The sequence below is a fragment of the Prochlorococcus marinus str. GP2 genome, from assembly GCF_000759885.1.
GTDB lineage: Bacteria > Cyanobacteriota > Cyanobacteriia > PCC-6307 > Cyanobiaceae > Prochlorococcus_A > Prochlorococcus_A marinus_J.
The window spans coordinates 1-115,343 of record NZ_JNAH01000002.1 but is presented as its reverse complement, the minus strand read 5'-3'; the positions used below and the strand labels follow the sequence as shown (position 1 = coordinate 115,343).

Below are 115,343 nucleotides of genomic sequence, written 5' to 3'. Positions count from 1 at the left end.
TTGCATATGTAGTGGAGGTACAACCTCTAGCTGTGCAAAAAATGGTTTTACAACTCTTGATCTAAGAAAAAATTACAGCAAAATTCACCTAGATAGAAAAACCAATTTAGTAACAATTGGTGGTGGAGTAATAATGGGGGATCTAGTAAATCATTTACAAAAACATAATCGAAGTTTTCCAATCGGACTTTCTAAACTTCCCGGAGCAGGCTATATACTTACTGGTGGAGTAAGCCCGCTCAGTAGAGCCTACGGATTAGCCATTGATAATATTGAATCAATAAAAGGTTTCTTGGGAAATGGCAAATTTATCTCTTTAAAAAAAAATCAAATAAATCCAGAAGAACAATTGATTTGGGAAGCAATTAAAGGCGCAGCACCCTTCTTCTCAATTATTACCGAAATAGAACTTAAGACTATCCAATCTAATCCAATAAAGGTTATTGAAGGATTTGTAAATCTAAATGAACTTTCAGAAATAATAAAACTATCAGAGGAATTTCCAGAAAATATTAGTCTTCAGTGGATTTATGCCCAAAAAATTTATATATATATTTTTGCTGAACTCAATAATTTAGAGGATAAAAGAACAGAAGAATACTTAATGCTTCTAGACAAATTTCCCGCTCTAGAAAAACAATTTTATGAGAACTTTAACAAAATTAATTTTTTTCCAAAGGAATTGAATTTATATGACCTGAATGCAAATAACCATTCTGAGGTAATTAGTCTTCTTGGAGAAGATTTAAAAAATGATATCCCAATTTTCATAAAATGTTTGAGTGAAATAATGGATAATAAACCCAATAATTCCTGTTATGTTGCTTCTCAACAATTAGGTGGCAAAACTAAAAAGTTAAATCATGGCTCAAGCTTTTTTGTTCATAGAAAAAGTACTTGGAAACCATGGATATACGCATCATGGAAAAAAAATGATCTTCAAGAAAAAGAAGTTGCTCTGGAATGGATTTATAAATCATGGAGCAAGCTAAAAAGGTTTTATCCAAATATTCACTTAGCACAATTGCATAATCATTTGAATTCTCATGAAGAAGAAATTGCATTAGCCTTTGGAAATAGAATGAATGAATTAAAAACTTTAAAGAATATTTTTGACCCACAAGGTATTTTGCCTCCTTTATGAGGTAACTTCTTAATTATAAAGAAACTTAAAATGTCAAATTTCTCAAGATATTTATCTAAAAATTGGTTAGATGATCCAAAGTCAAATATTCTCTCTGGCTTAGTTGTTGCATTTGCAATGATCCCTGAAGCAATTGCTTTTTCAGGTATAGCTGGTGTAGATCCTAAAGTTGGCCTTTTTGGTGCATTTTGCTTATCTATAACAATTGCGATTGTGGGAGGAAGAAGAGGGATGATCTCTTCAGCCACAGGTTCAACAGCTCTTTTAATGACTGGACTTGTTGCTTATGGAGAATCACAAGCTCCTGGATTAGGAGTCCCATATCTTATTGCAGCTGGAATATTAACTGGAATATTCCAAATTCTTTGGGGATATTTAAGACTTGCCTACCAAATGCGATTTGTGCCAACAGGAGTCTTAAGTGGATTTGTAAATGCACTGGCACTTCTAATATTTCAAGCACAACTACCTCAGTTAGGAATAGGTATTAAAGAATCAAAAGGATTAGTTGAACAATCTATAAGTCAATATCCAGTTAACACTCAGATTCCAGTAGTTTGGATACTTGTAATCCTAGGATTAGTAATTATTTATGGGCTTCCAAAAATCACAAAAATAGTCCCCTCTCAACTTATCGCAATAGTAGTAATTACTCTTATAAGCATATTCTTTAATCTAGATGTCCCAACAGTTAGCGATTTGGGTCAATTACCTGATGGATTGCCAAGTATTTCTCTCCCTTTTGGATCAATAGAAAATGGGAAAGTACCTTTTAGTCTTGAAACATTAGGGATAATTTTACCTACTTCACTTGCAATATCTCTCGTGGGTTTAATGGAAACTTTTTTAACTCAAGACATTTTAGATGATGTAACTGATACAAGTTCTAATAAAAATAAAGAAGCAAGAGGACAGGGAATCGCAAATATTGTGGCATCCTTATTTGGTGGTATGGCAGGATGTGCCTTAGTTGGGCAATCTGTTATGAATACTGAAAATGGTGGCAAATCTAGATTATCAACCCTCTCCTCAGGTATATCTTTACTTATTATGATTATCCTCTTGAAGTCTTGGATTGGAGCAATACCAATGGCTGCTTTAGTAGCAATCATGATAACGATCGCAATAAGTACAGCAGATATAAATGGATTAAAAAATATTAGAAAGATACCTAAAAGCGATACTGCAGTAATGCTTATGACATTTGCAGTTACAATGCTTACAAAACCTCATAATCTTGCACTTGGAGTTATTGCAGGAGTCGCATTAGCTGCAATTCTTTTCAGCAGAAAAGTGGCAAAAGTTATAACTATCTCAAGAGCTAAAGAAAATAATTTGATTACCTACAAAGTTAAAGGCCAATTATTCTTTGTAAGTAAAATTTATTTTTTACAAGGATTTGATCTTTATGAACATCCTGAAAAGATTGTAATTGATATGTCTTTAGCTCATATTTGGGATCAAAGTGGCGTTGTTGCTCTCGAGCAAATTATTAGAAAATTCCAGAATGGTGGTTCTAAAGTTGAAATTGTAGGATTAAATAAAGAAAGTCTTAACTTATTTGAAAGACTAGGTGGTGTAGAAAGCGCTCATTAAAAAAGTTAATTAAGACTAACTTGTTGATAACAAAACCAAAGCCATTGCTGAAAAAGCAAATTCCTATGAGATCTCCAAGCGGTTTTTGAACTATTTGGATCAAAATTTTCAGGAGGAGGAACATCTCCCTTTTCTTTGTCTCTTTCAATTTCACTAATAATTCTATGAACCGTATATTCAGGATGACCTAAATGCATAAGTTGTTTTTGATCATTAGATTCAAATATTGTATATCCGACGTTTTCTCCATAAGCCAACAAATTCAATTTCCCTTCTTTTTGGGCCTTCTCCATTTCTAAATCTGGTAACCCTGCAAATCTACTTTGAGGACAAATAAATTCATCATCTTGTGTACCCATCAAAGGGTGACCAGGAACAAGACTTTTTAAAGGGAATACCCCAAATAATTTCCTATCAAAAACTTTCTTATCGACCCCTGCTAAATAGGCCAGCGCAAAGCCAGCCCAACATAATCCAAGAGTACTCGCACAAGAATTTCTGGCTTCATCGACAATTTTCACAAATTCATCCCAATACTTAACCTCCTCAAAGGCTAGGTGCTCAATAGGTGCTCCAGTAATAATGATTCCATCTAACGGTTCTGGATTATTTGCTTCTTCCCAAGTTATGTATAGATTATTTAGATGATTAATATCCCATGTTTTATAAGAGTGAGTTTTAAGCTTTATCCAAACTGGCTCAATTTGAAGAGGAGATAAACCAAGTGGATGTAGTAAGTTAAATTCATACTGCTTGCCAAGAGGCATGATATTTAAAATACCAATCCTAAGAGGACGTATATCCTGTCTTTTTGCCAATTCTGGTTTTATCCAAGATATATGATTTTTCTCAACATCACTAATCTTGTGGTAGTTACTAGGTATTATTAAAGCCAATAAATCTCCTTTCCTATGTGATTTGTAAAAGTGCTTGTTCGAAATCTGCTTTTATATCATCAATATGTTCAATTCCTACAGAAACTCTTACCATCGTGGGAGTAACACCTGCAGATAATTGTTCTTCTTCAGATAATTGTTGATGAGTTGTTGAAGCAGGATGAATCACTAAAGTTTTTGAGTCTCCCACGTTAGCAAGGTGACTCGCTAATTTTAAGGAATCGATAAATTTTACTGCATTTTCATAACCTCCATTAAGAGAGAACATTAGCATGCAACCCATTCCCCTTCCAGTAGTATATTTTTTGGCACTTGAGTAATATGGATCAGATTCTAAGCCAGGATAATTAACACTACTTACATTAGAATTGGAATCTAACCATTTTGCTAATTCAAGAGCATTTGAAGTTTGTCTTTCTATCCTTAAACTTAGAGTTTCCAAGCCCTGCAATAACAAAAACGAATTAAAAGGACTTTGAGCTGATCCCCAGTCTCTGAGGCATTCAAGTCTTGCTCTTAAAGCAAAAGCTATATTTCTATTTTCAGGAACTCCCAAAGATTTACAGATATCACTACCAAAACCAAAAGCGTCCCAATGAACGAGTCCATGATAAGCAGCGCTTGGCTCACTCATTAGTGGGAATTTACCATTTCCCCAATTAAAGGTTCCTGCATCAACAATAACCCCACCAATACTTGTTCCATGTCCACCTATCCATTTCGTCGCACTTTCAACAACAACATCGGCTCCAAAATCAATTGGTCTTATTAAAGCACCTCCAGCACCAAGGGTATTATCCACTATTAAAGGAATTCCATTTTCCTTAGCCAATGCTGAGAGACCCTCAAAATCTGGGATGTTGAAACGAGGATTTCCCATCGATTCGACATATATTGCTTTGGTTTTATCATCAATTTTATTTCTAAAACTATCAATACTATCACCATCAGCAAATTTAACCTCTATTCCTAATCTTGGAAATTGTACTTTAAATTGATTGTAGGTCCCACCATAAAGAAAAGATGTAGAGACAAAATTATCCCCTGCAGTCATGCAATTCACTATTGCCAAGAATTGAGCAGCTTGACCTGATGATGTTGCAAGTGCTGCCATACCACCCTCCAAAGCTGCCATCCTTTTTTCGAAGACATCTGTAGTGGGGTTCATAAGTCGAGTATAAATATTCCCAAATTCTTTTAATCCAAAAAGATTCGCTCCATGCTCGGCATTATCAAAGACATAGGAACTAGTTTGATAAATGGGTACTGCTCTAGAATTTGTAGTTGGGTCAGGAACTTGTCCTGCATGCAATTGAAGAGTCTCGAACTTTTGTTTGCTCAAAATTTTTTAAATAATCCTATTATCTATTTAACTTAAAAAAGTCCCAAAAAAAAACAAAAAAAAGATAAATATTTATAAATCCTTTTTTAAAGAAGGGTAATTATCATTCATGTACAAACTCAAATCCTCTCTTATCTCGTACCTAAGTTTCTCAATATTTGCAGAATCAATTATTGGAAAAGTTTTATTAGCATCAGGATCTTTTTCAGTAATTGATTTCCAATTCTTACCAACATCTTTTTCAGAGTTGTTTAAAACCTCATCAAAGTTGAAAACCTTATCGTTGTTTTTTGCGTCAAATTCACTAAAAGCTTTATTAATAAGCTGTTTTCTATTTTCGAATAGATTCTTGGCTTTTAAAGTGTCTGGAAGACCCATAACTGGTTGTAATTCCTTAAGAAGTTTTATTTCCTCTTCAATTAAGAGTGTCCAAACACCATGTTTATTTTTGGGGAGATTTGAATTACTAAAAATATTAATTTCATCTAGGTAAAAATTTAACCATAAATAATATGATTTTTCTTCAATAGTTTTTTTAACGGATATCTTTTTATCTTGAATCTTTGGAAGTAACTTTTCTGCTTTCTTTAAAAACTGTCTGTCTTCTCTTTCTAAATTTATTAATCCCCATCTTTGACTGTAGTCCCATAAATCTTCATATCTTCTTAAATCTTCTTGATTCCAACCAAGAGCTTTCAGTTCATGTGAACGATGTGATAATTCCTTTTTCAAAAAAACCTTTTAAAACCATAATAATTCTAACCCTGCAATCAAGATTAGTAAATAAATGAAAAACTTAGTTTTTTCTAAATTCAAGAAATAATCAATTATTAAAATAATTATTAATAATATTCAATACATTAATATAACTTGGATTTTTTTTAGAAATTTGATTACTAAAATCATTTTTTTTAAGATACTTTTCCTCTTTGTCAATGAAAAATTTCTTGTAAAATATTTCAATATTATTAAAAAGATAATCTCCTTTTAATTTTTCATTTAGTTCTAAAGATAATTCAGATTTCACAGATTCTTGGCAAAAATTAGTGATTTCTTCTGAACTAATTAAAACCTTATAAATTTCTTTTTTCTCTACTGAATTAGCATTAAAGCATAAATAAATCAGATTAATCATTGAACAATTATTATTTTTAATTTTGAATTTTTTATAAATATCTGGCCAAAATTTTAAGGACTTAAGACCTTCTAAACCTCCTTGACTGAGAGAGTATTTATTACACCAATTTAAGAATTCTGAGACATCTTTTGGACATCTGTTGAGTTGCAAAAGCATATCAGATAAAACTTGTCCTGCCTGGAAATTCCTTGTTGGTTTTCCTTCAGTTGGCAGTGTCATGCTCCCTAAAACATCAGCCTTAACAGCATTTAATTGAGAAAACGTATAATCTCCTTTTTCGAAAAATTTATCATTAATTTTTTCCTTTGCACTAATTATTTCTTCACCATAACCAAGTTCCTTTAATGAGAGATATTTATTGTCTAATTTATTTTCTTTTCTAACTTTTAATGATACTGATGCGGCCTGATCCAAACATTGTGTTAACAAAATCGTATTAATGGTAGGTAGCATTCCTGGCTTATCGGAATGAAAGTTATTTACAAAACCTGCAAATATGGATGAGATATTTTTTATTGATTTTATGTATTGACATTCAATATTATGAACTCCAGGAGAAACTTGGATTTTCGGTGACAATTGATTCAAAATTCGAGCTCCTAATAAAGCAGTTAGGGCATCAGGATGACAGAAATTCGCAGTAAAACTATCATTAGGATTTCGTAAAGCTCCGTGACGATGAAATCCTGTAAAAAAAGCTAAATTAGGATATTTATTACAGAGAATAAAGGGGGTTTTATTTTTATTATCAATGCAAAAAGAACCAACGAGACAGCCGAGAACCACATTTTCTCTTTTTAAAGTTTTTCTAAGTTTTAAAGCATGTTTAACATCATCTTGTATGTGATTACTGTTTGAAGCAAGAATAACTATCTCACATTCCAAGAGAAGATCTTTTAGATCAAAAGGCTTTCTTATTCCCCCTGAAGAATAATGTCCCATTCTCTTAATCTTTTCAATAGTCTCATTATCCATATCAGAAAGAACATCATTTGAGAAAGCGCCTAACAAATCTCTATCTTCCCTAGGAGCTAAGAGAATATTATTTGATTTTCCATGCATCGCGCAGTTATATGCTAATGATGCAGGATATAAACCAACACTGTAGAATCCAACTTTGCTGTTCTCTAAATCTTCAATCAATGAATAAAAATATTTTTCATCATTTATATTTTCTATAAAATTATTCTTCATTTTTGGAAATTCTTGATAATTTTTTTAATTTCTAACCCATACCAACATTTTTCTACATTAAAGCAATTCTTGACCATAGCAAATTATTTATTGTAAATATTGAATTTTTTAATTTATAATTTCTTTGAGGTAAAGAAATTCAGTTAAAAGAGAAATAACTATAAATATGGAATATATGGCAAGTAAATTAATGGCACAAAAACAATTAATTTCTCCTAAAAATATCTTAATTATTCAAGACATTGACGGAGTTTGTATCCCTTTAGTTAAAGATCCAATGACAAGAGAATTAGAATCAAAATATATCTATGCAGTAAAAGAATTTGCAGAGGAATTCTTTGTATTAACTTGCGGGGAACATGAAGGTCCAAGAGGGGTTAACAGAATAATAGAAAGGAGTTTAAGAAGCACCACTGAGCCTAAAAACAAAGAACTATATTTAAGAGGTTTAGCAGCCTGTGGAGTAGAGTATCAAGACAATAATGGTGAAATATGTTTTGAAGGAGTCTCAAAAAAAGAACTAAATTTTTTATCTAAAGTACCTAGTCTAATTAGACCAAAGTTTAATTTTATAGTTGAGAATATTTTTCCTGAACTTAGCCAAGAAGATATCAATTTTCATGCAGCAAAATCGATATGCGAAACACGATTCTCGCCAACGATTAATTTCAATAGTCTATTTGACTTAGTTAACAATGATTCTGATAAAAGAAAGCTTATTCAAATTAGTTTTGAAAAAATGATGAATGAAATCATCTTAAAAGCTGAATCCGAAGGCCTTAAAAACTCATTTTTCCTGCATATTTCACCAAATTTAGGAAATAAAAATGGTAGAGAAACAATTAAACTTTCTTCTAAAGATGATATCGGATCTACGGACATACAATTACTTATTAAAGGAGCCGTTAAAGATTCTGGAGTTTTATTTCTTTTAAATAAATATATTGCGTATAAAACTGGTAAAGCTCCTTTTGGAAATAATTTTAATTTTAGGAACTCTCCAAATTCTATTAAGGAAAAAATTGATTTATGTAAAAGAACTATTCAAATAGAAGATATGCCTTTGATTGTAGGAGTTGGTGACACAATAACATCAAAAAAAAATAGTGAAAAGAGTTATTCAAGAGGAGGTAGTGACAGATCTTTTTTAGAATTCATACAAAAATTAGGTGATGAATTTGGTATCAATAATAAAATAATTTTTGTAGATAGTAGTTCTGGTGAAGTTGAAAGACCCTCTACAAAAAAAACTGGTTTAACAGGGATCAGTGATCCTTATGACAACTTAAAGTTTGACTTGATTTTTCAAAATGGTCCCAAAGAATATATAAGTTGGTTTATTAAACTTGCTAAAAAGAGATCAAACTTTAAAAAATTGTTGACTTTTGAATTTTCCAATGACACTTTATAAGTAATAGATTTATGAAAGAAAAATTCCCCTCAATATTTAAAAAACCTATAGAAACATTGCAAATCAATATAGGTTATAAATGCAATCAGGCTTGTAAGCATTGTCATGTTAATTCAAGTCCTCTAAGGACTGAAAAGATGTCAAATGAAATAATATCTCTTATTCCAAAAATAATTGATAAGTACAAAATCAAGACTTTAGATATAACAGGTGGCGCACCAGAACTTCACCCAGAATTTAAAAACCTTATAGCTAGCTTGAGCACAAAAAAAGTTGATATTATTGATAGGTGTAATTTAACAATTTTCTTTGAAGAAGGCTATGAAGATCTTCCTCAATTTCTTGCAAAGAATAAAGTAATAGTTACTGCTTCGCTACCATGTTACGAAAAAGATAATGTTGAGTTTCAAAGGGGTCTTGGAGTTTTTGAAAAAAGTATTAATGCTATAAAAATCCTTAATGATCTTGGATATGGGAAAAAAGAAAATGGATTGCAATTAAATCTTGTTTACAATCCTGTAAGCCCAATTCTTCCACCTTCTCAGAAAATATTGGAACAAGATTACAAAAAAATACTATTCGAAAAATATAATATTGTTTTTAATAGCTTATACACCATAACTAATATGCCAATTAATAGATATAAAGAATCTCTCATAAAAGAAGGGAAACTAAATACTTATTACAAATTACTAAAAGAAAATTTTAATGAAAAAAATTTAGAAAATCTTATGTGCAAAAAAACTATCAGTGTAAATTGGCTTGGGGAAATTTATGATTGTGACTTTAACCAACAGATAAATTTCCAAGCAAATAAAGGACCAAAGACACTCTTTGATCTATTAGATGAATCATTTACTTTTGATTACGGGGTAGCTGTAAAAGAACATTGTTTTGCTTGCACTGCTGGTACAGGATCAAGTTGTGGCGGGACTTTAAGTTAAAAGCTCCTAAATGCAATTAGGGCAAATGGCTCTTACATTTAATGAGGATTCAATTAGTTTAAAACCATTAACTTTTGCTGCAACTTTGCCTGCTTCTAAAACTTCGTCATTTTCGAATTCTTCTGTTCTTCCACACCTAATACAAATCAAATGATGATGGTCCGGCGTGTCATTACTAAGTAATTCATATCTATGTCCTCCTTCACTGAGTTCTAATTCATGAAGCAAACCCATTTGTACTAAAAGTCTTAAAGTTCTATAAATTGTTGCAAGTGAAACTTTGGAGCTTGTTTTAACTAACTTTTCATGAACCTCTTCAGCACTAAGATGTTTTCCAGAGCCAATATTTTCAAATAAATTAAGAACTTTTAGCCTCTGAGGAGTTAACCTCTTACCATCTTTATGTAAATCCTCACCAAGAGGAGATGTAATGACATTGTATTTAGAGGATAATGACAAAACTAACCAATGGCTATTCTCAATAATAACTCTAGATGAGAGTAAAACAACTTTTTGATTTAAAATGTTTACTAAAGTTCTTTAAAATATTATGTTAAATATATCTTTATATATTAATGATGAATGATCAAGAAATATCTTCTGATAAATTATCACCGAAAGTAAATGCCTTGCTAATTATTGATATTCAGGGAAAAATTATGAGAACAATTTTCAATAAGGATTCAATAATCAAAAACATCAAAAGGCTATTAAGTGCTTACCAAATTTTAGAAGAAAACATATTCATTTCTGAACAGAATCCACTCAAATTGGGGGTAACAATACCTGAATTATCACCCATAGCAGAATTTAGAAAATTTGAAAAAATGGAATTCAGCCTAGCTAAATTAGAAGAATTTTTAAAAGAACTTAAAAATAAGAAAATTACTAATTTGATAGTTTGTGGGATCGAAACGCATATTTGTATTCAACAAACAGTCCTAGATTTTTTACAAAAAGGATTTGAAGTTATTCTCATATCAGATGCCATGGGAAGTCGAAATAGGGTAGATCATGAAATAGCATTACAAAGAATGACTCAGAGCGGGGCAATTTTAACAACAACTGAATCAATGATTTTTGAATTATGCAAAACTGCGGATAGAAAAGAATTTAAAGAAATTAAAAATATAATAATGAGTTAAAGAAAAATAAAGACTGGTTTGTTGTTTAGAGATAATTTAAAATTTTATTAGAGATAAATTTTAAGGTTTATTTGAATATGAAATTAGTTAGTGAAAACTTCCTTCTGGCAATACTTATTTTTTTTATTGGAACTTTATTATCGATAATAATTTCTAAACTTTCAAAAATATTTTTTAAAAAGATTTCCAAAAGAACAAAAACAAATTTCGATGATTTTATTTTTGAGGTGATCTCTGGAATTATAAAACCTATAGGTTTCCTCCTCTCATTTTATTTTTCAATTGACTATTTTTTTGCTGATGAAATAAATTTTATCTCTGTCTTATTGAATATTTTGAAATTACTTATATTAATAATCATCATAAAAGCTCTCAATAAAGTTTTAATAAGATCTTTAACAGAATCGACCTCGAAAATTAATGATTCCTCAATTAGTTCAATGGTATCTTCACTAACTCCATTGATAAAAGCATTAACATGGTCTATTGGCTCGATATTTTTCTTACAAAATATAGGTGTTCAAATGACTGCTATTTGGGCTTTACTAAGTGCAGGAGGTATTGGTGCAGGATTAGCTTTGAAAGATCCAGTTCAGGAGTTTTTTGAATACATCACAATTTTGCTTGATAAACCTTTTCAAAAAGGTGAGTTTATAAAATCTGATGGAGTCCTCGGAATGGTTGAGAGAGTGGGAGTAAGATCCTCAAGGATAAGAAGTATTAATGGAGAAGTAGTAGTAATGAGCAACAGCGCCCTAACAAATGGAATTATTTCAAATTACGCTCAAATGAAAAAAAGGAGGTTGGTTCATAAACTGGGAGTTGTTTATGAAACCTCTCCAAAACTTATGAAATTGATTCCAATAATAATTAAAAAAATAGTTGAAGAGACAAAAGATGCATCTTTTGATAGATGTCATTTCACAGATTTCGGCGACTTCAGTCTTAATTTCGAACTTGTTTATTACATTCCAACAAATAATTATCTCGCTGCGATGGAAGCTCAACAATCTATAAATTTAAGAATTATTGAAGAATTTTCAGTTAATAATATAGAGTTTGCATTCCCAACACAAACCTTAAATATTGAAAGTAACAAAGCCAAATGATCTACAAATCTCTTCACTTAAAATCCAGAGTTTTGAAGCTAACTCAGAATTGTTTGCCTCATCACTAATCTTACTTTCAACTAATTTATGTTTTTTAAAAGATATAACTTTATTACTTAAATGAACGTAACCAATATTATTAAAATTTGAATCAAAAACAATTTCAGAAAGTATTCTACCAGCATTTTCTATACTTTCAGAAATTCCTAAAATATTTCTTGCAACTTTAGAAAAAATTAAATATCCAAAGAGATTAAAACGTTTACTATATCTAAAAAAACCTGAATCATCATTTGGTATTACGAGACCGGGAGCCCAAGTAATTACAGAAATTTTACTAGATGATAATTTTAATTTTTTTGAAAGTTCTTTAGCAAACAAAATATTACATAACTTACTATTTTTATAAGATTCATCAGCATTAAAATTTAAGAATTGACCAGTAACTTTTTTTCTAAAATCAACTAGATTATTAAGCCCTGCTTTCTTTCCTATATTTCCACCTGAGCTATTGGGATCGTGTACATCTGATGATGTAATAATGATTCTAGATTCTTCTTTATCTCTAACTAAATCTTTTAAGATGTTCACTAAGTAAAAATGTGCAAGATGATTAACTGCAAAAGTTAGTTCTACCCCCTGTTTTGATACTTTAGGGTAAAAAGAACCCGTATACTGCAATCCTGCATTTAAAACAACAACATCTAAGAAAATCTTTTTACTAATAAAGTAATCCTTAATTTTTTTAACATTCTCTAGATTTGAAAGATCACAATTTTCAATAATATTTAAATATTTACTTAAGTAATTTTTATCAAAATATTTCTCAATTGTTTTGAGAAATTCATTCTTTCTTAATTCAGATTTTATTACAACGTATAAACTATTTTTCGTCTTTAGTAAATTAATGCTTGCAAAAAGCCCTATTCCTGAATTACCTCCAGTAATTAAAATATTTTTATTTTTAATCATTTAACTCGCTATCTATTTTTTTATAATAAAAAAAATTTTAAAGTATTTTTTATTTTGTAATCTTATAAATTATTGTTAAAACACTGAAAGCTTAGTCACTAGTAATTGAGTAATTTGATTATTATTAATCTACTCATTACAAGTATTGGATGGAAAATATAATTCTAAGCGCAGAAGTATTAGTTTGTTCCATAAATTTCTTTAATCATAAGATTTATATTTAATGTCAAAAGAAAATTTGCCAGATGTTCTTGTTTTGGGTGCAGGGCCTGCAGGTATGGCAATTGCCTCAGCTTTAGGGAAGGAAAATTTAGATGTTGAAGTGCTTTCTCCAAATGGACCAGATGAACCTTGGCCAAACACATATGGCATTTGGGGGAAAGAAGTTGATCAACTTGGGCTTCAGGATTTACTTGAATATAGATGGAAGAATACTGTAAGTTTTTTTGGGCATGGCGCTTTAGAAGAACAGGACGACGAGAATAAAGCAACGGAACATTCACTAGATTATGGACTATTTGATAAGAAGAAACTCCACAATTATTGGTTTAATGAATGCAATAAGTCTCTTATTAAATGGCATCAAGGCTTTGCGAACAAAATACATTTTGAAAAAAACAAAAGTACAGTAACTACAAAAGATGGCAAGACTTACTCTGCAAGATTAGTAGTAGATGCAACAGGATATGATCCTGTTTTTCTTAAATTAAAATCATGTGGTCCCTTAGCAGTCCAAACTTGTTATGGGATAGTAGGTAATTTTAGTAAACCTCCACTTAAGAAAGGGCAGTTTGTATTAATGGACTATAGAAATGATCATCTTAACGATGAGCAAAAAAAAGAACCGCCCACTTTTCTTTATGCCATGGATATGGGTGATGGGAAATATTTTCTTGAAGAGACATCTCTTGGTTTAGTAAATCCTCTAACAATGGAAAATTTAAAAGAGAGACTAGAGAAGAGGCTTTCTTATCGAAATATATCTATCACAAGCATGCAACATGAAGAGCTTGGCTTATTTCTCCCTATGAATATGCCAATCCCAGATTTCAAACAACAAATACTTGGATATGGTGGTGCTGCTTCAATGGTACATCCTGCATCTGGATATTTAATTGGTAATGTTTTAAGAAGAGCTCCACTTGTCGCTAAGGCAGTCTCAGAAGCAATTAAAAACAAAAATCTAAGTACCTATCATATTGCTAGAAAAGGTTGGGAAACTTTGTGGTCAAAAGAATTAATTCGGAAGAAGTCACTTTACCAATTTGGATTAGAAAAACTCATGAGATTTGACGAGAAACTATTGAGAGAATTTTTTGGAAGTTTTTTCCAACTACCTAAAAATCAATGGTATGGTTTTTTAACTGATACACTTTCCTTAAAAGAGATTGTATATGCGATGTGCATAATGTTTATAAAGGCTCCATGGAGTGTAAAAAGAGGTCTTATGATTATGCATGGTAGAGAATTTAAAATGTTACTTAGGATAATATTTCCAAACATATAAATTAAAAATGAGAACCATACTAATAAGTGGAGCCAGTAGAGGTATTGGACTAAATATTGCACATAAAGAATTAAAAGAAGGCAATAGAATTAGTGTTGGCATAAGAGATTTAGAATCATTAAAAGGAAGCGTTATTGATCCAAATAAATGGCCAAAAGGGAAGATTATAATCAATTACTATGATGCATTAAAAAAAATTACAGCCCAAAATTGGATAAAGAATACCTTACATGAATTTGGAGGATTTGATACAGTAATAAATTGTTCTGGAGTATTATCGAAAGTTCCTTTCTTATACAAGGATGGTGATGAAGAAGATATTTTAAATACATTAAATATCAATTTTTTGGCAATTTGGAATTTATGTAGGCTTTCTTGGGATCATTTATGTAATTCAGGCAGAGGTAGAATTATTGTTTTAGTTTCAATGAGTGGGAAAAGATCTAAAGGCGATTTAGCCGCTTATTCTTCTTCAAAGTTTGCTTTGATGGGATTATGCCAAACTATGAAAAATAAAGGTTGGGATAAAAATATAAGGGTTTCAGCAATTTGCCCAAGCTGGGTTAATACAAAAATGGCCCAAAATATTTCTTCCTTAGACAAATCAAGCATGACACAACCCGAAGATATTGCTGAAATATGCTCAACTATTCTGAAGTTACCTACCCAATCAGTTCCATTTGAAATTGCCTTAAATTGTAATTATGAAATTTAACCTAAATTGAAAATTAAGTAAGCCATGGAAAGCATTGCAATTGCAATAAATAAACCTTTTATTCGATTAGTTAACAATGAAAAAAGAGATAAATCTTCAGAAAAGTATCCCCCAAAACTACCTGTAATAAATAACATTATCATTGGTAGTGAGGCCATTCCGAAAGAATAAGATATAGATTTTACAAATCCAAAATTTAAATAATTAAAAATAACGGAACTTAATGAAAACAATAAAAAAGATGCAAATAGAGTTATGGAAACTTCAGCATCTAAAGTGTGAGGCAAATTTCCCTTTAGTTCAAATTGCTTTTTACATTCTCTAATTTGTCTTTTAGAAAGCTTTAAGTAACCAGTTTCAGGAATTCGTTGAGATTTATACTTTCTAAGTAACCTTGCTTCAAGAGTTTCTGGCTCCTTTGTCATAATTGATGTTAATAATTCGTCTGGTTTTAATTTCTTAATTTTCTTTTCAAGATTCTCAGTTTTCCCAATTCTATAAAGGTCTCCTACTCTAATGAGGTAAACATATCCCGACATTTGCGTTGTAAAATTAATACTATACTTACTTTAATAATACTAAAAGAATCAAGATAATTAATAGTTTTTACAAAATGACAACCGATATTTTATATTCATTTCGAAGATGTCCATACGCAATTCGTGTTAGATGGGCCCTATTGATTTGTGAATTAAAAGTAGAGATAAGAGAAATTGATCTAAAAAATAAACCACTAGATTTTTTGAATAAATCAAAGACAAAAACAGTTCCAATACTCATAAAAAAAAATAGTGAGGTTATTGAAGAAAGTCTTGAAATCATCCTATGGGCACTCTCAGAGTCAAGTAAGCAAAACGTTGCCTTAACATATTTTCCTGATGATAAGAAGGAAGATATTTTTGAAATAATTAATGAAAACGATAACGAATTCAAATATCATTTAGATCGATTCAAATATGCCGCAAGATATCAGGATAGTAATGAAGAATTTCATTTCAGAAAGGCGATTATTTTTATTAATAGATGGAATGAACTTCTTGCAGAAAACAAATACTTTTATGGAGATAACCCGACAATCGCTGATTGGTCTATTTGGCCTTTTGTAAGACAATTTAAAATCGCTTGTGAAAGTCAAAAAAGAACAAATTATTTAAAACCGTCAATAAAAAACTGGTTAGATTCCTTTGAAAGTAATATAAAATTTAAATCTTTAATGTATAAATATGAATTATGGGCACCAAATTCTGGAAAAAATTATTTCCCCTTTAATTAACTTTCTAACAACTTCCTTTTCTCAATTATTCTTGCTAACTCCAAAAAATATCCTGCAGTCCTAAATTTACCTATATTTTTTTCCTTAAAATCAAGATCGCTTCTTATTTCTGCAGTCTCAGCCATAAGCAAATCTAAATCATTTGATCCAAGACTATACAATTCACCAAGTTCGATTTCCCTGCCGAGTAAATGACTCCTAAACCACTTCCCTTTATTTTCTTGAGGTGGAATATCGTAGGAAGAAAATGACATTAAAATAAAATTAAAATAAAATTAAACTTAAAAGTATTCTAGGGTTATTATTGAAACTTTTTCATCTCTACTTTATTAAAAATCAATGCAATAAAAAGTATTGTGAACGTAATTAGAGCACAAATTTCTGTCCAATAGTCCAACCCAATTTTAGAAATCATTAATGGTGCAAGAACTGTGAATAATCCCCCCGAAAGAATTAACTGAGCGAATAACTGTTTTGATGTAAAAATAGGTAAGGTCTTAGAAATATTTTTAGGATCCGCAAGCCTTAAAAGAAGCAACCCAGAAGCTACTACTCCTGTAGAATTCCCAAACTCAATCAAACTTTTTTCAAACCAATAATCGTCAAAAATAAAGTATGCGAAAAAAGCAATGCAGATTAAATTCCAAAATAAACCGAAAATAGTAAACACTAAAATAAGTACCCAATTATCAAAAACAACTTCAATATCTAAACTTGCCATAGCTGTAAAAATCAATAAGTCTGTGGATAAAATACCAATCTCCCTTTGCAGAATATTTGAAATAAATTCTGTATTTTTGGTTTTCTCTAAAACATATCTAATAAGGAGGGAACCTATAAGGATAAAAGGGAATACTGGTAATGAAAAAATAATTTCCTTCGAAAAATCACCAAAATAACTTGAAATATACTTTAAATATTTAATTAGTAAAACACCAAAAAAAATTGCAAGACCAGAAAATCCAAGATTTACTATCAAAATTCTTAAATCCGCAAGAATTCCTATCTTAGTTTTTTCTTCTAAATTTTTTTTTTCAGAAATTTCCTCTTTATCTGAAAGACCTAAAGTTCTTCCAAGAAAAATAAAAATGCTGCCTAATAATGAAGACGATAAAAGTCCCATGGTTGCCATAGCCAGACCAAGATCTAAACCATTTGGAAAACCTAGTCTATTAAAACTCTCACCGATGATAGATGCAGCTCCATGCCCTCCCTCAAAACCCACCTCGATCAAACATCCCATTAAAGGATTAGTTTCCATAGATGGAGGCAAAAAATATTTAACAACTAGACCGCCAATGAAAAATTGTCCGAAACCTAGAGAAAGAGCGAGCAAAAATTGATTGAAAATTGGTTTAACTAAACCATTGATATTTGGGATAGGTCTACCCATCATTAAAGTTGCGAAGACCAATGATAAAAGAGGAGTAGGAAATTTACTCCAAACATTTATTGTTTCTTTTGGCAAAAAGTGTATCGCTCCAAATGGGCCTACAGATATACCTAAAATTCCAGACAAAACTGCTATGGGGAGTCCAAACCTTTCGAGCTGAACAGCTAGTTTTAGTTTCCTCCCAAAAATCAAGCAAAAAAATATAATTAAGAATCCAAAGGAACTTATTAATAGAGAATTTGAAAAAATATCTTTATTTTGTAGAGAAAAAATATTCAATGATTTCAAAAATATATAATCTTAAATCTAAATTAATAAACAAAATTTTTCAAATAAAAAAGGCCCTATTAAAGGGCCTTTAATATTATTGAGGTAGAAAAAATTTAATCCTTAAGAGTAATTGTCGCACTATCAATATTACTAATAGCATTAGTAACTCTCTTAAAATCAAAGCCTAGCGCTCTTAAAGCATGCCATAGATGACCTTGAATAAAGAAGAAACCAAAGTAGTAGTGAACATTTGCTAACCATGCCCTTGATGTAAACTCACCATCAGGAAGATCAACAGTATCAATCCAATAAGGAGAAATACTAAACTTCAATTCAAGTGGTTCACCAAAATACTCAACAGGGTATACAGTTGTATTTGCTGCACTCCAGAAAGCTGCAATGATAGCCATCCAGCCTATACCTGCAAGAGACCATGAAAGAACTGCTTCCGCTGAAAGAAGGCCTTTACCTTTGAACTTAGTAAATTCACCTACCTGCTTAGTAGCAATATGCCATGCACCACCAGTAATCTCAACGAAAGCGAGGAAGGCATGTCCACCCATTACTTCTTCAAGACTATCAATGGTCAAAAAGTCTGTTTGATGATTCCAAATTTTTGCTAAGTTTAATTCGTACTCAACTTGTCTAACAGCACCAATTGCTGGATCATAGATGCCATGTACTCTTGCCCATTCTACGAAAGCAATAACTGCAAATCCTAAGAAAAGGAGATGATGACCAAGAATAAATGTCAATTTGTCAGGGTTATCCCATTCAATATTGAATTTTCTTGCTCTAGCAATATCTGAATCTTCTAAATTTCCTGGAAGAAGTAGAGAATGTAAAAGTCCTCCAGCAGCTAAAACCATAGAAGATACTAAGTGAACAATTGCTATCGCAAGTACAGGTTTAGTATCTCCCATCGCTACACCATTAGCATCAAACCCTATTCCAAGAGTTGCTAAGTGAGGAAGAACGATTAAAGGTTGGTGACCCATTGGGACACTAGGGTCAAATCGTGAAAGTTCAAAAAGGGTGAAAGCACCGGCCCAGAAAACAATTAATCCTGCATGAGCTACATGAGCAGCAATAAATTTTCCTGAGCGATTAGCTACCCCTGAATTTCCAGCCCACCACCCGTAAGTGGTATCTGGATTGCCATAGGTTTGCATTTAGGAAATGATTAGCTTAAACGTTTTGAGAATACTTTAAATTTCATCAAACAGTTGAATTCACAACAAAATTGTAAAAATTAGTAATCCTAATCAAAATATAAAAGAATTTATTAGAACAACCAAACGTCGAAAAAAGTTAGATTTAAACAGTAAAGTTATTATTAGAGATCAGATTTCAAATACTATTTATATAGTTTTAAGGTAAATATTCTTTTAATAAATTTCTTTTTGCTGACATTAAAAGAAGTTTTGTTGCATAAAACCATTATGTTTATTGCCTCTTTCTCAAACAATTATTAAAAAGGGAATAAGTTATTTAATACTTATGACTACTTCTCAAGATTCTTCTAGAAAAATTTCACTAGAAATGAAATCCGAAGTTCATTACAAAAAGGCTGCGAAATCCTACAGAAAATCCCAACAATATATAAAAATGATTAACCTGTATCCAACTTTGCAAAACACTTTAATTGAATGCAAGAATGAAAATTTAATTGAATAGAAATTTGATACGTCTTCCCTTGTTAGTCTTCAAAAAAATTTTTTAAGCTGCAACACTATCATTTTCCTCAAAATAAAATTTATTGATAATATTTCTACACGTATTTAAATTATAAAGTGCTTTTGGCTTCCAAGGTTTTTTCTGCCCATACGGAGAACTTTTCCAATGAATTCCAGGTTTTAGTATTCCATTTTCACGTAAATAAGAAAGTTTGATTTCAGTTATTCCTAATTTTTCAGCGGTCAACTCAGATGAGCTCCATATATCCCCTAACATTTGATTTTGTAAATATTATTATTCCTTGATAACGTTAATTTTATTTTTTTGAAAGGGGTAAAACTTTTAAATAATTATTAAATACCAAAAAACCTTTATTTATTTAGTAAAGTGATTGAAAAGATATAAATTAAATTAAGATATATTAAAAAAAGAATCGGCATTAACGAATACATCATATTTTCCACCTTCTTTATTTCTGGATTTATAATTACTATATTCTTCAGTAATAGATTTATTCTTAGGAAGATTGATCCATCCCTTACACCATTCCCCACTGTTTGTTAATTCTTCGAAAGTAATTTTTATATTAATTTCAGAATCAAGGACAGAGACCATCAAAAAAGTTATATTTCCTTTTTCTTTAGTCTCATTAACCAAAACAAAATGTCTCAATCCATTTATGGGTTTTTTAGAAGTCCAGAAATTATCCAAAATCAATGTCTAAATTTATTTTATCTAGATTTTCTTTTAGAAATTTTTTTATATTCTTCTCTAATTTCTTCAAGTAGAACTTTTCTTTTATTTAAATAGGCAATAGATTCTTGTTTTGATTGTTTATATCTTTCTGTTTTAGTTAAATTCATCCATTTATACAGGTTCTTCTTATTAAGTGTTATTAAGTTGTTCTCTTTTAAAAATTTTTTTTTCCTATTAACTTTTAAAGAATTTTTTAAATAGAAAAAAATTACTATGAAAATAAAAATTATCATTAACTTAAAGAGCATCACTTTAGAATTAAATTACTATTTAGCCATCGCTCTAATTTAATATCACTATCAAAAGGTATTACCTCTTCATTGTTTACTGAGTTTTTTTTATCAAATAGCCTAATAACAAATTCTTTATTAGCTGCTTCTTGATCTCCTATTACAACAATACTTTTAGAATTGAGTTTATTTGCCTTTTTAAGTTGCTTTGAGAAAGAAGCTCCACTCAAATCCAATTCAACAAGCAGATCAAAATTTCTAAGTTTTCGAGATAAGTTTATAGCGAATGGTTCAGCGAGTAATCCTTGATTAACAATATAAATATCCGTTCTTCTTTCAACATCTAGCTCTTTACCTGCTAAAAGTATTAGTCTTTCTAAACCAATAGCGAATCCAATTGCAGGTGTATCTTTCCCTCCCATTTGTTTTATTAAATTGTCATATCTGCCTCCCCCGCATACAGTAGCTTGCGAACCAAGGGCACCACTAGTTATCTCAAAAGCAGTATGCGTGTAATAATCCAAACCTCTAACTAAATTAAAGTTTTCTATGAAAGGTATTTTTAGACTTTCTAATTGATTTTTTAATTCCAAATATCTTTCAAGACTTTTCTTAGATAAAAAATCATGTAATTTTGGAGAACTTTCAAGGATTTTTTTTGTTTGACTATTCTTGGTGTCTAAAATCCTTAAAGGATTTTTATCGATTCTATTCTGAGAATCTAAATCTAAAAAATCTTTATTTATTTGTAGCCATTTTAAAAAAGATTTTTGAAAATTTAATCTATCATTCAAATCACCTAAAGAATTAATTTCAAGATTAAGTTTTTTTAATCCTAATTTTTCTAAAATATCCCAAGCCAACGCAATAATTTCAACATCACTTCTTACTGATTCGTATCCTATAAACTCAACACCTAACTGATGAAACTGTCTTTGCCTCCCTGCTTGAGGTCTTTCATATCTAAACATAGGGCCCATATACCATAGTTTTTGAAGAGGATTAGAGGACATTCCTTTTTGAATTATCGCTCGTGCTACAGATGCTGTCCCTTCAGGCCTTAGAGTGCAAGACCTCTCTCCTCTATCTAGAAATGTATACATTTCCTTACTGACAACATCTGTCCCTTCCCCAATTCCTCTTATAAATAATTCAGTCATTTCCAATATTGGAGTTCTTATTTCTTTGATAGATGCTCTTGAAAGCTGTTCAAGTATAATTTTCTCAACATTTTGCCACTTGATTAATTGATCAGGTAAAAGATCTACAGTTCCTCTAAGATTTTTTAAGTTATTCAAAGTTCTGGAAAATAATTCAAAATTTTTAATTTATACAAAAATTAAAATTTGATTGTTTGTTTTGTGGGACAATTTTAATTTAACATTTAGAAAAACTATTGGAAATTAATAAAAATAAAGAGAATCAGCATTGTGGTACAAAACCAAAAAAAATTGCTTTTGGGATAGCACCCCTTGGTATCGTTTCCATAGGAATAGTCCCAATGGGAGTAATAAGTATTGGAGTAGTACCAATGGGTGTATTTTCTTTTGGGGCAGTAGCAATGGGAATAGTTAATTTATCAGTAGTTGGGATGGGAATTATCTCTGCAGGGGTTACTACAATGGGGATATGGGAGTATTCACCAAATTCTCAAAACAATCATCATAATCATTCCAAACAAATTTCAAATTCAAGTAAGGAAAATATGATATCAAATCTATTCAACACCAAAGAGGAAGCTGAAAAGGCTGCTTCGAAGTTCGGATGTAAGGGAGCACATAAAATGGGTAATAAATGGATGCCCTGTAAAATGCATTAAATATTTTTTCAAAGATTCATTAATTATTAATTTAGAATCTCTACCCTAAAATCAAGATTTTTTGCTTCTTCAGTAGTTAATTTTCTTGACCAAGCTCCTTGGACTGGACTATTCCATCTGAAACCAGCATTTTTAGCTAAATACCTCTCTTCATAACTAACCAATGCCTTGTATAGAAACCTAGGTTCAGTGGCCTTAAGTAAAAGTTTTTCCAAATTATCGCATTTTTTGAAGACCTCAGAAATGTAAAAGCAATCAGACAAAGCTCTATGTAAGTTCCAAACTGGTATTGAAAAAGATAAAGCCAGATCAGTTACTGAAGGCCTGGTTTTTAATGATTTTTGAAAAGACCAGTTAATATCCTCTAAACTGCATATCCACTTTTTATTAAGTTCAGGCAATTTTCCTTTTCCAAACCATTTTTTATCAAACTCTACATTATGCGCAACAATGAAATCAGAACATTCAACAAGTTTTAAAAAGAAATTCAATCCATCTTCCCAAGGTTGAGAGATGTTCGTTACTTGTGCAGATATACCATTTACATGTTCGGCTTCATTATTATTAACTGGGAATAAAAATGAGACCTGCGAAAGAACACATTTAAAAGGAACGTCAAACAAGATACAACCTATCTCTATAACTTCATCTTTATTTTCATCTAAACCTGTTGTTTCAGTATCTAGAATTAAAATTTTTTCTATTTTTTTATCTAAATTAGTTGCACTTTTATCAGAGCCATTACTATTGATTTGGGGCTCAAGAAAATCCAATTGATTCAATTTTTTTTTGTTTGATTGTTCCAACTAGCTTTAAATCACTTTCATTTATCTTGACGCATTTAACAATAATTTCTTCTAAATTAATATTAATTAAACAAATTCAATTAGAAAAATAATTTTTAAACCCTTTTTAGATTTATTATAGATTTTTAATGACTTTTACAAAATATCAATTTAATAGTTTTTGTTATTGGCCGTCGAAGCCTAAGAAAATTGTTGAATTTATAGGTGGGAGTTATTTAGCTTCTAAACCAGACGTAACATATAAAAGATTCATAGAAAGCTTAATAAGTAGAAATTATGCCGTCCATGCATATAAGTATATTCCACAATTTGATCACCAACAACTTGCTATTAAAGCATGGAAGGATCTCAAAAATTGTCGAATATCTTTATCTAAAAGGATAGGAGTATCAATTCCTTCAATAAGAATTGGTCATAGCCTAGGCTGTAAACTTCATTTGATTTCTCCTGATGGAGGAAGAAATTGCGAAAAATTTATATCAATTAGTTTTAATAACTTCAGTGCCAACAAATCAGTTCCATTATTGAAACAAATTGCTCAAAAATTAGAATTCAATAGCGAATTCAGCCCAAGTCCAGAAAGAACTTTACGAATAATTGAAAAAACCTATAGTCAAAAAAATAACTTCCTAATTAAATTCAACTCAGACGAATTAGATCAAACAGATAAATTATTTTCTTGTCTAAAAGCTAGAAAAGAAGATAATTCAAAGGGAGTAATGTTAAAAGGAACTCATACCATTATCGCTAGTGCAGGGCTAAGAGAAAATTTTCTGGGAGACTGGGCAGATGATGCTTTCAAACGAAAAACTATAAAAAAAATTTCTAGTTTAATTGATGAATCCCATTAAAATCTTTCTTTCAACTTATCCAAAACAGAACTATCTTCAAGAGTACTTACATCACCACTTATTTTTTCGCCAGCAGCCAATGACCTCAAAATTCTCCTCATAATTTTTCCACTTCGTGTTTTCGGGAGCGCGTCAGAAATTATTATTTTTTCGGGCTTAGCGATAATTCCAATTTCATTAACGACATGTGTCTTTAAAGCCTCTATTAATTCTGTAGAACTGTTCACATCTTTCTCTAAGGATACGAAAGCAACTATAACTTCACCTTTAAGATCATCTCTTTTCCCTACAACAGCGGCTTCTGCAACTAATTTATGACTTACCAAAGCAGATTCTATTTCCATCGTTCCCAACCGATGACCGGAAACACTTATAACATCATCAACTCTACCCATAATCCATATGTAACCATCTTCATCAATGCGAGCTCCATCACCAGCGAAATATACATGTTTTTCACCTTTCAAGGAAATATAATCCCAATAACTCTCCAAATATCTCTGGGAATTCCCATGAATTGTTCTCATCATTCCTGGCCAAGGCTTCTTGATAATTAAATAACCACCTTCGTTCTCCATAACCTTATTTCCGTTCTTATCAACTACTGCAACTTCAATTCCAGGTAAGGGATAAGTAGCAGAGCCTGGTTTTGTTGCGACCACTCCAGGCAAGGGACTTATCATCACTCCACCAGTTTCAGTTTGCCACCAAGTATCAACTATGGGACATCTATTTTTACCTATAACATCTTTGTACCACATCCATGCTTCAGGATTAATTGGTTCTCCAACTGTCCCCAAAAGTCTTAGACTTTCAAGATTATATTTATCAGGAATTTCACGTCCAGACTTCATAAATGCTCGTATTGCAGTAGGAGCAGTATAAAAAATCGAAACCTTATATTTCTGAACAATTTCCCAAAAAGCCCCTAAATTTGAAGGCCTTGGAACTCCCTCAAACATTAAAGTTGTAGCACCATTAGATAAGGGCCCATAAACTATATAACTATGCCCTGTGATCCAGCCAACATCAGCAGTACACCAGTAGATATCATCATCTTTTAAATCAAAAATCCATTTAAATGTCAAATGTGACCAAAGATTATAACCACCTGTAGTGTGAACTACACCTTTTGGTTTCCCAGTAGAACCTGATGTATAAAGAATAAAAAGTCTATCTTCACTGTTCATTATTTCAGGCTCACACCAATTTTTTTGATCTCTCAATAATTCATGCCACCAGATATCTCTCCCATTAACCATAGAGATATTTTTTTTGGTTCTTTGAACAACTACTACTTTTTCAACGACTTCATTTGCCCCACTTTCAATCGCAGCATCAACTGCTTTTTTAAGCTCAATTACTTTATCTTTTCTAAAACCACCATCAGCAGTGATAACAAATTTAGCATTTCCATCAATTAATCTATCCTTTAGAGCTTCTGAAGAAAATCCTCCAAAAACTACCGAATGTGGTGCCCCAATTCTTGCACAAGCTAACATCGCGAACATTGCTTCAGGTATCATCGGCATATAAATACATACCAAATCTCCCTTTTTTAGCCCAACTGCTTTTAATGCATTTGCAGCTTTACAAACCTCTTTTAGAAGTTCTTCATAAGTAAATTTTTTGCTATCTCCTGGTTCTCCTTCCCATATAAGAGCAGTTTTTCTTCCAAGTCCTCTTTTGATGTGTCTATCTAAGCAGTTATATGAAATATTGAGTTTCCCTTCTTTAAACCACTTAAAAAATGGAGCATTATCGCTATCTAATACAGTTTGGAAAGGCTCAAACCAATCTAGTTCAGATTTTGCGAAAGACTCCCAAAATTGAATTGGATTTTCTAATGCTTGTTTTTTCAGACTAAGTAATTCTTGTTGAGATCTAATATTTGAGTTTTCTGCAAATTCTTTTGAGGGAGGAAAAATTCTCTTTTCTTCAAGGATGTTATTAATTGAATTTTTTTTATCTAGTGACATTAAATAAATCTATGCTTAATAAACTTAGACGAAAAATTTAATGATTTCAAAAATTTTAATAATAATTTAGCTGATAAATTTCATCCTGAAAGGTCTAATAAATGCGGCTAAGGACAAATTCTGGAAGAGCTAGCAAAGCTCTCTTATACTCTGAATCAGGCAGCCAAACTATAGCTTCTTTCGATAGCAGAGCAAAATCCTCAGCTAGTTTTCTAGAACTTTCGATAGCCTTAGAATTCATAATAATATTAAGAGCATCATCTAAATCATCTTTTTCAGCAAGTTCTCTGTTTATAAGCACAGATAATTTTTTATTTTCTTCTAAGGCATATAAAACTGGAGCAGTTAGATAACCACTAGCAAGATCACTTACAGCGGGTTTACCAAGTTGTTTATCATTTCCAGTGAAGTCAAGTATGTCATCTACAACTTGAAAAGCTAAACCAATATTCTTACCAAAATTATACAAAGAGGTTAATTTTTCATCAGTAAGATTACTCAATACTCCAGCGGCCTTGCAACTATTTGCTATTAATGAGGCAGTTTTACAGTAGCTTTTATTGATGTATTTGGAAAAAGATTGAGCAGAATCGAATCTATTTAAATTTTGTTTAATTTCACCTTCGGCTAAATCCATTATTACTCTACTAAGTAATTTAACTACATTTACATTATCAAGATTTGCCAAGTGCCAACTTGCTTGTGCAAATAAAAAGTCACCTGCCAATACGGCTACTCTAGTGTTAAATCTGCTATGCACTGTGTCAACTCCCCTTCTTGTAGAAGCCTCATCAACAACATCGTCGTGGACTAATGATGCTGTATGAATCATTTCAGTAATCTCAGCAAGTCTTTTATGTTTACTTGTTAGATTAAATCCAGGGGATATTGCTTTTGAAATTAGTAAAACAATACCTGGCCTTAGTCTTTTCCCCCCAGCACTAAAAAGATGTTCAGCTGCTGCTTGAAGAATTGGATGACCAGCTCCTATTAGATTTTTCAGTTCAAGAATAAGATCATCAAGATCATTTTCAACTGGTTGTAGTAGTTCTGTTACTGTATTCATGATTGACCTCTTACTTATATTAAAGAATCAAACATTGCTTCGGAGGTTAACCAACTTAATTTCTTTATTAATTTCAAGCCAAAATTTTATTTTTTTGGAAAATTCGTCCTTTTCTGAAGTAACAAAGAATTGTACATTTTCTAAAGAAAGACTTTCATAGCGGTCAGTTATTGGAATAGCAAAAGATTCATTAAATTTTTTTACTAATGCCTCCGATGGATCAATGATTTTTATATTGGAATCTATTTTTTTTCTTAAAAAGTTATAAATCAAAGGATAATGGCTGCACCCAAGTATTAATTCTTCAATATTTTCTTTTAACAGTGGTTTTAAGTACAAATCAGAAAGATAATTCAAATTATTTAAATTTAGCTTTTCCTTTTCAATTTCTAATACAAATTCTGGGCATTCTTGTTGAAAAATTTTTAAATTCTCTTTTTTAGAACTTATAGCATTTTTGTAATATGATGATCTAACAGTAGTTTGAGTCGCTAAAACACCAATTATTTGTTTATCAACTATTTCTGATACTGAGTTAATAAGGTCGAAGCATGGAATCCCTAAATTCTCTAAAATAATATCAAGTGCGCATGCATTTGTAGTGTTACAAGCTATTAAAAGTGCATCCAAGTTCTTATTTTTAAAAAATGTGCAGATCTCTTTTGCAATGTATCTTATCTCTTTAAAGCTTTTGTTCCCAAAGGGAATTCTCTTTGTATCTGCCAAATAAAAAACCTCAACATCTTTACGTGTTTTTAGTAAAGAATTAAGGATAGTAAAACCGCCTATACCACTATCAAATATACCTACTTTTAATTTCACCCTACTTTAAAAAGATATTCAAGGATGCCTTTTGCAATTGCATAAGCTATTCTTTTCCGATGAGTAGTTTTTTCTAATCTTCTTGCATCTAATCTTCCTGTTAAAAAACCAATTTCTACAAGAACTGCTGGCATTCTAGTATTTTTAATTACATAAAATCTACCTTGTTTAACCCCTCGGTCAGGACTTCCAGGGGAAACCCTTAGAATTTGTTTTTGAATTCTTTTAGCGAGTAATCTACCTCTCCATCCTCTAAAGTAAAAAGTTTCTAACCCATTAATATCCTTTCTTTTCCCTCTTGATGCATTTGCATGAATACTTACAAAAATATCAGCATCCTCGTAATTGGCAAAGGAAACTCTTTGAGGTAAATCTAAATCAACTTCATTTTTTCTAGTTAACCTTACTTTGACTCCTTTCTCAGAAAGAATTTTTTCAACTATTTTAGAAACCTCAAGTACAACATCTGTTTCCCTAATCCCTCCAATGCCTATTGCTCCTGGATCAGGTCCGCCATGCCCTGGATCAATAACAACCAAAAATTTATTTTGTTTTACGTTTGGTAATTGCAAGTAATCATTAACCCTTTTCCTCTTAAAACTTTGGTTTTGTTTTGCTTTATTATGTCTTGTTCTTTTTTCAACCACACCTTCACCAATCTTCTGAAATGAATATTTGGGCGTAAATAGTTTAATTCTCCACCTATTTTGATCTAAGCCAACCATTCTCCAAGTTAAAGGTTTCAAATAAGTTTCTTCTTTGAATTCAATTACTAATCTTGTCTTGCCATTATTTGGTTTGCCTAATCTAATTTCTTTTATCGGACCATTACCTTTTATTGTTCTAGGATTTTTTAATTCTCCAGGGAAATCTACCCAGAATCTATCTCCATACTTTTTGTTAGACCTTTGAAAGTATGCTTTTAAATTTGTATTTGATTTAGTTCTTAATTCTAAAACTCCATTAGTTTTAATCGCCCATGCTGCAAGAGCACTTGAAGATTTAACTGGAAAGATTGCAGAATTAAAAAATAAAAAAACAGCTACATAACGAAAAAGTTTGTAATTTAAAACCTTTATCATTAGTTTGCGAATAATTCATTTTTTCTATGTTTAAGACTTGGCATCTGCTCCCTAATTTTCTTTACTCTTTCTTTGTCAGCAGGTGCTATTGCAGCTCCCTGAGTTTTTCCAGCATCAGACAAAACTGTACCCCATGGGTCAATTACCATTGCATGGCCATGACTTTGCCTTCTCCCATAATGAATTCCAGTTTGAGCTGGAGCAACTACATATGCTGTATTCTCAATCGCTCTTGCTTGTAATAGAATTTGCCAATGATCTTTTCCTGTAAATGCTGTAAAAGCTGCTGGAATCATAATTAACTCTGCACCATTCGAAGACAAATATCTATAAAGTTCGGGAAATCTAACATCATAACAAATAGATAATCCTACTTTGCATAAACCTGGAATATCGATAACTGGCGGGTATTCCTCTCCAGACAAAATAGTAGATGATTCTTTATATAAATTTCCATCAGGCAAATCAACATCAAATAAGTGAATTTTGTCATATTTTGCCAAAACCTGACCATCTCTTCCAAAAAGTGCTGACCTATTTAACGTATGACTATCATCACCAGCAGGAACAGGGTATCCTCCACCCAAAAGAAAAACTTGATAACGTTGTGCCATAGTTTTGAGGAAATTTGTACATTTAATTGACAATTCAGAAGCTAATTCAAGTTTTTTGTCATCTTCTCCTAAAAAAGCAAAATTCTCAGGTAATCCAATTAATTCAGCACCTCTTCTAGCTGCAAGTTCAATCTGTTCTTCTGCTTCAACAAAATTTGCTTCAATATTTGAAGTACTCGTAATTTGCAATGCAGCTACCAAAAAATCAGTCAAGACTTTACTCCTAATGAACCAATTCGTAAATCATGAGGCACGAATCACACCTCTTTCAACTTGAGCAGGAACAATATCTAAGCAATCAAGTTCAGAACAACATCTAAAATCATCCTCATAATCTCCAAGACTTGTCAATCTTTTCCCATGAGTTGCTGTTTTTAAACATTTCAAAATATCATTTTTCCAAGAATCCCAAAGTGCCAAAGAAGCCTGTAATTCGTCATTAAGAATATTGACTTCAAAATCACAGTTATCTTGCAAGTATGAGGCCAAAGCACCAGCAGCTAGAGAATCCTCAAGTGAATATGAGCCTTCCCAACCACTACCAAGTATTAAAACATTTTCACATTTTAATGAAATGATTTTTTCGGCAACTGCTTTCCTATTTGGCAGTCCCATAGCAAATAGATGCCTTGCATTTTGAACTTTTTGTAATGATTTAGTCCCATTTGTGGTACTCATAAATAATCTTTTACCGCATACAACTTTTTTTGTTACTGACAAAGGAGAATTTCCTAAATCAAATCCCTCAATTTTATTCCCGCCTCTTTCTCCAAGTAATAGTCTCTTGTCAGCTTGCCAATTAATTGCTGATTCTTTCAATAATTCTAAATCTGCAAAAACTTGTATAGAGTCAGCTCCATTTTTTAAAGCCCAAGAAATTGTGGTCGTAGCTCTTAAAACATCAATAACCACTGCAATATCGAGACTTATTTCTGGAACATCATCTGCAACGTGATAATAAGTAAGATTAATGGCCGTATCCTTTTCTGTTTTTATTATAGAAAACAGTTACTTAGTTTGAATAATTTTTTTTTAAAAACAAACTTATTGATAATATATATCTAATTTGTATTTATGAAAAACTTTTAGAAAGTACTAATTTGAAAATGAATAATATCCGCACAATCAAAGGTGGAAGTAATTTACAAGGAAAAATAAAAGTACCTGGAGATAAATCTATCTCACATAGAGCTTTGATATTAGGAAGTATTGCTGAGGGTAAGACTACTATTGAGGGATTTTTACATTCTGAAGATCCACTTTCAACTGCTGATTGCCTTAGGAAATTAGGTGCAAATATACCAGAAATAAAAAAAGGTGAGTCTTTTACGATTTCAGGCCTGGGTCTTGATGGAATAAAAGAGCCTAAAGAAATTCTTAATTGCGGGAATTCGGGAACCACTATGAGGTTATTAATGGGGTTACTTGCCGGTCAAGAAGGTAAGAATTTTATTTTAACGGGGGATAATTCTCTTAATGAGAGGCCAATGGGAAGAGTGGGTAAACCATTATCTTCAATGGGGGGTAAGATTTTTGGTAGGGAAAGAGGAAATAAAGCCCCAATCTCAATTAATGGAAATAAACTTAAAGGATGTGTCATTGGAACGCCTGTAGCAAGTGCTCAAGTAAAATCTGCAATATTATTAGCAGGCCTTAAAGCTTCTGGGACCACTACTGTTATTGAACCAGCATCCTCAAGAGATCATACCGAAAGAATGTTAAAAGCATTTGGAGCACAGATAAGCATTAGAGGAGAGTTTGGGAGGAATGTAGTTATAAAGTCAGGAGGCAACTTAATTGGGCAGAGAATATTAATCCCTGGAGACATAAGCTCTGCTTCCTTTTGGATGATTGCAGCATCTATTGTTCCAGATTCAGAGATTTTAATTCAGAATGTCGGATTAAATCCCACTAGAACAGGGATTTTAAATGTAATGGATTCAATGGGGTGCGATTATCAGATTTTAGATAAATCGACTGTTGCAGGAGAACCTATTGGATCTATTAAAGTAAAAACTGCAAATAATTTAAGATCATTTACTATTGAAGGTGATATTCTCCCAAAACTGATAGATGAAATTCCTATCCTTACTGTGGCTGCATGTTTTTGTAATGGAGTTTCTAAAATTAAGGATGCTCAAGAATTAAGAGTTAAGGAAACTGATCGATTAAAAGTAATGGCAAGACAGTTACAAAAATTCGGTGCTGAAATAAAAGAAAAAGAGGATGGGCTTATTATTAATGGTCAATCAAAATTTAATTCTGCAGAGGTTGACAGCGAGACAGATCATCGAGTAGCAATGAGTCTTGCAATTGCTTCACTTCTTGCCAAAGGTACCTCAAAAATCATGAGGGCAGATGCTGCTAGCGTATCGTATCCTAATTTTTGGGAAGACCTTGCCAAACTTATTATCTAACTTAAAAAGTTTTTGTCTGAATTAATTGAAGTTTTAACAAAGGACGGGAGTTACTCATTAAGAAGTGTATTTTTTCAAGAGAATTTTCATAGCATATTAGGAGCATTTGAGGAGACAAAATCAAAGTTTATAGATACTTCTAATTTGGAAAGATTTAAGGGTAAATCTCTTAATGTTTTGGATATATGTTTTGGTTTAGGATACAATTCCGCTTCTTTAATAAATGAATTAATTAAACAAAAATCGTATTTAAATTTGTATGCTTTGGAGATTGATAAAAAACCTCTTGAATATTCGCTTAGAAATGAATCTTTTCTGAAATTATGGGCTCCAAAAGTCAAAACAATATTTAAATCATTGTATCGAAAAGATTACTTTGAGGATCAATTTTTTAAATGTAATCTTTTATGGGGAGATGCTAGAAAAAAAATCACCATTATTCCTTCATCAATTAAATTCGATCTAATTTATTTAGATGGGTTTTCTCCTCAAAAATGCCCACAAGTATGGACAATTGAATTTTTATCTAAAGTTTCAGAAAAACTCAATTCTCAGGGTTATTTAATAACTTATTCTTCTTCAGCGGCAGTAAGAAAAACTTTAAGAAATCTTGGATTAGAGATTTTCACTATTAAACCAAGTTTTAATAACAAAACTTTTTGGAGTCAGGGAACTGTCGCAATATCAAAATTTGACAAGAATAAATTGAAACCCAATTTCAATTTTGAAAAGCTATCTTTGATGGAAGAGGAACATCTCTTAACTAAAGCTAGTATTCCATATAGAGATCAAGATTTAAACTCAAGTAAGGACCATATAATCAAGAAAAGATTAGATGAGCAATTATTATCAAATTTATTATCTACAAATAAATGGAGAGAAAAGTGGGGAATGACGAAGTTATCCCTCAAGAGTTAGATTTAAATAAGTATTTTTAAAAAACATGTTAAGTGTTGCGATCTTAGCGGCAGGCAAGGGCACTAGGATGGAAAGCTCATTGCCAAAAGTTTTACATAAGATTTCTGGCAAAAGTCTTCTACAAAGGGTAATTGATTCATGTGTTGAATTAAAACCTGATCAAATCTTTGTAATTACAGGACACAAATCAAAAGAAGTACAAAAGTCGATTCCAAATGATAAAAAAATCCATATTATTATTCAAGAACCTCAATCAGGAACCGGTCATGCTATCCAAGTACTTTGTAGAGAAGTAAAAAAACACGAAGGAAAACTTTTGGTACTTAACGGTGATGTGCCACTCATTAGGCCTAGTACTCTAAAAAAGCTTTTATATTTACACAATTCAAAAAATGCTGATGTTTCTTTAATTACTACAAAGAAAACAAATCCTCATGGGTATGGCAGAGTTTTTTTAAAGGGGGATTTTATAGAGAGAATTGTTGAAGAAAAAGATTGCAATGATTTAGAACGAGAAAATCCTTTAATAAATGCAGGTATTTACTGTTTTAACTGGGGTAACTTGTCAGAAATAATTAATACTTTGCAAAGCAATAATAATCAAAAAGAAATTTACTTAACAGATACAGTATCTTTGCTAAAGAATTCCTTAAGCCTCGAGGTAGAGGATAATGGAGAGCTTCAGGGAATTAATAACAGAATTCAACTATCAAAATGCGAGGAAAATATTCAGAATTCAATTAAAGAAAAGCATATGCTTAATGGTGTAACTTTTGTAAATAAAGCAAGTTGCTCAATTAGTGAAGAAGCCGAAATTGGTAAGGATGTAACTATAGAGGCTAATACTCATATAAGAGGCAATGCCAAAATAAATAATCATTGCATTATTGGACCAAATACTTTTATTGAGAATTCTAATGTGGGATTACATTGTGAAATTTCAAACTCTACTGTTTATGACTCTCAGATAATGGATTATATTAAAATTGGTCCATATAGTCATATAAGACCAAACTCCAAAATATCTTCCTTTAGCAAAATAGGTAATTTTGTTGAAATCAAAAATAGTCAACTAGAGGAGGAATCTAAAGTAAACCATTTAAGTTATATTGGCGATTCTATTATTGGAAGATCTACTAATATAGGAGCGGGTACTATTACTGCAAATTTTGATGGTCAGAAAAAACATCAAACAAAAATTGGTAAAAATTCCAGTATTGGTGCAAATACAGTTTTTGTTGCGCCAATAAATCTTGGGGAATCAGTAACAACAGGTGCCGGTTCAGTTATCACCAAAGACTCCAAAGATAATTCATTAGCAATCTCAAGAACTAAACAAGTTAATATAGAAAATTGGGAAAGAAAAAAATCTTGATCTAATTAATTAATTCAATAATTTTCTCAAGCTGCCAACATCTGCTTCCTTTTATAAGAATAGAATCACCTTTTTTTGTAGATTTGTTTATCTCTTTAGGTACATCTTTAATATTATTTAAAACTAAAAATTTTTTATTATCTTTTAGATAATTGGTGTAAATTTTTTCATTTTTTTTATCGCAAATAAATAAACATTTTTCTATGTCTGAATTATTAACTAATTTGAATATCTCTTTATGATATTTTTCAGATTCATCTCCCAATTCTTGCATACTTCCAAATATGAAAAATTTATTTCTCGGTTTTTCAAGCAGGTTTTTAATACATGCTTTTACTGACTCTGGCGAAGCATTATATGATTCATCATATATTGTTGTTTTTACTGATTTAAGAATTTTATTCCTTCCACCTAAACTTACGAAATTAAATTTATTGAAACTCTCAAAATCAATCCCTAGCTCTTTAGCAACTGCATAAGCATATAAGAAATTTGAAGCATTATGAAATCCCTCTAATGAAATTTCAAAGGTATTTTCTTCAATTAAAATTGTTTTATTCAAAGGATTATAAAATCCACACAAATAATCAACTTTCTTAAAACTCTCCTTTCGATTTTCTATATTTAATAGTCTTACTTTTTTCACTCTACCTTTCCAAAATTCTTTTAAAGTTATCTCTAGAAATGGATCATTTGCTGGAATTATTACAACTCCTTTGGGATTTAAGAACTTACTAATTTCACACTTTGCATAAGTAATATTTTTTTTCGAGCCTAACAAACCAATATGAGCTGTGCCAATATTAGTAATAACTGCTATATCGGGTTCACTAAATTTAGATAAATTCTCGATCTGTCCAAGACCCCTCATCCCCATCTCAAGAACTAAAACTTTATCTTCAATATCTGTAGCAAAAATAGAAAGCCCAACTCCGATCTCATTATTAAAATTTGCATGAGATAATTTAATTCTTCCAAGTTTATTTAAAACTCCACCAATCATTTCTTTTGTTGTTGTTTTACCAACTGAACCAGTTATCGCAACAACAGGGATATTTAATTTTTTTCTTTTTAGCAATGCTAATTTCTGAAATGCTTCTAATGTATCTTTTACAACCCAATAAGGAAAATCACTAGGAAGTAATTTCTGCATCCCTTTTTTAATTACTACTGATTTAACTCCTTTATCTAAAACCTCTGGAAGAAAACTATGTCCGTCAAAATTTTTACCCTTTATAGCTATAAAAAGATCATTTTTTAGTAAAGTTCTACTATCAATACTTATATTTTTAAAATTATAAAAATCTCTTTTCCTCTCGCTTAGATTTTGAATATCCCCCAAAACATTGTTTAATTCTGATAAAGAGAATTCCATTAAATAATTAAGTCATACTTTTTTTAAAGATGGATCAGCTGATTGTCCGTAAGAGAACTTTTCAACTTCAGCAAAATCTGGAGATGGTTCTTTTATTCCACAAACATCTTTATACATAATTTCGTATTCGAGTGCAGATCTTTGCCAACTAAACTCTTGGCTCATTGCTCTTTTTTGTAATAATTCCCAACTATCTTTATGCCTAAAAGCCTCCCAAGACCTTACTAAAGATGTATAGAAATCTATAGGCTCAAAGCGATCAAAGCAAAAACCTGTACCACTATTATTTTCTGGATCATGAGGTAAAACTGTATCAACTAAACCTCCTACTCGCCTTACTATTGGAATAGAACCATACCTCATAGCAAGTAGTTGACTAATACCACAAGGTTCGAATCTACTTGGCATTAAAAATGCATCAGAGCCACCATATATAAGTCTTGACAAAGAATCATCATAGGTAAGAAATACAGAAAATCTTCCTGGGTAATCTAGTGCAAGTTGCCATAATCCTGACTCTAAATATCTATCACCAGTCCCTAAAACAACTATTTGCGAGTCTGTATATGCTAAAAGTCTTCTTGAAACTTGTAGAAGTAAGTCAACACCTTTCTGATCAACTAACCTACTTACCATACCTAAAAGATATTTTTTAGGATTTACCTCGAGACCCATTTCTCTCTGCAGAATTTTTTTATTTTCTAGTCTATTTTCTAAATTCTTAATACTAAATTTTGCAGGTAAAATTGGATCTTTGGCTGGATTCCATTCATCAAGATCTATGCCATTAAGAATTCCCCTTAATTTACCTGAAATGTAATTAAGTAATCCTTCAAGGCTTTCCCCGTATTCATGAGTTTTAATTTCATCTGCATAAGTCGGAGAAACTGCATTGACCCTATCTGCGTACAACATTGCCGCAGCCATTGTGTGGTCTCCATGCATATACCAAGGACACCAAGTCATTTTTTCAAGTTTCCATCTCCAAGGGCCTTGGTATTTTAAATTATGAATTGTGAAGACAGTACTAATTTCAGGGTCCTGATGCATCCACACAGGAATCATTCCAGTGTGCCAATCATGGCAATGAAGAACTTGAGGTTTCCAACAATTCCAGGCGAATTCTGCAGTAGCACTAGCAAAAAATGTAAAGCGCCAATCCTCATTTTCGCCTCCGTATATTTGGTCAGAGTCAAATGTTGGATGCCCCACTAGGTAAATCACATAATTATGAATGGGATGTTTTGCTTCATATACGGCGAAATCAGTACCCATTGTATTTGCTCTAAAGACTGGTTCATTCGACACCTCCAAAAGACTCCACAATTTTCCATATCCTGGAATTATCACCCTTACATCGTGACCAAGTTTTATCAAAGATGGAGGTAACGAACCAACCACATCTCCCATACCTCCAACTTTAATCATTGGAGCACATTCAGCAGCGGCAAGAAGAATTCTCATTGATAATTATTTAAAAAGTTCTTTTGAAAAATAAACTAGGGTGTCCACTTATAGTCAGAAAAGTCTGGTGGACGCTTTTCAAGAAAGGCATCTCTACCTTCTTGAGCTTCTTCTGTCGAATAGAATAATTGAGTTGTGTATCCAGATAATTCTTGAATACCCGCAATCCCATCATTTTCCGCATTGAATGAAGCTTTAAGAATACGAATAGCAGTAGGACTATTTCGTAAGATCTCTCTTGCCCAGATTACACCCTCAGCTTCTAATTCTTCAATCTTTGTAATTGCATTTATCAAGCCCATCTTAAGAGCTTCCTTAGAATCATATTTTCTACATAAAAACCAAATTTCTTTTGCTTTTCTTTGACCAACAAGTCTTGCTAAATAACTTGATCCAAAACCCGCGTCAAAACTACCGACTCTTGGACCTGTTTGACCGAATATTGCATTTTCAGAGGCGATACTGAGATCACAAATCAAATGAAGCACCTGGCCACCTCCAATTGCAAAACCAGGAACTAAGGCAATAACCACTTTAGGCAAACTTCTTATTAATCTTTGAAGTTCAAGTACATTTAATCTCTGCTTCCCTTCATCATTTTTATATCCATTTTCACCTCTTACACTCTGATCACCTCCAGAGCAAAAAGAATAAATACCTTTCTTATCAGGTCCCGCACCTGTAAAGAGTACTACGCCTATAGTTTCATCATTTCTTACAATACTAAATGCATTAATAAGTTCATCTACAGTTTGTGGCCTAAATGCATTTCTTTTTTCAGGCCGATTAATTGCAATTCTCGCAATTCCCTCATCTGATTTGTGAAACAATATATCCTCATAAGATTTACATTCTGACCAATTTAAAGTTGTTTTACCAGGTAATACTTTCATGAAAACTAATTTTTTAAAGATAGAAAATGATAAATTTAACTGCCAATTATTTTTTCTAGCAGGGCATTTTTTTCATTAATTTCATTTTCTGGATCAATATCAACTTTAATTATTACAGATTTCTGTATGGAAATGCTCCAATCGAATGCCTCTCGTAATTTTTTAAAATTTGTCACACTTTTAAAGTTTACTTGATAGCCATCTGCGAGTTTTGGCCAGTTTATTTCTTTTGGCATAAGAAAAAGTTTTTTTAATTCATCTTCTTTTAAATTTTCTCGATAAATACGATTAAATATATTTCCGCCATTATTATTTATCAGAAGAATTGTTAAATTTGTGTCGATTGAATTTTCAATCAGCCAACCGTTTATATCATGAATAAAAGCCAAATCTCCAGTCACAAGAAGTAGAGGACTTTTAATTCTAGAAATACCTAATGCAAGAGATAAAGTACCGTCTATGCCAGAAGCCCCTCTAAAGCTGAAACAATTTCTTGTTAAAGTACCATTCTCAGAAAATGTAAGCCAATCTCTAATCGGACTACTCGCGGAAAGCATTATAGGATTTTCAGCTGGCCAAATTTTTGGAACAAGATTTGCAAGCATATACTCAGTAATTTGATTATCTTGAGAAATTTTCTCTTTTAAAATTTCTTTAATTTGCTCTCCTTCCTCTATAAGATCTTGAGCCACTGGAGTAAGAGCCTTTTTGTTTTTTTTGTTAATTGATAATTCTTCTAACAATAGAGTAGTAAAATTTGATAGCCCAGAATCATATTCAAATGATTTTTTTATAGGGTCCAATTTTCTATAGTTTTTTTCTTTTATAAGAATTTGTATCCCGTCGAAGTTTATTAAAAACTTCTCCAAATCAATTGAGGATGACATAGGGCCAAGCCTCAAAAGTTGATGACAATTTATAGAACTATTATTTTTTCTTAAGACTAATTCCCAATTTACAACTAACCCTCTCAAATCAGAATAAACTCCTGAAATAGGATCAGCAAATACTGGCCAACCTGTAATTTCTTGTAATCTTTTTAAAGATTTATTGAAAGAAGGTAAATCATTTATGGAACCTTGATAGGGACCTACCAAAATAATGCCGGATTCATCTAAATTTAACTTTTTTGAAATTTCTATGAATTTGTTTTTATCAGACATTATCTCAACTTCATGAAAAATATATTTTTTCTTCAAATAAATTCTCTCAAAAACCTTTAAAACATTTTTTTTATTCAAAGATGAAATATTTAAAGGCTTTTCAATAGGAATATTTAAATGAATAGGACCAGGGAATGTTGATATTTGTTTCTCAGTAATTCGAACTAAATTCAATATTTCATTTTCTTGTGTTTCATGAAGTCCATTTAGATTTGTACTTAAAACCCTTCTGCAGACCGAACTCAAAAAATCTTCTTGATTTACCGTTTGATTAGCGCCACAATCTTTTAATTTTAAGGGTCTATCTGCGGTAAGAAATATAATACCTTTACAAGATCGGTCTGCCTCAACAGCTGCTGGCAATAAGTTACTCACGGCAGTCCCAGAAGTTGTAATAACTAAAGAAAGATTACCTGATGCAGATGAAATTCCAAGAGAGTGGAATCCCGCCGATCTCTCATCTATTGAATTAAAAATATTTACCAGTCCTAATTTATTTAATTCTCCAGCAGCTATTGCTAAAGGTGCTGATCTACTACCAGGACAAAGTATTAAATTTTGAACTCCTATTTTTATAAGAAGATTCAAAAGTTGTAAACTTCTAAGAAAATTTTTGCATTCAATAGATGATGTCATAATTAATATAAATGCTTTGAGATTTTCCTTATAACTGAATTAAATAAAACATGTCTACAACTCAAGAAAAACGAAATTCAATACTAAAGGATTTAAAAAATCTTTTAATCTGGATATCTATAGCTTTAATTATACGATGGCAGGTTATAGAGCCAAGATGGATCCCATCCGGTTCAATGCTCCCAACTCTTCAAATACAAGATAAAATTCTTGTTGAGAAGGTAACCCCCAAAATCACATCCAAATCAAATCTTTCAAAATTAAAAAATAAAATAGTTGTTTTTAACGTACCAGAAGAATTAATTAATGCTGGTTATGAAGCAGATACTGCACTAATAAAAAGAGTAATTGGAGTACCTGGAGACAAGGTAGAAGTAAGAGACGGTAACCTTTACCTAAATGATATCGCTCAAAAAAATTACGTTTTTGACAATAATATCAATTATTCTGTAGGACCTTTTATTGTCCCTGAAGAGTCATTATGGGTGATGGGAGATAATAGAAATAATAGTATGGACTCACATATTTGGGGATTTTTACCCTATGAAAAGGTTATAGGTAAAGCTATTTTTAGATATTGGCCGTTTAATAAAATTGGACCTATTCGGTTCCCTGCCCTTAATAATTTAGATTAATGGGTACGTGATGTTGTAGGGTTTTTATATCTTGAAGTTGTAGAAATGTTTAATCCAGAATTTCTCGCTACTGAAAATAATGATCCAAACGAGGAAAATGATTTAATCCAATATTTACAAAAACAATCTCCAGAAGTTTTGCAAAGAGTAGCAAAATCAGCTAGTGAAGATATTCAAGAAATTATTAGACATAATGTTCAAGGTCTTCTTGGAATGCTTCCTTCAGATCAATTTGATGTAAAAATTACATCTTCAAAAGACAACATTGCTAATTTATTATCCTCTGCAATGATGACAGGATATTTCTTAAGACAAATGGAGCAAAGAAAAGAGCTGGAACAAACTCTTAAAAATGATGAAAACATGTCTATTGAGGAATAATATTTTTTAAAGATTTACTTCTTCAGGAATTATTCCTAGTTCAAACAACTTTTTATATAAGCCCATTAAAAATTTATTATCCTCAGGAAGTTTATCCCACTTTTGGGAATTAATTTCATTAATTAATTTTTGACAATCTTCTATTGTAAATTTTATAGGTGCCGTAAAATGAGCTGGAATTAAATATTCCATATCTTCAAAAGACTTGATATTTTCTAACCATTTAAGTAAAACTTCTTTTGAACGCGGAAAAATTAATTTCTGTAAAACTGGTGCAATTTGAATCTTAGGAGTATCTTTACCCATTATTTCAACAAGAGAGGATTCCCAATCTTCGTCCCACAAAAAGGGATAAATTCCAAAATGAGATCTCCAATTTCTAAGATCTTTTTTGAATGAATACTTAAATATTTTTTTTAAAGGTGGAATATTTAATTTACCTGGTTTCAAAAAAGATGAAAATAAGACTAACCTTTTCCATCCTTTTTTTCTTTGTTCGATGGAGTCAATCAAAGGTTCATCTCCTCTTTCTCTAGAATGGAAAAGAAGTGGAGTTGGATCAAAATTAAATATCTCAGGTGGTGTGGAATCTATTCCAACTATTGCGTCTGTTACATGAAGAGTTTTCGTAGAATAATGGAAACAGCTTATCTCCTGATATCTTCCTAGTCCTAAATTCAGTGGGCCTAATGAAGACCATTTAAAGGAGTTTGTATGTGGAGTACCTTCCTCAAACAGTACTCTTGATCTTTTTGATGGAATTCCTAAAAAATCTAGTGGTAGATTTATGGGAAAACTCCATTGTCCAGGACAAAGCCAAATTTCTGCATCTTTAAAAACTCTTGAAAGAGCTGGCAGTCCGATTTTATGTTCTAGGCCAGAGGCACTCGGTAGAATTATTGTTTTAACTTTACCGTGAATCGCAATTAATTTTTCTAACTCATTTATTAATTCTTTTGTCGGAGGCAATGGATTTATTAGCATCAATCCATTATCAACCTTTATTACAGTCATTCTTATTGGAACCGCAACATAATAAAGTCCCTGTATTTGTTCCAAAGACCAAATTTGATTAGGAATTAATTCTCTTAAAATTGTTTTCTTTTTCCCATAAGGATATAAAGGGAATAATGGCCACCAATTCCACTTTTTATTTATAGTTTCTTCCTGCACTATCATTTATACCCAGAAAATAATTTCTTTAACTTAAATATTCCGTATCTTGGAGCGAATAAAAAAGCAAATAAAAATATAAAAGTTTGTGCTAAGACAATTGATCCACCTGTTTCAAGATCAAACCAAAAACTAACATAAATTCCTATTAGGCTTGAGATAATTGCACTTAATACTGAAATTACCGTCATATTATCAAACTTATCCGTAAGTAAATATGCTGTAGCACCTGGTGTAATCAACATTGCAACCACCAAAATAATTCCAACAGACTGCAAGCCCACAACAGCTGCCAAAGATAAGCATGTGAGAAGTAAATAATGAAGAAAAGATACATTAATCCCAACTGTTTTTGCATGCCTAGGATCAAAACAATAAAGCATTAAATCTTTTCTAAAAATTGATAAAAGGATTACTACCAATAAAGAAATGAATATAGTTTGTTTTACATCTGAAAGAGATATTCCTAATGGACTACCAAAAAGAATAGAGTGCAGATCAATATTACTTTTAATCTTAGAAACCAATACGATTCCAAGAGCGAAAAATCCAGTAAATACCAACCCTATAACAGTATCTTCCTTAACTCTAGATTTCTGCTTAATAAACCCTATCAATGCTACAGAACCAACTCCGAAAATAAATGCCCCTAATGAGAAAGGAAGACCTAATGCATAAGCAACCACAACACCAGGCATTACTGAATGTGACACTGCATCTCCCATTAAAGCCCATCCTTTAAGAGTCAAATAACTTGACAGAAAACCACAAACAGCTGCGACTAATGAACTCATGAGAAGTGCTTTTCTCATAAAGTCATGAGTTAAAGGATCTGTTATAAATGAATCTAAATTTAAAAAAGAATAGAGCTCCATATAATTTAAAATTTAGGATTCAGGTCCAAACAAGAAATCAGGTGAGATCCCCCCAAAAGTGGTTGTAATATTTTCAGGGGTAAACACTTCAGAGGTTTCGCCATAAGCTACAACAGTTTTATTTATTAAAAGAACCAAATCACAAAATTCACGGACATGCATCATATCGTGCGTAGATAATAATATAGTTTTACCCTCATTTTTAAATTGAATAAATAATTCTGAGATAAGTTTCTCAGTTCTTATATCAACACCTGAAAAAGGCTCATCAAGAAGTAATATTGACGCTCTTTGCGCAATTGCTCTAGCTAAAAAAGTTCGTTTTCTCTGTCCTCCAGATAAGTTTCCAATAGGTGTAGATAAATGATCAGTAAGATCAACCCTCTCAATAGCATCTTTAACCGCCTGAATATCAGACTCTCTAGGACACCTAAAAATATTCATCGAACCATATCTTCCCATCATCACTACATCCCAAACACTTATTGGAAATTGACTATCAATTCCCTCATTTTGAGGCACATAAGCAATTGTCTGATCTTTTTGAGCAGATCTTACAGACTCCCCATTTATTCTGATTTTTCCCTTTGAAATATTTACAAAGCCTGTTAAAGCATTAAAAAAAGTTGTTTTACCAGCCCCGTTCATCCCTACTAACCCACAAATCTGGCCAGGTTTCAATCTTAAATTGGCATCATACAAAGCCACCTTACCGTTGTAATCTACGCAAATATTCTCCGCATCAATCCTAAAGTTTTGATAATTGATTGTTTCCATAATTCAAAAAAGCCCTTTTTTAATCAAATCCAAATTATGCTCAAGCATTTTTATATAGGAACTAGCAGGCCCACTATCGTCAGATAATGAATCAACAAAAAGATTTCCTCCAAAATTAGCCCCAGTTTCGTTTGCAACAACCATTTGAGATTCGTTACTTACAGTACTTTCACAAAATACAGATGGGACATTTTTTTCTTTAACTAGTGAGATTGTTCTTGTCATTCTTTTTGGAGTAATTTGACTCTCAGCATTAACTGGCCACAAATAAACTTCCTCTAATCCATAATCATTTGTTAAATATGAAAAAGCACCTTCACAACTTACTAGATACCTCCTGTCATTATTTAAGTTATTAATAAAAAGTGAGAATTCTTTATCTATCTTAGAGAGTTTATCTTTATAAATTTTTCCATTTTCTTCAAAATATAGCTTTTTAGACGGCCTCAATTCTGATAAAGATTCCACAATAATATCTACGTATAGGATCCCTCTTTTTGGAGAAATCCAGGCATGAGGATTAGGTTTCCCTTTATAAAAATCTTCACTTATAAAAATAGGATCTAAATCTTCCGCTACAGTAATTCTTTTAACTTTTAAATTAGAAACAAATTTTTCAGCCCATAATTCAAATCCAAATCCATTATCAATAAAAACAAAAGCATTAGATGCATTTACCAAATCGCTTGGAGTTGGTTGGTAGCCATGAACTTCAACTCCAGGTTTCGTGATTGATCTAACAATAAAATCATCTTTAGCAACATTACTAATTATGTCCGCCAAAACAGTAAAACTTGCCAGTATTACTTCTTTAGTTTCATTTTTATTTGATATTTTCTTACATGAGCCTGAAGCAAGAGAAAGCAGAAGTAACAAACTTAAAAAAAGAATATTTTTTCTCATATTTAACATTCATCCTTAGATTATGAACTAAAAGATAGTTTCATAAGTGGTTTTCTTAGATCAGAAATAAATCCTTTCCAATTTATTTTTTCTTTTTGAAAAGCTTTTTCAACAATTTTCTCAGAATTTTTCTTTATAAAATCCAAATCAGGTTCTTCTACTCCTTTTGTTATTGCCATGAAATCAGCCAAAGAGCTTGATACTACTCTTGTTAAATAAGCAGCACTGACAGCCTGAAATGTTCCAGAGACAAGCCAATTTGGGCCATGTAATTTTGTTATGCCAATTAAAGTCTGTCCACTCCACTCAATAACTCCCTGAGCAATTGCAGTCTTTAATATCTCTTTAGATACTTTATCTAAAATTTCTGGAGACCAATTACATCCCCATATAGACTTAATTTCTTTAATCATTAATGAATTTAGTACTGTCATTCCCATAACATCAATTGATGGTATAGGAGATAAGAAAACAGTTGTAGCGACAATAATTTGATTTTTTCTTTGTATACCTTTTAATTGCATTCTTCTTATCCCTTCAATTTCTGATTGCCAGGCAACATGAAGTTCTTTCAATAGCCTTTTTTTTGTATTTTCAATATTTTTAGATGAACTTATAAAAAACTTCCTTAACGAAAAAGGAATGTTTATTATTTCATTCTTATTCACATCAAAAGTAATAATTTTATTTATAAAGTCACTCGAAATTTGAGACTTTAGGTCCTCTATCTGATTTTTGGCTTCTATTTCGTTGGAAGTTAAAGCCCCCAACCAGATTGGTATATCTTTAGGAAACTTTTCCAACCACAAAAAGTCATTTGCCGACAAAGGCAAGTTTATAAAATACAAGATTGCATCACTCTTCAAAACTTCTTCTGGAATAACTTGATAAGAATTATATTTAGGCAGTTTTTCGTATAAATCAAAGTCAAATTTATCTGCTTTAAAGTGACTTTTAAAAACAGAATGACATCTTTGATAATCATTTTGACCTATGCAACTTATTTTTTCTTTTTCACATCTATTAAGAATCGATTTAAGTATTTTTTGTCTTTTTGAATTCTGTTTTTCTAATTCATTTGTTGCTTCAAGTTCTTCAAAAAAATTTAAATCTTCATTACAGAGATTTATCCAACCATCTAAATTATTTGGCTCATTAAATTTAGGCTTATCATTCTTCAGGTAAAAATATCCCCCCAAACACAACGCAAAAAATCCTATTGAGCCTCCTGCAAAATGAATTAAGTCACTGACAAACCATTCCCCAAAACCTAACAATAATAAAATAATAAGAAGATTTTTTTTTGGAAACTTTATGTAATCCTTTAAAAGGTTGTCTTTACTAATATTGAACACAATACTTTTTTTTTCTAGTTTTATTTTAATGCAAGTTGTGAATGAGAAAAGCAAAATTTCATAAGTCGTTAATCAAAAGATAAAAATTTAAGGCTTTTAAAAAGACTTATTGCATAACAAGATGCTAAGTTAATAGACTATTTAAATAACTTAAGAAACATCAAGATGTCTAATTCAAATTTCAGCAATAATTCTGGAAAAGAAAATTACAGAGCTCGTTCTAACAATGAAAGATCTAATTTCAGAGATAGATCGGGCGGCAGAAGAGATGGAGGAGGATTCCGCATAAGATTGAGTGATAACGAAATGAAAGCTGTTAAATCAATACAAGAGACCTTTCAATTGAGATCTACCGTTGCAGTCCTGGGTTTCTCTGTTAGAACACTTAGCGAAATGATCAAAGACGAAAAATTGATTGAATCAATAAAAGAATATGCAAAAAATAATAAAAACTCTTCTCCGAGTAGACAATCACAAAATCCTTATGAAGAAAAGACAAAAACAGCACCTGACCCTTTTGCAAGACCTTTAAAAAGCACATCAACTGAAGAGATCCAATCTAGCGAAGTAGAAGAGGATGACAAATAAAAAAAGAATTCTTTCGGGAGTTCAACCAACTGGTGATTTACATATTGGTAATTGGCTTGGGGCTATAAATAATTGGGTTACGCTTCAAGAGCAATATGAAACATTCCTATGTGTAGTTGATTTGCACGCAATCACAGCTTCATATAATCCCAAAGAATTATCTCAGAACACTATCTCTACAGCGGCTTTGTACGTCGCTTGCGGGATAGATCCCAATATATGCTCAATTTTTATCCAAAGTCAGATTTCTGCACATTCAGAACTTTGTTGGATATTAAATTGCCTGACTCCTATAAATTGGATGGAAAGAATGATTCAATTTAAGGAAAAATCTCTTCAACAAGGTAATAATGTATCAATTGGATTATTTGACTATCCAATCCTTATGGCTGCAGATATCCTTCTATATGACGCTGACTTCGTTCCAGTCGGGGAAGATCAAAAACAACATCTTGAACTTGCTCGAGATATTGCACAACAAAGAATTAATGCGAAATTTGGTAAGGATAAAAATATTTTAAAAATTCCTCAGCCAATTATTATGAAGAATGGATCAAAAATAATGAGTTTGATTGATGGTTCAAAAAAGATGAGTAAAAGTGATCCTAATGAAGGCAGTAGAATCAATTTGTTAGATACTCCTGAAATAATCACGAAGAAAATAAAAAGGGCAAAAAGTGATAGTTATATTGGAATAGAATTCAATAACCCTGAGAGAGCAGAATCTAAAAATCTTCTGATGATTTATTCAATATTATCCGGTAAAGAAATTTCTCAATGTGAAAATGAATTATCCGAGACAGGATGGGGGACATTTAAAAAATTAATTACCGAACAACTAATAGAATCTTTAGAACCTATTCAGGAAAAATATAAACTCTTAATTAATGATCCATATCAATTAAATAATATTCTTAAAGAAGGGAAAGAGAAGGCTGAAGACTTAGCAAATAAAACTTTAAAAAGAGTTAAATCTAAACTTGGATTTTTTGAAATGGAGAAATAAATTATGCCAGTAATTACATTACCTGATGGTTCAAAAAAGGTTTTCGAAAATTCTGTTACTACTCTAGAAATTGCTCAGAGTATTGGTGAAGGATTAGCTAAGGCAACTATTGCAGGGAAAGTAAACGATGTTTTACTTGATGCAACTCTTCCAATAAAAAATGATGCCAAAGTTGTAATAATCACTTCTAAAGACAAAGAGGGTATTGAGATAATTAGACATTCTTTTGCACATCTTATTGGTCATGCAGTTAAACAAATTTACCCAAATATAAAAATGGCCATAGGTCCTGTAATTGAAGATGGATTTTACTACGATATTTTTTCGGAATATAGATTTACTCCGGATGACTTAAACAAAATTGAAGAACGCATTAATAAATTAATAAAAAAAAATTACGACGTTAAAATTTTACAGGTTCCTAAGGAAGAAGCAATTAAAACTTTTAAAGAAAGAGATGAGACTTTTAAATTAAGAATAATTGAAGGAATTCATGGAGAGGGTCTCATTAACTTATACAAGCACGAAGAATATATAGATATGTGTAGAGGGCCTCACGTACCCAACACAAGACATTTGAGGCACTTTAAGTTACTTAAATTATCAGGTTCATACTGGAGAGGTAATAGTGAAAATGAATCATTGCAGAGAATATATGGAACTGCATGGGCTAAAGAAAAAGAACTCAATGACTATTTAACAAGAATTGAAGAGGCGGAAAAAAGGGATCATAGAAAACTTGGAAAAAAACATTCCCTTTTTTATATATCAGAAGAATCTCCTGGAATGATTTTTTGGCAGCCTAATGGGTGGACCATATACCAAGTACTAATGAAGTATATAAGAGAAATACTTAAGAAAAATAACTATCAAGAGATAAGAACTCCTCAAGCTGTGGACAGAAATCTTTGGGAAAAATCAGGCCATTGGGAAAAGTTTAGAGATGATATGTTCACAACCTCATCAGAAAATAGAACTTATGCAATAAAACCTATGAACTGTCCTTGCCATGTTCAAGTGTTTAATCAAGGTTTAAAAAGTTACAAAGATTTGCCTATTCGTCTTGCTGAATTTGGTTCTTGTCACAGAAATGAACCCTCGGGAGCATTACACGGCCTAATGCGAGTTAGAAATTTCACTCAAGATGATGCACACATCTTCTGTACAGAAGAGCAAATTCAAGAAGAGGTATCTACCTTTATTGAGCTTGTTTTTGAGGTTTATAAAACTTTTGGTTTTGATGAAATTATTATCAAATTATCTACTCGTCCTGAAAAAAGAGTAGGCAACGATGACATTTGGGATAAATCTGAAGAGGCTCTTACCAAAGCATTAAACTATAAAAATTTAAAATGGGAACTTCAACCTGGAGAAGGGGCTTTTTATGGTCCCAAAATAGAATTCTCGTTAAAAGATTGTCTTAATAGAGTCTGGCAATGCGGAACTATTCAAGTTGACTTCTCGATGCCTATTAGATTGGATGCAACTTATGTAGATGTTGATAATGAAAAAAGAAATCCAGTTATGCTTCACAGAGCAATTTTAGGTTCATTTGAAAGATTTATCGGCATCCTAATTGAACAATATGAGGCAAAATTCCCAATTTGGCTTGCTCCTTATCAAATAATCTTATTAAGTATTACTGATAGAAATATAGAAAAATGTCATGAATTTAATCAATTTTTGAATATCAAAGGCTACCGATCAAAAGTTGACATTAGGAATGAAAAGATAGGATATAAGATAAGGGAAGCTACAATTGGAAGAATCCCGTTAATTGCAGTAATAGGGGATAAAGAAGAGGAAATTGATTCAGTCGCTTTAAGAGCTTTGGATGGAAAAAATTTAGGAATTTTCGACCTCCCTAATCTATACAAATTAATGGATGAATTAATAGAAAAAAAAGGGAGAACAGAATAATTTAAAAGAGATGAGTTTTCTGGCTTGTGATTTAGGAGGTACAAAGGTTCTATTGGGAATATTCGAAAGAGTAATAAATGATGATTCGCCTAAATTGTTATTCAAAAAGAAATATTTATCTTCTGAATGGGATTCTTTTGAACTTATCCTAGATGATTTCCTCAAAAAAGAATGCAAAAATATCCCTCATCCTTCTTCTGCATGTTTTGCCGTAGCAGGTCCTTTATCTAACAACAACGCAAAAATTATTAACTTGTCATGGAATATTTCGGGTAATGTATTAAAAAATAAATTCAATTTCAAAAGCTGCGAACTAATAAATGATTTTGCAGTGCAAATTTATGGAATACCATTCTTAAAAGAAAATCAATTTTCAACAATACAAAATGGGAACCTCTCTGAGGGTGCTAATAATGATTTGCATGCCATTGTTGGAGCTGGGACAGGTTTGGGTATTGCAAGAGGAATAATATCAGAAAATAAAGTAAAAGTTTTAGCTAGCGAAGGTGGTCATGTTGAATATTCCCCAAAGTCAGAATTAGAATGGGAATTAAAGATTTGGCTTAAAAAGTCCCTAAATATTGAAAGGATATCTTGTGAAAGAATTGTTAGCGGTACTGGTTTATCAAGAATAGCTGAATGGAGACTTAGCAAATCTGATGCTGCGGACCATACGCTACAAAAATTTTTTAAAGGAACGAAAATTTCTGATGCTCTGAGAAAAGAACTACCTGATAAAATTTGTAATCTTTCTAACGCAGGTGATCAGCTAATGAATGAAGTAGAGGGGATTTGGTTAGGTGCTTATGCCTCTCTATTAGGAGATGTTGCTCTTCAAGAACTGTGCTTTGGCGGGTTATGGATTTCTGGAGGACCCGCATCAAAACATTTCAAAAACTTTAAATCAGATTTATTTATGAAACAATTTTTCGACAAGGGGAGATTAAAAGATATTCTTAAAAGAATTCCTATGAAAGTAATTTTAGACGAAGAGTTTGGACTTTTTAGTGCAGCCTGCAGAGCAAAAATGCTTTTAAAAACTTAAAAACAAAAAAATGTCTATTCCTGAAGTAGGTAAAAAAATAAGGGTAACAGTGCCTTCCACAACCGCCAATTTAGGGCCTGGATTCGATTGCCTTGGAGCAGCATTAGATTTATATAATGAGTTTATTTTTACAAGAATTGAAGGTGGTGGAGATAGATTTGATTTAATAATGGAAAGTACAGATGGTAATCATTTAAGAGGAGGACCTGAAAACTTAGTTTTTAGAGCAGCGCAGAAAGTATGGGAGAGCGCAAATATGGATCCTTATGCACTTGAAGCACGAGTTAAGTTGGCAGTTCCGCCTGCACGCGGACTTGGAAGTAGTGCTACAGCAATAGTTGCCGGACTAATTGGGGCAAATGCAATCATGAACTCTCCATTGTCCAAAGAAAAACTTCTTGAACTTGCCATTGATATAGAAGGTCATCCAGATAATGTAGTTCCCTCTCTCTTGGGTGGGCTTTGCTTGACAGCCAAGTCTTCTTCTCAAAGATGGAGAATTATTAGATGTGATTGGCACGATTCAATCAAAGCTGTGGTGGCAATACCAGCAATCCGTCTAAGCACAAGTGAAGCAAGAAAGGTTATGCCCAAGAATGTACCTATATCTGATGCAGTGACAAATATGGGGGCACTTACTTTGTTACTAAATGGCTTAAAAGCAGGAAATGAGGACCTTATAAAAGAGGGAATGTTTGACAAGTTACATGAACCCTACAGATGGAAGCTTATTAAAGGTGGACTAGAAGTCAAAGATGCTGCACTAAATGCAGGTGCTCTAGGATGCGCAATTAGTGGGGCTGGACCAAGTATCTTAGCTTTGTGTAAAAAAGAGAATGGTAAAAATGTCAGTCAAGCTATGGTGAAAGCTTGGGAGAAGTCAGGTGTAGCTAGCAGAGCACCATTCTTAAACGTACAAACAACAGGTAGCCAATTTAGCAATATCTCCGGTAAGTAGTTTTACTTAGGCAACTTTAATGTTATAGTCTCAAGCTAGTACAACTTCAACTAGAATAAAAAAATTATTCATTACATAAATGAATCTAGAATCTTTTCCTTGGTTATCATCGATTGTTTTACTGCCTTTAATTGGGGCATTAATAATGCCTTTTTTGAGTTCAAAAGAAGGAGAAGATAATACACTCCCTAGAAATATCTCATTAAGTTTTTTATTTATAGATTTTTTACTAATAATCGGCGTCCTTTTTCAAAAATTCGATACTTCAGATAGCTCATTGCAACTGGTAGAAAGAGCTTCCTGGTTACCTTCAATAGGCTTAGAGTGGTCTCTTGGAGTAGATGGGTTATCTGCTCCTTTAGTAGCTTTGAGTGGGTTAATTACATTTTTATCAGCTGCTGCAAGTTGGAAAATTAAGAAAAAATCTAATCTATATTTTGCTCTTTTATTAGTTCAAGCATCAGCACAGGCACTAGTTTTCCTTTCTCAAGATTTCCTATTGTTTTTCTTAGCATGGGAACTTGAATTAGTTCCGGTATATCTTCTCATTGCAATTTGGGGAGGTAAAAAGAAATTATATGCGGCCACTAAATTCATTCTTTATACAGCTTTAGCTTCTCTATTAATACTCATAAGTGGGTTAGCACTTGCCTTGAGTGGTGATACCTTTACTCTAAATATTACCGATTTAACCAATAAACATGTAACTGGGAGCTTAGCTTTATTATCTTATTTAGGATTTTTAATTGGTTTTGGAGTAAAACTTCCTATCTTTCCATTACATACTTGGTTACCCGATGCACATGGAGAGGCCAATGCACCAGTTTCAATGTTACTAGCTGGAATACTCTTAAAAATGGGAGGATACGCCCTCTTAAGATTTAATGTTCAAATACTTCCTGAAGTACATCTTCAAATTGCACCTGCGTTAATTATTCTTGGAATCATTAATATAATTTACGGAGCCTTAAATGCATTCGCACAAGATAATGTTAAAAGGAGAATCGCATGTAGCTCAGTGAGTCATATGGGTTTTGTTCTATTAGGTATTGGAGCAGTTGATGCTCTAGGAATTAGCGGAGCAATGCTACAAATGATCAGTCACGGACTTATTGCTGCAGCTATGTTCTTTGTTACGGGCTCATTCTATGAAAGAACAAATACTCTTTCTATACCAAATATGGGCGGCTTAGCAAAGGTCTTGCCAATAACTTTTGCTTTTTTCTTAGCAAGCTCACTGGCCTCTCTAGCACTACCTGGGATGAGTGGTTTTATAAGTGAAATAACTGTATTTTTAGGTATCACTAGTCAAGAGGGATTTAGCTCTATCTTTAGATCAATCACGATTCTAATTGCAGCTATAGGATTAGTTCTAACACCAATATATCTATTATCAATGTGTAGAAGAGTATTTTTTGGCCCTAGAATTCCAGCACTAGCTACAGTTAAAGAGATGAATGGTAGAGAATTGACTATTGGTTTCAGTTTATTGTTGCCTACATTGGTAATAGGTTTTTGGCCCAAAATCGCCATTAATTTATACGAATCTTCAACCAATGCTCTCAGTCAGCAGCTTACTTTAGCTAAATTGATTGGATTAATACCAACCTTAGTTAATTAAATTTTCTTAATCAATGGATACCTCAATTTTTAAATATGGAGAGTTACCACAATTTAAAAAATTTACTCCTGAAAGCATTAGTAAACAATTTCCAGCAGTATTAGAAAAGATAGCTGAAGAATTTAAAAACATAGAAAAAAATTTATCTAATTATTTGATTCAAAATGATTTAAATTGGGATAAGGTAATAAATCCTTTAAATGAAGTAAATGAAATTCTTAGATGGAGTTGGGGGGTAATAAGTCACCTAAATGCTGTAAATAATTCTGAAAGTTTAAGAGATATTTATTCAAAATTTCTTCCAGAGGTTATTAGCTTGAGTAATAAATTCGGGCAAAGCAAAATAATTTACAATTCTTTAGTCAAGCTTAAAGAAACAAATAACTTTGATCAAATTAAAAACAGAATTTTAGATAAAGAAATTCTTGAGATGCAACATAGAGGTATTTCACTACAAAAGAATGATCAAGAAGAATTCAACAAGATTTCAGAAAAGCTTGGAGAACTATCAACTGAATTCAGTAACAATGTTCTTGATGCCACTAACGAATGGTTTTTAATTTTAAATAAAAAATCTGAAGTCGATGGTCTCCCTGACCGAGTACTTGAATTGATGGCAATTTCTGCACACAATCACTTAAAAAAAGATGAAGAAGTTGATATTAAAAATGGTCCTTGGAAATTAAGTCTAGATATTCCAACTTATACTTCGTTCATGACATATGCCACCGAGCGTAATCTTAGAGAAAAGCTATACAAGGCATTCGTTAGTAGGGCGTCTCAAGGAGAAAAAAATAATTCTCAAATCATTGAAGATATATTATCTCTCAGGACTAAACAAGCAAATCTTCTCGGTTATAAAAGTTGGGCAGAACTAAGTTTGTCAAAGAAAATGGCGAAAGAAATTAAAAATGTAGAAAACCTTTTAGAAGAATTGAGAGCACCAGCATTCAAAGCTGCAAAAATTGAATTAGAAACGCTCGATAAGTTTTCCAAAGCCAATGGATTTCCAAAATCGCAGAATATTGAACCATGGGATATTAGTTATTGGTCTGAACTTCTTAGAAAGGAAAAGTTTAATTTGGATCAAGAGTCTTTGAGACCTTGGTTCCCACTAAATGATGTATTGAAAGGTTTATTTAGATTAAGTGAGAAGCTTTTTGAAATAAAAGTAGTCGAGGCAACTGATGAGGCACCTCTCTGGAATGATGACGTTTTATTTTTTAATATCCTCAATAATGAAAATAAAAAAATTGCATCATTTTACCTAGACCCATATTCTAGACCTGAATCAAAAAGAGGAGGGGCTTGGATGGATGAATGTTTGAATAAAAATAATGTTGGCAAAAAGACTCTCCCTGTAGCTTATCTCGTTTGTAATCAGACTCCACCATCAAAAGATAAACCTAGTTTGATGAGTTTTGAAGAAGTTCAGACACTCTTCCATGAATTTGGCCATGGTCTTCAACATATGCTTACTACTGTAAATCTTCCTCAAGCAGCTGGGATCAATAATGTTGAATGGGATGCAGTCGAACTTCCAAGTCAATTCATGGAAAACTGGTGTTTCCATAAAAATACACTTTTGAATATTGCTAAGCACTATAAAACGGGTGAAAAATTATCCGATGAAAATTTTGAAAAGCTCTTAAAGAATAGAACTTTTAATTGTGGCATGGCTACTCTAAGACAACTACATTTTGCGATTACAGACCTCAGATTACACAGTAGTATCGATCAAAACGAAGGTAAAACAGCAGATGAAATAAGAAGAGAAATTGCAAAACAAACTACTGTTATTGCTCCAATTCAAGAGGATCAATTTCTTTGTTGTTTTAGTCATATATTTGCAGGCGGTTATTCTGCAGGATATTACTCCTATAAATGGGCTGAGGTACTAAGTGCTGACGCTTTTTCTATGTTCGAAGAAGCTGATTTAGAAAACTCTGAGGATTTAAAGTTAATAGGTAAGAAATTTAAAGATACAATACTTAGCTTAGGTGGAAGCTTACCTCCATTAGACATATTCAAATCATTCAGGGGAAGAGAGCCACAAACAGATTCCTTAATAAGACATTTGGGGCTATCTGGAGCTACATAATAATTTCACCGATTATTTTGTCAACCACAGATTTGTTTCTTACTAGATTTCGATGTTTATAAACTTTTACTGATATTTTTTTCCCAAATTTTAAATTTGTCCACCAGCCAGGAAAAACCATCATATCCCAATAAGTAAAGAAATTTATACACTCAATATCATCAAGTAAAAAATCATTATTTGCGAGCTCCCTTAAAAACTTACTATTTATTTTCATTTCTGATATTCCTCTAAAAGGGTATTTGGGTATTAATTGAGCCATCAAAGTTCCTTTGTGTGGAGAACCAATAGATATTAATCTTCTTGTTCTTTTACACCCATTAAATTTTTGAAGCCAGTGCCTACCAATTATTCCTCCCATAGAAAATCCCAAAATATCTATTTCTTTTTCTAAACCATATTTCTCTAAAATTAATTCGTTTAATTTATTAGTCAAATCAATAATTGAAGTCATTCCACATGAATGCTTAAGAGTTGGGGAAAAATATTCAATCCCAATTTCATCAAGTTTTGATGTAATAGAAGAAAAAATACTTGAAGTATTCCAAAGACCATGAATCAATATAATAGGATTTCTTTTTTCCAATACTTTAATTATTTTCAAGAATTCTTACTATTGACACCTTCCCATCGAAACCTGTGATTGGAGGATTGCATTTTGTCAAAATAATTTTAATTTTAGAAAGCTTAAATTCTTGATCAATGATTTCTAAAATTGAGTTTGAATATTTTTCGATCGTAAAACAATATGTTTTCTTTGATTGCTCTTTTAAAATTTGAACTAATTTTGAATAGTCAACCGTTTTTTTTATATCATCACTTACTGTACATTTTTCAAAATCAGTCCACAAAAATATATCCAAACTAAATAATTGTCCTAATTTCCTTTCTTTATCAAGGACCCCAACCCTAGCCCAAAGTTTAATATTCTCAATTTTTAAAAAAGTTTCCATCTTTAAAACTTTTAAAGATCTTTATGTGTATAGATAGCCTTTCCTGATGAAAAATCATCAACGATACTCCCATCCCCTTTTAGGAAATATTTATAAGTTACCAAACCTTCTAGACCTACAGGCCCCCTTGGTGGAAGAGTTTGAGTAGATATACCAACTTCAGCTCCGAATCCATATCTAAACCCATCTGCGAATCTTGTAGAGCAATTATGAAAAACACCCGCACTATCAACTACATTCATAAATTTATTAGCAGTATTTGAATTTTCAGTGATTATTCCATCTGTATGTTTTGAACTATATTCTTGAATATGTGTGATTGCCTCCTCAAGATCATCAACAATTTTTATAGATAAAATTAAATCCAAATATTCAGTTTTCCAATCTTCTAGACTAGCCTCATACTTTAAGCCTAATTCAACTGATCTCTTATCTCCAATTAATTTAACCTTATTAGAATTAAATAAAGGGATGGCCTTTTCTAAAAAAGCTGGTGCAATATCTTTATGAACTAATAAAGTTTCAATTGCATTACATGCTGCAGGATATTGAATTTTACTGTCTAGAGCTACTGATAAAGCCATTTCGAGATTAGCCTCATTATCTATAAACAAATGACAAATTCCATCAGCATGGCCCAGCACAGGAATTCTTGTATTCTCCTGAATAAATTTTACTAATTCATTACTTCCTCTAGGAATTATTAAATTAATATATTTCTCAAGATTTAACATCGACATACTATCTTTTCTGCTTGTGAGTAAGCATATTGCATTTTTATCAAGGCCTGATTCATATAACCCCATTTGTAAGGCATTGACTATTGCAGTGTTTGTTAAATTAGCTTCACTACCCCCCTTAAGTATTACTCCATTACCTGATCTTATCGCAAGAGAACTAATCTGCATAACAGCATCAGGTCTAGATTCAAAAATAACTCCTATAACTCCAATAGGTACAGTTTTTCTTTCTAGGATTAGTCCTTTGGAAAGCTCTCTTTTGATTTGAATTTGATTTACTGGATCCGCCAATTCTCCAACTTTCCTTACCCCATCAATTCCTGCATTTAATTTTTCTTTTGATAACTTTAATCTAGACAATAAAGCCTTTGAAATACCTTTTTTTTCTGCTCTTTGATAATCCTCACTATTAGCCTCTAATATCTCTTTAGTATTTTTTTCGAGATAATCTGCCATAAAATTTAAGGCTTTAATTCTATTTTGATTGTCAGTCTGACTTATTTTTATTGATGCCAAACGAACTTGATCAGCTTTTTTTAAAAGATCATTACCTGGTTGAGGGACTTCAAAGATATCGGACATAATCATAATTATTTAATTAAATAATAATTCAAATTTAAGATTCTTTAAACTAATATTTTTTTGGGCTTAATATCTAAAAAATAACTGAATTTGACTTTTCCAATCCCCATTAGAATCATAAGAACCTAGTAATTCTAAGTTTGGACTGGCTTGAAAAGTCAATATCCCTGTAGGTGGAAGGTCGTCTCTACCTGGAACAGTTTGAAATGCAAAATTTATTGAATCAGTAACATCAAGCCCTAGTTCAGCTACCCAAGCCTGAGAAGAAAATTCCTGATTAGAAGTAGATTGTCCATTATTTTCAATATCTAAATTTTCGTTAGAAAAAATGTTATTTAAAGAAGTATTATTTTCTATTAAAGCTGGATATAAAGACAACTGAAATCTTTCACTAAAAGCATCCGCATTATTAAGTTGTGAAATAAATGCTCTATTAATTAAATTTGCAGAATTACCCCCAATTAAACCAATTATTTGCGACCTACTATAACTTGGAGTGCTCCTTAATTGAATTCTTTTATTTTCATCTTCAAATGATAATTGATCTAAAAATCCTTCATAAGAAGCTTCAATTTTGATAAGCCTTGTATTACCAATTCCAAATGCCCCAAAACCACTCGAAGTAGTATCTGCATCTAGATCGTTTGAGATATTTGAATCCTTATTATTTTCACTTATAGGAATTATAGAATCTGGAACTTTACTAACTAGAGAAAAATTAATGTATGGAACGACACCACTTCTCGGTGCAAATACAATATAGTTATCTACACTTTTATCAAGTTTAAATGGTGTAGTGTATAAATTCGCTCTTCCTTTTTTTATATCAATAAGACCTCTAGCATTTAAATCTTTTCCTACTCCACCATTGATATTTAGGTCCACGATCGTATCTAAATAAGCTTGAACTATCTCTGAATATTGCAGTTTAAATCTTGGTCCAAGTTCCAATATAAGGTTATCAAAAAACAGACTATCCAAATAATTAGGCAAAGTTTCGCCTAAAAAAACTGAATTCAAGATTGTTTCATTTGAAATTATTTCAATGCTCTTATTATTATCCCAATAGAGTTCTGGCCAATCTTTTTTATCCTCTTTTCTTAAAAGATTATTTTCTTTTTTATTATTTTGATTAGTGCTATTAAAATTAATAAATCCATTATTAAAAGATAGAGAACCTCCCAAAACAGGGCTTTCAAATGATCCGCTTAAATCGACATCTGAATCCACTAAAAAATTAAAATTATCTGCTTTAATGGTAAATTTATTGGTTAATAAATTAATTTCTGCTTCTCCAGTATCATTTTGACTATAGAAAGGCAAAGACCCTTTTATAAAAATATTCCCTGAATCCTCTGACTTTGCTTCTAGATACTTTATTTCTAAAGAATCAAAATCAAAAATTATCAAGCTATTAATATCTTTAATTAAATTATTATAAAAATTAATTTCAGAATCATTTATTACAACAAATCCATTCAAAATTGGTTTATTTATAGTACCTTTTATTATCATTCTAAGATTTACTTTGCCTTCTTCAAAAGTAAAATACTCATCAGCAAAAATATCAATTAACTCAATAAATTTCGCATCACCAATAAATCTTAGATCCAAGTTTTCAGAATTATTTATGGGTATTAAGCCTTCAATATTTATTGGAATTTCAGAATCATTTAATATCAAAGAAAAATCAATATCAAAAATTGATTTATTAAATTCAATTATTCCTTTATCAAATAATATTTTGTTATTTTTAATTGATGAATCATTAGAAGAAATTTTACTGGAGAATGATTTTTTATCAAGATTATAAATTAAGTTCATATCCAACCCTCCAAGAAAATCTTTTGGTTGATTTAGAAAGATATTTGCAGCGCTTAATGGTAAATTTTTAATTTTTAAAAAACCTTCACCTCTTAATAATCCTCCTTCCAAATTAATAGAAAATTCCTCTATCTTATTTTTATATTCATCTTTAGAGATATCAAGATAGCCATTTAATTTCGCATTTAATTTGTAGTTGACTGTTCTATTGCCCTGAATAGTAATTTTCCCATTATATCTACTTTTAAATTTGCTTAAATATTTTTTTAAGTTAAATTTGTCTTCTAGATTATTATTTTTTTCAATAAAGTTATTTATAAAATCGATCTTCTCTTTAAACGATTTCCTATCTTTATTAATTTCTAAATTATCCAAGATATTAGATTTTCTTGTTGCTTCAACTTTTTTATTATCAAAATTAAAAATATCAACAGCAGTAAGGATAGTCCAACTAGTGCTTATATCCTTAAATTCTGAATTAATTAAATTATTTTTACTTGAATCATATTCGATTTCAATTATTCCTCCATCAATTGGATACAATGAAGAGTTTATATAAAAAGAATTATTTTTGACGCTAAAATCAAATAATGAATTAGCTAAATTGATATTCCCATATTTACCTAAACTCCAAGCAATTCGCCCGTCAAGGTATGACTGGTCTGACGAAATTGATCCCTGACCATTAATAATTCCATCAATTCTATCGAATTGATTTTTGTTTATAGATAATTCAAGTTCATCAATAGGGAAATTATCAGCTGTCCAAATATAACTATTATCATTCTTAAATACTTCTATACTTCCTTGTTTAGAATTAAAAACTCTACTAAAAGTTATATTATCTAATTTAAATTCAGAATCAAACTTAACCGAAAGATATGAAGGGATTCGAGAATATCTATTTTTCATGTTTAAGACAAATTGATCATTAATATTTTTAATTTCTCCCTCCCATATTTCTCTAATACGAATCCCTTTGAAGTGGGGATAATCAAGATTAAAATTTATGGATAAATCTGGATCACTAATTTCCCCTTTCAACTTACCTTCAGCGGTAACGAAACCTCTTATATTATTTTTTCGGAAAATATTTAAATTGGATAATTGAGTTCTATTAATCTTAAAACTAGAATCGATATCTCCAAAATTAATTCCTCTTCTATCAAACCAATAAGGTATATTTCCCGAAAAATCAATATCAGGATTCATACTATCAAGGTATCCAATACTTCCTTTTAGATCAATTTCATTTGAACTTTTATTTAATGAGACATTTAAATTAAAATTTGAAGTCAAAGTTCCGTAATCAAAGTTTTCTGAATTACCTATTAAATTATTTTTCTCACAAAAAAACCTAGTGAAATCCGAATTTATATTCTCCGATAAATATTCAGATTTTATTTTCAAATTAGTAAAAGAAAATCCTCCTTTACAAAATGTTTGATTTGATGATTTATAAAATTTAAAGTTAGACTTGAAATTTCCTTCTTTGAAGTTTATTTTGCTTTTCCCAATACTATATTCAGAATCCTTAAGATTTAAACCTCTAGAAAACAATTCAAGTCTTAAATAATTTTGATTTAACTTTGTATTTAATTTAACTTTGAAAAACCCTTTGCCATCAAAATTAGATTTTACATTCGAAGTAATTTGTCTATTAGCGGAATTGTAGATAACATTACCTTTTACTTTTGATTTAAATCCTAAATTTCTAAGCTCTAAAATTGAATATTTATTTAAGTTAAAGTTCAATTCATATTTTAATGTTGATTTTTTTGTACTTCTAACTTTTTCATAAGGTTTATCCCTTTTAAAAAAATCTCTATCAATATTAATTGCAGATTGTTTAGGACTTATTTTTACTATCCATTTTTGTTTTAAAAGAGATCTAAAAGGCATAATGCCCACATATACATTTTTAGCTTTGATTTCAGAACCTATATCTTTTTTATCATTAATTTTTGAATCCCCAAGAGAAAAACCTAGAAATCTAATCCCAACATAATCACCCAAATCAACATTTTTATCTAAAAATTTCTCAATACTTTCTTCTAATTCTAATTTCCTAGAACTATAAGTTTCTTTTAAAAAATTATTTAATAAAAAAGTGCCTAAAAAACCTAAGGGTAAAAGCATTCCTACTAATAGAATCTTAGTATTTAAATTTAGAGATCTAATTTTTTTCAAGTTAGAGCCCAAAAATAGAGTAGGCTTACAAAATATAAGAAATTAATCAGGTCAAAGCCACTAAATGTCTTTTTTTGAACTATTAGAGAACACACCCAAAATTTTTGGATTCTTTGGAATATTTCTTTTCATTTGTACAATAGCAGCTTTTATATTTAATTTTGGTTTTAAATTTCGAATAATTGGAGCAACTATCTTTTCATTCTTGCTTTCATTGAGTAGTTGGGCATTTATACAAAGTTACTCTGAAAAGGTTGTAATAGAAGGTGCAAAATATGTTCCAATTGTTTATGACAATGGGTTCGATTTGATTATTGCTAAAGCAGATGATGACTTCCCAGAAAAATCTATTGAACCAACTTTAGAACAATTATCTGAAAACTTAAGGAAAGGTAGCAGATCTGGTGCGAATGTAAAAATAAAAATTAGAAAACTTAAAAAAATTTCAGATGGTGTAAGTAAACCAGTTGTTATAGGAGAAGTTCAGAAAAATGTCAAAATGAATTAGTCTGTAAAAGATGGAAAGTAAAACCTTTTTAGATTTTTTGCCAACTAATTTTAGACATGAGAAATCTTTTTTTATTCAAAATAATCTAACTGACTTTGAAAAATTAAGTAATCTTTCGGACTTAGATATAAATGAGATTCAAAGAAAATCTTCACTATGTACATTGAATAATCTTAAGAAAATTAGAGCCATAGCTATATTTAAAAAAGAAATTGGAATTTCCCCGCCGCAAGCCTATGTACTTTTGCATTGCGGTATATCTTCTGTTAAATCATTATCACAATCTACCCCTTATGAATTAGAACGCAAAATTGGTAGATTAGAAAGAAATCTTAGAGTAAAAACTGATACAGATAGAACTTTTACTCTCTTAAAAGAATGGATTAAAAAAGCTAGTCAACTCGACAAATCTATTGGAAATCATGGATAAAAAATTTTTTTAATGTAGAATTTAGAAAAAGTAGTTAATAATGAAACATTTGTTATTTTTTTTATTTTTGTTTGCCAACTCTTTATACCCTGTTTTAAGTCAATCTAACTTATTAGAAACTGTAAAAAAGAATCCTAACGAAGCTAAGAGTTTATGTAATAAGTTTAGAGAGTTTAATTCAAAAGGTATTTCAGCTAGTTCAGATAAAGCTATAGAGTATGTATCAAACAAAAAAAAGTTAACTCCCGTTAACGCAGAGATCTTTTCTATTTACGTCATTGGGCTGCACTGCCCAGACATTATCTAAAGCCTAAATGTCTGGTTCAAGATGGTTTGACAAGTCTCTAGTACTTAGAGATGGAGTAAGACTTATATCCAGGATTTGGTTACCTAATAATAATGGGCCATGGCCTGCATTATTGATGAGACAACCATATGGCAGGGAAATAGCTTCAACTATCACCTATTCTCACCCAGAATGGTGGGCTTCCAAAGGGTATATGGTAATAATTCAAGATGTTAGAGGTATGGGTTCTTCTGAAGGAATTTTCAATGGTTTTTCTCAAGAAGCTAGCGATACTTCAGAAACACATGAATGGGTAAGGTCTCTAAAAGAATGTAATGGAAAACTTGGTTTATATGGTTTTTCATATCAAGGATTTACTCAACTAACTGGTGAATTAAATTCAAAGCCGCCCGATTGTTTATCTCCAGCAATGACTGGGATGAACATTAAGGATCATTGGTGCTCAGATGGGGGGGCATATTGGTGGCATAACAATATTGCATGGGGACTTCAAATCGCAGCACTTAAAATGAAAAGAGAAAATAAATTACTTGAGTGGGAAAAAATAAGATTAGCCTTAGAAAATAAAAGTTATTTAAGGGAGGGAATTGATACTTTAAAAAAATATGATCCTAATAGCTTTGTTTTGGAGTGGCTTAAAAATTTAAATAATGCTCTCCCATTTGAAGAATTTAAACCAATTTCAACATGGATTAAACAACCTATGTTAATTATTGGAGGACTTTGGGATCCACATTTAAAAGGTGCCTTTGATCTTTATAAAAAATCTAAAGAAGCTGGTGGAAGCCCAGAAATTATTATTGGGAATGCGACACATCTAAATTGGTGGGAGGGATCACAAGAATCTTTATTAAAATTTTTTGATAAACATTTAAAATCTGATGAAAAATTTAATTCTGAGAATCCAAAAAGCGAGAAAAAAATATGGAATATTTCATTAAATAAATGGGAAGAATTAAATAATAAATTTCACCCTGAATTTATTTTTGGACTCAAAAGCGATGGCACAGCAAATATAGAGGTTGAAGATGGAAGTCTGACCATAAATTCAAAAGGATCAGGATGGTTTACAATTGTTAATGACCCATGGAGACCTACTCCATCTGACGGTGGTCATTTAGGTCCAAATCCAGGAAAGTTTAATAGAAGTATTATTGATAAACGCCTGGATGTAGGTGTTTTTCAAACCAATTCTTTTGAAGAAGATCAATATTTAAGAGGAATTCCCACTTTAGAAATCCAAGTAAAAAGTGATCAGCCCAATTTTGATATCTGCCTTGCTTTATCTCTAGTTGAACAAGGTACTGATAAGGTGAATCAATTTTCAACCGGATTCTTAAGGGTTAAAAACTCCAAAATAAGTGAAGAATGCATTTATCAAATAACAATGCAGCCAACAAATATTTGTTTGATTAAAGATAGCAAGCTTCGCTTATCTATATCTGCAGCAGCTTATCCCGCTATTGGTGTTAATCCTGGATTTGAGGAGGGAAATATTGGAGCCCCATCAGCAAATCATAGAGTTATTACTCTCAGTTTTAGCCTTAAAAGAACATTTATGAAAATGACCCCTTTTTTTATTAAATAATTAATTTTTTGGTTAATCATTTGATATTATAAACCCTTAATATCTACCAGTCATGATCGAGACAATTCAAGCAGACTGGATTAAATCAGAAGCTATCAACCTAGAAAATTGTTGCAATGATAATCCATTAAAAATATTAGGTCCTCATTTTTATGAACAGCAATGGGTTGTAAGGGTGTGGATGCCTGAAGCAGACGAAGTTAAAATAAATTTTAAAAACAATACCTATAAGGCGGAAAGCATAAACCATAAATGGCTTTTTGAAGCTATCCTGCCCGAAAATCCAAACTATAATTACGAAATAAATATTTCACGAGGAGGGGTCAAACATAAACAACATGACCCTTGGTCATATAGAGAAGAGTGGATGGGAGAAGTTGATAGACATCTTTTTGCAGAAGGCAATCATCATCATATTTGGGAAAAAATGGGAGCTCATCTCATTGAAAAAAAGAATCAAAGAGGAGTCATGTTTTGCATTTGGGCTCCAAATGCAAAATCAATCTCGATAATTGGAGATATAAATTCTTGGGATGGAAGACATCATCCAATGCAAAAAAGATTAGGGGGGATTTGGGAACTATTCATGCCAACAATGCAAGAAGGCGATACATATAAATATGAAATAAGAACACAACAAGGTCATATTTATGAGAAAGCTGATCCATATGGTTTTCTTCATGAAATCAGACCTCAAAATGGTTCAATAGTTTCAAAATTGAAAAACTTTAATTGGAATGATAGTTCTTGGATAGCAAATAGGGATTCTTCTAGTCAAATCAACAAGCCAATTTCAGTTTATGAAATGCATTTAGGAAGTTGGCTCCATGAATCAACAGATAATAAATATCTGGAGAAAAATGGTGAACCAAGAGACCCAGTGCCTGCAGCGGATTTAAAACCTGGAACAAGATTATTAACTTATCCAGAATTAACCAAGAAACTCATCCCTTACGTAAAAGAGAGAGGATTCACTCATATTGAACTAATGCCAATATCTGAACATCCTTTCGATGGTTCATGGGGATATCAAGTTACAGGCTGGTATGCACCAACAAGTAGATTTGGCACCCCAAATGAATTCAGAGAATTTGTAAATAAATGTCATGAAGAGGGCATAGGCGTGATTCTTGATTGGGTACCTGGTCATTTTCCAAAAGATAAACATGGGTTAGCATTTTTTGATGGTTGTCATCTTTATGAACATGGAGATTCACGCATAGGTGAACACAAAGAATGGGGAACACTAATATTTAATTACAGCAGAAACGAAGTAAGAAATTTCTTAGTAGCCAACCTCGTTTATTGGTTTGAAGAGTTTCATATTGATGGCATAAGGGTAGATGCTGTAGCTTCAATGCTTTACAGAGATTATCTACGTCCAGATGGAGAATGGATACCCAATGAAAATGGTGGGAATGAAAATATAGAAGCCGTTAAATTTCTTCAACAGGCTAATCATGTACTCTTCCAACATTTCCCAGGTGCGCTTTCTATCGCTGAAGAATCAACAACTTGGCCAATGGTAACCAAACCAACTGACATGGGAGGATTAGGGTTTAACTTGAAATGGAATATGGGATGGATGCACGATATGCTTGATTATTTTGAAATAGATCCTTGGTTTAGGCAATTCCATCAAAATAGTGTAACTTTTTCAATTACATATAACTATACAGAGAACTTTATGCTTGCACTTAGTCATGATGAGGTTGTCCATGGGAAAAGTCATCTTTTGCATAAAATGCCTGGAGATGACTGGAAGAAATATGCAAATACTCGAGCATTACTAACTTATATGTGGACCCACCCTGGTAAAAAAACGATATTTATGGGAATGGAATTTGGGCAAAGGCAAGAATGGAATGTTTGGGATGATCTGCAATGGGAGTTACTAGAATTTGAGCCTCATAAAGGTATCAGAAACTTAATTGATGACCTAAATGTTCTTTATAAAAATGAACCTGCATTATGGAAAAATGACTTTGATCCTTATGGATTCCAATGGATTGATTGTAATGACAAATCTAATTCGGTTATAAGTTTCATGAGAAGAGAAAACGATACCAATGAGTGGCTGGTTATTGTTGCTAACTTTACACCTAATACTCATGGGTCATACAAAGTAGGTGTTCCTGTAGAAGGATTTTATAAAGAAATATTTAATTCAGATAGCTCTAGATACGGGGGCAGTAACAAAGGAAATATGGGGGGTAAAGAAACTATAAATTACAATATTCATGATTATCAAAATTCTCTAGAACTTGCTTTGCCCCCATTAAGCGTAAGTATCTTCAAACATCAATCAAAAAAATAAGAAGGCTCATTTAACTTAGTGCTTCATATAAATGTTCATATAACGCTTTTGCTCTGCTTTACATTGTAAGATTTTTAAGTTGGATTTTAATTTTTTTTAAAATATCGAATTTAAAAATGGGTCAAGATTTACCACTACTACTTTCTGCCGCATTAGGTAAAAAAGTAAATAGGCCTCCAGTATGGATGATGAGGCAAGCAGGAAGATATATGAAAATCTATAGAGATTTAAGGGAGCGTTACCCAAGCTTTAGAGAGAGGTCTGAAAATCCAGAACTATCATATGAGATTTCAATGCAGCCTTTTCATGCTTTCAAACCAGATGGAGTGATCCTTTTTTCAGATATTCTCACACCTCTTCCAGGGATGGGCATAAATTTTGAAATAATAGAAAGTAAAGGTCCAATTATTGAGGACCCAATAAGAGCTCTTAACCAGGTAGAAAATTTAAAAGAATTAAATCCAAGTGAGAGTTTAAGTTTTGTTGGTAAAGTTCTTACTTCACTAAAAAAAGATGTAAATAATAAGGCAACAGTTTTAGGTTTTGTTGGCGCACCTTGGACTCTTGCTGCATATGTAGTTGAAGGTAAAAGCAGTAAAAATTATTCTTTAATAAAATCAATGGCTTTTAATGAACCAGATTTACTTCATAAACTTCTTGATCATTTTGCAAAATCTATTGGTGAATATCTTAAATATCAAATAAAATCTGGAGCGCAAGTAGTACAAATTTTTGATTCATGGGCAGGCCAACTAAGCCCACAAGATTACGATATCTTTGCCGGGCCTTATCAAAAAAAAGTTGTTGAAATTGTAAAAGCGGAATACCCTGAAACACCAATAATTCTTTACATTTCAGGAAGTGCTGGGGTACTGGAAAGAATGGCAAAAACTGGAGTAGATATAATCTCATTAGATTGGACAGTAGATATTGAAGAGGCGTGTATAAGAATACCCAGGGGGATTGGAATTCAAGGTAATGTTGACCCAGGTATTTTATTTGGAAACAAAAAATCAATAAGAGAAAGGATAGATAATACCTTCAATAAAATTAAAGACAGGAAATATATTCTTAATTTGGGGCACGGGATTTTACCTGGAACTCCAGAAGAAAATGCTCAAACATTTTTTGAGCATGGAAAAAAACTCACTTACTAGTCAAAGCCTTGGCATATAAAAAATTATTAATCACAGGTGCTAATGGATGTGTAGGCCAATATTTAGTTGATTGGTTTTTAAAAAATACAAAATTCAGGCTTTATCTCATGGTAAGAGACAAAAGTAAGTTGCCAATTTCTGTTCAAGAAAATAAAAAAGTCAAGTTAATGGTTTGTGATATCAGGGAATCAAATAGCTATAAAAAAGAAATTAGTCAAATTAATTACCTAATACATACTGCTACAGCTTGGGGAGATCCAAAAAGAGCCTATGAAGTAAATATTAAAGCTTTTGAAGAATTACTTGAAATGCTTGATATTGAAAAGTTAGAAAAGATTATTTATTTTTCAACAGCTAGTATTCTTGATACCCAAACAGAATTAATGAGGGAATCATTGATCTATGGAACAGAATACATTCAAACAAAATATGAATGTTTCCAGAGACTTAAAGAAAGCTCATTTGCAGAAAAAACATACGCTGTTTTCCCTACCTTGGTTTTTGGAGGAAATCTTGGAAAAAAAAGTAAATATCCTGCGAGCTATTTAACTAGTGGATTGAAAGAAATTGGGAAATGGCTTTGGATAGCTAGATTTTTAAAACTAGATTCTAAATTTCATTTTATACATGCAAATGATATCGCCCAGATTTGCGGGTTTCTAATTAAAAATCATAAAGAAGAGCAGTACAAAGGCTTTAGAAAATTTGTGCTGGGTCAGAAATTCATTTCAATTGATGATGCCATAATTACACTTTTAAAGAAACATAATATGAGGAGATTTTTTGCGATACCGCTTACAAAAAAAATTCTAAAAATATTGTTAAGAATTCTCCCCATCCAAACTACTCCTTGGGATAGCTTCAGTATCAAAAAATATGACTTTAATCATGTCCCCATCACTAATCCTGAGACTTTTAAACTTAAAAGTTATGCCAAGTCACTGAATGATATTTTAAGGTTATCAAAGTTACCAAGCTGTAATAACAATTAAAATTCTCGCAGTTAGGTTACCTAAGCCCTGTAATATATATAGATAAGCAAATTTTTATTATGTTACGTTCAATCTTTGCAGGGTTATTTGCAATAGTTTTAACTCTAGGTCTAGGTATTTCATCAGTTTCAGCTAAGACTGTTGAAGTAAAACTTGGAACAGATGCAGGAATGCTTGCATTTGAACCAAGTACAGTAACCATTAGTGCTGGTGATACAGTTAAATTCGTCAATAATAAACTTGCCCCTCACAATGCTGTTTTTGATGGTCATGAGGAATTAAGTCATGCGGACCTAGCTTTTGCTCCAGGAGAGTCTTGGGAAGAAACATTTGATACTGCGGGAACTTATGATTACTATTGCGAGCCACACAGAGGTGCTGGAATGGTAGGTAAAGTTATTGTTGAATAATTCTTCTAAATAGTTAATCACCCTTTTTGACTTAATATTTACTACTGTCAAACCCTAATTTTAATTGATGAAAATAGTTCCAAGCGAATTCTCAAATTCTGCTTGGAACTGTTTTATTTTTGCCAAAGAAATTGCTTATAAAAATTATCAACAAAATGTAGACTCTGATAATTTATTATTAGCTCTTATAAAAGATGACAATATTACAAAAAAGATTTTAAAAAAAAATAATGTAAATTTCAAAGATCTTGAGAGAGAAATAATTTCTTCATTAAATACGAAGGCAAAAATGAAAAATCAACAAGATAATTTATATATTGGTGATTCTCTACATAAAGTATTTTTAAAAGCAAATGATATAAAAAATACTTTAGATGATTTAGTGATATCAACAGAACACTTAGTTTACGGTTTCACTTATGATAAGAAATATGGATTTAAAATCTTAAATCAAAAAGGTATTCCAGAATTTCTTGAAACTTTAAAGAAAATGAAATCAGATCCAGCAATAAAAAATGAATTTGATATTTCTAATGAGTCATTAGATAAATATGGTGTTGATCTAACCCAATCAGCAAGGGATGGGATCTTAGATCCTGTTATTGGAAGGGATGAAGAAATTAGAAGAACAATTCAAATACTGAGTAGAAGAACAAAAAATAATCCCGTTCTTATTGGAGAACCAGGGGTTGGTAAAACAGCCATCGTTGAAGGGTTGGCTCAAAGAATAATTAATGGCGATGTACCTTCTGCGCTACAAAATAGAAAACTAATTTCATTAGATATGGGTTCACTTATCGCTGGAGCAAAATATCGTGGAGAATTTGAAGAAAGGATTAAAAATGTCCTAAAGAAAGTAAAGGAATCAGACGGTAAGATCATTCTTTTTATTGATGAAATTCATACAGTGGTTGGTGCAGGCGCCAGTGGAGGTTCTTTAGATGCAAGCAACCTATTAAAACCAATGCTTGCAAGAGGAGAACTTAGATGTATTGGTGCTACAACCATTAATGAACATAAGCAAAATATAGAAAAAGATCCTGCTCTAGAACGAAGATTTCAGAAAATAAAAATTGATTCTCCTTCAATAGATGATACTGTATCAATATTAAGAGGACTGCGGGAAAGATACGAAGTTCATCATAGTGTGAGAATTTCTGATAATGCTTTGGTTGCAGCTGCCACCCTTAGCGAAAGATATATTAACGATAGATTTCTTCCTGACAAAGCAATAGATCTAATAGATGAAGCAGCCTCAAGATTAAATATGGTCATAACTTCCAAGCCGGAAGAAATTGATGAAATTGATCGAAAAGTTTTACAGTTTGAGATGGAAAAATTATCTCTAAAAAGAGAAACTGATGATTTTTCTATAGAAAGATTAAAAAAAATCAATACTGAACTTATATCACTTAAAAGTAGACAGGCAGAATTAGGCGCTCAATGGAAAAAAGAAAAAAATGAAATTGATGAAATTAGCACCATAAAAGAAGAAATTGAATCGATTCAACTACAAATAGAACAAGCCAAGAGGAGTTTTGACCTCAATAAAGCAGCAGAATTAGAATTTGGAACTTTAAATTCTTTACAAAAAAAATTGAAAGAAAAAAGTGATTTCTTAGTTAATTCTCACAAAAAAGGAGAGACGAGTCTTTTAAGGCAAGAGGTAACTTTCGATGATATTGCAGAAGTTGTCTCAAAATGGACCTCTATTCCAGTTCAGAACTTAAACCAGTCAGAAAAAGATAAGCTCTTAAGCCTCGAATCGATCCTTAAAGAAAAAATTATTGGTCAAGATAGTGCAATTAGGGCAGTTGCAGATTCCATTAAGAGATCAAGGACTGGGCTAAATGATCCAAACAAACCATTAGCCAGTTTCCTTTTTTTAGGTCCAACTGGTGTTGGGAAAACAGAGCTAAGTAAAGTAACAGCAAAATTTATATTCGATTCAAATTCTTCAATTACAAGACTTGATATGTCTGAATATATGGAAAAGCATTCAGTTAGCAAAATTATAGGTGCGCCTCCTGGATATTTAGGTTTCGAATCAGGAGGACAACTAACAGAAGCTGTTCGCAAAAATCCCTATTCATTAATACTTCTAGACGAAATAGAGAAAGCTCACAAAGATATCGTAGATATTCTTTTACAGGTTCTTGATGATGGAATCATTACTGATGGTCAAGGTCGTACAATCAATTTCAAAAATTCAATCATTGTTCTCACAAGTAATTTAGGAAGTCAATCAATAAATGATTTATCAGTTAGAAAAGAAGATACAAATGAAATCAAAAAAATTGTAGATAATGAACTCAAAAAATTTTTCAAGCCTGAGTTTTTGAATCGACTTGATGAAATAGTTATCTTTAATAATTTAGAATTAAATGACATAAAAGAAATTGCAAAAATCCAGCTTCACAATCTAGAAAAAAGACTTAACAAAAAAAACTTAAAATTTAAAATTACGGATGATGTTATTAACCAACTGGTTGAAAATAGTTTCGATTATGCCTATGGTGCCAGGCCGTTAAAAAGAATTATTCAAAAACAAATTGAGACAAAAATCTCAAACAATATATTGAATAATCATTACCTTAAAAAAGACGAGATTAATATTTATCTGGCTAATGGACAGATAATTGTTGATTAAAGATCTAAATTAAAGAATTCTATAAAACTTGAAATTTGACAACTCTAATCTAAGATTTGAACCAATCAGGAATTTCCTCAAAACTTGCTTTATTAGATTTATTTTCTTTTGATTCCGTTTTCCAACAACATGTTCTACCCTTATCCTTATCCTGCAAGTATTCATTAGCCCATCTCCAAATTAATTCAGAAGTGAACTCCATTCCCACATTATCCATAATTCTCAGATCTAAAGCATCTAAGTCATGTAATTTTTCCCAGTAATTCAACAAAGGGTCATCTTTATTTATTAAAAAAGTATGGTCAAACTGCTCCTTTAGTCTATTTTCTAGAGGCTTTAGACTTGAAAAATCGACAACAAAACCATTATGGTCTAATTTTTTTGCAGTGAACCAAAAGGTGAATGATCTGGAATATCCATGAACAAATCTGCAGTGGCCTTGATGGCGCCATTGCCTATGTGAACAGGGAAAATCCTCGTAACTTTTGCTGCATGAAAATTTTATAGAATGAATATTCATCAATTAACTGATAGGATAATTTTTAATAAAACACATTGAAAAGGATTTAACATAACGAGCATGATGATTTATTCAACTAATTTTTCGATAGAGGACCTACGCTTTGATAATAATGGATTAATCCCTGCAATAGCACAAGATTGGCTTGACGGATCAATTCTTATGCTTGCTTGGATGAACAAAGAATCTTTGGCAATGACACTTGAAACCAAAAACGTTCATTACTGGAGTAGATCAAGATCTGAAATTTGGAGAAAAGGCGCTACAAGTGGAAGTACTCAAATACTTAAGGAGATAAGATTCGACTGTGATAATGATGCACTAATCCTTTTGATTGAACAAAATGGTTCAGGAGCATGTCACACAGGGGAAAAAAGTTGTTTTTTCAATGAAATCCAAATTAATCAAAATGATAAAAAAGAGAAAAAAACAACTCCTTTCTCAAATATTTGCTCTGAATTATTTAATACAATTCATGAAAGATCAATAAATCCAACAGAAAAAAGTTACACAAATCATTTATTAACAAAAGGCAGTAATACTATTTTGAAAAAAATAGGAGAAGAATCCGCAGAATTTATAATGGCTTGCAAAGATAATGATAAAAATTCAATCTCAAATGAGGCTGCTGATTTAATATATCATCTGCAAGTAGCTCTAAAGCATAAGGGGGTTGAGTGGAGAGATGTACTTAATGTTCTTGAATCAAGAAGAAAAAATTAAATAATTAAAATTTAGAATTTATAAAAAATTTTTTTAACCAAAAAATTTGAAAAAAATGTTAATTAATTAATCAATAATTATTAATTAATTATTAATTAATTATTACATGTATGGCTTATTACTGAATTAACTATAAGTTGAATATATCAATGATGAGGTAAATCGTGAGTTCATTAAGCGATTTTCTTGGTGAAATAGGTCGTCATCAACTATTGACTCCTGAAAGAGAACTCACTATGGGCAGAAAAGTCCAAGAAATGGTTTTGCTTGTTAATAGATGTCAAGAGGCAGGTGGTAAAGGCCCTGCTTGTGAATATTCAGAAGCTGAAAGAAAAAAGATAAAAATAGGGGAAAAAGCTAAAAATGAAATGATAACGGCCAATCTAAGATTAGTAGTTAATCTTGCCAAGAGATACCAAGGAAAAGGACTTGAATTGCTTGACTTAATTCAAGAGGGAACATTAGGCCTTACAAGGGCGGTTGAGAAATATGATCCCTCAAGAGGACACAGATTTTCTACTTATGCTTATTGGTGGATCAGACAAGGCTTAAATAGAGCTTTATCCACTCAAAGTAGAACTATTAGGATACCTGTAAATATCAATGAAAAACTTACCAAATTAAGATCAGCAAAATCAAAGCTTATGCAACTTAAGGGCATTCCACCTAAAAGCGAGGATCTGGCTGAAGAAATGAAAATAACTAAAGAGGAAATTGATGAACTCTTATCTTGTGAATTAAGAAGTATTACTGTAAGTCTTCAAGGTACTGTTAAATCAAAGTCAGATCCCTCTGAATTGGTTGATATTCTTCCAAGCGATCAAACTCCTCCAATGGAGTTAGCGGAATTAGCCGAAAGGACCGCATCTGCTTGGAAGTTATTGGACAAAGCAAATTTAACTGAAAAAGAAAGAAAGATAGTTAGCCTAAGATTTGGTTTGGACGGTTCAAATGAGTGGAGAACCTTAGCTGAGGTGGCTAGACATATGAGTTGCAGTAGAGAATATTGCCGACAAGTCGTTCAGCGTGCCTTAAGAAAACTAAGAAAGGCCGGAATACAGAATGGATTAGTTGATAGTATAAGCTAAAAATTACTAGTAAAAATTCTTAAAATTTTATTATGTAAGGATGAAAGAAAATTACAAAGGCCAAGAAAAAATTTATGATGCTGAAGTATTAGAAAGTTCAACATTTGATGAGAATATCATCATCAAAATTCTTATTAAAGCAGGAAAAACAATTGCCAAGCCTGCCTTAGAAGTTTTAGAAATGGCAGTTGACCCTTTCACTCCAGCACAAGTAAGGGTTTCGTTGATGGCTGCGCTAGCTTATTTAATTATGCCATTTGACCTTTTCCCAGACTTTATGCCACTTGTTGGTTTTAGTGATGATTTTGTAGCGCTCACAGCAGTACTTAGCATATGGAGCAAATATATGACTCCTTCAATAAGAGCAAGAGCAGAAAAAAAGCTTAATAAGTTATTTCCTTTTTATTGAATGAGTAAATTATCTCAGCAAGAAGAAAAAGAATTAATCTCCTTCATCAAGGATTGGTTAAAATCTCATGGATTTAATCAAAAAGACTTGGCATATGAATTAAATATTAAATCTAGTAGAACCTCCGAGATTATTCTAAAAATAAAAGAATTATATAAAAAAGGTGGTATGTTCAATATCGCAAAAAATCTTATAAAGATTGAACAAAAGTGGGTAAACAATTTAAAAGATAACTCTCAAGAGATAAAGCAAACACCACCGTATAATCAATTAGATATAGACTCTTTGGTAAACCAAATAAATCAAGACATTAATGGATAAATATTATTTATGAAAAATATATTTGAACTAGGAATCATCTTCTTTCTAAACAAAGAAAGCTCAAACAAAATTTGTTAATTTTAAATTAAACATGTATCGCAAAAATTCCATAAAGTAAAAATTTATATTAAAAATTTAAAAACTTTTTTTAAATTTTATTTTAAACAAATTTATTTTAATTGATAAGTTAGAGCTATTTATATATATTTTTAAATCATCTTTAAAAAGCCTGAATCCAGGGATATATATCATAATTAGTCCATATACCTTTTTTCCAATATATATCTTCCTCAATAAGATCTCTTAATTGTTTTTCATTATTAACATTAAAAATTCCAAACAAATATTTAGTACATTTTGTTGGTCCTAAAGTAACTAAAATATTCTGATCTTTTAAGTTTTTAAGTCTATTTAGATGTTTTTCTCTAAATGGTTCCCTTTTAACTATTGCTTCATCGCAATACTTTCCAAAAACTACAAACTTTTCCATTTTAAAAGATAACTAATAGAGTAAATACATAATAAATAATTGCATATATTACATACAAATTGCTATCTTATTTAAAAAGAACTATCACATAATTATGCTCACTGGTAGCGAACTTCTTTCAAAAGTTAAAGAACTTGTGGACGTTAGTAAGTCTGACCTTGTTCGCGCTTGTGGATATGTTTCCACTAAGAAAAATGGGGCTGAACGCCTAAACTTCACCGCATTTTATGAAGCACTTCTAGAAGCAAAAGGAATCAATCTAGGTGATTCTGGAGTCGCAGGTATTGGCAAAGGCGGAAGAAAACTAAGTTACATAGCTAAAGTACAAGGAAATGGGAACCTTTTAATTGGGAAAGCATATACAGCACTTCTAGATCTGAAAGTAGGTGACGAATTCGAAATTAAGCTTGGAAGAAAACAAATAAGATTATTACCCACTGCAGAATCTCAAAAGTAAATAAATAAATTTGATTATTAATTTATAGTTACCTACTTAGTAAATTTTTTAATTTATCTTGTTTTTTAACTTTTTTGATCAGCAGCTAAACGCATATCTTTACAAAAGTTACCAACATGATTAACTACATCTTTTGCACTTGAATTAGAAATTCGTTTTACAAATGCACTGCCAATAATTACTCCATCAGCTCCCCATTCTCGGACTTTATTAACATGATCAGGTGTGGATATTCCAAAACCAACAGCAATAGGATTAGAATTTATTTTTTTTAATTTAGTAATAAGATTTTCTACTCTATTTTCCATTTTGTTTCTCTCGCCAGTAACACCAGTAACGCTAACTAAATAAATAAAACCTTTCGTATGATTAGAAATTTTTTTCATTCTTTCAAAAGGAGTTGTTGGAGCTACCAGTAGAATCAAGTCCATTGAATGGGTACTAACTATTTCAGAAAATTTATAAGCTTCCTCTAAAGGTAGATCAGGAATTATAAGTCCAGAAACTCCAGCATTGGAGGCTATCTCACAAAATTTCTCAAAGCCAAAACATAACAGAGGATTTAAGTAAGTAAAAAGTACGATGGGAATATTTAATTTACCTTTTAAAGACTCTAAAAGAGCAATTACTTTTATTGGTGTAGTCCCTGAATTTAGTGCCCGATATGCAGATAGTTGAATAGTAGGTCCGTCTGCGAGAGGATCACTATATGGGATTCCCAATTCAATAAGGTCAGCGCCATTTTCTTGCAACGCTAATAATATCTCGGATGTTTTTTCAATATTGGGGTCTCCAGCCATTATGAAAGGCATTAAAGCTAATTTTTTATTATTTTTTAACTCATTAAACTTCTCATCTACCTTTGATGAAGATTCATTTTTGAACATTTGCATTTTGTTTTCTTTCATTAATTTTTGATTTTATCCTGTGAAGATTTATGGATTTTTTTCTAAATCTTCCATTAGTTTTTCTTGCTCTTCTTTTGACAATTCATTGAACTGAGCTTCTAGTTTATCATTAACAACTTTTTCATATTTTTTTCTATAACGTTTCCTTTGTTCCATAAAAGTCATTTTTCCATTTAAAACTCTATAAACGTAGGATGAAACCCAAAAAATAACAATCAGAATTAAGATGCAATTGGAAATAGTACTAGCTGCAAAATTATCGATGCCAATTTTAGGTGCTAATTTGTAACTTACTAATCCTAATAATGATACAAAAATTCCTATTTGAACAACTTTACCTTTAGTCAACTATTTACCCTTTATTACTTCCTTTTAATCTAAGATTTAAAAATGGGGAAAATAAAATTAAACCTGGAAAAAAAAGAAATACTAGTCCGTAAATTCCTAATCTCTCAAATTTACCCATATCATTCCATCTATTATTCATCCAGTAAAATAGTAATAACGGAACAACTAATAAATATAAAGAAATAACCCCAACATAGGCAATTAAGGTAAAGAATGAATTATTTAAAATATTTTCCATTTTGATTTATAGATTCCTAGTTAAAACATAACAATAATTAAAAGTCATCGTAAGAACTAAAAATAAATACTTTAAAAGTGGGAGTGGGGGGACTTGAACCCCCACGAGCTAAAGCGCTCGACGGATTTTAAGTCCGGCGCGTCTACCAATTCCGCCACACTCCCAGAGGAATTTGCGCATATTTATCGTAGCTGAAAGCACCTCAATTAACCAAGAAAAATTGAAAAATTTACACTTATCTGATATGAATTGTTAAGCATGATGTCCACTATTTAATATGCTGGGTATATTTCATTTTATTTTAGATAATTTCAGATTATTCCTAAAATGCATAAAGATTCCAGTAGAAAGTAAAAACTCATAAATTTCTAAATCATTTCTTATATGCTCAATAGTTGAAGCCCAAGATATTTCATAATAAAAAATATACAAAGCAGTTATCAAGAAATATAAACTTAGTTTTTTGCTTGGTATTGAAGTAAGATATGAGAATTTTCTCCATCCAATCCATCCAAAAAAAATGCAAATGATTATCAATATAGGATCAAGAAATAAATTATGAAAAAAAGGAAGATTATGCAGATTAGTTTCGCCTTGAATACTTATTGCCGTTAGTGAATCTAATGAAAAGCCTGTAATTCTCTCACCCCAACTTATTTCTTCTGCAGCAATAAAAAAGCATAAAGCACTAAGAAACAACCAAATGAATGAATTCAAGGAGTTTTTATTTTTACTTTTACAAAAAATTAAAATGCCAAATATTGATGAAAAAAAGTATTCAAGGAACTGTAACCATTCCAAAGGACCATCTTCTAATTTCAATAGATCAAACCAAGTTTTACCAACAATCGTTCCTCCAAAAGGAAGAATGTAAATAAATCCATAAATAAAAATTAAGTAATAAATAGGAAATAAATCTACTTCCGGGGAAAAAGAACCCCATGGTGTTTTAATTAATTTCAAGATTTAAAATGACTATTAACGATAACAAAATTATTTTATATGCTTAATAAGCTGTTTTAGACATAATATGAATGTGTGAAATATCTATGATGTATATCGTGGGAAATTTATACCATTCGGACAGATTGTAAATATTAAAGAAATTAGCCCTATCCAAACTTATTTAGCAAATATCTCATTTAAAAAAGAAGAACTTAAAACTTTATACTCTTGTTTGATAGTAAGATTTAATCTTATTTGTTAATTTACTATCCCTTCGACTTGCCATTGTAAAGTTTCACCTGCGTGAAATGGTTTTATTTGTCCAACAATATTTTTTTCTTCAACAACATCAATAAATTCTAAAATTTTATTAGACCTAGACACCAGTTTTAATTTTTCCTTGTTAATGGGTACATTATAAAAGTTGGGGCCATTCAAACTTGCAAACTTCTCAAAATTTTCTAAAGCATTTTCCTCTTCAAATGCTTTCAAATAGCTTGCTATTGCAACTGGCGAATTAAAAATTCCAGCACAACCGCAAAAAGCCTTCCACTTTCTAAGATGTGGAGCAGAATCAGTTCCCAAGAAGAAACATTCTTTCCCACTAGTTGCAGCTTTCCTTAAAGCTATTCTATTTTTCTCCCTTTTAGCGACTGGTAAACAGTAAAAGTCGCTATTTAAGCCTCCAAAAAACATTGCATTTCTATTTATATGCAAATGATGGGGAGTGATAGTTGCTCCAATATTATTTTCTTGAACAAAATCCACAGCATAAGCAGTGGTGATATGTTCTAAAACGATTTTTAATTTTGGAAATCTTTTAACTATTGGGAAAAGCTCTCTATCTATAAAAACTTCCTCTCGATCAAATACATCCACATCAGAATCAGTCACTTCCCCATGAATTAAAAGAGGCATTCCAGAATCTTGCATTAATTCAAAAATCTTATATAGATTTTCTATTTTTTTTACTCCATGACTGGAATTGGTAGTACCATTTGCAGGATACAATTTTGCTGCAAAAAAGATATTATTATTGAAACCATTTATTAGTTCTTCTTTATCAGTATCATCTGTAAGATACATTGTCATTAGTGGTTCAAACTTAGAACTTTCTGGTAACGCTTCAACAATAGATTTTTTGTAAGAGATAGCTCTTTCAACAGATTTAATGGGAGTTTTAGTATTAGGCATAACGATTGCTCTTCCAAAAAATTCGGAAGTAAAGTGAATGATATTTTTTAATACAAGACCTTCTCTTAAATGTAAATGCCAATCATCAGGTTTTATTATGGTTAAAGTCTTCAAAATTTTTTCTATTTAGTCAATTTTAACAGCAAATCAAAATTGACAATAATTTATAGATATTCGAGGATAGTTATTAACCAATTTTGAAAATTTTTATAAATTAAATAAAATCCTAAATATGAGTGATTTTTTATTTCCAGTAATAGAAATAGTTTTAGGAGTACTTTTACTTTTTGCTGGAGGAGAGTTCTTTATTCAAGGAGCCATATTTTTATCTTTAATTTTAGGAATACCTCAAATAGTAATTGGATTAACGGTTGTTTCTCTTGGAACAAGCTCTCCTGAATTGTTGGTAAGTTTAAGTTCAATTTTAAAAGGAAGTGATTCGCTTGCGGCAAGCAATGTAATCGGAAGCAATATTTTTAATGTTCTTGTAGTTTTAGGCATAAGCTCATTAATAACCCCTCTTAAAGTAAAAAGCAGAATAGTCAGGAGAGATGTACCTCTATTAATGGCTATCTCTTGCGCAGTTTGGGCTATGTCATCAACAGGCTTATTAACATTGCAAGCAGGGGTCTTTCTAATATTTTGTTTAATCTTAAATACAATATGGGAAATTAATACCATCAATGAGAAAGGAGAAGAGACAAAAGATGCTGAACCAGAAATTGAAGGATTTAATGATAACAATAAAGGGAAGCTTAACATTTTACTAAAGTTAATATTGGGAATATTTCTTTTAAGCTTTGGTTCAAATATTCTTGTAAATGGCTCTCAAACGCTCGCTAATCTTTTAGGGGTAAATGAGATTGTTATTGGTTTAACTATCGTTGCCACCGGAACATCTTTACCTGAATTAGTGACTTCAATAATTGCTGCATTTAAAGGCAAAACAGATCTTGCGATTGGTAATGTAATAGGAAGTAATTTGCTCAATCAACTTCTAATCCTTGGAAGTTGTAGTATTTTTTCAGGATTTAAAGGTTTAGTAATTGAACAAAGTCTAATTAAAGTTGACTTACCTTTTATGGTTTTAACTACCTTTGCATGCTTACCAATTTTCTGGAGCAAAGGGAAAATCACTAGAATTGAGGGATTTATTTTGATTAATTTTTATATTTTTTACATTCTCGATAAGATACTCTTTTTGAATGGTTTTAATTATCTCTCTGAATTAAGGATAGGATTATTTATTTACTTTTCACTACTTATAGTAATTCTATTTGCTCAAGAAAAATTAAAATTTTCTAATTAATAATATTAGCCATACATAGTCACAAACTCTTCTGAGATAGTTGGGTGCAAGGCCATAGTAGTATCAAAGTCTTTTTTTGTTATCCCTGCATTTAATGAAATTGATACCATTTGAATAATCTCAGATGATGTTTCTCCAAACATATGACATCCCAAGACTTTATCCGTTGGCTTATGAACTACTATCTTCAACATACATTTTGATTTATTCTCTTTAAAAGTATTAGACATGGGGGTAAATTTGCATTTGAAAATTTTTATATTTTTTTCAGAGTGAATCTCTACAGCTTTTTTCTCACTTAAGCCAACTGTCGAAATTTCTGGAATGGTGAAAACGGCCTTTGGGATATATTCATAATTAACTTTTCTTTTTTGGTCATTAAAAAAGTTATCAGAAAAAACTCTCCCTTGTTCTATTGCTACTGGAGTTAAATTGGGTTTATTAATGATATCTCCAACTGCAAAAATATTTGCATTGCTTGTTTGATTAAATTCATCAACATCTAAATATTGGCCATCCATCTTTAGATTTAAAAAATCTAAATTTAAAGGCAAAAGATTTGGTTCTCTACCTGTAGCAATAAGGATATTATTAGTTTGAAGTTTATCACCTGAGTCTAAGGTAGATTCCATTTTTCCATTTACCATCTTGATAGCCTTTAATTGAGTATTGGAGATTATGTTTACGTCAGTAAACGTAGGTGATTCCTCTAGGCACAAAGAAAGATCTTCATCAAAACCATTAAGTAAATGTTGACCTCTAATTAATTGGGTTACTTCAGTTCCCAGATTACTGAAAATAGATGCAAATTCACAGGCAATATATCCCCCTCCCACTATTAATATTGAATTAGGGAATCTATCCAATTCAAAAATATCATCACTTGTCCATGCTAAATCTATTCCAGGAATATTTAATTTCTTTGGCATACCTCCTACTGAAATAAGAATTTTTTTTGAACTTATTTTATTTATAATTTTCTTTGTTTTTGGACAAATGATTTCTATTTCATTTTGAGTCGCAAATCTTCCTAAGCCCTTAAAAAAAGTTACATTCAACTTATTTAAAGAATTTCTATGTAAATTACTTAATCTGGATACCTCCTCTTTAACATTCTTCAATAAAATATTTGATTCAAAATTAACACCTCCACTTGTTAATCCATATCCTTCGGAAGAGTCTATATTTTTTTTACTTTTAGCAGCATAAACCATCAATTTTTTTGGAACACAGCCCCTTATTACACAAGTTCCTCCAATTTTATTTACTTCTATTATTGCAACTTTTGCTCCATAACTAGCTGCACGCTTAGCCGCCGCCAGTCCGCCAGATCCAGCGCCAACAACAATTAAATCAAATTCAAATTCCAAGACTTTTTTTAATCAATTATTATAACGTTAGTTATAACTTTAATTCAAATAATGAATGGTATTTTGACTTGGGATGATTTAAATAAGTTTGAAATTGAAGATCTTGATAGAGTCAATGGTATTAATAATTCATACGCAAATTTAAGATTATTTGGGCATACTGAAAATGATGTAACTGTAACCCTCTATAGGGATAGGCATTCTTGGTGTCCTTACTGTCAGAAAATATGGTTATGGCTTGAATATAAGAAAATCCCATATAGAGTCAAAAAAATAAATATGTTTTGCTACGGTCAAAAAGAAAGTTGGTTTATTGATAAAGTCAGATCGGGGAAATTACCTGCAATTGAATTTAAAGGGCATTTTATAACTGAAAGCGATGAAATCATAGCTTTTTTAGAAAATGAATTTGGAGCTCTTGGGTCTTTTATAACATCAAGTAGCCTTATTAAAATTCGAGAATTAGAAAGAGAAATTTTCAGGTCCTGGTGTAATTGGCTTTGCCGAGCAGGCTTTAATTTTATGGATAACTCTTTGAGAAAAAAAAGATTTAAAGAATCAATTTCTAAACTTGATGAAATCTTAAGTAGATCAAAATCAGGGTTTATTGATCCATCAGTATCTAATACTGGTGAGATAGAGCCTGGTGTTGGAGATATAATTTTTATTCCTTATATGGAGAGAATGAATGCTTCATTAACTTATTATAAAGGGTTTAATTTAAGATCTAATTACCTTTATTTAGATAACTGGCTTACCCTTTTTGAAGGGACAAGTGCTTATAGAGGCACTCAAGGAGACTTTCATACTCACTCACATGATTTACCCCCACAAATGGGTGGATGTTATAAAGAAAGTAATGAACAACAAATCACTTTTTCTGAGTTAATTGATACTGGAGAGGGTCTTGGTAATTATGAATTAAATAAAAGTTATGATTCTAAATATTTTGCCAAAATTGCTCTTAAAAGAGTAATAAAGCATAGAGACAATTTACTAAAAGTAAACCCATACGATAAAGAATCCTTTGAGCAATCATTGAGATCGGCTCTGACGTACATGATCAAAGGTGAAGTACGAATACCTGAGAAACTTTCAGGTATCTCTCTTAGATACTTAAAAAATAGAATATCAGTTCCAAGAGATATGCCAATTATTTCAGCAAGGTTATTAAGACAATCATTAAATAAAATTGAATCGTTAAGTGATAACAATGAAGTAGATAAGATACCCTTAAGTCATAGATACGATCAAGATCCAAGAAATTTCAATTATAATTAACTTAAAGCTATAAATTTTTTCTTGAATCTATTTGAAGTAAATCTCTTATTTTTTGAACTTGACTTGCAATATTTGGATCAATAGATAATTTTTTTTCAACTTGTTCAATGGCATACATAACTGTTGTATGATCTTTACCTCCAAATTCATCTCCTATTCTTGGTAGGCTTAGATCTGTTCCATGTCGCATAAGATACATGCCTATTTGCCTAGCTTGGCTTACTGGTTTTCTTCTACTTGAACTAATCAATTCATCTTCTGAAACTTTAAAGAAATCAGAGACTTTTTTAATAACTTGTGTTGGAGTTACAACTACTCCAACACTATTCGGATCGAGCATTGGAGCAATGGATTGGACTGTCATTGGCAAGCCTGTTATTGAAGCGAATGCAACAGCTCTAGTAAATGCTCCCTCTAATTCTCGAATATTCGAAGTGAATCTTCCAGCTATAAATTGAATTAAATCTCTCGGAAGACTTAGTCTCTCTTGTTCTGCCTTTTTTTGAAGAATAGCTGTTCTCGTCTCAAGGTCAGGAGGTTGAATATCTGCAGTCATACCCATTGAGAACCTGGAAATTAATCTCTCTTGTATTCCCGACAACTGATTTGGAGGTCTATCACTTGCGATAACTATTTGACTTCCTGATTCGTGAAGGGCGTTAAAAGTATGGAAAAATTCTTCCTGCGTATATTCTTTACCTTCTAAAAATTGTATATCATCTATTAAAATCAGATCTACACTTCTATATTTATCTCGTATAGCTGTCATTCCATCTCTTCTAATACCACTGATAACATCATTAGTAAAAGTCTCTGTAGATACATATTTTACTTTTGCTTCTGGATCAATTTCAACTCGATAATGGCCTATTGCTTGCATTAAATGAGTTTTACCAAGACCTACTCCACCACAAATAAATAGTGGGTTAAATTCTCTACCAGGAGATTCAGCTACTGCTAAAGCTGCTGCATGAGCCAACCTACTATTTGGACCTACAACAAATCTTTTAAAGACATAGCGTAAATTTAAACCGTTAGAATTTTTGGATCGATTTTTTGAAGAATTAATTTGGCTATTATTTATAGTTAAAGATTTTGCTTTATGATTTACGTTCTCCTCATAAAAGTTTTCTTTATTTATTGTTTGGTTGCTTATATTCGTTTCAGATTTAAAAACAACTTTTACATCATGGCCACAAATTTCTTTTGCAGCTTTTTCGATAGTTTCACAATAATTCTTTCTTAACCAATCACTGGAAAATGTATTAGGAGCGATTAAGGTCAATAAACCATTTTCAAAGCAATTAAATTTAGCAGGCCTTATCCATGTCTCAAATGAAGGCTTACTTAAAGTTTTTTGTAGTGATATTTGAACTTCCGCCCAAATTGGATTAGTTGCTTGCAAAATTTTATTCTCTAGATTATTAATCTAGTTGGAATTTAATAATTGGCCATTATCAAATCATAAGATCACGATAAATTTAAAATTACTTAACAATGCATCATCAAAATTCATAAAAACTAATTTTCTATTTTTATAGACATATAATTTTTATAAAACATTCTGAAGTATTGGATAAAACATTACTTATTATCATGGCAAAATGGCATGGTTTTGGAAGATGCAAAACAAGATTATCAAAAGATATAGGTAAAAGTAATTCTGCAAAAGTACAAAGCGTAATGACCAGACATACTATTTCAGTAGCCAAATCTCTTCAAAAAACTCAACTAATTCATATTTCTATAGCTATATCTGGTTTAGGAAAAAAAAATTGTAGTCGATGGTCAAATAAATTAGGCATTAAAACATTCAATTTACAGGGGAAAGGATGCTTAGGAGAAAAAATGAAAAGACAAATAATATTCAACAAAAAATTTTGTTACCAACAGAAGATCAAAAATATTATTTTTATTGGTACTGATCTTCCAGATTTATGTCATCAAGATTTATTGCACGCTATGAGAGGTCTACAACAAAATGATCTTATTTTAGGGCCATCTACTGATGGAGGTTATTGGCTTATTGGTTTATCAAAAAAAATAATATCGAAACATCTTCATTTACCTTTTATTAATATTAAGTGGGGTACGGAAAATGTTCTTCAAAATACACTTGATAATTTTGCTTCTACAAAATTAAAACTTAAGTTTTTAGAAAGCAAAATAGATATAGATAAAATATGTGATATTGAAAATAGAAGGTAATTAATTTGTCCAGGATATCAGTTATCATTCCAACTATCAATGAAGCAAATAATTTGCCATCATTGCTTTCAGACTTGGCATTTATTCAGAATGAGGGGGAAATTATTATTGTTGACTGTGGTAGTAAAGATAAAACAATTGATATAGCAAATATTTATGGTGCAAAAGTATATATGTCAAAAGAAAAAAATCGAGGTTTACAATTAAATATTGGTGCTAAGAAGTCTGTTGAAGAGTGGCTGGTATTTCTGCATGCAGACACAAGATTAAGTCACGATTGGATGATAAAAATAAATTCAGTTTTAAAGGGAGACAAGGATTACATTTACTATTTTAAATTTAAAATTAATAACAAAAAGTTTATTTATAGAATCCTCGAGATTTTTGTAAATTTTAGAAGCAAATTTTTCAAACAACCGTATGGTGATCAAGGTTTAATAATTCATAGAAATACTTATTTTAAGAATAGTGGTTTTAGAGAGATACCTTTAATGGAGGACGTAGATTTTTTTAGGAGATTAAATAATAAAAAAGATTTAAAACAATTAAATTTAACTATTTTGACAAGTTCAAGGAAATGGGAAGGAACTAATATTTTTCTCCAAGCACTCAAGAACTGGAACTTTAGAAGAAGATGGTTAAAAGGTGAATCGGCAAAATCTATATATCATGACTACTACAAAAATAATTAATTTGCATACCAAAAAGCGCATTTTGAGCCTCTTGGCTCTAATATCCAACCCTGTCTTTTGTAAAATGAAATAACATCTGCGTCAGCAAAGAGGGTAACTTTTGTGATTCCAATATTTTTTAATTCTTTTAGGATATATTTCATTAACTCTTTCCCTAATCCTTGTCCTTGATAGACAGGATTAATCGCGACATCCCAGACTGTTGCCTCTAGAATTCCATCTCCAGTGCATCTTGCGAAGCCTACTAGCCTAGGAAATTTATCATCATGACGCCATAAACTAACCACCAAAATACTAAAATCTAAAGCTCTTTTAACTCTTCTTATTGGTCTTCTGCTCCAACCAACAGATTGCAAAAGTTGATCTAGTTCTATTAGATCTAACTCTTTACTATTACTACATACAAAAATTTCATCCTTATTTTTTTGAGTGAATTCATGAGCATTCAAACCATAAATATCTAAAAGTTCATTTCTAGATATACTGTTCGATTTTTTTATTGATGACCCTTGGTTTTTAAAAATCATTAAAAATTTGCAAATCCTTTTTGTTGAAGCTCGGAGAGCTGAAAATATAAACCCTTTTTCATTCTCAATTCATTATGTGTTCCCTCTTCAACTAATGATCCTCCTTTTAAAACTAAAATCTTATCAGAACCTTCAATAGTTGCCAGTCTATGAGCTATTACTAATGCTGTTCTTTTTGTAAGAATTCTTTCAAGATCTCTCTGCAAAGTCGCCTCGGTAGATGGATCCATAAAAGCTGTAGCTTCGTCCATTATCAAAATAACAGGATTTCTTATCGCTACTCGAGCTACTGAAAGAAGTTGCCTCTCTCCAGAAGAGAGATTTCCCCCTCTTTCTCTGAGAGAAGTGTTCAAACCATCTGGTAATTTTTTTAACAAACTATTTAATCCTAAATCTTTACAAAGATTTTCTAATTCAATATTGTCTATATTTGCATTTAGTTTCAAATTATCTGCAACATTTCCGCTAAAGATAAAAGTATCTTGCAGAACTACTCCCAACATATTTCTAAGGGTTGCAATAGGAATATCTTTTATATTTACATCATCTATTAAAATTTGACCTGATTGAGGTTCATACAATCTACATAACAATCTAATTATGGTTGTTTTACCTGAGCCAGTTGGTCCCACGAAGGCTACATGCTCTCCTGGATTTATCAAGAAAGATAAATTCTTCAGGATAATTTCGTCCTCTTTGTAGAAGAAATGAACATTTTTGAATTCAATTTTACCCTTAAATTGCTTATTAGCACTTTGGGCATCTTCTGAAAAATGATTTGCAGGAATAGCATCTTTAATTTGAATTTCTTCATCCAATAATTCATTTATTCTCTCAACAGCTGTAAGACCTCCTTGAATCTGAGTAAATCTTTCTGCAAGTTGCCTTAAAGGTTCAAAGAGTCTTTGGGAATATAAAATAAAAGTTGTTAATGTCCCTAAACCAATATTTCCAGAGGTAACAAAATACCCCCCAACTGCTAAAACTAAGGCAACTGCGGCAAGAGAAATCCACTCTATAAAAGCTGAAATGCTACTGTCATAAAATATTGTTCCATTAACTGCTTTCTTGTAAGCAACTCCAGTATTAGAAAATTTCTTACTATTGAAAGCCTCTCTTCTGAACATCTGAACGACTTCAAGACCTTGAAGATTTTCTTGAAAATCAGAGTTGAGTTGAGATAACTCTTCTCTTACTTGATAATTGGCTTTTCTATATCGTTTTTGAAGCCAAATAATAAAATATGAAACAGGGATTTGAGTTAAGAGCAATAAAATGGCAAGCCCTCGATCAATTGATAGCATTGTCAAGGAAATTACTATCAGGCTTACAAAGTCAGCAATGACTCCAACTGCCCCACTACCAAAAACTTCGGCTAAAGCATCAACGTCATTTGTTAATCTCGTTAACAATTTCCCAACAGGCATTTTATCGTGATAATTAAGAGATAAAGATATTGAATGATCAAAAAGCTCTCTCCTTATCCTTGCTGTCAAACGTTGTCCGACTGCTTGGATATTGTAAGTTTGGTATCCTTGCAAAACTAACCTAAATAAAACCGTTATAAATAAAGTTAAGATTATGGCATTTATTGACTGCCCAAAAAAAGTTTTACTTAACCAAACATCTGTACTTTCATTCTTAAGGATGGTAATTGCTTGACCAACTAATAATGGTTGAATAGCTCCAGAAAAAGAGACAGGTAACAAAACTATTAAGATTAAATAGATTGTTTTTTTATCTTTAGTTAAATATTTACCTAACTTTTTAATTCTTCTAAAATCATTAAACATTAAGCTATTCTTTTATATAACATTAGTAGATTCTATTGATAAAATCGTATCTCTGAGATGATTATCATCTAACCTCATAGATAAAGGATTCCCAATTAGTCTCGCAGTCGAGTAGAAAAGATCATCTATTTTAATTAAACCATTCTCCTTAAGAGTTTTTCCCGTTGCAACCAAATCAACTATTGCCTCTGCCATACCTGTAATAGGTCCAAGCTCTACTGATCCTGTCAAATGAACTATTTCTACAGGAATGTTTAATTCATCAAAATAAGATCTTGCTGTTTTTATAAATTTACTTGCTACTTTACAATTCGCTGGGAGATCAGTTGGTTTTGAATAATTGCTATTTTTCTTAACTGCCAATGACATGTGACAGCCCCCAAATCCTAAATCTAATAACTTTGCAACTTTTAATTCAGATTCTCGTAAAACGTCATACCCAACAATACCTAAATCAGCCTGACCATAACTTACATAAACAGGAACATCTCCATTTCTTACTAATAAAGCTTTTGCCCGTTTGCAATTTGATTCAAAGGTTAATGATCTGTTATTTTCGTCCAACGCATCTGAGAAATCTAACCCAACTCTTTTAAAAGTTGAAATTGAATCTTTTAACAGAGCTCCTTTTGGTAAAGCTATAGTAAACATAGATCAATTTCTTCCGAAGATTCTTCATTCTAAGTTAACAATGGAATTTAATAAAGCTCGAAATATAATCGGACTTAGAGTTTTAAGTGATAATGTCATTTGGTTATGGGTAAAAGATAAATCCGTTGTGGTTGTAGATCCATCTGTTCACGAACCAGTAATTAGATATATAGATGAAAACAATTTTCAATTAGAAGCTATTTTACAAACTCATCACCATTCAGACCATATTGGAGGGACGAAGTCTCTTATTGAAAAATGGCCAAATGTAAAGGTAATTGCTTCCTCTAAAGAAAAAAAGCGAATACCTTTGCAAAATGTATCTGTAGAAGACGGAGAAACTTTGAATATTTTAGGTGAAGAAGTAAAAATAATTGAAGTATTAGGACATACAAGCTCACATATTGCTTTCTTTATAAATGGAGGAAATCCTGTTATTTTTATTGGTGACACATTATTTTCTGGAGGCTGTGGAAGAATTTTTGAGGGAACTTATCAACAAATGTATTCTTCACTCGAAAGGATCAAATCACTACCAAAAAATACTCTCATATATTGTGCACATGAATATACAAAAGCAAATATATTGTGGGCATTGAATCTCAAGCCAAAAGATCAAAATATAAAAAATAAACTTTCGGAAGTTGAAAAAAAACTTTCTCTTAATGAATTGACAATTCCATTTTTACTTGAAGAAGAGATGAAAATAAACCTTTTCTTAAGAGCAAAAAATTTAGAAGAATTTACTTTTTTAAGAGCAAATAAAGATTTATGGGTTTAAATAGATAGGTATCTTATTAAACAAATGTCCGCCAAACAAGTAATTAAAACATCAAATGCTCCAGATCCAGTAGGACCCTATAATCAAGCAATAAAAGCTGGGGATTTTATCTATTGTTCTGGTCAAATTGCTATAGACCCAGATTTAAACGAAATAACATGTTTAGGTGATATAGAGAAGGAAACTATTCAAGTTTTAAAAAATCTCGCAGAAGTTCTTAAAGCTGGTGGAGCCAAAATAGAAGATGTAATAAAAACAACCATCTACTTAACAGACTTAAGTAATTTTCAAATTGTCAATAAAATATATAGTGATTTTTTTAATGTAGAGAATCCTCCAGCAAGGGCTTGTGTGGAAGTTTCATCTCTACCAAAAGGAGTTTTAGTTGAAATAGATTGCGTTGCATTTCTAGATTAATTTCTAATTATTGAGAAATTTAAAATATGAACCAATTGTGCACCATTGTTGTATAGATTATTAATTGATAATTCATCTTTGATCTATGTCAGCATCAAAGCTTAATATAGATGAACTAGAAGCTGGTTATCCTTTATTTTGCAAAGCTCTTAGACTATTAATTTTAAAAGGAAACTCAGTTAAAGATATTGAAAAGACAGTGTGTTGGAGTCATCTTGAAACTTTAAATAGATGTCTTCCTGGTAGATATAAAGCCCCAACATATTTAATGGCTTTAATCAAAAGAGATATTGCCAAGCCAAATAATTATTAAAAAGGACTAGTGTTCTAAATAAAATTTATCAATATCCATTGAAAAGTTTTTTTCCTTGTCTGATATTTTTTTATTATCTAAAAATATTGAAAGACTTACAAAATTCTTACCGAAACTGATATTTGGATAGATATCTCTTTCTTTACATAATTTCTCAATTTCCCCCATGAATTTACTAATTTTTGAGTATTGATCAAATTCAAATCTTTTTTCAATCCTCAAAGGTGATTCTCTTTCATTCCACATTACATTCTTTACTCAAGACTAATTACACTATACCTTCAACAAAGTTTCTAAATAAATTTTTGAAGTTAAAATTTTTAGTCACTCTCCCAATAATCAATAATACCTCCAATTGTTAAATCGGTTTGAACTTCAGGATTAGGGCATGCAAATCTAGCGGCAGATCCACTAGAAGTAAAAACCCAGTTACCTTCTCTAGCGCCAACAGGATCAACTGCAACTAATTTCTTTCCTTTATTATTTTCTAAAATTCGTAAATTCATATGACCTAAGCCAGCGACTCTTTGAGTACATACCATCCTTCCTAATACCTTCATAATTTCCACAATTTCTATCCTCCTTTTTTATGAATTTTCAGGATCCCAATGATCAATAATTCCAACAATCGTTAAATCGCTTGGATAAGATTTGCTTCCCGCTGCTTCTCTAGCAGCAGAACTTCCAACACAAATAACCCAATCTCCTGGCTTACAGCCAACTGCATCTACTGCAACTTTATTAGAAGATCCATCTAATACAACCTGCAGATGTTTATGTTCAAAACCAGGAATCCTATTGGTAGAAACAAGTGGTTTTAGAACCTTACAAATTAACATAACTAGTGAGCCTCCTCTGTTTTTTTATCTAAAGACATTCCAATAATTTGAGCGGAATGAATGTTGTCCCTATCTCTAATAGTAGAGCAAGTATGCAACAAACCTTGATCAACTAAATTTTTATATCTAATTGATATCGCATTATTAACTCTTTCACAATCTTTTATTGCTCTCTCTTTTGCGCCGGGTACTTTGCCAGAGTAATCAAATCTTATCACTACTGGAATAGGTAGATCTTGAGAAACATTTAACCCAGTAAAGATCTTTATTCCTACATCTAAATCTGGAGCCCCTTCTTCGACTGTATCTAAATGAGCAAAATAAGTTAAATTTCTGAGATGTACTTCTTTGAAACCTATACCAACTCCAATAAACCTCTCTGCATGTCCAATATCATAATAAGAACCATTATAAAAACTCTTAACATAATCAATTTGAGAAATATTATTTACAATTAATTTATACATAAATTTTTCCAGTCCACTAAGTTTATCTTTTGAAGTATGCTTAGAAATTGTTTGACAAATTTCTCTTTCTGCATCCTCTTGTGAAAAGTTTATTGTTGAATTATAAATTTCTAAAGTAGAAATAGTTTTTTCTAAATCAATCCCTCCATCTCTTGTTGACAAATGTATTTTTAATGAATCAGTGTCTGTATCAAGTCCAATTAACATTAAATCCACAGAAGCTCCGCAGCAAAAGCTGTTTTCTACAGCTTCTTTGAAAGCATATAATTTATTTCTACCTTCTTTTGCAGCTAACTCGTCGTTACTCCCATGAGCTGCGCATCCCTGATGCAAAGGATCTACAGAACTAAAATGATAAGTTACAACTTTTAAGTATCTGGTATCTTTATGAGCTTCATTAGGGATATTTTCTCTATATCTTTTATGTTCAGTTTTTACCCAACGATTAACGGTATTTTCAATATCAAACAGTGCTCCAGCATGGGATCTTCTTCTTACTGAACTAAAAGGTATTCTCATTACATAAGCAACTGAATGAGCTAATCGCCCATCTGAACAAGGAGTTATATCAAGTAAATGTATTCCACAATCTAAAAGAAATTTTTCAAAATCTTCCGCACCTCTACTTCCTGAAGCACCTTCAAGTGGATCATTTTTAAAAAAATCATCACTAAGCTTTTCATGTTGTTTAAAAGCACACCATGCATATAGAGCTCTCATATCTAGAGGTTTAACCCAAGATTTATCTAATACATGATAGGGCAGATCTATTCCCAAATTTTTTCTTGATATTATCTGAGCTTTACTTATAAAATCTTCATGATGTTGTATTCGAGCAATTTCCTTTAGAGTTGGAACAATTTCGTCAAAATCACTTTTTATTTTGCTTTCATACCTATATAAATTCTCATTTTGGATATTATTAGTCAATTTATGACATTTTCCAGAATTTGGAGAATTATTTGATTCTTTAGTTTGTATATGAATATTTTCCGTAAAAGTTTTCATTGGAGCTGTAGGCCCCAATGTAAAGTTCTTGGCTTTTGCCAGTCCTCTTAAAGGCATTAATTAACCTCGTGCACCACCTGAAAAGGTAACTAGTTGTCCTTCACGAGTATTACCACTTGATCCGGTTATCAAGAAATCTGGTTTTTCTGTTTCGTCATTTCTTTTAACTTCCATAGGGGGCATTGCACTCATGAATCCGGCTCTTGATGGATTTCTCTTTCTAGAAGAAGCTCCCTCTGTGCCTGTTACCTTATCACCGCGATCCCAATCGTCACCAGTTATGTTTCCCGCTGATTGTCCTTCACCAGTAATCCTTGATGCGACTCTTTTTTCTGGTGTCTTTGCAGCACGGTCTGCCTCTTCAATTTCCATTTTTTGTTTATAAGTAATATTTTTATTCGGTTCAAATCTAAATTTTTCAGTCCCAGTGACCTTATCAACTGCCATATCAAAAGGTCCTGTCACCTTGGAACCATTTTCATATTCATTACCCGTAACACCTTGAGTATTTTTTTCAGAATATTTATCTCTTGATGGTGATTTAACAGAGAATTCCTTCCAAGAGTTACCTGCTGACTTTTCCGGGTTAGCATAAGCCTTATCATTTGGAGGATTATCACAAGCTTGTGAGAGCTGATCTCCACCAACATAAGGAGTACCTGTTAGATTTTTACAAGCACCTTTCTTAGCACCTGTCATAACTCCGCCAATACCTGGTTGCTGTCCTGTAAGTCTGGCATTTGAATTATTCCCAGAATTAACTGTTGATCGGGATTTCATATCTTCAGCAATCTCGGTACTACAATTTTCATTAATCTGATCTAAGCCTGCATATGGTGTTCCTGTTAAAACTTTGCATGAACCTGGTTCATCTCCAGTTACTATTTCTGATCTTCCTGTCATAGTGCCGCTTATTAAATTTGACTTTGAAGAAAGGCTTAAACCCACTTTTCTAGCTTCTGGTTTTGGTTTTGAACCGCAAAACTTCTCATATTGTTGAGATCCTATGTACTCATCTCCAGTTACATTCTTGCAACTCCCATGTTCATTACCTGTCATATGATCTGATCTTCCAACCCCTGTACCAGTTACATTATTCCCATTAAGAGTGTTGTAATTACCTACTTTTTCAAATGCTTTACCTTTTGGATTTGGCTCAGAGCCAAGATATTGATCTCCAGTTAACTGATGTCCAGAACCTGATTCATCTCCAGTAACTAGGATTGATCTGCCAGGAAGTGATCCAGATACTTTTAATCCATCTGTTGTAGTACTGTGTTTAACCTTTGAAGGATTTTTTGGAACATCACCACAATACTTCTGCGATTGATTAGAAGATACATATTCAGTACCTGTAAGGTTTTTACAAGTCCCTGGCTCATCGCCTGTGACCCTATCAGATCTACCAACTTCATTCCCAGTCACTTTATTTCCTGATGTTGTTGCAGTAACAGTAGATCTAAGTGGTTGTTTATAACTTGATCTATCTTGACAAAATTGATCAACAACTTCTGCTCCCATGTATTGGGTGCCAGTAATTGTTCTGCATGTACTAGCTTCATTACCTGTAGTTTTTACAGATCTATTAGCTTGTGTTCCAGTCACTATTTGACCTGAATCAGTTTCACTTTTACCAACTTTCCAGCTAGCATCTGCAATATTTTGTTTGGCGCCATTTTTATTTGGACCACATGGTCTACATTTACCATTACCTTTTTTGCCTGTAGCACCAGTTTTACTTCTTAGCTCTCTCACTCTTTGAGAAATTTCTCTGCTACTTAAATCTGGGTCTCCTCTTCTAGCTAAAGAAGCGGCACTGGTATTTTGTTTAGTTGCTGATTTACCATGCTTAGATTGAGCTTCTCTTCTCGCTAAAACAATATCTCTACTTGTATTAGTAATAGGCTTTCTCTTCTGATTAATTCTTCTCTTAACGTTGGGTTTTAGGGACTTAGATTCTGTACTAGTTGAATCTTGACTTTCTTTATCTTTATTTATATTTGATTTAACTATTTTTACAGGACTTTCTTTTTTAACACTTTCTTTTTTAACATCAGTACGGGTTCTATCGGATGAAGTTATAGCTGATTTCCCATGGGTAGACATTGCCTTTCTTCTCTCTATTACTAATTCTTTACTAGATAAAGATGTTGAAGAATTTCTGTTTACCTGAGTTTTTGGAATATGTTTTGTAGCTGGTTTAGAAATATTATGATTTTCAGGAGAAGACTGAGTCCCAGAAATATGTATATCTTGAGAAGATCGAACTCTATCTTTGGTAGTTGAAGAAAAAGCAGAAGCTTTTTTACCGCTATCACTCATCGCCTTTCTTCTTTCAAGTGCAATCTCTCTGCTGGTTTTTTTTGACATAATCTTCAAGTTTGAAATTCTTTAAAACTTTTTTAAAACTTTCTCCAAAAAATTTTTTGGAGAAAGATATTAACTACGATTAGTAGCTTTAACGTCCTTGGAAAACTACAAAAGCTGTTCCTTGACTTTGAGTGTAAGCATCGTATCCGATGATTCTTACATGATGATCAGGGTATGCTCTATGGCATGCCTCTAATTCGCTCACGATCAAGTTAAGATCTTTTTCCCCAAAGAATGGGAGTTTCCAATAAGACCAATAAGTTTGCATACATCCACTTGGATGAACATGCTCAATAACTGGACTCCAACCTTGAGCAATTATGTACGCAATTTGGTCATATATTTCTTCCTGGGTCATCGGTGGTAAGAAACCGAATGTTTCCAGGGTTGCAACTGTTTGATAGTCGTTTACTGTGCTCTGGAAAGGCATAATTAATCAAAATGTGAATGTAATTACTCGTGAAACGAGATTTTAATAAGTTTGAGGAGAATTAATCTCCTCAATTTCGAAACTTGAGTTAACCTTGAACATCAAGTTTGTCGACAGTGTCAAACTCGAACTTAATTTCCTTCCAAGTTTCTAGAGCAATAGCTAATTCAGGACTATGCTTAGCAGCTTCCATAAGAATGTCTCTACTCTCTTTTTCGATTTCGCGACCAGCATTACGGGCTTTTACACAAGCTTCTAAAGCAACTCTGTTAGCTGCAGCTCCAGCAGCCGAACCCCATGGATGACCATGTGTTCCTCCACCGAACTGAAGGCAGGAATCATCCCCAAAGATTGCTAGAAGTGCAGGCATATGCCAAACATGGATACCACCCGATGCGACTGCAAATACTCCAGGCATTGAACCCCAATCTTGATCAAAGAAGTTACCTCTTGATCTATCTTCAGGAACAAATGACTCTCTTAAGTTGTCAATGTAACCAAGAGTTGTTTGACGATCACCTTCTAGTTTTCCAACCACGGTTCCAGTATGTAATTGGTCTCCTCCAGATAGTCTCAAACATTTTGCAAGAACTCTGAAGTGAATACCATGCTTTGGATGTCTATCAATAACAGCATGCATAGCTCTGTGAATATGCAGAAGCATGCCATTTTTACGACACCAATTAGCTAATCCAGTATTTGCAGTAAAACCACCAGTTATGTAATCATGCATGATGATTGGCATATCGAGCTCTTTTGCAAATTCAGCTCTTTCATAGAGTTCTTCAGGAGTGTTAGCAGTACAATTTAGATAGTGACCTTTAACTTCTCCAGTTTCTCGCTGAGCAAGCTTAACTGCTTCTGCAACAAACTCAAATCTTTCTCTCCAACGTTGGAATGGTTGAGAATTAATATTCTCATCATCCTTCGTTAAATCAAGACCGCCTCTAAGACATTCATATACAACTCGACCATAGTTTTTACCAGATAATCCTAATTTAGGTTTGATGGTGCAACCCAGTAGAGGTCTTCCGTATTTGTTAAGTCGATCTCTTTCAACTACGATTCCGTTTGGTGGACCACCGCAAGTTTTAATGAAAGCAATTGGGAATCTAATATCTTCTAGACGTAGATGTCTTAGAGCTTTAAATCCAAAAACGTTTCCTACAAGAGATGTTAATACGTTTGTAATTGAGCCTTCTTCAAAAAGATCTAAAGGATATGCAATAAAAGCATAGAAAGCTTCAGGATCTCCAGGAACGTCTTCTATTCGATAACAACGCCCTTTATAAAATTCTAAGTCTGTAAGTAACTCGGACCAAACTGTTGACCAAGTACCTGTTGAAGATTCAGCGGCAACAGCTGCTGCAACTTCTTCTCTTGGAACACCTTCCTGACCTGTACATTTGAAACAGGCTAGTAAATCGGTGTCTAGGGGTACATATTCTGGAGTCCAGTAGGTATCTCTGTACTCCTTTACCCCTGCGTCATACTTCTTACTCATAAGGATAAATTTAGGTCTGTATAGGGAAAATAATTATTGTGCAAAATTTATAAATCTTGCTTTAATTAATTAGTCCTTTTGACCAAGAAATTCACCATTACCTAGAGCAGGTTCAACTTCTCTATGAGGACGAGCAATAATGTGAGCTGCAACTAAACCGTCTCCAACTCTTTCACAAGCATCAGCACCAGCTCTTACAGCTGCGTTAACCGCGCCTGTTTCGCCTCTAACTAAAACTGTGACATAACCGCCACCAACGAATTCACGACCAATTAGGCGAACTTCTGCTGCCTTTGTCATTGCGTCTGCTGCTTCAATTGCAGGTACAAGTCCGCGTGTCTCGATCATGCCGAGAGCGATACCCATTGTTTCTGTAGCCATTGTCTACTAAATACTAAATGTGGAATGTTCAATTCGAAGAATGCTTCATTAAGTACTTATAAGTCAAGCGTTTTCGACAAAATCTCCATTAATGTTTTTTCTATCATTCATAAGTTAAACTTATCACCCTTGGTACTATTGATATGTCAATACTTATGCAAATTAGTTAGTGCATCAAAACATACTGTTGTGTTAAGAAAAAATTTACATTATGTTATTTCCGTACGAGACAGGCCCTGTCTACACAGGTGTGGAATGTTCAACCTTTCCTGTCTCCGTATCAAGCTTTGAAGTAAGATAATATTCACAACAAATTTTTTATATTATTTTGAACCTTCCAGTTCTAACTATTGCGAGTGGCAATCAAAGAAAGGTATCTGAAATTTCAGAGATGCTGGATGTTTTGTCTTTAAAGGTTGAGAAGCAACCAGAATATTTAAATGTCGAAGAAACTGGGAAAACATATTTTGAGAATGCACTACTTAAAGCCAAGGCCGCTTCTCTAGAGACAAAAACTTGGGCATTAGCTGATGACTCGGGTCTTGAAGTAGATATTTTAGATGGTCGACCAGGAATTTATTCTGCTCGATATGCCAAAAATAATGATGAGAAAATTAAAAAATTAATTAATGAACTCTCTGATAGTCCTTATAGGAGTGCAAGATTTATAAGTTGTATGGTTTTGTGCGATCCCTCAGGAAACTTAGTTAAAGATACAACTGGAATATGCTGGGGAGAAATTCTCAAGAACCCCAAATATCCTAATGGGGAATTCGAATCTATTTTTTGGGTTAGAGAAGCTAATTGTGTTTACGGTGAGCTCTCACAATCACAACTAAATAAATTGGGTAGTAGAGGTAAAGCTGCAAAAATCATGTCACCTTTTTTAAAAAAAGAGATAGGTTTAAGTTAAAAAAGGTTTAAATAAAAAATTCTCAATAATTTGAAATTTCATCAATTGCTCTTATAGCAGCAGCTGCTGCTTCTTCTACATCTCCCTCTTTCCCTGCAAGAGTTAATCTACCAAAAGCACCAACTGCCTTTACATCAACAACAGTTATATTTGATGCTTTTTCTGCTTCATTTGCTGCTTTTAAAACATAACCAGCCGGTTCAGTTTCTAATATAAACATACTCATTCCAGATTGAATCATTGATCCACTTCTATTTTGTCTATTTATTAAAACAGCATGATCTGGAGTAATAGCTCGAATAACTTCTGTCCAACTTGTTGAAGGTTTGGTTCTTTTTTTAACTTCACTACCAATAGCATCTAGAACAACATCCCCAGAATGTAAAACAGTACTTTGATCTTTGTGATAAAGAGCAAGAGAGCCAAATGCTCTTTCAACAATCATCTGACCAAGTCTTACATTACTTGCTTTTAAAGCAATATCAGTAACTCTATGTACTGCCATCCCAGGTGAAACTTCCATCCAGAGGCATGAATCTCCAGGTATAGGCAAAAAACCTCTACTAACCGTCCCCATATATGCAGCTAATTGAGGTTGAAGAGAATCCAAAAAAACATATGTTCTCAACTCAATTTGCTCAACTTGACTTGCTTGTCTGGACACCAAAGACTTTTCTGAATCAGTTGTAATAAAACAGCTTGCACCACTGGCCTGAGATTGCACCTCAGATCCTGTTACAAGAGAACTACCTTTTTTTCGTTCCCCTCTGTTTAAACTAGAAGTTGGTTCCATTCACGCGACTATAACGGATAATGGTTCATTTTTTCTATTAAATTTACTTGCATGCTTCCCACAAAACGATAACTTCAAGTAAAAGATATGCATTTTTATGGGAACTTCTCAAAAAAAAGAACCAAATGTTTCTGGTACTGAAAAAGAATTAACTCCTGATCAAACTCTTGGATTAGTTAGCCTAAGCTTGATGCAAAAACTATCTCAAAAAGACCCATCTTTTAGTTGGTTAGAAGAAGATAAAATTGAAAAAGTAAATCTTAAGAACCTTAGAGATAGATTGGAGTTAACGCAATTAGCTATAAATACTGGAGCACCTTTAACCACTTCAGAAGTCACAGCTTTAATTGGGGCAAAGCCCGGGAAATCTAAGTTAGAAAGAGCAGGATTATTAGCAACAAAAATAGCTAGAAATGTGTGGAAGATTTCAAAAATAACTCAAGGAAATTCCTTCTACAGAAATTAAAATAATCCCCAAAAGTTTTTTTTCATAATTCCCATTTAAGTATTTAAACATTCATATAAGTTTTATAAATGTGTTCATTTTGTAAGAGAACTTATTAATTACTTTCTTAAATTAAAAAGTTTATGCAAGCTTGAAATATAAGCTCTTGAAAATTTTTAATGAGTAAAGTTGAATTTAATAAGGAAACTGGGCCCAGGGAAGTTTTTTGTGGGTTAACTTCAATAGTTTGGCTCCATAGAAGAATGCCTGATGCATTTTTTCTTGTTGTAGGCTCAAGGACGTGTGCTCATTTAATTCAAAGCGCTGCTGGAGTTATGATTTTTGCTGAACCAAGATTTGGGACGGCGATTCTTGAAGAAAAAGATCTTGCTGGTCTTGCTGACGCTCATGAAGAATTAGATCGAGTGGTAAATGATCTTATTGCAAGAAGACCAGAAATAAAAACTCTTTTTCTAGTTGGATCTTGTCCAAGTGAGGTAATCAAATTAGATCTTGCCACTGTTGCAGAGAAATTAAATAAAAGATTTTTAGGTAAAGTGAGATTCGTTAATTACTCTGGAAGTGGGATAGAGACAACTTTTACCCAAGGAGAGGATGGCGCCTTAAAAGCTTTAATTCCATTAATGGAGTCATCAGATGAGGAGAAATTATTATTAGTTGGGACTCTTGCAAATAATGTAGAGGATAGGTTTAAAAAAATTTTTAGAAATTTAGGAATTTCAAATATTGAGAGCTTCCCACCCCGTCAATCAACAGAATTACCAAAAATTGGCAAAAATACAAAAGTTTTATTAACTCAGCCTTATTTAAGTGATACCGTTCGAGACCTAAAACATCTTGGTTGTGAAATAATTTCAGCTCCATTTCCTCTTGGTATCGAAGGAAGTACTGAATGGTTTTTATCTGCAGCGAAAGCTTTCAAAATTAGTGAACTTAAAGTTCATGAAATTATTTCGCCTTTAATTAATAGAGCAAAACTTGCTCTTGAATCTCACAAAGAAATACTTAAGGGGAAAAGATTATTTCTTCTTCCTGAATCGCAACTAGAGATATCTTTGGCAAGATTTTTGCATAATGAATGCGAAATGGATCTTATAGAAGTAGGCACTCCTTACCTAAATAAAGATTTGATGAAAGAGGAGATTAATTTATTGCCTGATAATACAAAAATTGTCGAAGGGCAACATGTAGAAAAACAATTAGATCGAGTAAGGGAATCTAATCCAGACTTAGTAGTTTGTGGGATGGGTTTAGCTAACCCACTTGAGGCCGAAGGAATTAGTACTAAGTGGTCGATAGAAATGGTATTTAGTCCAATTCATGGAATTGATCAAGCCGCAGATTTGGCAGGTCTCTTCTCCAAACCTTTAAGAAGGAATCAAATCCTAACTTCAAAAACTTTAGTAAGGCAATAAGAGAATATGGAATTAACTCTATGGACATATGAAGGGCCACCACATGTTGGTGCGATGAGAATTGCCTCTTCAATGAAAGATATACATTATGTTCTTCATGCCCCTCAAGGGGATACATATGCAGATCTTCTTTTTACAATGATTGAGAGAAGAGGGCAAAGGCCTCCGGTGACTTATACAACTTTCCAGGCTAGAGACCTCGGAGGGGATACAGCTGAATTAGTTAAGAAAAACATTAAGGAATCTGTAGAAAGATTTAAACCAAAAACTCTTTTAGTTGGAGAAAGTTGTACAGCAGAACTTATCCAAGACCAACCTGGAGCTCTTGCAAAAGGAATGGGGTTTGATATGCCAATTGTTAATCTTGAATTACCTGCTTATAGTAAGAAAGAAAATTGGGGAGCATCAGAAACTTTTTATCAATTAACAAGAACTCTTTTAAAAGAGAAAGTAAGTTCTTCAGAAAAAATAAGTCCTCTAAGGTGGAAGGAATTAGGTCGCAGACCAAAAGTAAATATACTTGGTCCTTCATTACTAGGATTTAGATGTAGGGATGATGTCATTGAAATCCAACGTATACTTTCAGAACAAGGAATAGATACAAACGTAGTTGCTCCATTAGGTGCTAGTCCAGATGACATTGAAAGATTAATTGATGCTGAAATAAATATCTGTCTTTATCAAGAAATTGCTGAAGCATCATGTGAATGGCTTAGAAGGAACTTTGGAATGGAATTTACGAACACTATTCCAATTGGAATTAAAAATACAATTGAATTTATAAATGAAGTTCATAATAAGTTGGATCTCCCTATGACTAATAAAGAAGAATTAGAACACAAGTCAAAACTTCCTTGGTATTCAAAATCTGTAGACTCGAATTACTTAACTGGCAAAAGGGTTTTTATTTTTGGTGATGGAACACATGCAATCGCGGCTGCAAAAATTGCCAAAGAGGAATTAGGTTTTGAAGTAGTTGGTCTTGGGACATACAGTAGGGAGATGGCAAGACAAGTAAGAGCAACTGCAAAAGAACTAAATTTAGTAGCTCTAATTACTAATAATTATTTAGAAGTAGAAGATGCCATGAAAAAAGCCGCCCCTGAATTGGTTTTAGGTACTCAAATGGAAAGGCATAGTGCCAAGAGACTTGGCATTCCTTGTTCAGTAATAAGTACACCAATGCATGTTCAAGATGTTCCAGCAAGATATAGTCCACAGATGGGATGGGAAGGTGCAAATGTGATTTTTGATGACTGGGTGCATCCCCTAATGATGGGCTTAGAAGAGCATCTTATTGATATGTTTAAACATGACTTTGAGTTTGTTGATGGTCATCAAAGCCATTTAGGACATACAGCCACAAAAACAGGAGATTCAGTAAATTCTGAGGATAAAGAAGATAAAAATAGTAAGGAAGGAATTATCTGGACTGAATCTGGTAGAGCTGAATTAACAAAAGTACCATTTTTTGTGAGAGGTAAAGTCAAAACAAATACCGAAAAATACGCAATCTTGAGGGGAATCCCAGAAATAAGTGATGAAACCCTTTACGACGCTAAAGCATATTTCAGCTAATTTTTACTAATTAATTACAATTAAGTCATGAGTATTTTCACTCATAGTTGTATAGAATTAATTAGAAAAATTCAGTTATAAAAACAAATTACCCACTTTTAATACAATTAAATAAATATTTGTTTAGAAATATATTTGATGTGTATTTACGCTGCAAGAATATAGATAATAATGTGTTTTAAGCTTTAAATGACAAGTACTATAAATAGACCTCTTGATGGAGAAGGAAGTGTTCAAGTAAAGCAAGATCCAAAAATAAATATCGAAGAAGGGGCATTAGTTATCGCCGTGTATGGGAAGGGTGGTATCGGAAAATCAACTACATCTTCAAACCTTTCTGCAGCATTCTCAAAATTAGGCAAAAAGGTTCTACAAATTGGATGTGATCCGAAACACGATAGCACCTTCACTTTGACGCACAAAATGGTACCTACAGTTATTGATATTCTCGAAGAGGTAGATTTTCATAGCGAAGAATTGAGGCCAAATGATTTCATGTTTGAAGGTTTTAATGGCGTAATGTGCGTCGAAAGCGGAGGTCCTCCTGCTGGGACAGGGTGCGGGGGGTATGTAACCGGTCAGACTGTTAAACTATTAAAAGAACATCACTTATTAGAAGATACTGACGTTGTTATTTTTGATGTCCTAGGAGACGTCGTTTGCGGAGGATTTGCAGCTCCATTGCAACATGCTAATTACTGTCTAATTGTTACTGCTAATGACTTTGATTCAATATTCGCTATGAATAGAATTGTCTCTGCAATTAAAGCAAAAGCAAAAAACTATAAAGTCAGACTAGGTGGGGTAGTCGCAAATAGGTCAAAAGACACAGATCAAATTGATAAATTCAATGAAAGAACAGGTTTAAAAACCATGGCCCACTTTAAAGATGTCGACGCCATTAGAAGATCAAGACTAAAAAAATGCACCATTTTTGAAATGGAGCCAACTGAAGATGTTATTGAAGTTCAAAATGAATATTTATCTCTTGCTAATAATATGCTTGAAAACGTAGAACCTTTAGAAGGGAATCCACTTAAAGATAGAGAAATTTTTGATTTATTAGGATTTGATTAATCTAAATTAATCTAATCCTACCAATTGGCTTGTTAAGTCATAAGTTTGTTGAGAGGTCTTCGTATCAATTATTCTTTTTGACAACTTTTGTGAAAAAGCTTTTCTGCCAGTTTTCTGACGATTTCCCCAGCTCCAATGGACTGATGGTTTAGCAAATTCTTTATAAGTTGCCACTTGCGCGACCCTCTCTCCTGCAAGTCTTTGTGAAACATATCCTTTTGTTATGAATTTTTGAAATATCGGGAAAAGGAATCTAAATAACCAGGGTGTATCTCTAAAAAGTTTTGTATCAGCAACACATCCAGGATATAGAGAATTTACAACAATCTTCTCTGCAGGATATCTTTTTGATAATTCCTGAACGGTCACCATATTACAAAGTTTACTATCCTTATAAGCCTTACCAGGTTTGAATTTCCTTCCATTCGCCATACTTATTGGAGATAAAAAACCATTTTTAAATCCAGATAAATCTCCTAGATCAGCTGGAGCAGGGATGGGGATCCTCCCTCCAAGTTCTGAATAATTAGCTGTGACAGTTCCTAATATAGTAATTCTTGGTTTGAATACAGTAGATTTTCCATTTAAAAGAATTTCTCTTTCTGAAGATAAAATATTTTCTATCAGAAGGTGGATCATAAGAAAATGCCCAAAATGATTCACTGCCATCGAATTTTCAAAACCCTGTGGAGATCTTTCAGGCCTCTTTAGTCTTGGCTTATATACTGCTGCATTACAAATAAGAGAATTTATTGGATTTTTAAATGTTTCCAATATTTCATCGCAACCTTTTCTCACATCATCCAAGTTAGAAAGATCTATTTCTATAAAGTGAACATTTTTAATTTCATCTTTTGTCAAGAATGCCTCAGCTATTGTCATAGCTCTTTTATTTGATCGATTAACAGCTATAACTTCCCATCCAAATCTTAGAAGTGGTTTTAGAGTATTTAATCCTACTCCTGAAGTTGTTCCTGTTATTAGGACTAAACCCTTAATGTTCTTACTCACTAGCAAAAAAGTTAATAGAAAAATTATAAGTATAATGATCTTAGATCATCCTTATCAACGCCATATTACTCTGATAATGTCCCTAGAAATTATTTGATCCTGATCCTTCATAAATCTTTGCTCACCTTCAGAAGAAAATAAATCATCAAACCTATTTGTCAGATTATTGTATCGATATTTTTCAAATGAATATGAGTCTTGAATTTCCTTTAGTCTTGTTAATCTGACTTTGGAGCTATATCCTAGTTTAATTAAGCTTACTAGTGCTAGAAGGGAAAAGCAAATTTTTATAATCAAAAAAACGAAAGATACTAAATTATCCTGTTTCCGTTGCTTTCTTTTAAATGCAGAATCAAGATATTTTTTGTAAAAATTACTATTTTTATTTGAAGATTTTAACAAATTAAGTGACACTAAAATTTACTGAAAAATAATTCAGCCTCACTATATTATTACCTTAAAAATATTAATTTTCTAATAGACTTTAGTTTCTTCCTAAACTGATTCCTAACCGAAGAGCTAAAACTCCTGCATGTATAACTACTATTAGGCTAAGTGCAATTAAATTTATTGTTTGAGTTGGCTCCATAGTAAAAAAATATTTCCTATATTCTCCACCCAAAAGAGCGAATTTGACACACTATTACAAAATGATGTTACGTAATTAATAAATTGAAAGAAAATATTTATTGAAAATTATCATAAATAGACATACAAAATTAATTTTGGGAAGAGGAAATCAAGCTTTAATTTTTTCAACAAATAATTTACCTGGGTTTGAACAAATGGCTTTAGATCTAAATTCTCTAGAACAGACTATTTCCAATCCTGAAATAATTCTCACACTGAGGTTCTATTATTGGACTGGAGATTGGCTTTCAATTGGTTATCACCAAAAGGAAATTCCTCCTCATTGGGAAAAATTATTATCAAATGGGGAAATCAACATTGTAAGACGTCCCTCTGGAGGAGGCGCTGTTTTGCATTCAGGGGGTATAACATATGCATTAACATTTAAAAAAACTTACTATAAAATCCTCAGTTACGAAATGGTAAATAATTGGTTAATAAAAAGTTTTCGAGAATTAGGCTTAAGCTTACAATATGGTAATTTACGAAAATCACCTATAACATCTAATTGTTTTGGGACTACATTAATTTCTGATTTAGTTGATCAGGATGGGTTTAAGCGAATAGGAAGTGCCCAATATCGTAAAAAAGGTGCCTTCCTTCAACATGGAGAGATTCAAACAAATCCCTCAAAAGATTTATGGTTCAAATTATTTAGAGAAGAAGCTCCACCAAAAATAAATCTAGGCCTTACAAATGACTCAATAGTTCAACATTTAAGAAATTCATTCCTACATAATAAATCAAATATAAAGTTCAAAAATATTGCCATAGATAATAAAAATATAAAAAATCTTCATTAAACTGATTCTTAAAGATCTCCTTTCTGCTTCATTAAATTAATTATTCTTGGCAATTCAATGCCTAAGGGATACTGGTTTTTATAGTGTAATTTGTTGGCTATCTCTGAAGGTAAATTAAATCCTAATTTATTAAATATAAAGTTTCCAATTTTTAATCTATCAATGATACCCAAAGGGATATCTGCAGCATTGAGAACCAGTATAAAACCCTCACTCGTTTCTTCAAGTTTTTCTATAGTTTTCCATAACTTATCGTTACTATACACACTTTCAAAACTATCTATTGGTTTCTTAAAATCTCCAACAAAATGTCGTTCCCATTTTTTTATGGAGACAGTTTTTAAAATATTCTCATCAATAAAACCAGTCCATCTGCCATTATTCGTAACAAAAAAATATTTATCTGATGCATCTTTTTTATTTTTTATTAATGTATTTAATTCTGAGAAATTAGAATCGAATTCAATTTTCCTCAAAGGCTTTAGTTTAAGCTCAGAAACTTTACTGAATTTAAGTATGTTTTCAATTTTAAAAAATTGATTTTCTGATTTTGATGAATTAACTCCAAACAATCCTAAAAAAGAAAGAATACAACCATAGTAAAAATTAAATCTAAATAAAAAAATTATCCCAAATATAAGTACTAAAAAAGATAAAGATAAATTTACTTTATTAAGAAAGTTTCTTCCTTTATTTTTACTCCCTGAGAAATGCCAAATAATACTTTTCAATAAATTTGCTCCATCTAGAGACCCAATTGGAAGCAAATTTAAGAAGCCTAAGAATAAATTTAATATACCTACTCTAAAAATTATATTAAGGAATATTAGTTCTTGAGATGAATTAATATTACTAATAAAAAGGAGGATAAATCCTGCAGCGAAACATGATAGAGGTCTAACAATTGCGATTTTTATATTTCCTATAGCAGTTTGACAGTACTTATCTATTTGTAAAATTGCTCCGAGAAAATAAAAAGTAATTTTTTTTATTTTTACACCCTGATGTAAGGAAACAAAGGTATGTAAAACTTCATGAGAAATAATTGAGGACAAAAAGAAAAAAGAAGTTAAAAACCCTACAATCCAAGCTTCTTTAGTATTGTAAATATTATCAGAAGATAAATTAATCTGATTACTTATACTCCATGAGAATAAAAAAAGAATAACAAACCAATAGGGATGAATTTTGAAGGGAATTCCCCATATTTTAAAAATTTGCCAACTTCTCAAAAATAATCTCCGCTATATTTAGCAATAATATTAATTTTACATACAGGATAATGATATGCCCAAGACTAATACTTTAGTTAAAATTTGTGGACTTACATCCGAAGAGCAAGCTCTTCAAGTCGCTAAAATAGGAGCGCATGCCATAGGGATTATTTCGGTTAAAGAGTCACCAAGGTACATACCAGCTATAAAAAAGAAAAAAATTTTTCAAGCCCTAGAAAGTTCTTATCCAAATATTGAGAGAGTATCTGTTGTCCAAAACTGTCCAATAGAAACAATCATAAAAAATTTTTTAGGCAATCCGAGTGAGACTATCATTCAATTACATGGAGATGAAGATATTGATTACTGCAAAAAAATAAAAAGGGAAATTCCGAATATTGGATTATGGAAAGCTTTTAGAATAAAGACAGAAAAGGACTTAGACAAAATAAAACCTTTTGAGGATTTTGTAGATGCGATATTACTTGATTCTTGGAACAAAGAAACTTATGGAGGCTCAGGAAAAAAAATAAAACCTATTTATCTTAAAAATTTGAATTTTAGCAAACCTTGGTGGTTAGCAGGTGGAATATCAATTGAATGGATTAATGAAATCCTTACAGATATAAAACCTGATGGACTAGATATTTCAAGCAGTATTGAAATATCTCCAGGTTTAAAAGATATAAAAAAAACAAAAGCTCTTATAAAATTTTTAAAAAAGAATTAGTAATTATTTGTAGCAGATTGCTGTTTAACAAGCTCGAAAAATTCTTGCTTTAAACTTAAATCATGTCTGAAATCACCTCTTACTACAGAATTAATCATACTTGTATTTGGCTCTTTAACTCCCCTCCACTTCATACAGTAATGTTGAGCCTTTACGATAATGCCTAAACCTTTAGGCTCACAAAGTTTTTCAATTTCATCTGCAAGAATCATTACAGCTTCTTCTTGAATATGTGGCCTTGAGAAAACCCAATCAGCAACTCTTGCAAATTTTGAAAGTCCTATGACTTTATTCCCAGGTTTAATACCTATCCAACACTCTCCAAGAATAGGAACTAAGTGATGTGAACATGCCGATCTTACAGAAATAGGGCCAACTGTATAAATCTCATCAAGATTCTTATCATTAGGGAAGCTTGTTACTTTCGGTTGTTCATGATATCTCCCTTTAAAGACCTCATTTAAATACATCTTTGAGACTCTTTCAGCAGTCTCCTGGGTATTATGGTCATTTTCAACGTCTATTACAAGAGACTTTAGTAAGTCTTTAACCCTTGAGGTAACTTCTTTTTCTAAAATTTCTAGTTCTCCAGGATTTATAAAATTTGCAATATTATCATTAGCACTAAATCTTTTACCAGAATTCTTAATTCTGTCCCTTATAATTTCAGAGATTAATTTATTAGTAATCTGATCGTCAAAGTTTCTAATATTATCGTTTGGTAGTGTAGAGGTCATAAAATTCTAAACAGAAAATTGTTTGCAACTTAATTAACTGTATCTTTTAAAAGCTTAATTGCTTATACACTATATCACATTCTATTGTTCAATCGGGCTCTAATAATCCTAAAAAATATCACTTTTTCAGGACTAATTAAAGAAAAAGAATATTTAAAAAGCTCCTCCAGAAGGCATTAAAGTTAAGTCTTCAATCAGTTGTGATTCAGGTTTTTGAGCCATATAAAGAATAGTATCTGATACTTCGCTTGAGGAGAGCATAGAAGTTTTATCAAAATCAGCATTGATAGATTCTGAGTCCCAAAGAGGGGTATTTACTGAACCTAAAGTTATTGTGCAGGCTCTGATTGAATTAGATCTCTCCTCTTCCCTCAAGCATTTAGTAAACATAGCTAGTGCAGACTTCGAAATACAATATGCTCCCCATTGAGGGAAAGCATTATAAGAAGCATGGCTACTAACGTTAATAACTAATCCACCATTTTTTCTCATTTGAGGAACAATTGAGCTGCAAATTTGGAAAACACTTGTGAGGTTTATTTGCATAGTTTGTTCCCATTGGCCCAAATCCATCTCAACTAGTGACCCATTAAATGCACAACCAGCATTATTTATCAAGACTGAAGGGCAGCCATATTTCTTTATTGCATCTTTAATACAATCATCTATTGCAAGAGAATTAGATAAATCACATTTAACTAGGCTAATTTTAGATTTAGTAGGCAATAGTTCACTTTTTAGTCTCTGCATTGATTCCATGTTCCTGGCAAGCAAAATTAAATCCCAGCCAGCATTAGCAAAAGTAATTGCGGTGGATCTACCAATACCTTTTGTAGCACCAGTTATAAAAGCTAATTTCAATTTATTCAGTTTTTTGGGGGATCTCACTATAAATCTCTTCAATATTATTGGCTTCAATAAATTTACCTAAAACCCTAAACTTTTTATATCTTTCCCCAATTAATTCTTCTTCAGGCATTTGCAGTAAAGCATTAAGATGCTTCTCAATAGCCTCTTTTAGAGTATTGCCAGCATCTAAAGGAGCCCAATTATTCCCACCAGAAGGTTCTGGTAATACCTCATCTATAATCCCTAATTTAAGTAAATCTTTACCTGTAATTTTAAGTGCTGATGCAGCTTCTGGTGCCTTCCCAGCATCTCTCCACAAAATTGATGCGCACGCTTCTGGACTAGCAACTGTATAAACACTGTGTTCAAACATTAGTAACCTATCGGCAACACCTATTCCAAGTGCACCTCCTGAACCGCCTTCTCCAATAACAGTAGCCACAATTGGGACTTTCAATCCAAACATCTCTCTTAAGTTTCTTGCAATTGCTTCCCCTTGACCCTGTTCTTCAGCTTTTAAACCAGCATAAGCTCCAGGAGTATCAATAAAAGTAAGAATTGGTAAGGAAAAACTATTTGCATGCTGCATTAACCTAAGAGCTTTTCTGTAGCCTCCTGGTTTTGCCATCCCAAAGTTTCTTACTACATTTTCTTTTGTGTCCCTTCCTTTCTGGTGCCCTAATATCATCACTGGTCTATTATTTATCGAACCTATACCACCAATTAGTGCCATATCATCGCCACCATTTCTGTCTCCATGTAACTCTATCCAATCATCACAAAACATTTGAACAAAGTCCAAAGTACTAGGTCTTTGAGGATGTCTAGCTACCTGAATCTTTTGTGCAGGGGTGAGAGATTTAAATATTTCTTCTCTTCTCCTAGCCGCTAAGGTTTCAAGTTGTAGGAGCTGTTGACTAACATCTACCTCTGAATCTCGAGCTAATTCTTTAATTTGCTCTATCTGCTTCTCAAGTTCAACAAGAGGCTTTTCAAAATCAAGGAGATAGCGTTTAGCCATAATTTAAACAGTTAATACTTTAGGCTGTTTATCAAGTCCGATGGCAGAAAAACCATGCTTTAGAGAGGCTGCTCCAATAAATTCCATCTTTTCAAGGGAAATATTATTTCTCCCCCAACTAAAGTTTGTATGACACTTTTCAAATTCTAAAATCATAGCTTCTGCAAAGCAAGCGAACATCTCTCTCTGAGGATTTTGCATTTCCGCAAGTTCCATCATATTCCAACCAATATCATTGAAAAACTCTACAATACCTCCCTTTAAAACATGAATATTTTCACCATTAAACTTCTCATCAAGATTTTTAGGATATCCACCATCAATCATTAAACATGGTTTTTTTAAGTTATCAGTATCAATTTCAATAGTTTTAGGCATACTTGCAACCCACACAACAATATCCGCCTGAGGCAATGCCTCATCTAAACTTGTTATGGTGCCACCATCTAATTCTTTTTGTAAAAGCTCTAGTGGTTCTTGTTGTCTTGCTACCATAAGAAGTTCTGAAATCCCAGTTTTATTGATAAGCCACCTACAAACAGCACTACCAATATCACCAGTAGCACCAATTACAGCAACAGTTGCTTTTTTAAGATCTATTCCAATGCGAGGCGCATTTATTTCTAGTTGCTTACAAATAACCCAGGCGGTATGAGTATTGCCAGTAGTAAACCTTTCCCACTCTAATGCTGTGTTTCTAATTTGTTTATGTTGTAAAAGATTAAAATTCTCGAAAATAATAGAAGTAAATCCCCCTAAAGCGGTAATATTAATTCCTTTTTTCTGAGCTAGTTCCATAGCATTTAGTACTTTTCTTCTGGCGGTTTTAAACCTAGAAAGCATTTCAGGAACAAAGCAAGAATCAATGTAGGAACCTTCAATAGATATCCCAGTAGCACTCTTAACTTCTACATTCTCAACTAATTGAGGAGGAGCTGTACACCAAACATCTAGGTCGCCATCTGCAATATGATCAAAACCTAGTAAAGAAGCTTTTCTTTTTGCATCTTCAAAACTAGTTGAGTGGCCTATTAACCCAAACATTTAAAATTTATTAATAGTTTCTATACGATGTTATGAAGAATAGCACAGAGCTAACTACTTAAGAAGAAAGATTAATTATTAAAATTCTTAAATAATTAATATTGTAATCAGACAATAGCTGCCATAGCCATTCTTGCAATTTCTCTATTATCTAAACCTATTTCCATCAAAGTATCTTGATAAGCAATCATAAATTCTTCCATTAATTCTTCTCTGTCCATAGCCAAAACTGATGCGTCATCAGCAACTTCATCTAACATCTTTTTAATTAAGGGAAGGTTAACTTTATTGGCTTCCATCAATTCTTCTTTACAAGTAGATAAATTCTCTTTAAGCCACTCTTGACCATAATTTAAATGAAGATATTCATCTTTAACCACTCCTTCTGTTATTTTTTTTGCAAAAGGATCAGCAACTCTTATGTAGACGTTATAAGCAGAAATTGCGAATGCTTCGATTAAGATAGCTTGTATTAGAAGACATGTTGTTAAATTTCCTTTTTCAAGAGCAATTTGGAAGTTCCCATGTAATTTAGAGAAGAATTTTTTAGCAAATTCCATATCAGCTTCTACTCCTAAATTTCTCCCGCATGCAGTGAACCCTCTTTTATGTTTCATTTCCATTCTCGCCAATTTAGTCAACTCCTCTAACTCATTTGGTATTAAAGTTGCTATTGAAATGTAATTATCATGAGCCTCTTGCTCTCCCTCTATAACAATTGCATTTATTCTGCTGTATGCATCCTTATAAGAATCTGTAGTGAAGTCGGGCAAATCTAAAGGAATCGGATTAGTCGAATCTTCAGTAGTTTTTTTATTTGATTCTAGTGTTTGCATGTCAGTAATCTTTAGCTCATTATGCATGAATATTACATGATTATAGTGAGTTTATTTAAATATCATGAAAATAGTTTCAATTGTTAAGTCACATTTTTTACTTAAACTTATTCAAGAATTGTTTGGCCAATCTGATTGCATCAAATTCATAATCAATTTGAACCAATGATTAATCAATAATTCCTTTAAATTTTTTCCTAAAGTCTCATTTGCTCCTCTACTATCCCCTATAACACCTGATTTACTGAAGTCGTCAGTAAGCCAAGCAGTAGGTGCATTGCCCTCAAGACTCCAACCTTCTGGGATCTTTCCTTTAATTCCCTCATTTGGGCGTTCATGACCTACTAATTCTGGTTTTAACGCGAGCATCAAACTTGTTTCAGCCAAAGAGGCATGCAGCCCATCCTCAATCTCAGTTTTTGTTAACAATTCACTTAATCCGTTAACACCACTCCATAAGAAACAAGGGAAAACTGCCATCCCTGGTGCGAAACTTCTTAACTCTCTTGCAGCTGCATTTAGCAATGAGATTTGACCTCCATGTCCATTAATCAATATCAATCTTTTAAAACCCATTTCTGATAATTGACCTCCGACCTCTTTAATCATTGAGGTTATTAAATTTGAGGAAAGTGAAATTGTCCCTGCAAAGCCCTTATGTTCTGGAGAAAAACCAATATATTGAGTTGGAAGTTTTTTTAATGGAATATCAGCAGAGAATAATTTAAAAACTTCGCTAATTATTTCATCAACAAAAATACTATCTGTAGCAAGAGGCAAATGCGGTCCATGTTGCTCAACAGCACCAAATGGCCAAATCACAGTTGATCTCTTGTTTTTTGCAATACTCTCAATTTCTTGCCAATTTAGATATTCAAATTTATTAGGTATTGGTTTAAAGTTCATTAATTTTAATTTTGAGTACTAACATTTAGAGTATGTTAATAATTAATCATTCTTATTTTACCTACGATGGGAGTCAGAAATAAAAATGCCCAAGATAATATCCAACCAAAGGGCAATAAAAAACCTCTTCAGGTACTTCACATAAGCAAGAAAGATACTCAAGAAATAAGTAATGAGCAAAACAATTCGCAAGAAGTTATTAAAAAAGAAAATATTGCAATCAAACCTCAACTCATTAAAGATGATTCAGTAAAAGAAATTGAGGCCAGCAATGTAAATACCGAGAATCTTGATATTTCTCAACAAGATTCAACTCAACAAGACTTAAATAGACCTCTTAATTTTTCTGAGCACAATACAGATTTTCAGATTGAGAGAAAAGTTGATGAATTCGATTTTGATGAAAATGCTTTTTTGGAGGCTTTAAATGAAAATGAGCCAATTGGGGCTACTGGAGAAACAATTACAGGTAAGACTATAGCAATCGAAAGTGATGGACTATATGTTGACATTGGTGGGAAAGCACCTGGTTATATGCCAAAAAAAGAATGTGGTTTGGGTGTCATAACTAACTTTAAAGAAAAATTTTCTATAGGCCAAGAAATGGAAGTTTTGGTTATCAAAGAACAAAATGCTGATGGGATGGTTACAGTGAGCGCTAGGGCATTAATTCTCAGAAAAAGTTGGGAGAAAGTATCAAGTTCCGCAAAAAATGGAGAATTAATTAACGTTTTAATTAATGGATTTAACAGAGGTGGGCTTACTTGTGATGTAGATGGATTGAGAGGATTCATCCCAAGATCCCAACTTGAAGATGGTCAAAATTATCAATCTTTTGTTGGAAAAACTCTAAAAGTAGCGTTTCTTGAGGTGAATCCAGAATCCAGAAAATTAGTTCTCTCCGAAAAGAAAGCATCACTAGTCTCTAAACTTACAAGTCTAGAATTAGGTCAATTAATTGAAGGAGAAGTTTTAGCTGTAAAACCATATGGCTTCTTTATAGATTTAGGAGGAGCTAGTGGACTTCTTCATCAATCCTCACTAACAAATGGATCGATTCGTTCTTTAAGAGAAGTTTTTAGAGAAGGGGAAATCATTAAAGCTTTAATATCTGAAATTGACCTGGAAAAAGGTCGCATTGGTCTCAACACTGCACTCCTAGAAAACTCTGCAGGAGAATTAATTATTGATAAGCAAAAAGTTATGCAAGAAGCCACAGAGAGAGCATTAAAAACTAAAGCACTCTTCGATAAAAAAGAACAAGATAAATGAATATCAATAAAAAAAAAGAGTCAGGTCTTAAATTAAAAATTTCAGATTGGGAATTAGATTTTTACTCAAGACCAATTATTGAAACAAA

General features: G+C 32.0%; 118 protein-coding genes and 1 tRNA gene (1 of these 119 running past the window's edge). 53 read left to right on the top strand and 66 right to left on the bottom strand.

Annotation, left to right across the window (positions count from 1 at the left end):
* Nucleotides 1-1,144: the 3' portion of an FAD-binding protein gene (locus EU91_RS07680; protein ID WP_032523772.1), read on the top strand. 131 nt of this gene lie to the left of the window's left edge; only the last 1,144 of its 1,275 coding nucleotides appear in the window; its start codon lies off the left edge, out of view; the stop codon is at nucleotides 1,142-1,144.
* 30 nt (nucleotides 1,145-1,174) lie between these two features.
* The gene (locus EU91_RS07685; protein WP_032523771.1) at nucleotides 1,175-2,740 is read left to right on the top strand and encodes a SulP family inorganic anion transporter; all 1,566 of its coding nucleotides are present in this window, start codon (nucleotides 1,175-1,177) and stop codon (nucleotides 2,738-2,740) included.
* A 5-nt stretch (nucleotides 2,741-2,745) separates the two neighbouring features.
* Here EU91_RS07685 and EU91_RS07690 read toward each other — a convergent pair whose 3' ends face one another.
* From EU91_RS07690 to EU91_RS07705, 4 genes are all read right to left on the bottom strand, one after another.
* Nucleotides 2,746-3,636: a homoserine O-succinyltransferase gene (locus tag EU91_RS07690; RefSeq protein ID WP_032523770.1), complete on the bottom strand. Its 891-nt coding sequence runs from the start codon at nucleotides 3,634-3,636 to the stop codon at nucleotides 2,746-2,748.
* Between the two features lie 13 nt (nucleotides 3,637-3,649).
* Nucleotides 3,650-4,978: an O-acetylhomoserine aminocarboxypropyltransferase/cysteine synthase family protein gene (locus tag EU91_RS07695; RefSeq protein WP_032523769.1), complete on the bottom strand. Its 1,329-nt coding sequence runs from the start codon at nucleotides 4,976-4,978 to the stop codon at nucleotides 3,650-3,652.
* A 72-nt stretch (nucleotides 4,979-5,050) separates the two neighbouring features.
* Nucleotides 5,051-5,710, bottom strand: a complete 660-nt coding sequence (locus tag EU91_RS07700; RefSeq protein ID WP_032523768.1) for a hypothetical protein — start codon at nucleotides 5,708-5,710, stop codon at nucleotides 5,051-5,053.
* 91 nt (nucleotides 5,711-5,801) lie between these two features.
* Nucleotides 5,802-7,310, bottom strand: a complete 1,509-nt coding sequence (locus EU91_RS07705) for a hypothetical protein (protein ID WP_032523767.1) — start codon at nucleotides 7,308-7,310, stop codon at nucleotides 5,802-5,804.
* Nucleotides 7,311-7,476: 166 nt separating this feature from the next.
* On the opposite strand from EU91_RS07705, the gene stpA reads away from it, so the two are divergent.
* Together stpA and arsS are read left to right on the top strand one after the other, a co-directional pair.
* Entirely contained in the window at nucleotides 7,477-8,721 is a 1,245-nt protein-coding gene (gene stpA, locus EU91_RS07710; protein ID WP_032523766.1) for a glucosylglycerol 3-phosphatase, read from the top strand.
* An 11-nt stretch (nucleotides 8,722-8,732) separates the two neighbouring features.
* The gene (gene arsS, locus EU91_RS07715; RefSeq protein ID WP_032523765.1) at nucleotides 8,733-9,665 is read left to right on the top strand and encodes an arsenosugar biosynthesis radical SAM (seleno)protein ArsS; all 933 of its coding nucleotides are present in this window, start codon (nucleotides 8,733-8,735) and stop codon (nucleotides 9,663-9,665) included.
* Between the two features lie 6 nt (nucleotides 9,666-9,671).
* Here the strand turns inward: arsS and EU91_RS07720 are convergent, their stop codons facing one another.
* Nucleotides 9,672-10,124 (bottom strand): Fur family transcriptional regulator, encoded by a 453-nt coding sequence (locus tag EU91_RS07720; RefSeq protein WP_032523764.1) that lies wholly within the window; start codon nucleotides 10,122-10,124, stop codon nucleotides 9,672-9,674.
* Nucleotides 10,125-10,243: 119 nt separating this feature from the next.
* On the opposite strand from EU91_RS07720, the gene EU91_RS07725 reads away from it, so the two are divergent.
* A complete protein-coding gene (locus EU91_RS07725) occupies nucleotides 10,244-10,810 on the top strand; it encodes a hydrolase (RefSeq protein WP_032523763.1) in 567 nt (188 codons plus the stop codon).
* Between the two features lie 77 nt (nucleotides 10,811-10,887).
* Nucleotides 10,888-11,919: a mechanosensitive ion channel family protein gene (locus EU91_RS07730; RefSeq protein WP_032523762.1), complete on the top strand. Its 1,032-nt coding sequence runs from the start codon at nucleotides 10,888-10,890 to the stop codon at nucleotides 11,917-11,919.
* Here EU91_RS07730 and EU91_RS07735 read toward each other — a convergent pair.
* Nucleotides 11,890-12,891, bottom strand: a complete 1,002-nt coding sequence (locus tag EU91_RS07735; RefSeq protein ID WP_032523761.1) for an SDR family NAD(P)-dependent oxidoreductase — start codon at nucleotides 12,889-12,891, stop codon at nucleotides 11,890-11,892. The two genes, EU91_RS07730 and EU91_RS07735, sit on opposite strands and share 30 nt — an antisense overlap.
* Before the next feature lie 223 nt (nucleotides 12,892-13,114).
* Here EU91_RS07735 and crtL point away from each other — a divergent pair, with 223 nt between their 5' ends.
* Nucleotides 13,115-14,398: a lycopene beta cyclase gene (gene crtL / locus EU91_RS07740; RefSeq protein ID WP_032523760.1), complete on the top strand. Its 1,284-nt coding sequence runs from the start codon at nucleotides 13,115-13,117 to the stop codon at nucleotides 14,396-14,398.
* Between the two features lie 7 nt (nucleotides 14,399-14,405).
* Nucleotides 14,406-15,113: an SDR family NAD(P)-dependent oxidoreductase gene (locus EU91_RS07745; RefSeq protein WP_032523759.1), complete on the top strand. Its 708-nt coding sequence runs from the start codon at nucleotides 14,406-14,408 to the stop codon at nucleotides 15,111-15,113.
* On the opposite strand, the gene EU91_RS07750 is transcribed toward EU91_RS07745, so the two are convergent.
* Nucleotides 15,110-15,652: a GIY-YIG nuclease family protein gene (locus EU91_RS07750; protein WP_032523758.1), complete on the bottom strand. Its 543-nt coding sequence runs from the start codon at nucleotides 15,650-15,652 to the stop codon at nucleotides 15,110-15,112. The genes EU91_RS07745 and EU91_RS07750 overlap by 4 nt on opposite strands.
* Nucleotides 15,653-15,726: 74 nt before the next feature.
* Here EU91_RS07750 and EU91_RS07755 point away from each other — a divergent pair, with 74 nt between their 5' ends.
* The gene (locus EU91_RS07755; protein ID WP_032523757.1) at nucleotides 15,727-16,386 is read left to right on the top strand and encodes a glutathione S-transferase; all 660 of its coding nucleotides are present in this window, start codon (nucleotides 15,727-15,729) and stop codon (nucleotides 16,384-16,386) included.
* On the opposite strand, the gene EU91_RS07760 is transcribed toward EU91_RS07755, so the two are convergent.
* The 3 genes from EU91_RS07760 to EU91_RS07770 form a co-directional block, all read right to left on the bottom strand.
* Entirely contained in the window at nucleotides 16,383-16,640 is a 258-nt protein-coding gene (locus EU91_RS07760; RefSeq protein ID WP_032523756.1) for a hypothetical protein, read from the bottom strand. The genes EU91_RS07755 and EU91_RS07760 overlap by 4 nt on opposite strands.
* 47 nt (nucleotides 16,641-16,687) lie before the next feature.
* Nucleotides 16,688-18,073, bottom strand: a complete 1,386-nt coding sequence (locus EU91_RS07765) for a sodium:solute symporter (protein WP_032523755.1) — start codon at nucleotides 18,071-18,073, stop codon at nucleotides 16,688-16,690.
* 89 nt (nucleotides 18,074-18,162) lie between these two features.
* Nucleotides 18,163-19,221, bottom strand: a complete 1,059-nt coding sequence (locus EU91_RS07770) for a chlorophyll a/b binding light-harvesting protein (RefSeq protein ID WP_025924339.1) — start codon at nucleotides 19,219-19,221, stop codon at nucleotides 18,163-18,165.
* A 328-nt stretch (nucleotides 19,222-19,549) separates the two neighbouring features.
* Here EU91_RS07770 and EU91_RS09235 point away from each other — a divergent pair, with 328 nt between their 5' ends.
* On the top strand, nucleotides 19,550-19,726 hold the full coding sequence (locus tag EU91_RS09235; RefSeq protein ID WP_193741578.1) for a hypothetical protein: 177 nt from the start codon (nucleotides 19,550-19,552) through the stop codon (nucleotides 19,724-19,726).
* A gap of 42 nt (nucleotides 19,727-19,768) precedes the next feature.
* On the opposite strand, the gene EU91_RS07775 is transcribed toward EU91_RS09235, so the two are convergent.
* The 4 genes from EU91_RS07775 to hisS all read right to left on the bottom strand — a co-directional run bounded on the left by EU91_RS07775 (nucleotide 19,769) and on the right by hisS (nucleotide 22,010).
* Nucleotides 19,769-20,002, bottom strand: a complete 234-nt coding sequence (locus tag EU91_RS07775; RefSeq protein ID WP_032523753.1) for a hypothetical protein — start codon at nucleotides 20,000-20,002, stop codon at nucleotides 19,769-19,771.
* A 135-nt stretch (nucleotides 20,003-20,137) separates the two neighbouring features.
* Nucleotides 20,138-20,437: a TIGR02450 family Trp-rich protein gene (locus tag EU91_RS07780; RefSeq protein ID WP_032523799.1), complete on the bottom strand. Its 300-nt coding sequence runs from the start codon at nucleotides 20,435-20,437 to the stop codon at nucleotides 20,138-20,140.
* 20 nt (nucleotides 20,438-20,457) lie between these two features.
* Entirely contained in the window at nucleotides 20,458-20,589 is a 132-nt protein-coding gene (locus EU91_RS09615) for a hypothetical protein (protein ID WP_275040651.1), read from the bottom strand.
* Between the two features lie 140 nt (nucleotides 20,590-20,729).
* Complete coding sequence (gene hisS, locus EU91_RS07785; RefSeq protein ID WP_032523751.1) at nucleotides 20,730-22,010, bottom strand: histidine--tRNA ligase; 1,281 nt, start codon at nucleotides 22,008-22,010, stop codon at nucleotides 20,730-20,732.
* Nucleotides 22,011-22,108: 98 nt separating this feature from the next.
* On the opposite strand from hisS, the gene EU91_RS07790 reads away from it, so the two are divergent.
* A complete protein-coding gene (locus EU91_RS07790) occupies nucleotides 22,109-22,531 on the top strand; it encodes a GLTT repeat protein (protein WP_032523750.1) in 423 nt (140 codons plus the stop codon).
* A gap of 26 nt (nucleotides 22,532-22,557) precedes the next feature.
* On the opposite strand, the gene EU91_RS07795 is transcribed toward EU91_RS07790, so the two are convergent.
* Nucleotides 22,558-23,337 (bottom strand): 3'-5' exonuclease, encoded by a 780-nt coding sequence (locus tag EU91_RS07795; RefSeq protein ID WP_032523749.1) that lies wholly within the window; start codon nucleotides 23,335-23,337, stop codon nucleotides 22,558-22,560.
* Between the two features lie 128 nt (nucleotides 23,338-23,465).
* Between EU91_RS07795 and EU91_RS07800 the strand changes: the two genes are divergently transcribed.
* Nucleotides 23,466-24,188 (top strand): DUF1350 family protein, encoded by a 723-nt coding sequence (locus tag EU91_RS07800; RefSeq protein WP_032523748.1) that lies wholly within the window; start codon nucleotides 23,466-23,468, stop codon nucleotides 24,186-24,188.
* On the opposite strand, the gene acs is transcribed toward EU91_RS07800, so the two are convergent.
* The 6 genes from acs to EU91_RS07830 form a co-directional block, all read right to left on the bottom strand.
* Complete coding sequence (gene acs / locus EU91_RS07805; RefSeq protein WP_032523747.1) at nucleotides 24,185-26,167, bottom strand: acetate--CoA ligase; 1,983 nt, start codon at nucleotides 26,165-26,167, stop codon at nucleotides 24,185-24,187. The two genes, EU91_RS07800 and acs, sit on opposite strands and share 4 nt — an antisense overlap.
* Nucleotides 26,168-26,261: 94 nt before the next feature.
* Complete coding sequence (sds, locus tag EU91_RS07810) at nucleotides 26,262-27,233, bottom strand: solanesyl diphosphate synthase (protein ID WP_032523746.1); 972 nt, start codon at nucleotides 27,231-27,233, stop codon at nucleotides 26,262-26,264.
* 27 nt (nucleotides 27,234-27,260) lie between these two features.
* The gene (gene murI / locus EU91_RS07815) at nucleotides 27,261-28,055 is read right to left on the bottom strand and encodes a glutamate racemase (RefSeq protein ID WP_032523745.1); all 795 of its coding nucleotides are present in this window, start codon (nucleotides 28,053-28,055) and stop codon (nucleotides 27,261-27,263) included.
* Nucleotides 28,052-29,137 carry an N-acetylmuramoyl-L-alanine amidase gene (locus EU91_RS07820; RefSeq protein WP_032523744.1) on the bottom strand — a complete coding sequence of 362 codons (1,086 nt, stop codon included), beginning with the start codon at nucleotides 29,135-29,137 and terminating at the stop codon, nucleotides 28,052-28,054. Before EU91_RS07820 ends, murI begins: the two co-directional genes overlap by 4 nt.
* The gene (locus tag EU91_RS07825) at nucleotides 29,137-29,964 is read right to left on the bottom strand and encodes a carbon-nitrogen hydrolase family protein (protein ID WP_032523743.1); all 828 of its coding nucleotides are present in this window, start codon (nucleotides 29,962-29,964) and stop codon (nucleotides 29,137-29,139) included. The genes EU91_RS07820 and EU91_RS07825 overlap by 1 nt, the downstream gene beginning before the upstream one ends.
* 30 nt (nucleotides 29,965-29,994) lie before the next feature.
* Nucleotides 29,995-30,723 (bottom strand): 2-phosphosulfolactate phosphatase family protein, encoded by a 729-nt coding sequence (locus EU91_RS07830; RefSeq protein ID WP_032523742.1) that lies wholly within the window; start codon nucleotides 30,721-30,723, stop codon nucleotides 29,995-29,997.
* Nucleotides 30,724-30,851: 128 nt separating this feature from the next.
* Between EU91_RS07830 and aroA the strand changes: the two genes are divergently transcribed.
* Genes aroA through glmU form a run of 3 tightly spaced genes read left to right on the top strand, consistent with a single transcriptional unit; the run spans nucleotide 30,852 to nucleotide 34,461 of the window.
* A complete protein-coding gene (aroA, locus tag EU91_RS07835) occupies nucleotides 30,852-32,168 on the top strand; it encodes a 3-phosphoshikimate 1-carboxyvinyltransferase (RefSeq protein WP_193741576.1) in 1,317 nt (438 codons plus the stop codon).
* 12 nt (nucleotides 32,169-32,180) lie between these two features.
* Nucleotides 32,181-33,086: a tRNA (5-methylaminomethyl-2-thiouridine)(34)-methyltransferase MnmD gene (locus tag EU91_RS07840; protein WP_032523740.1), complete on the top strand. Its 906-nt coding sequence runs from the start codon at nucleotides 32,181-32,183 to the stop codon at nucleotides 33,084-33,086.
* Nucleotides 33,087-33,111: 25 nt separating this feature from the next.
* Complete coding sequence (gene glmU, locus EU91_RS07845; protein WP_032523739.1) at nucleotides 33,112-34,461, top strand: bifunctional UDP-N-acetylglucosamine diphosphorylase/glucosamine-1-phosphate N-acetyltransferase GlmU; 1,350 nt, start codon at nucleotides 33,112-33,114, stop codon at nucleotides 34,459-34,461.
* 1 nt (nucleotide 34,462) lies between these two features.
* Here the strand turns inward: glmU and EU91_RS07850 are convergent, their stop codons facing one another.
* Genes EU91_RS07850 through menD form a run of 4 tightly spaced genes read right to left on the bottom strand, consistent with a single transcriptional unit; the run spans nucleotide 34,463 to nucleotide 39,992 of the window.
* Nucleotides 34,463-35,836 carry a UDP-N-acetylmuramoyl-tripeptide--D-alanyl-D-alanine ligase gene (locus EU91_RS07850; protein ID WP_032523738.1) on the bottom strand — a complete coding sequence of 458 codons (1,374 nt, stop codon included), beginning with the start codon at nucleotides 35,834-35,836 and terminating at the stop codon, nucleotides 34,463-34,465.
* A 12-nt stretch (nucleotides 35,837-35,848) separates the two neighbouring features.
* A complete protein-coding gene (gene glgA / locus EU91_RS07855) occupies nucleotides 35,849-37,300 on the bottom strand; it encodes a glycogen synthase GlgA (RefSeq protein WP_032523737.1) in 1,452 nt (483 codons plus the stop codon).
* Between the two features lie 35 nt (nucleotides 37,301-37,335).
* Nucleotides 37,336-38,193: a 1,4-dihydroxy-2-naphthoyl-CoA synthase gene (gene menB / locus EU91_RS07860; RefSeq protein WP_032523736.1), complete on the bottom strand. Its 858-nt coding sequence runs from the start codon at nucleotides 38,191-38,193 to the stop codon at nucleotides 37,336-37,338.
* Between the two features lie 35 nt (nucleotides 38,194-38,228).
* A complete protein-coding gene (gene menD, locus EU91_RS07865; protein ID WP_032523735.1) occupies nucleotides 38,229-39,992 on the bottom strand; it encodes a 2-succinyl-5-enolpyruvyl-6-hydroxy-3-cyclohexene-1-carboxylic-acid synthase in 1,764 nt (587 codons plus the stop codon).
* Between the two features lie 50 nt (nucleotides 39,993-40,042).
* On the opposite strand from menD, the gene lepB reads away from it, so the two are divergent.
* Together lepB and EU91_RS07875 are read left to right on the top strand one after the other, a co-directional pair.
* Nucleotides 40,043-40,627 carry a signal peptidase I gene (gene lepB / locus EU91_RS07870; RefSeq protein WP_032523734.1) on the top strand — a complete coding sequence of 195 codons (585 nt, stop codon included), beginning with the start codon at nucleotides 40,043-40,045 and terminating at the stop codon, nucleotides 40,625-40,627.
* Nucleotides 40,628-40,672: 45 nt separating this feature from the next.
* Nucleotides 40,673-41,008, top strand: coding sequence for a DUF760 domain-containing protein (locus EU91_RS07875; RefSeq protein WP_002807143.1), 336 nt, complete (start codon nucleotides 40,673-40,675; stop codon nucleotides 41,006-41,008).
* A gap of 6 nt (nucleotides 41,009-41,014) precedes the next feature.
* Here EU91_RS07875 and EU91_RS07880 read toward each other — a convergent pair whose 3' ends face one another.
* The 5 genes from EU91_RS07880 to EU91_RS07900 are packed head-to-tail and all read right to left on the bottom strand — an operon-like array spanning nucleotide 41,015 to nucleotide 46,091.
* Nucleotides 41,015-42,187, bottom strand: a complete 1,173-nt coding sequence (locus EU91_RS07880; RefSeq protein WP_032523733.1) for a DUF4336 domain-containing protein — start codon at nucleotides 42,185-42,187, stop codon at nucleotides 41,015-41,017.
* Nucleotides 42,184-43,056, bottom strand: a complete 873-nt coding sequence (locus EU91_RS07885) for a metal ABC transporter permease (RefSeq protein ID WP_032523732.1) — start codon at nucleotides 43,054-43,056, stop codon at nucleotides 42,184-42,186. The genes EU91_RS07880 and EU91_RS07885 overlap by 4 nt, the downstream gene beginning before the upstream one ends.
* Nucleotides 43,057-43,068: 12 nt before the next feature.
* Nucleotides 43,069-43,833, bottom strand: a complete 765-nt coding sequence (locus EU91_RS07890; protein ID WP_032523731.1) for a metal ABC transporter ATP-binding protein — start codon at nucleotides 43,831-43,833, stop codon at nucleotides 43,069-43,071.
* A 3-nt stretch (nucleotides 43,834-43,836) separates the two neighbouring features.
* The gene (locus EU91_RS07895) at nucleotides 43,837-44,736 is read right to left on the bottom strand and encodes a metal ABC transporter substrate-binding protein (protein ID WP_032523730.1); all 900 of its coding nucleotides are present in this window, start codon (nucleotides 44,734-44,736) and stop codon (nucleotides 43,837-43,839) included.
* 20 nt (nucleotides 44,737-44,756) lie between these two features.
* Nucleotides 44,757-46,091: a YcjF family protein gene (locus EU91_RS07900; RefSeq protein WP_032523798.1), complete on the bottom strand. Its 1,335-nt coding sequence runs from the start codon at nucleotides 46,089-46,091 to the stop codon at nucleotides 44,757-44,759.
* Between the two features lie 165 nt (nucleotides 46,092-46,256).
* On the opposite strand from EU91_RS07900, the gene EU91_RS07905 reads away from it, so the two are divergent.
* The 7 genes from EU91_RS07905 (at nucleotide 46,257) to EU91_RS07935 (ending at nucleotide 55,330) form a co-directional block, all read left to right on the top strand.
* Nucleotides 46,257-46,679 carry a hypothetical protein gene (locus EU91_RS07905; protein ID WP_032523729.1) on the top strand — a complete coding sequence of 141 codons (423 nt, stop codon included), beginning with the start codon at nucleotides 46,257-46,259 and terminating at the stop codon, nucleotides 46,677-46,679.
* The gene (gene trpS / locus EU91_RS07910) at nucleotides 46,669-47,685 is read left to right on the top strand and encodes a tryptophan--tRNA ligase (protein WP_032523728.1); all 1,017 of its coding nucleotides are present in this window, start codon (nucleotides 46,669-46,671) and stop codon (nucleotides 47,683-47,685) included. Before EU91_RS07905 ends, trpS begins: the two co-directional genes overlap by 11 nt.
* A gap of 3 nt (nucleotides 47,686-47,688) precedes the next feature.
* Nucleotides 47,689-49,605, top strand: coding sequence for a threonine--tRNA ligase (thrS, locus tag EU91_RS07915; RefSeq protein WP_032523727.1), 1,917 nt, complete (start codon nucleotides 47,689-47,691; stop codon nucleotides 49,603-49,605).
* A gap of 10 nt (nucleotides 49,606-49,615) precedes the next feature.
* Entirely contained in the window at nucleotides 49,616-50,650 is a 1,035-nt protein-coding gene (locus tag EU91_RS07920) for a glucokinase (protein WP_032523726.1), read from the top strand.
* Nucleotides 50,651-50,660: 10 nt separating this feature from the next.
* Nucleotides 50,661-51,608, top strand: coding sequence for a homoserine kinase (thrB, locus tag EU91_RS07925; RefSeq protein WP_032523725.1), 948 nt, complete (start codon nucleotides 50,661-50,663; stop codon nucleotides 51,606-51,608).
* A 79-nt stretch (nucleotides 51,609-51,687) separates the two neighbouring features.
* Nucleotides 51,688-53,229 (top strand): NAD(P)H-quinone oxidoreductase subunit 4, encoded by a 1,542-nt coding sequence (locus EU91_RS07930; protein ID WP_032523724.1) that lies wholly within the window; start codon nucleotides 51,688-51,690, stop codon nucleotides 53,227-53,229.
* A 13-nt stretch (nucleotides 53,230-53,242) separates the two neighbouring features.
* Entirely contained in the window at nucleotides 53,243-55,330 is a 2,088-nt protein-coding gene (locus tag EU91_RS07935; RefSeq protein WP_032523723.1) for a M3 family metallopeptidase, read from the top strand.
* Here the strand turns inward: EU91_RS07935 and EU91_RS07940 are convergent.
* The 4 genes from EU91_RS07940 to EU91_RS07955 all read right to left on the bottom strand — a co-directional run bounded on the left by EU91_RS07940 (nucleotide 55,323) and on the right by EU91_RS07955 (nucleotide 61,568).
* The gene (locus EU91_RS07940) at nucleotides 55,323-55,916 is read right to left on the bottom strand and encodes an esterase/lipase family protein (RefSeq protein WP_032523797.1); all 594 of its coding nucleotides are present in this window, start codon (nucleotides 55,914-55,916) and stop codon (nucleotides 55,323-55,325) included. The genes EU91_RS07935 and EU91_RS07940 overlap by 8 nt on opposite strands.
* Before the next feature lie 4 nt (nucleotides 55,917-55,920).
* Nucleotides 55,921-56,283: a dihydroneopterin aldolase gene (gene folB, locus EU91_RS07945; RefSeq protein WP_032523722.1), complete on the bottom strand. Its 363-nt coding sequence runs from the start codon at nucleotides 56,281-56,283 to the stop codon at nucleotides 55,921-55,923.
* A gap of 11 nt (nucleotides 56,284-56,294) precedes the next feature.
* Complete coding sequence (locus tag EU91_RS07950; RefSeq protein WP_032523721.1) at nucleotides 56,295-57,605, bottom strand: glutamate-5-semialdehyde dehydrogenase; 1,311 nt, start codon at nucleotides 57,603-57,605, stop codon at nucleotides 56,295-56,297.
* A gap of 66 nt (nucleotides 57,606-57,671) precedes the next feature.
* Nucleotides 57,672-61,568: a translocation/assembly module TamB domain-containing protein gene (locus EU91_RS07955; protein ID WP_032523796.1), complete on the bottom strand. Its 3,897-nt coding sequence runs from the start codon at nucleotides 61,566-61,568 to the stop codon at nucleotides 57,672-57,674.
* A gap of 115 nt (nucleotides 61,569-61,683) precedes the next feature.
* On the opposite strand from EU91_RS07955, the gene EU91_RS07960 reads away from it, so the two are divergent.
* The 9 genes from EU91_RS07960 to EU91_RS07995 all read left to right on the top strand — a co-directional run bounded on the left by EU91_RS07960 (nucleotide 61,684) and on the right by EU91_RS07995 (nucleotide 71,978).
* Complete coding sequence (locus EU91_RS07960) at nucleotides 61,684-62,127, top strand: DUF2518 family protein (RefSeq protein WP_032523720.1); 444 nt, start codon at nucleotides 61,684-61,686, stop codon at nucleotides 62,125-62,127.
* Between the two features lie 10 nt (nucleotides 62,128-62,137).
* Nucleotides 62,138-62,557, top strand: coding sequence for a DUF4332 domain-containing protein (locus EU91_RS07965; protein ID WP_032523719.1), 420 nt, complete (start codon nucleotides 62,138-62,140; stop codon nucleotides 62,555-62,557).
* 40 nt (nucleotides 62,558-62,597) lie between these two features.
* Nucleotides 62,598-62,864 carry a hypothetical protein gene (locus EU91_RS0108340; protein WP_032523718.1) on the top strand — a complete coding sequence of 89 codons (267 nt, stop codon included), beginning with the start codon at nucleotides 62,598-62,600 and terminating at the stop codon, nucleotides 62,862-62,864.
* A gap of 7 nt (nucleotides 62,865-62,871) precedes the next feature.
* Nucleotides 62,872-64,452, top strand: coding sequence for a CocE/NonD family hydrolase (locus tag EU91_RS07970; RefSeq protein WP_032523717.1), 1,581 nt, complete (start codon nucleotides 62,872-62,874; stop codon nucleotides 64,450-64,452).
* A gap of 52 nt (nucleotides 64,453-64,504) precedes the next feature.
* On the top strand, nucleotides 64,505-66,769 hold the full coding sequence (glgB, locus tag EU91_RS07975) for a 1,4-alpha-glucan branching protein GlgB (RefSeq protein WP_032523716.1): 2,265 nt from the start codon (nucleotides 64,505-64,507) through the stop codon (nucleotides 66,767-66,769).
* 116 nt (nucleotides 66,770-66,885) lie between these two features.
* Entirely contained in the window at nucleotides 66,886-67,926 is a 1,041-nt protein-coding gene (gene hemE / locus EU91_RS07980) for a uroporphyrinogen decarboxylase (protein ID WP_032523715.1), read from the top strand.
* Between the two features lie 8 nt (nucleotides 67,927-67,934).
* The gene (locus EU91_RS07985; protein WP_032523714.1) at nucleotides 67,935-68,918 is read left to right on the top strand and encodes an NAD-dependent epimerase/dehydratase family protein; all 984 of its coding nucleotides are present in this window, start codon (nucleotides 67,935-67,937) and stop codon (nucleotides 68,916-68,918) included.
* Nucleotides 68,919-68,977: 59 nt separating this feature from the next.
* A complete protein-coding gene (petE, locus tag EU91_RS07990) occupies nucleotides 68,978-69,328 on the top strand; it encodes a plastocyanin (RefSeq protein WP_025894221.1) in 351 nt (116 codons plus the stop codon).
* Nucleotides 69,329-69,395: 67 nt separating this feature from the next.
* A complete protein-coding gene (locus EU91_RS07995; RefSeq protein WP_032523713.1) occupies nucleotides 69,396-71,978 on the top strand; it encodes an ATP-dependent Clp protease ATP-binding subunit in 2,583 nt (860 codons plus the stop codon).
* Between the two features lie 49 nt (nucleotides 71,979-72,027).
* On the opposite strand, the gene EU91_RS08000 is transcribed toward EU91_RS07995, so the two are convergent.
* The gene (locus tag EU91_RS08000) at nucleotides 72,028-72,498 is read right to left on the bottom strand and encodes a 6-carboxytetrahydropterin synthase (protein WP_032523712.1); all 471 of its coding nucleotides are present in this window, start codon (nucleotides 72,496-72,498) and stop codon (nucleotides 72,028-72,030) included.
* A gap of 63 nt (nucleotides 72,499-72,561) precedes the next feature.
* Here EU91_RS08000 and hisIE point away from each other — a divergent pair, with 63 nt between their 5' ends.
* The 4 genes from hisIE to EU91_RS08020 all read left to right on the top strand — a co-directional run bounded on the left by hisIE (nucleotide 72,562) and on the right by EU91_RS08020 (nucleotide 75,039).
* Nucleotides 72,562-73,221 carry a bifunctional phosphoribosyl-AMP cyclohydrolase/phosphoribosyl-ATP diphosphatase HisIE gene (gene hisIE, locus EU91_RS08005; protein ID WP_032523795.1) on the top strand — a complete coding sequence of 220 codons (660 nt, stop codon included), beginning with the start codon at nucleotides 72,562-72,564 and terminating at the stop codon, nucleotides 73,219-73,221.
* 164 nt (nucleotides 73,222-73,385) lie between these two features.
* The gene (locus tag EU91_RS08010; RefSeq protein WP_032523711.1) at nucleotides 73,386-74,309 is read left to right on the top strand and encodes a sigma-70 family RNA polymerase sigma factor; all 924 of its coding nucleotides are present in this window, start codon (nucleotides 73,386-73,388) and stop codon (nucleotides 74,307-74,309) included.
* Between the two features lie 40 nt (nucleotides 74,310-74,349).
* On the top strand, nucleotides 74,350-74,718 hold the full coding sequence (locus tag EU91_RS08015; RefSeq protein WP_032523710.1) for a YkvA family protein: 369 nt from the start codon (nucleotides 74,350-74,352) through the stop codon (nucleotides 74,716-74,718).
* Nucleotides 74,719-75,039, top strand: coding sequence for a hypothetical protein (locus EU91_RS08020; protein WP_032523709.1), 321 nt, complete (start codon nucleotides 74,719-74,721; stop codon nucleotides 75,037-75,039). It abuts the gene before it with no gap.
* A gap of 220 nt (nucleotides 75,040-75,259) precedes the next feature.
* Here the strand turns inward: EU91_RS08020 and EU91_RS0108335 are convergent, their stop codons facing one another.
* A complete protein-coding gene (locus tag EU91_RS0108335; protein ID WP_032523708.1) occupies nucleotides 75,260-75,529 on the bottom strand; it encodes a YciI family protein in 270 nt (89 codons plus the stop codon).
* A 94-nt stretch (nucleotides 75,530-75,623) separates the two neighbouring features.
* Here EU91_RS0108335 and EU91_RS08025 point away from each other — a divergent pair, with 94 nt between their 5' ends.
* The gene (locus EU91_RS08025) at nucleotides 75,624-75,986 is read left to right on the top strand and encodes an AbrB family transcriptional regulator (RefSeq protein ID WP_032523707.1); all 363 of its coding nucleotides are present in this window, start codon (nucleotides 75,624-75,626) and stop codon (nucleotides 75,984-75,986) included.
* Nucleotides 75,987-76,051: 65 nt separating this feature from the next.
* Here the strand turns inward: EU91_RS08025 and trpA are convergent, their stop codons facing one another.
* The 6 genes from trpA to pyrC all read right to left on the bottom strand — a co-directional run bounded on the left by trpA (nucleotide 76,052) and on the right by pyrC (nucleotide 79,733).
* On the bottom strand, nucleotides 76,052-76,894 hold the full coding sequence (trpA, locus tag EU91_RS08030; protein ID WP_032523706.1) for a tryptophan synthase subunit alpha: 843 nt from the start codon (nucleotides 76,892-76,894) through the stop codon (nucleotides 76,052-76,054).
* Between the two features lie 27 nt (nucleotides 76,895-76,921).
* On the bottom strand, nucleotides 76,922-77,242 hold the full coding sequence (locus EU91_RS08035; RefSeq protein WP_032523705.1) for a DUF3007 family protein: 321 nt from the start codon (nucleotides 77,240-77,242) through the stop codon (nucleotides 76,922-76,924).
* A gap of 4 nt (nucleotides 77,243-77,246) precedes the next feature.
* A complete protein-coding gene (gene ndhL / locus EU91_RS08040; protein WP_032523704.1) occupies nucleotides 77,247-77,480 on the bottom strand; it encodes an NAD(P)H-quinone oxidoreductase subunit L in 234 nt (77 codons plus the stop codon).
* A 78-nt stretch (nucleotides 77,481-77,558) separates the two neighbouring features.
* Nucleotides 77,559-77,644, bottom strand: a tRNA-Leu gene (locus tag EU91_RS08045).
* Between the two features lie 127 nt (nucleotides 77,645-77,771).
* Entirely contained in the window at nucleotides 77,772-78,443 is a 672-nt protein-coding gene (locus EU91_RS0108330) for a hypothetical protein (protein ID WP_032523703.1), read from the bottom strand.
* Between the two features lie 240 nt (nucleotides 78,444-78,683).
* Entirely contained in the window at nucleotides 78,684-79,733 is a 1,050-nt protein-coding gene (gene pyrC, locus EU91_RS08050) for a dihydroorotase (RefSeq protein ID WP_082303021.1), read from the bottom strand.
* 118 nt (nucleotides 79,734-79,851) lie between these two features.
* Between pyrC and EU91_RS08055 the strand changes: the two genes are divergently transcribed.
* Complete coding sequence (locus EU91_RS08055; RefSeq protein WP_032523701.1) at nucleotides 79,852-80,928, top strand: calcium/sodium antiporter; 1,077 nt, start codon at nucleotides 79,852-79,854, stop codon at nucleotides 80,926-80,928.
* A gap of 5 nt (nucleotides 80,929-80,933) precedes the next feature.
* Here EU91_RS08055 and gorA read toward each other — a convergent pair whose 3' ends face one another.
* A complete protein-coding gene (gene gorA, locus EU91_RS08060) occupies nucleotides 80,934-82,298 on the bottom strand; it encodes a glutathione-disulfide reductase (RefSeq protein WP_032523700.1) in 1,365 nt (454 codons plus the stop codon).
* A gap of 51 nt (nucleotides 82,299-82,349) precedes the next feature.
* On the opposite strand from gorA, the gene EU91_RS08065 reads away from it, so the two are divergent.
* Nucleotides 82,350-83,579, top strand: coding sequence for a glutathione S-transferase (locus EU91_RS08065; RefSeq protein WP_032523699.1), 1,230 nt, complete (start codon nucleotides 82,350-82,352; stop codon nucleotides 83,577-83,579).
* A 7-nt stretch (nucleotides 83,580-83,586) separates the two neighbouring features.
* Here EU91_RS08065 and dnaA read toward each other — a convergent pair whose 3' ends face one another.
* Nucleotides 83,587-84,984, bottom strand: a complete 1,398-nt coding sequence (dnaA, locus tag EU91_RS08070) for a chromosomal replication initiator protein DnaA (RefSeq protein ID WP_032523698.1) — start codon at nucleotides 84,982-84,984, stop codon at nucleotides 83,587-83,589.
* Between the two features lie 191 nt (nucleotides 84,985-85,175).
* On the opposite strand from dnaA, the gene EU91_RS08075 reads away from it, so the two are divergent.
* Nucleotides 85,176-85,787, top strand: a complete 612-nt coding sequence (locus EU91_RS08075; protein ID WP_032523697.1) for a TIGR04282 family arsenosugar biosynthesis glycosyltransferase — start codon at nucleotides 85,176-85,178, stop codon at nucleotides 85,785-85,787.
* A gap of 5 nt (nucleotides 85,788-85,792) precedes the next feature.
* The gene (locus tag EU91_RS08080) at nucleotides 85,793-86,479 is read left to right on the top strand and encodes a TIGR04283 family arsenosugar biosynthesis glycosyltransferase (protein WP_032523696.1); all 687 of its coding nucleotides are present in this window, start codon (nucleotides 85,793-85,795) and stop codon (nucleotides 86,477-86,479) included.
* On the opposite strand, the gene EU91_RS08085 is transcribed toward EU91_RS08080, so the two are convergent.
* From EU91_RS08085 to hisG, 3 genes are read right to left on the bottom strand one after another with little or no spacing between them, the layout of a single operon-like run.
* Entirely contained in the window at nucleotides 86,476-87,006 is a 531-nt protein-coding gene (locus EU91_RS08085) for a GNAT family N-acetyltransferase (RefSeq protein WP_032523695.1), read from the bottom strand. The genes EU91_RS08080 and EU91_RS08085 overlap by 4 nt on opposite strands.
* The gene (locus tag EU91_RS08090) at nucleotides 87,006-88,799 is read right to left on the bottom strand and encodes an ABC transporter ATP-binding protein (protein ID WP_032523694.1); all 1,794 of its coding nucleotides are present in this window, start codon (nucleotides 88,797-88,799) and stop codon (nucleotides 87,006-87,008) included. The genes EU91_RS08085 and EU91_RS08090 overlap by 1 nt, the downstream gene beginning before the upstream one ends.
* A gap of 12 nt (nucleotides 88,800-88,811) precedes the next feature.
* Nucleotides 88,812-89,450 (bottom strand): ATP phosphoribosyltransferase, encoded by a 639-nt coding sequence (gene hisG, locus EU91_RS08095; RefSeq protein ID WP_032523693.1) that lies wholly within the window; start codon nucleotides 89,448-89,450, stop codon nucleotides 88,812-88,814.
* Between the two features lie 40 nt (nucleotides 89,451-89,490).
* Between hisG and gloB the strand changes: the two genes are divergently transcribed.
* The 3 genes from gloB (at nucleotide 89,491) to EU91_RS08110 (ending at nucleotide 90,961) form a co-directional block, all read left to right on the top strand.
* Nucleotides 89,491-90,231, top strand: a complete 741-nt coding sequence (gene gloB / locus EU91_RS08100) for a hydroxyacylglutathione hydrolase (RefSeq protein ID WP_032523692.1) — start codon at nucleotides 89,491-89,493, stop codon at nucleotides 90,229-90,231.
* A 24-nt stretch (nucleotides 90,232-90,255) separates the two neighbouring features.
* Complete coding sequence (locus EU91_RS08105) at nucleotides 90,256-90,648, top strand: Rid family detoxifying hydrolase (RefSeq protein ID WP_032523691.1); 393 nt, start codon at nucleotides 90,256-90,258, stop codon at nucleotides 90,646-90,648.
* 85 nt (nucleotides 90,649-90,733) lie between these two features.
* Nucleotides 90,734-90,961, top strand: coding sequence for a DUF3136 domain-containing protein (locus tag EU91_RS08110; RefSeq protein WP_032523690.1), 228 nt, complete (start codon nucleotides 90,734-90,736; stop codon nucleotides 90,959-90,961).
* Between the two features lie 6 nt (nucleotides 90,962-90,967).
* On the opposite strand, the gene EU91_RS08115 is transcribed toward EU91_RS08110, so the two are convergent.
* The 8 genes from EU91_RS08115 to EU91_RS08145 all read right to left on the bottom strand — a co-directional run bounded on the left by EU91_RS08115 (nucleotide 90,968) and on the right by EU91_RS08145 (nucleotide 97,960).
* Nucleotides 90,968-91,207, bottom strand: a complete 240-nt coding sequence (locus EU91_RS08115) for a 4a-hydroxytetrahydrobiopterin dehydratase (protein ID WP_032523689.1) — start codon at nucleotides 91,205-91,207, stop codon at nucleotides 90,968-90,970.
* Between the two features lie 74 nt (nucleotides 91,208-91,281).
* On the bottom strand, nucleotides 91,282-91,530 hold the full coding sequence (locus EU91_RS08120) for a carboxysome peptide B (RefSeq protein ID WP_025969106.1): 249 nt from the start codon (nucleotides 91,528-91,530) through the stop codon (nucleotides 91,282-91,284).
* 18 nt (nucleotides 91,531-91,548) lie between these two features.
* Nucleotides 91,549-91,800, bottom strand: coding sequence for a carboxysome peptide A (locus EU91_RS08125; protein ID WP_032523688.1), 252 nt, complete (start codon nucleotides 91,798-91,800; stop codon nucleotides 91,549-91,551).
* A 2-nt stretch (nucleotides 91,801-91,802) separates the two neighbouring features.
* Nucleotides 91,803-93,332, bottom strand: a complete 1,530-nt coding sequence (locus EU91_RS08130) for a carboxysome shell carbonic anhydrase (RefSeq protein WP_032523687.1) — start codon at nucleotides 93,330-93,332, stop codon at nucleotides 91,803-91,805.
* 3 nt (nucleotides 93,333-93,335) lie between these two features.
* Nucleotides 93,336-95,645: a CsoS2 family carboxysome shell protein gene (locus EU91_RS08135; RefSeq protein WP_032523686.1), complete on the bottom strand. Its 2,310-nt coding sequence runs from the start codon at nucleotides 95,643-95,645 to the stop codon at nucleotides 93,336-93,338.
* 88 nt (nucleotides 95,646-95,733) lie between these two features.
* Complete coding sequence (locus EU91_RS0108325) at nucleotides 95,734-96,075, bottom strand: ribulose bisphosphate carboxylase small subunit (RefSeq protein WP_032523685.1); 342 nt, start codon at nucleotides 96,073-96,075, stop codon at nucleotides 95,734-95,736.
* An 88-nt stretch (nucleotides 96,076-96,163) separates the two neighbouring features.
* A complete protein-coding gene (locus tag EU91_RS08140; RefSeq protein WP_011862567.1) occupies nucleotides 96,164-97,579 on the bottom strand; it encodes a form I ribulose bisphosphate carboxylase large subunit in 1,416 nt (471 codons plus the stop codon).
* A 69-nt stretch (nucleotides 97,580-97,648) separates the two neighbouring features.
* Nucleotides 97,649-97,960 (bottom strand): BMC domain-containing protein, encoded by a 312-nt coding sequence (locus tag EU91_RS08145; protein WP_002807869.1) that lies wholly within the window; start codon nucleotides 97,958-97,960, stop codon nucleotides 97,649-97,651.
* Between the two features lie 328 nt (nucleotides 97,961-98,288).
* Between EU91_RS08145 and EU91_RS08150 the strand changes: the two genes are divergently transcribed.
* Nucleotides 98,289-98,873, top strand: coding sequence for a non-canonical purine NTP pyrophosphatase (locus tag EU91_RS08150; RefSeq protein ID WP_032523684.1), 585 nt, complete (start codon nucleotides 98,289-98,291; stop codon nucleotides 98,871-98,873).
* 22 nt (nucleotides 98,874-98,895) lie between these two features.
* Here the strand turns inward: EU91_RS08150 and EU91_RS08155 are convergent, their stop codons facing one another.
* The gene (locus EU91_RS08155; RefSeq protein ID WP_032523683.1) at nucleotides 98,896-99,666 is read right to left on the bottom strand and encodes a microcompartment protein; all 771 of its coding nucleotides are present in this window, start codon (nucleotides 99,664-99,666) and stop codon (nucleotides 98,896-98,898) included.
* 97 nt (nucleotides 99,667-99,763) lie between these two features.
* Here EU91_RS08155 and EU91_RS08160 point away from each other — a divergent pair, with 97 nt between their 5' ends.
* The 4 genes from EU91_RS08160 (at nucleotide 99,764) to bchL (ending at nucleotide 104,202) form a co-directional block, all read left to right on the top strand.
* Complete coding sequence (locus EU91_RS08160; protein WP_032523682.1) at nucleotides 99,764-100,132, top strand: hypothetical protein; 369 nt, start codon at nucleotides 99,764-99,766, stop codon at nucleotides 100,130-100,132.
* Nucleotides 100,133-100,290: 158 nt separating this feature from the next.
* Nucleotides 100,291-101,547 carry a ferredoxin:protochlorophyllide reductase (ATP-dependent) subunit N gene (locus EU91_RS08165; protein WP_032523681.1) on the top strand — a complete coding sequence of 419 codons (1,257 nt, stop codon included), beginning with the start codon at nucleotides 100,291-100,293 and terminating at the stop codon, nucleotides 101,545-101,547.
* Nucleotides 101,548-101,553: 6 nt separating this feature from the next.
* A complete protein-coding gene (locus EU91_RS08170; protein WP_032523680.1) occupies nucleotides 101,554-103,125 on the top strand; it encodes a ferredoxin:protochlorophyllide reductase (ATP-dependent) subunit B in 1,572 nt (523 codons plus the stop codon).
* A gap of 189 nt (nucleotides 103,126-103,314) precedes the next feature.
* The gene (gene bchL, locus EU91_RS08175) at nucleotides 103,315-104,202 is read left to right on the top strand and encodes a ferredoxin:protochlorophyllide reductase (ATP-dependent) iron-sulfur ATP-binding protein (protein WP_032523679.1); all 888 of its coding nucleotides are present in this window, start codon (nucleotides 103,315-103,317) and stop codon (nucleotides 104,200-104,202) included.
* Between the two features lie 6 nt (nucleotides 104,203-104,208).
* Here bchL and EU91_RS08180 read toward each other — a convergent pair whose 3' ends face one another.
* The 3 genes from EU91_RS08180 to psaM form a co-directional block, all read right to left on the bottom strand.
* Nucleotides 104,209-105,213 carry an SDR family NAD(P)-dependent oxidoreductase gene (locus tag EU91_RS08180; protein ID WP_032523794.1) on the bottom strand — a complete coding sequence of 335 codons (1,005 nt, stop codon included), beginning with the start codon at nucleotides 105,211-105,213 and terminating at the stop codon, nucleotides 104,209-104,211.
* Nucleotides 105,214-105,267: 54 nt separating this feature from the next.
* Nucleotides 105,268-105,615 carry a hypothetical protein gene (locus tag EU91_RS08185; RefSeq protein ID WP_032523678.1) on the bottom strand — a complete coding sequence of 116 codons (348 nt, stop codon included), beginning with the start codon at nucleotides 105,613-105,615 and terminating at the stop codon, nucleotides 105,268-105,270.
* 82 nt (nucleotides 105,616-105,697) lie between these two features.
* On the bottom strand, nucleotides 105,698-105,802 hold the full coding sequence (psaM, locus tag EU91_RS08975; protein WP_072012882.1) for a photosystem I reaction center subunit XII: 105 nt from the start codon (nucleotides 105,800-105,802) through the stop codon (nucleotides 105,698-105,700).
* 100 nt (nucleotides 105,803-105,902) lie between these two features.
* Between psaM and EU91_RS08190 the strand changes: the two genes are divergently transcribed.
* Complete coding sequence (locus EU91_RS08190; protein ID WP_032523677.1) at nucleotides 105,903-106,646, top strand: lipoyl protein ligase domain-containing protein; 744 nt, start codon at nucleotides 105,903-105,905, stop codon at nucleotides 106,644-106,646.
* Between the two features lie 8 nt (nucleotides 106,647-106,654).
* Here the strand turns inward: EU91_RS08190 and EU91_RS08195 are convergent, their stop codons facing one another.
* Nucleotides 106,655-107,878, bottom strand: a complete 1,224-nt coding sequence (locus EU91_RS08195; protein WP_032523676.1) for a site-2 protease family protein — start codon at nucleotides 107,876-107,878, stop codon at nucleotides 106,655-106,657.
* Between the two features lie 55 nt (nucleotides 107,879-107,933).
* On the opposite strand from EU91_RS08195, the gene EU91_RS08200 reads away from it, so the two are divergent.
* Entirely contained in the window at nucleotides 107,934-108,590 is a 657-nt protein-coding gene (locus EU91_RS08200) for a phosphoribosylanthranilate isomerase (protein ID WP_032523675.1), read from the top strand.
* On the opposite strand, the gene folE is transcribed toward EU91_RS08200, so the two are convergent.
* The 6 genes from folE to EU91_RS08230 form a co-directional block, all read right to left on the bottom strand.
* Complete coding sequence (gene folE / locus EU91_RS08205; RefSeq protein WP_032523674.1) at nucleotides 108,587-109,327, bottom strand: GTP cyclohydrolase I; 741 nt, start codon at nucleotides 109,325-109,327, stop codon at nucleotides 108,587-108,589. The genes EU91_RS08200 and folE overlap by 4 nt on opposite strands.
* 153 nt (nucleotides 109,328-109,480) lie before the next feature.
* Nucleotides 109,481-110,215, bottom strand: coding sequence for an SDR family oxidoreductase (locus tag EU91_RS08210; protein ID WP_032523673.1), 735 nt, complete (start codon nucleotides 110,213-110,215; stop codon nucleotides 109,481-109,483).
* Nucleotides 110,190-111,197 (bottom strand): acetyl-CoA carboxylase carboxyltransferase subunit alpha, encoded by a 1,008-nt coding sequence (locus tag EU91_RS08215; protein ID WP_032523672.1) that lies wholly within the window; start codon nucleotides 111,195-111,197, stop codon nucleotides 110,190-110,192. Before EU91_RS08215 ends, EU91_RS08210 begins: the two co-directional genes overlap by 26 nt.
* 3 nt (nucleotides 111,198-111,200) lie before the next feature.
* Complete coding sequence (locus EU91_RS08220) at nucleotides 111,201-112,241, bottom strand: long-chain acyl-[acyl-carrier-protein] reductase (protein ID WP_032523671.1); 1,041 nt, start codon at nucleotides 112,239-112,241, stop codon at nucleotides 111,201-111,203.
* Nucleotides 112,242-112,348: 107 nt separating this feature from the next.
* The gene (locus EU91_RS08225) at nucleotides 112,349-113,077 is read right to left on the bottom strand and encodes an aldehyde oxygenase (deformylating) (RefSeq protein ID WP_152556164.1); all 729 of its coding nucleotides are present in this window, start codon (nucleotides 113,075-113,077) and stop codon (nucleotides 112,349-112,351) included.
* Between the two features lie 111 nt (nucleotides 113,078-113,188).
* Entirely contained in the window at nucleotides 113,189-113,983 is a 795-nt protein-coding gene (locus EU91_RS08230) for a creatininase family protein (RefSeq protein ID WP_032523669.1), read from the bottom strand.
* Nucleotides 113,984-114,049: 66 nt separating this feature from the next.
* Between EU91_RS08230 and EU91_RS08235 the strand changes: the two genes are divergently transcribed.
* Nucleotides 114,050-115,255, top strand: coding sequence for a S1 RNA-binding domain-containing protein (locus tag EU91_RS08235; protein ID WP_032523668.1), 1,206 nt, complete (start codon nucleotides 114,050-114,052; stop codon nucleotides 115,253-115,255).
* The last annotated feature ends 88 nt before the right edge of the window (nucleotides 115,256-115,343 follow it).

What these genes read in the sequence shown, in the direction of transcription:
- EU91_RS07685 (WP_032523771.1), top strand. Translation starts at nt 1,175, where the DNA reads ATGTCAAATTTCTCAAGATATTTATCTAAAAATTGGTTAGATGATCCA.
- EU91_RS07705 (WP_032523767.1), bottom strand. Translation starts at nt 7,310, where the DNA reads ATGAAGAATAATTTTATAGAAAATATAAATGATGAAAAATATTTTTAT.
- stpA (WP_032523766.1), top strand. Translation starts at nt 7,477, where the DNA reads ATGGAATATATGGCAAGTAAATTAATGGCACAAAAACAATTAATTTCT.
- arsS (WP_032523765.1), top strand. Translation starts at nt 8,733, where the DNA reads ATGAAAGAAAAATTCCCCTCAATATTTAAAAAACCTATAGAAACATTG.
- EU91_RS07725 (WP_032523763.1), top strand. Translation starts at nt 10,244, where the DNA reads ATGAATGATCAAGAAATATCTTCTGATAAATTATCACCGAAAGTAAAT.
- EU91_RS07730 (WP_032523762.1), top strand. Translation starts at nt 10,888, where the DNA reads ATGAAATTAGTTAGTGAAAACTTCCTTCTGGCAATACTTATTTTTTTT.
- EU91_RS07735 (WP_032523761.1), bottom strand. Translation starts at nt 12,891, where the DNA reads ATGATTAAAAATAAAAATATTTTAATTACTGGAGGTAATTCAGGAATA.
- crtL (WP_032523760.1), top strand. Translation starts at nt 13,115, where the DNA reads ATGTCAAAAGAAAATTTGCCAGATGTTCTTGTTTTGGGTGCAGGGCCT.
- EU91_RS07745 (WP_032523759.1), top strand. Translation starts at nt 14,406, where the DNA reads ATGAGAACCATACTAATAAGTGGAGCCAGTAGAGGTATTGGACTAAAT.
- EU91_RS07750 (WP_032523758.1), bottom strand. Translation starts at nt 15,652, where the DNA reads ATGTCGGGATATGTTTACCTCATTAGAGTAGGAGACCTTTATAGAATT.
- EU91_RS07755 (WP_032523757.1), top strand. Translation starts at nt 15,727, where the DNA reads ATGACAACCGATATTTTATATTCATTTCGAAGATGTCCATACGCAATT.
- EU91_RS07760 (WP_032523756.1), bottom strand. Translation starts at nt 16,640, where the DNA reads ATGTCATTTTCTTCCTACGATATTCCACCTCAAGAAAATAAAGGGAAG.
- EU91_RS07770 (WP_025924339.1), bottom strand. Translation starts at nt 19,221, where the DNA reads ATGCAAACCTATGGCAATCCAGATACCACTTACGGGTGGTGGGCTGGA.
- EU91_RS09235 (WP_193741578.1), top strand. Translation starts at nt 19,550, where the DNA reads ATGACTACTTCTCAAGATTCTTCTAGAAAAATTTCACTAGAAATGAAA.
- EU91_RS07775 (WP_032523753.1), bottom strand. Translation starts at nt 20,002, where the DNA reads ATGTTAGGGGATATATGGAGCTCATCTGAGTTGACCGCTGAAAAATTA.
- EU91_RS09615 (WP_275040651.1), bottom strand. Translation starts at nt 20,589, where the DNA reads ATGAATTTAACTAAAACAGAAAGATATAAACAATCAAAACAAGAATCT.
- EU91_RS07800 (WP_032523748.1), top strand. Translation starts at nt 23,466, where the DNA reads ATGACTTTTACAAAATATCAATTTAATAGTTTTTGTTATTGGCCGTCG.
- acs (WP_032523747.1), bottom strand. Translation starts at nt 26,167, where the DNA reads ATGTCACTAGATAAAAAAAATTCAATTAATAACATCCTTGAAGAAAAG.
- sds (WP_032523746.1), bottom strand. Translation starts at nt 27,233, where the DNA reads ATGAATACAGTAACAGAACTACTACAACCAGTTGAAAATGATCTTGAT.
- EU91_RS07820 (WP_032523744.1), bottom strand. Translation starts at nt 29,137, where the DNA reads ATGATAAAGGTTTTAAATTACAAACTTTTTCGTTATGTAGCTGTTTTT.
- glmU (WP_032523739.1), top strand. Translation starts at nt 33,112, where the DNA reads ATGTTAAGTGTTGCGATCTTAGCGGCAGGCAAGGGCACTAGGATGGAA.
- EU91_RS07850 (WP_032523738.1), bottom strand. Translation starts at nt 35,836, where the DNA reads ATGGAATTCTCTTTATCAGAATTAAACAATGTTTTGGGGGATATTCAA.
- glgA (WP_032523737.1), bottom strand. Translation starts at nt 37,300, where the DNA reads ATGAGAATTCTTCTTGCCGCTGCTGAATGTGCTCCAATGATTAAAGTT.
- menB (WP_032523736.1), bottom strand. Translation starts at nt 38,193, where the DNA reads ATGAAAGTATTACCTGGTAAAACAACTTTAAATTGGTCAGAATGTAAA.
- menD (WP_032523735.1), bottom strand. Translation starts at nt 39,992, where the DNA reads ATGACATCATCTATTGAATGCAAAAATTTTCTTAGAAGTTTACAACTT.
- lepB (WP_032523734.1), top strand. Translation starts at nt 40,043, where the DNA reads ATGTCTACAACTCAAGAAAAACGAAATTCAATACTAAAGGATTTAAAA.
- EU91_RS07875 (WP_002807143.1), top strand. Translation starts at nt 40,673, where the DNA reads ATGTTTAATCCAGAATTTCTCGCTACTGAAAATAATGATCCAAACGAG.
- EU91_RS07880 (WP_032523733.1), bottom strand. Translation starts at nt 42,187, where the DNA reads ATGATAGTGCAGGAAGAAACTATAAATAAAAAGTGGAATTGGTGGCCA.
- EU91_RS07885 (WP_032523732.1), bottom strand. Translation starts at nt 43,056, where the DNA reads ATGGAGCTCTATTCTTTTTTAAATTTAGATTCATTTATAACAGATCCT.
- EU91_RS07890 (WP_032523731.1), bottom strand. Translation starts at nt 43,833, where the DNA reads ATGGAAACAATCAATTATCAAAACTTTAGGATTGATGCGGAGAATATT.
- EU91_RS07895 (WP_032523730.1), bottom strand. Translation starts at nt 44,736, where the DNA reads ATGAGAAAAAATATTCTTTTTTTAAGTTTGTTACTTCTGCTTTCTCTT.
- EU91_RS07905 (WP_032523729.1), top strand. Translation starts at nt 46,257, where the DNA reads ATGTCTAATTCAAATTTCAGCAATAATTCTGGAAAAGAAAATTACAGA.
- trpS (WP_032523728.1), top strand. Translation starts at nt 46,669, where the DNA reads ATGACAAATAAAAAAAGAATTCTTTCGGGAGTTCAACCAACTGGTGAT.
- thrS (WP_032523727.1), top strand. Translation starts at nt 47,689, where the DNA reads ATGCCAGTAATTACATTACCTGATGGTTCAAAAAAGGTTTTCGAAAAT.
- EU91_RS07920 (WP_032523726.1), top strand. Translation starts at nt 49,616, where the DNA reads ATGAGTTTTCTGGCTTGTGATTTAGGAGGTACAAAGGTTCTATTGGGA.
- thrB (WP_032523725.1), top strand. Translation starts at nt 50,661, where the DNA reads ATGTCTATTCCTGAAGTAGGTAAAAAAATAAGGGTAACAGTGCCTTCC.
- EU91_RS07930 (WP_032523724.1), top strand. Translation starts at nt 51,688, where the DNA reads ATGAATCTAGAATCTTTTCCTTGGTTATCATCGATTGTTTTACTGCCT.
- EU91_RS07935 (WP_032523723.1), top strand. Translation starts at nt 53,243, where the DNA reads ATGGATACCTCAATTTTTAAATATGGAGAGTTACCACAATTTAAAAAA.
- folB (WP_032523722.1), bottom strand. Translation starts at nt 56,283, where the DNA reads ATGGAAACTTTTTTAAAAATTGAGAATATTAAACTTTGGGCTAGGGTT.
- EU91_RS07950 (WP_032523721.1), bottom strand. Translation starts at nt 57,605, where the DNA reads ATGTCCGATATCTTTGAAGTCCCTCAACCAGGTAATGATCTTTTAAAA.
- EU91_RS07955 (WP_032523796.1), bottom strand. Translation starts at nt 61,568, where the DNA reads ATGCTTTTACCCTTAGGTTTTTTAGGCACTTTTTTATTAAATAATTTT.
- EU91_RS07960 (WP_032523720.1), top strand. Translation starts at nt 61,684, where the DNA reads ATGTCTTTTTTTGAACTATTAGAGAACACACCCAAAATTTTTGGATTC.
- EU91_RS07965 (WP_032523719.1), top strand. Translation starts at nt 62,138, where the DNA reads ATGGAAAGTAAAACCTTTTTAGATTTTTTGCCAACTAATTTTAGACAT.
- EU91_RS0108340 (WP_032523718.1), top strand. Translation starts at nt 62,598, where the DNA reads ATGAAACATTTGTTATTTTTTTTATTTTTGTTTGCCAACTCTTTATAC.
- EU91_RS07970 (WP_032523717.1), top strand. Translation starts at nt 62,872, where the DNA reads ATGTCTGGTTCAAGATGGTTTGACAAGTCTCTAGTACTTAGAGATGGA.
- glgB (WP_032523716.1), top strand. Translation starts at nt 64,505, where the DNA reads ATGATCGAGACAATTCAAGCAGACTGGATTAAATCAGAAGCTATCAAC.
- hemE (WP_032523715.1), top strand. Translation starts at nt 66,886, where the DNA reads ATGGGTCAAGATTTACCACTACTACTTTCTGCCGCATTAGGTAAAAAA.
- petE (WP_025894221.1), top strand. Translation starts at nt 68,978, where the DNA reads ATGTTACGTTCAATCTTTGCAGGGTTATTTGCAATAGTTTTAACTCTA.
- EU91_RS07995 (WP_032523713.1), top strand. Translation starts at nt 69,396, where the DNA reads ATGAAAATAGTTCCAAGCGAATTCTCAAATTCTGCTTGGAACTGTTTT.
- EU91_RS08000 (WP_032523712.1), bottom strand. Translation starts at nt 72,498, where the DNA reads ATGAATATTCATTCTATAAAATTTTCATGCAGCAAAAGTTACGAGGAT.
- hisIE (WP_032523795.1), top strand. Translation starts at nt 72,562, where the DNA reads ATGATTTATTCAACTAATTTTTCGATAGAGGACCTACGCTTTGATAAT.
- EU91_RS08015 (WP_032523710.1), top strand. Translation starts at nt 74,350, where the DNA reads ATGAAAGAAAATTACAAAGGCCAAGAAAAAATTTATGATGCTGAAGTA.
- EU91_RS08020 (WP_032523709.1), top strand. Translation starts at nt 74,719, where the DNA reads ATGAGTAAATTATCTCAGCAAGAAGAAAAAGAATTAATCTCCTTCATC.
- EU91_RS0108335 (WP_032523708.1), bottom strand. Translation starts at nt 75,529, where the DNA reads ATGGAAAAGTTTGTAGTTTTTGGAAAGTATTGCGATGAAGCAATAGTT.
- EU91_RS08025 (WP_032523707.1), top strand. Translation starts at nt 75,624, where the DNA reads ATGCTCACTGGTAGCGAACTTCTTTCAAAAGTTAAAGAACTTGTGGAC.
- trpA (WP_032523706.1), bottom strand. Translation starts at nt 76,894, where the DNA reads ATGAAAGAAAACAAAATGCAAATGTTCAAAAATGAATCTTCATCAAAG.
- ndhL (WP_032523704.1), bottom strand. Translation starts at nt 77,480, where the DNA reads ATGGAAAATATTTTAAATAATTCATTCTTTACCTTAATTGCCTATGTT.
- EU91_RS08055 (WP_032523701.1), top strand. Translation starts at nt 79,852, where the DNA reads ATGAGTGATTTTTTATTTCCAGTAATAGAAATAGTTTTAGGAGTACTT.
- EU91_RS08065 (WP_032523699.1), top strand. Translation starts at nt 82,350, where the DNA reads ATGAATGGTATTTTGACTTGGGATGATTTAAATAAGTTTGAAATTGAA.
- EU91_RS08075 (WP_032523697.1), top strand. Translation starts at nt 85,176, where the DNA reads ATGGCAAAATGGCATGGTTTTGGAAGATGCAAAACAAGATTATCAAAA.
- EU91_RS08085 (WP_032523695.1), bottom strand. Translation starts at nt 87,006, where the DNA reads ATGATTTTTAAAAACCAAGGGTCATCAATAAAAAAATCGAACAGTATA.
- EU91_RS08090 (WP_032523694.1), bottom strand. Translation starts at nt 88,799, where the DNA reads ATGTTTAATGATTTTAGAAGAATTAAAAAGTTAGGTAAATATTTAACT.
- hisG (WP_032523693.1), bottom strand. Translation starts at nt 89,450, where the DNA reads ATGTTTACTATAGCTTTACCAAAAGGAGCTCTGTTAAAAGATTCAATT.
- gloB (WP_032523692.1), top strand. Translation starts at nt 89,491, where the DNA reads ATGGAATTTAATAAAGCTCGAAATATAATCGGACTTAGAGTTTTAAGT.
- EU91_RS08105 (WP_032523691.1), top strand. Translation starts at nt 90,256, where the DNA reads ATGTCCGCCAAACAAGTAATTAAAACATCAAATGCTCCAGATCCAGTA.
- EU91_RS08110 (WP_032523690.1), top strand. Translation starts at nt 90,734, where the DNA reads ATGTCAGCATCAAAGCTTAATATAGATGAACTAGAAGCTGGTTATCCT.
- EU91_RS08115 (WP_032523689.1), bottom strand. Translation starts at nt 91,207, where the DNA reads ATGTGGAATGAAAGAGAATCACCTTTGAGGATTGAAAAAAGATTTGAA.
- EU91_RS08125 (WP_032523688.1), bottom strand. Translation starts at nt 91,800, where the DNA reads ATGTTAATTTGTAAGGTTCTAAAACCACTTGTTTCTACCAATAGGATT.
- EU91_RS08130 (WP_032523687.1), bottom strand. Translation starts at nt 93,332, where the DNA reads ATGCCTTTAAGAGGACTGGCAAAAGCCAAGAACTTTACATTGGGGCCT.
- EU91_RS08135 (WP_032523686.1), bottom strand. Translation starts at nt 95,645, where the DNA reads ATGTCAAAAAAAACCAGCAGAGAGATTGCACTTGAAAGAAGAAAGGCG.
- EU91_RS0108325 (WP_032523685.1), bottom strand. Translation starts at nt 96,075, where the DNA reads ATGCCTTTCCAGAGCACAGTAAACGACTATCAAACAGTTGCAACCCTG.
- EU91_RS08140 (WP_011862567.1), bottom strand. Translation starts at nt 97,579, where the DNA reads ATGAGTAAGAAGTATGACGCAGGGGTAAAGGAGTACAGAGATACCTAC.
- EU91_RS08145 (WP_002807869.1), bottom strand. Translation starts at nt 97,960, where the DNA reads ATGGCTACAGAAACAATGGGTATCGCTCTCGGCATGATCGAGACACGC.
- EU91_RS08155 (WP_032523683.1), bottom strand. Translation starts at nt 99,666, where the DNA reads ATGGAACCAACTTCTAGTTTAAACAGAGGGGAACGAAAAAAAGGTAGT.
- EU91_RS08160 (WP_032523682.1), top strand. Translation starts at nt 99,764, where the DNA reads ATGGGAACTTCTCAAAAAAAAGAACCAAATGTTTCTGGTACTGAAAAA.
- EU91_RS08165 (WP_032523681.1), top strand. Translation starts at nt 100,291, where the DNA reads ATGAGTAAAGTTGAATTTAATAAGGAAACTGGGCCCAGGGAAGTTTTT.
- EU91_RS08170 (WP_032523680.1), top strand. Translation starts at nt 101,554, where the DNA reads ATGGAATTAACTCTATGGACATATGAAGGGCCACCACATGTTGGTGCG.
- bchL (WP_032523679.1), top strand. Translation starts at nt 103,315, where the DNA reads ATGACAAGTACTATAAATAGACCTCTTGATGGAGAAGGAAGTGTTCAA.
- psaM (WP_072012882.1), bottom strand. Translation starts at nt 105,802, where the DNA reads ATGGAGCCAACTCAAACAATAAATTTAATTGCACTTAGCCTAATAGTA.
- EU91_RS08200 (WP_032523675.1), top strand. Translation starts at nt 107,934, where the DNA reads ATGCCCAAGACTAATACTTTAGTTAAAATTTGTGGACTTACATCCGAA.
- folE (WP_032523674.1), bottom strand. Translation starts at nt 109,327, where the DNA reads ATGACCTCTACACTACCAAACGATAATATTAGAAACTTTGACGATCAG.
- EU91_RS08215 (WP_032523672.1), bottom strand. Translation starts at nt 111,197, where the DNA reads ATGGCTAAACGCTATCTCCTTGATTTTGAAAAGCCTCTTGTTGAACTT.
- EU91_RS08220 (WP_032523671.1), bottom strand. Translation starts at nt 112,241, where the DNA reads ATGTTTGGGTTAATAGGCCACTCAACTAGTTTTGAAGATGCAAAAAGA.
- EU91_RS08225 (WP_152556164.1), bottom strand. Translation starts at nt 113,077, where the DNA reads ATGCAAACACTAGAATCAAATAAAAAAACTACTGAAGATTCGACTAAT.
- EU91_RS08230 (WP_032523669.1), bottom strand. Translation starts at nt 113,983, where the DNA reads ATGAACTTTAAACCAATACCTAATAAATTTGAATATCTAAATTGGCAA.
- EU91_RS08235 (WP_032523668.1), top strand. Translation starts at nt 114,050, where the DNA reads ATGGGAGTCAGAAATAAAAATGCCCAAGATAATATCCAACCAAAGGGC.